Genomic DNA, 115,343 nt, shown 5'->3' on the forward strand with positions numbered 1-115,343 from the left:
CACAACAGCGCCGTCCCGTTTGAAAATATCGATGTGGTGCTGCCGCGTGAAATCCAGCTCGACGAGCAATCCCTGGTCGATAAGCTGGTCACCGCCCGCCGCGGCGGGTATTGCTTTGAGCAGAACGGGCTCTTCGAGCGAGCCCTTCGTGAGGTGGGATTCCATGTGCGCAGCCTGCTGGGTCGGGTGGTGCTGGCGAATCCGGCCCAGATGCCGCCGCGCACCCACCGTCTGCTGCTGGTGGATCTGGAGGGCGAACGCTGGATCGCCGACGTCGGTTTTGGCGGGCAGACCCTGACCGCGCCCATCCGTTTGGTTGCCGAAGAAGAGCAGGCGACGCCGCACGGCCTGTACCGCCTAATCAACGACGGCAGCGACTGGGTGCTACAGTTCCGCCACCACGAGCACTGGCAATCGATGTATCACTTCGATCTCACCGCGCAATACCAGGCCGATTATGTGATGGGCAACTTCTGGTCAGCGCACTGGCCGCAGTCCCATTTCCGTCATCATCTGCTGATGTGTCGCCATCTGCCGGACGGCGGCAAACTGACCCTTACCAACTTCCACTTCACCCACTGGCAGGACGGCCACGCGGTGGAGCAGCTTAACCTCCCGGATGCAGAAGCACTCTATCAGGTGATGCAGGAGCGGTTTGGGCTGGGGGTGGATGATCCGAAGCACGGCTTTACGCTGGCGGAACTCACGGCAGTGATGGCCGGGTTTGAAACCCATCCGCAGGCGGGGAAATAGAACGGGAAGGGGCGTAAGCCCCTTTCTGTTAGCAAGGAAAAACTTCCTTCCTGATGAAGCCCATTACAACAGTTCTTTCCCTTGCAGTTCGCCAAATGTAATTTCCAGATGCATATTGTCTTCTGTGATCGTAGATAGAAGCAATTCCAGCACTGTTTCGTCCTTTCCGACCTCTGTAAAATTAGGGTTATTTTCCCAATTTGAATCGGTGTTTTGCGGCATAAATACGCTCCGTGTGAAGATACAAAATATCCACCATGAAGTTTAAGTGGAGGTGGTTGACAGTGTCTATACATGTTTGGATTTGTAATCTGCGGCCTGCAACGCCGGGCGGCGCTGGCGCTTGCCCGGCCTACGGTGTGGTGCGCTTTTGTAGGCCGGGTAAGGCGAAGCCGCCACCCGGCGTGGGTGAGGTTATCGTCGGGATCTCACCAGCTGATAACGCCGTGTAATATACTCAAACGGCGCGCTCCAGACGTGGACCAGCCGGGTGAAAGGGAAGATCAGGAAAATGGTCATCCCCAGCACCAGATGGACGCGGAAAATAAAGGCCACGCCGCTCAGCATCTCCGATGAGCCGCCGCGGAAGGTGACAATCCCCTGGGCCCATCCCACCAGCTTGAGCATCTCACTGCCGTCCGGGTACTGCGCCGAGAACGGAATGGTCGTCAGGCCGAGCACGCACTGGGTCAGCAATATACTCATAATGACAATATCCGGCGTGGTCGACGTGGCCCGCACCCGCTGGTTAAACAGGCGGCGGTAGAGCAGCATCGAGCCGCCAATCAGCGTCAGCACCCCGCAGATCCCCCCGGCGATCATTGCCAGCTGCTGTTTCACCGCCATCGGCAAAAACCAGGCGTACATCCAGTGCGGGGTTAACATCCCGAACAGGTGGCCGAAGAAAATCCCCAGAATGCCGATGTGGAACAGGTTAGAGCCCCAGTTCATGCCGCGCTTGTCCAGCAACTGGCTGGAGGAGGCGCGCCACGTGTACTGGCCGTAGTCATAGCGCAGCCAGCTGCCGAGGAAAAAGACCGCGGCGCAGATGTAGGGGTAAATATCGAAGAAAAAGACGTTCAGATGGTGTGTCATTTTGGGCCTCCGGCGCTGACGTCCACGTACTGGGGCGCGACGTCCTGGCTAAAGCGTCGTTGATATTGCTGCATCGGCGAACTGTCGCAAGCCGTGGCGTTATCTTCAATAAACTTCACCTGTTCCTCTTCCCAGACCGCATCCAGCGCCTGGCGGGTGTCATCCCGTTTTTCGCCTGCCACCTGCTGCGTGACACTGTCACTTGATAGCTTACTGCCTGCGAATTTCAGCAGGGCATCGAACAGCTGATACTGTGCCACCTCCCGCTGTTTTAATCGCCCGCCAATCAGCGCCAGGATCGGCGCCACGTTCTGCAGCCCCTCTTGCGCCTGCGCCTCGGGCAGGATGCTCAGATACTCCAGATAGAGCGGCAGATAGTCCGGCAGTTCGCGGCAGTCGAGCTGCAAGCCGGCCTGCTCGTACTGGTTCATCAGGTCGACCATCGCCTGGCCGCGATCCCGGGATTCAGCATGCACGTGCTCGAACAGCAGCAGCGAGGTGGCGCGCCCGCGCTCGAACACTTCGCACCACGCCGCCTGCCGGTCAAGCAGCGGGGCGTTGAGATAGTGCTCTGCAAACGGCAGCAGCATCGGGGCGTCCTGCGCCACCAGGGCGAGGGCTTCGTCGCGGCTCTCCCACAGCGCCTCGTCCGGGTACTCAATCAGCAGGGCGATAATTTTGAGGATCTGCATTACTCTCCCTCCCCATGTTCGCGCACCTCGGTGATGTTGATGGCGTCGATGCGGCTGCTGTTGAACAGATTGAATTTGGTGTCGGAGCCGTGGCAGCCGTCACCGAAGGTAAAGCCGCAGCCGTTGCGCTCCGGGAAGGCGTCCCGGGCCATTTCCCGGTGGCTGGTCGGGATCACGAAGCGGTCTTCGTAGTTGGCGATGGCGAGATAGCGGTACATCTCCTCTACCTGTTCCACGCTCAGGCCCACCTCTTCAATAGCGCGGGTATCAGTCACCCCCTCTACGGTCTGGGAGCGCTTATAGTGGCGCATCGCCATCATGCGTTTCAGGGCGCGCAGTACCGGGCCGGTATCGCCCGCGCTGAGCATGTTCGCCAGGTACTGCACCGGAATGCGCAGGCTTTCCACCGCGGGGAGGATGCTGTCGGTCTGCGGCAGGCCACCGGCATCGGCGTAAGACTGGATCGGTGACAGCGGCGGAACATACCAGACCATCGGCAGGGTGCGGTATTCCGGGTGCAGCGGCAGGGCCAGCTTCCAGTCCATCGCCAGTTTATAGACCGGGGAGCGCTGGGCAGCATCAATCACGTTTTGGGGGATGCCCTGTTTCAGCGCCTCTTCAATCACCGCCGGATCGTTCGGATTGAGGAACACGTCGCACTGACGTTCATAGAGATCGGTTTCATGCTCGGTGCTGGCCGCCTCCTGGATACGGTCTGCATCATAGAGCAGCACGCCGAGGTAGCGGATGCGTCCGACGCAGGTTTCCGAGCAGACAGTCGGCTGGCCCGATTCGATACGTGGATAGCAGAAGATGCATTTCTCCGATTTTCCGCTCTTCCAGTTGAAGTAGATTTTTTTATACGGGCAGCCGCTGATGCACAAACGCCAGCCGCGGCATTTGTCCTGGTCGATCAGTACAATGCCGTCCTCTTCCCGTTTGTAGATGGCGCCGCTCGGGCAGGTTGCCGCACAGCTCGGGTTCAGACAGTGTTCGCACAGGCGCGGGAGATACATCATGAAGGTATTTTCGAACTGGCCGTACATCTCCTTCTGCATCCGGTCGAAGTTGCGATCCCGGGCGCGTTTCTCAAACTCGCCGCCCAGCAGCTCCTCCCAGTTTGGCCCCCACTTAATTTTATCCATGCGCTTGCCGTCAATCAGCGAGCGGGGACGGGCAGTGGGGAGATGCTCGCTCTCTTTGGCCCGATGCAAATCCTGGTAATCGAAGGTGAAGGGCTCGTAGTAATCGTCGATCTGCGGCATTTGCGGGTTAGCGAAGATTTTTGACAGCACCCCCAGCTTGCCGCCCAGCCGCGGGGTCAGCTTGCCGGAGATGCCGCGGATCCAGCCGCCTTGCCACACCTCCTGGTCCTCCCAGTTTTTCGGGTAGCCGATGCCCGGCTTGGTTTCGACGTTGTTAAACCAGGCGTACTCCATCCCTTCGCGCCCGGTCCAGACGTTTTTGCAGGTCACCGAGCAGGTGTGACAGCCAATGCATTTATCGAGATTTAACACCATGCCGACCTGTGAGCGTATTTTCATTTTTTCGCCTCCTGTACCTGGTCGTTACCTTCGCCATCCAGCCAGTTAATGTTTTTCATTTTGCGGATCATGATGAACTCGTCGCGGTTAGAGCCCACGGTGCCGTAGTAGTTAAAGCCGTAGGCGAGCTGGGCGTAGCCGCCAATCATATGGGTTGGTTTTGGGCAGACGCGGGTCACGGAGTTATGAATGCCGCCACGCCGTCCGGTCACTTCTGAACCGGGAATATTCAGAATGCGCTCCTGGGCGTGGTACATCATGGTCATGCCCGGCGGTACGCGCTGGCTGACCACCGCCCGGGCGGTGAGCGCCCCGTTGGCGTTGAAGGCTTCTATCCAGTCGTTATCTTCAATGCCCAGCTCCCGGGCGTCGGTTTCGCTCATCCAGACGATGGGCCCGCCGCGCGACAGGGTCTGCATCAGCAGGTTTTCGCTGTAGGTGGAGTGGATGCCCCATTTCTGGTGCGGCGTGAGGAAGTTGAGCGCCTTTTCCGGGAAGCCGTTCGGCGGGATCTCGCGCATATGGCTGACGCTGCGGGTATCAATCGGCGGACGATAGGCCACCAGGCTTTCGCCGAAGGCGCGCATCCAGAGATGATCCTGATACAGCTGCTGACGCCCGGAGAGGGTGCGCCACGGGATCAGCTCGTGGACGTTGGTGTACCCGGCGTTATAGGAGACATGCTCGCTCTCAATGCCGGACCAAGTGGGGCTGGAGATGATTTTGCGCGGCTGGGCCTGGATATCGCGGAAGCGGATCTTCTCGTCCTCCTTGTTCAGCGCCAGATGGCTGTGTTCGCGCCCGGTGAACTCCGCCAACGCTTCCCAGGCTTTGACCGCCACCTGGCCGTTGGTTTCCGGGGCGAGGGCGAGGATCACCTCCGAGGCGTCAATGGCCGTCTCAATGCGCGGGCGGCCTTTCGCCGGGCCGTCGAGCTTGACGTAATTGAGCTTGCCGAGGAAATCGACCTCATCCTGGGTGTTCCAGGAGATGCCTTTCCCGCCGTTGCCGAGCTTGTCCAGCAGCGGGCCGAGTGCAGTGAAACGCTCGTAGGTGTCCGGGTAGTTACGCTCGACCACGGCGATGTTCGGCGCGGTTTTACCGGGGATCAGATCGCATTCACCTTTGCGCCAGTCGGCAATGTCAAACGGCTGGGAGAGCTCCGCCGGGGAGTCATGCTGTAACGGCTGCAACACCACGTCGGTTTCAGTGCCCAGATGGCCGACGCAGACCTCAGAGAAGACTTTGGCGATGCCCTTGTAGATCTCCCAGTCGCTGCGGGACTCCCAGGCCGGATCCACCGCAGCGGAAAGGGGATGAATAAACGGATGCATATCCGAGGTATTCATATCGTCTTTCTCATACCAGGTGGCGGTGGGCAGAACAATATCCGAGAACAGGCAGGTGCTGGACATGCGGAAGTCGAGCGTCACCAGCAGATCCAGCTTGCCCTCAATAGCGGCGGTCTGCCACTCCACCTCTTCCGGCTTCACGTCATCGGTGGTGCCCAGATCGTCGCCCTGAATGCCGTTTTCGGTGCCCAGCAGGTATTTGAGCATGTACTCATGCCCCTTGCCGGAGGAGCCGAGCAGGTTCGAGCGCCAGACAAACAGGTTACGCGGGTGGTTATTGCCGCTGTCCGGCTGCTCGCAGGCCATACGGATATCGCCGGATTTCAGCGCCTGGGCGGTGTACTCCTGGGGCGACATGCCAGCCGCATCGGCCTGAGCCTTAATGTGCAGCGGGTTAAGGTTCAGCTGAGGGGCGGAGGGCAACCAGCCCATCCGCTCGGCGCGCACGTTAAAGTCGATCAGGTGGCCAGTAAACTTCGAGGCGTCTGCCAGCGGGGAGAGCAGCTCCCGGGCGGTGAGTTTCTCATAGCGCCACTGGCTGGCGTGGTTGTAGAAGAACGAGGTGCTGTTCATCTGCCGAGGCGGTCGGTTCCAGTCCAGCGCAAAGGCCAGCGGCAGCCAGCCGGTTTGCGGGCGCAGCTTCTCCTGGCCGACATAGTGCGACCAGCCGCCGCCGCTTTTCTCCACGCAGCCGCAGAAGACCAGCATGTTGATCATCCCGCGGTAGTTCATGTCCATGTGATACCAGTGGTTGACCCCGGCGCCGAGGATAATCATCGACCGGCCATGGGTTTTATGGGCGGTGTCGGCGAACTCCCGGGCGATCTGCTCGATATGATGGCGTGGTACGCCGGTGATCTGCTCTCCCCATGCCGGGGTGTAGGCTTTGATCTCGGCGTAATCTTTGGCCGCGAGGTTATCCTCCAGCCCGCGGTCGAGGCCATAGTTGGCCAGCACCAGATCGTAGACGCTGGCGACCTGCAGCTGGCGGCCATCGGCAAGGGTCAACGTTTTCACCGGCAGCTGGCGCACCAGCACCGGCTCCTGCTTCACGCTGCGAAAATGCGGGTTCTCGTTGCCGCCAAAGTAGGGGAAGGCCACCCCGGCGACGCTGTCGTGGGTGCCCAGCAGGGAGAGCGCCAGCTCCGTCTCCTGGCCTGCCGCCAGTGGCTCGAGGTTCCATTTGCCTTTTTCACCCCAGCGGAAGCCGATAGAGCCGTTCGGCACCACCAGATCGCCGGTGGTGGTATAGGCGACGGTTTTCCACTCCGGGTTGTTGGTTTCACCCAGCCCGTCGGCAAGGTCGGAGGCGCGCAGCATCCGCCCCGGCACCAGGCTGCCATCCTCCCGCGGATCGAGCATCACCAGCATCGGCATGTCGGTGTAGCGGCGGCAGTAGTTGAGGAAGTAGTCGCTCGGGTTATCGAGGTGGAACTCTTTCAGGATCACGTGGCCCATCGCCATCGCTAAGGCGCTGTCGGTGCCCTGTTTCGGCGCCAGCCACTGGTCGCTGAGTTTCGCCACTTCTGAAAAGTCCGGCGTGATGGCGATGGTTTTGGTGCCTTTGTAGCGCACTTCGGTGAAGAAATGGGCGTCCGGGGTTCGGGTCTGCGGCACGTTCGACCCCCAGGCGATGATATAGCTGGAGTTGTACCAGTCCGCGGACTCCGGCACGTCGGTCTGCTCGCCCCAGGTCATGGGTGAGGCAGGCGGCAGGTCGCAGTACCAGTCGTAGAAGCTCAGGCAGGTGCCACCCAGCAGGGAGAGGTAGCGCGTGCCTGCGGCGTAGGAGACCATCGACATCGCCGGGATGGGCGAGAAGCCCGCCACCCGGTCCGGGCCGTAGTGTTTGATGGTCCAGACGTTAGCCGCGGCGATAAGCTGGTTCAGCTCTTTCCAGTTTGAGCGGACAAACCCGCCATGTCCGCGGGCCTGCTTGTAGCTCTGGCGCTTTTGCGGATCGTTCTGGATGGCGTTCCAGGCCAGCACCGGATCGCTGTGCTGCGCCAGCGCCTCGCGCCACAGCTCAATCAGCTTCTTGCGCACCAGCGGATACTTCAGGCGGTTGGCGCTGTAGAGATACCAGGAGTAGCTGGCCCCACGCGGACAGCCGCGCGGCTCGTGGTTCGGCAGGTCGGGGCGGGTGCGGGGGTAGTCGGTCTGCTGGGTTTCCCAGGTCACTAGGCCATTCTTGACGTAGATTTTCCAGCTACAGGAGCCGGTACAGTTCACGCCGTGGGTGGATCGCACAATTTTGTCGTACTGCCATCGCTGGCGATAGCTGTCTTCCCAGTCGCGGTTGGTGTGCATCACCTGACCGTGTCCATCGGCGAAGGTGTCGCCTTTGAGTTTGAAATAACGAAAGCGATCCAACAATTTACTCATGACATTTCTCCTGACGGGGCGACGCACCACCCCGGGGTTACACTGCTCACAAAATATTGAATATCGTTATGATTTGACGTGCTTCTGCCGACGGCCATACACCAGCCAGGTGACAAACACGCAGACGACGTAGAACACCAGGAAGACCTTCATTGCCCCTACCGGGGAGCCGGTTAATGCCAGCGAGGTGCCAAAGGCTTTGGGAATGAAGAAGCCGCCCACGGCACCAATAGCCGAGATAAAGCCGAGCGCGGCCGCGGTGTCGGTAACCGCCTCTTTCTGCGCCTGTTCCTCCGTGCCGCCGCGCAGTTTCACTCTATAGACGGTGATTTGCCGGAAGATGACAGCGATCATCTGGAAGGTCGAGCCGCTGCCCAGCCCGGCGGTAAGGAACAGCCCCATAAACACCAGATAGAAGGCGGTAAAGCTGCCGGAACCGGAGCCTGGCAGGGTAAGGAAGAGCAGGGCGGTAAACACCGCCATAAAGATGAAGTTCACCAGCGTGACGCGCACGCCGCCGAGCTTGTCGGAGATCACCCCGCCAGCGGAGCGGGCCAGCGCGCCAATCAGCGGGCCGAAGAAGGCCAGATGCAGGATGTTAACGTCCGGGAACTGGGTTTTCGACAACATGGCGAACCCCGCGGAAAAGCCGATAAACGAGCCGAACGTCGCCAGATAGAGTAGGCTCAACAGCCACAGATGAAGACGTTTGAGCACCGGCAACTGGCTGGCGATGGTTGCTTTTGAACTGGCGATGTCGTTCATACCGAAAAAGGCGGCAACGGTTGCCAGCAGCAGCAGCGGGGCCCAGATCCAGGCGGCGTTCGCCAGAAACAGGGACGAGCCATCCTCCTGCGGCACGCCGTGTACCCCGAGAAAGGTAAACATCGGCAGGAAGATTACCACCGGGGCCACCATCTGCATCACGCTGACGCCGAGGTTGCCCAGCCCGCCGTTAATACCCAGCGCGCTGCCCTGTTTCGATTTGGGGAAGAAAAAGCTGATATTGCCCATGCTGGAGGCGAAGTTGGCACCGGCAAAGCCGCACAGCAGGGCGATAATAATAAATACCGAATAGGGGGTAGCGGTATTTTGCACCGCAATACCCAGCCAGACGCAGGGAATAATCAGAATGACGGTGCTTAATACCGTCCAGTAACGGCCACCGAATATAGGCACCATAAAGGAGTAGGGAACACGTAATATTGCCCCAGAGAGCGAAGGCAGGGCGGTTAACATAAACAGTTGATCGGTCGTAAAATTAAAACCCACCTTATTCAGATTGACCGCCACCGCACTAAATAACATCCAGACGCAAAACGCCAGCAGCAAACAGGCCACGGAGATAACCAAATTTCGTCGCGCAATCGGCTTGCCTTTATTTTCCCAAAATGCGGCGTTTTCCGGTTTCCAGTTGCTTAACAGATAAGGATTATTCTTCTCAGCTTGTTGTGACATATTACCCTCTTGCATATCCGTAAATGGCAGAAAGAGAAAGTCATTCAGGCAGAGACCTGAATTTTTGGTGAGAGATTATTAGATGTTTTTGGGAGTCTTCTGAAAGGATAGATATAAAAAATGAACCCATGAGTTTAGAAGGGAGAAGTGGGTTCGCTTATTGTGTTACAAATCGTAACAGTTAAGAGATGTTGATGATTAGCCCAGCTCGAGGGTAATTAACGTATCAAGATGCTGATTAAATGCGGCATCGTCCATCTGCGGCATGGATAACACATAGAGCCCGTCCAGCCCGCAGACCAGGCCAATGAGCCGCCAGGCGACGTTCTCAGCACTGTCTTTCAGATTAAAGGCTTTCGCCTGTTCACCCGCGCGTATGATGGCTACCGTCTCCTGATGCCACATCTCCATGGTTAACACATACGCGCCTTTTATTTCGGCATCGCGGGTGGCTAACAGCTGGGCTTCCCGCCACAGGCGAATGTAGGGCTCAAAACTGCGGTCGTCGCTGCCGAGCATGGCATGCAGGCGTTCGCGCAAGCTGGCATTTTCCGCGACTATTTCAGCATCCAGCAGGGCGCGGATCAGGCGGATAAAGGCCTGCGACTTTAATTCACCCGCGGAGGCAAAGTGGTGGTGCACCTGGCCGGTCGCCACTTTTGCTTCGGCGGCAATACGTCTGACGGTCATCCCGGTAAAGCCTTCGCTCAGCGCCACGCGCATCGCCGCCTGCAGGATCTCCTCCCGCCGTTCATCCTTGCTCAGATAGCTCATTTTTTTCACTCTCAACTGGGGGATAACCAGTGTAACAAAAAGCTGGACATGCGTTCAACTTTACGTAGGATCGCAATCTGGACATGTGTCCAGGTTTGGTCAAATAAGGAAAGTTATGTTTCGTCAGTGGTTAGCGTTAGTGATTATTGTGCTGGTCTATATCCCGGTCGCAATTGACGCCACGGTGCTGCACGTTGCCGCGCCGACGCTCAGCATGACCCTGGATGCCAGCGGCAACGAACTGCTGTGGATCATTGATATTTACTCGCTGGTGATGGCCGGGATGGTGCTGCCGATGGGGGCGCTTGGGGATTGTATCGGGTTTAAACGCCTGCTGATCCTGGGCAGTAGCCTGTTCGGTCTCTCGTCGCTGGCGGCGGCGTTTGCGCCCTCCGCCGGGTGGTTGATTGCGGCGCGGGCGCTGCTTGCCATCGGGGCGGCGATGATCATTCCCGCCACCCTCGCCGGGATCCGCACCCTGTTCCCGGATGCGCGTCGGCGCAATATTGCCCTCGGCGTCTGGGCGGCGGTGGGATCTGGCGGGGCGGCCTTCGGCCCGCTGATTGGCGGCATATTGCTGACGCACTTCTACTGGGGCGCGGTGTTTTTAATCAATGTCCCCATTGTCCTGCTGGTGGTCTCCCTGGCGGCGCGTTTTGTGCCCACCCAGCAGGGCCGACCTGAGCAGCCGCTTAACATCACCCATGCCCTGATGCTGATTGTGGCGATTTTGCTGCTGGTCTACAGCGCCAAAACTGCGCTTAAAGGGGCAATATCGCCGTGGTTGGTGGCGGGGACACTGCTGACCGGGGCAATGATGCTGTTGGCGTTTGTCCGCATTCAGCTTCGCGCCCGCACGCCGATGATCGACCTGCGGCTGTTCGGCCATCGCATTATTTTGAGCGGGGTGGTGATGGCGATGACGGCGATGATCGCCCTGGTGGGCTTTGAGCTGCTGATGGCCCAGGAGCTGCAGTTTGTCCACGGCTTCACCCCCTTTGAGGCGGGCATGTTTATGCTGCCGGTAATGGTCGCCAGCGGCTTTAGCGGGCCGATCGCCGGGGTGCTGGTCGGGCGTCTGGGTCTGCGGATCGTGGCGACCGGCGGCATGGGTCTGAGCGCGCTCAGCTTCATTGGCCTGTCGATGCTCGACTTCAGTACCCAGCAGTGGCAAGCCTGGAGCATGATGGTGCTGTTGGGGTTTAGCGCCGCCAGCGCGCTGCTGGCCTCGACCTCAGCCATTATGGCCGCCGCGCCAAAAGAGAAAGCCGCCGCTGCCGGGGCGATTGAAACCATGTCCTATGAGCTGGGCGCCGGTCTGGGGATTGCCATTTTCGGGCTGCTGCTGACCCGCAGTTTCTCGGCGTCTATTGAATTGCCGCAGGGGCTGAATGCCCGCCTGGCGGAGCACGCGTCCTCCTCCATCGGCGAGGCGGTGAAGGTTGCGCAGGATCTGCCGCCAACCCTTGCTGAGTCGGTGATTGAGGCCGCGAAAACGGCGTTTATCACCTCGCACAGCGTGGCGCTGGGCAGCGCAGGCGGGATGCTACTGGTGCTGGCCATCGGGATCTGGTTTAGCCTGGCGAAGGCGCCGCGCGACCGGGGCTAAGCCCCTTCGGGACGGGGGGAGGTGAGTCGGTAAACCAGCTCCACCTTCACCCACTCCACCTGCGAAGGCTGGTGCGGGTTTTGCGCCCGCGCCAGTAGCCGTGTCAGCGCGCGGCGCGCGATCCCGGCGACATCCTGATGCAGCGTGGTCAGTTGATAGCTTAACTGACCGCTTTGCGGCGTGTTATCGAAGCCAATCAGATGAAAATCATTCGGTGCCGATTTGCCCCGCTGGCGCATCCCGTCCAGAAACCCGCAGGCCAGCTGCGCATTGGCGCAGAAAATCCCCTCCGGCAGCTCGCCTTGATAACCCAGAGCGGTTGCCAGCCCGCCATCGTAGCCCTCCGTCGGGGCGGCGAGCCAGCTGAGCTGGCGCAGGGTGTCGACTCCCAGCTGTTGCAGCGCATGGACAAATGCCTCGCCCCGCATCATGCCCGCCCAGGTGGAGGCCGGGTGATTAAGCCAGCCGAAGCGACGGCACCCGGCGCGCCAGAGCTGTTCGGCGGCCAGCTGTGCGCCGCGCTGGTTATCTGAGCAGATAAAATCCACCCACGGCATGTCGGGAGGGCGGTTAATACCGACCACCGGGATCTGCTGGCTGACGCACTCATTCACGATAGCCTCCGGCGGCCTGCCTGAGGTGACAATCACCCCGGAGACGCGAAACTGGGTGAAGCGTCGCAGAGTATTAACCAGATCCTCCTCGCCGGTGATCTCGCTCACCAGAGCCTGGTAGCCGCGCCGCTGGATCTCATGCAGTAATCCCTCCAGCAGGCTGCTGCGAAAGGGATCGCCAATGCGGGCGACGATCACCCCAATGAGCTGGCTCCGCTGGCGGTTCAATCCCTGGGCGAGAAAATTGACCTGATAGCCAAGCTCCCGGGCGGCTTGTAAGACCTTTTCCCGGGTGGCGGGGGAGATGCTGCCGTTGTTGCTCAGGGCGCGCGAGACCACGGCGCGGGAAACGCCCGCTCTTCTCGCCACATCCTCGGCGGTCACCGCCTGCTTGCGAGGGGCGTCGCTCACCGCGTTTCTCCCTGGCGAAGGGGCAGCTCGAAGGTCATGCCCTCTTCGCTGACGAACAGACCAGGATGGGGCTGACAGGCCTGTGCCAGGATGGACCGGGCGCTGTCGTGGCAATGATAGAGGCCCAGCGCAGGCAGTTTGAGCCGGGTAAAGAGCGCCAGGCAGTCGGGGAAATCGCCATGCGAGGCATCGCCGGGCAGCGCTGTTGCCGAGGCGCACTCCTGAAAGGCCAGATCGGCTCCCGCCATCAGGGCAATACTTTCCGGGGTCGGGCGGCCATCACCGCTGTAAAACAGGGTGGCGCCGGGCGCCTCAATCCGCAGGGCCAGGTTAGGGATTTCGTGATGGGTAAAGGCGGTCCGCAGGAGCCAGTTCTGCCAGCGCCACTCCGGCGTGCTGTCGCGCCAGTCGATAGCAAAGCAGAGCCCGCTTTCCGGCCAGTTCGCGAGGTTTGCCAGCTCAAGCAGTGCCGGGCGGTGGGCAGGCTGCGACCAGATAATCAGCGGTTTCGTTCGCTGAAAACTTTTCCAGTGGTTAAGGAGCGCCGTCAGTCCGGTGCAGTGATCCGGATGAATATGGGTGAAAAAGAGGGCATCAATGTCGTTCACGTCCAGTCCCCGCTGCCATAAGGCGCGGGGAATGGTTGGCCCGCAATCAATCAGCAATTGATAGCCCGCGTTATCAATGACTCGGATTGCCGACGTATTATTCAGCAGGGAGAAAGCACTGCCGCAACCCAGAATATCTATTTTCATTTCGCCTCACCAAAATTTTTGCGGAATTAATCAAATTGTCACAAACAGACGACACAGTAGGCGCACATAATGGCGCTGGAACGTTGCGTTTTTTTTACAAAGAAATGAACACGTGTTCATCGGCGACGTGAAAGAATTAAGGGATCGTGCGTGAGTTATTTGCAAATAGATAAACTGAAAGTTGCCTACGGGAATAATATTGTTCTTCACGATATCCATCTGGCGGTCGGCAAGGGCGAGATGATCGCGCTCCTTGGCCCCTCTGGCTGCGGAAAGACGACGCTGCTCAATGCGTTATGCGGTTTTTTACCCGTGCACTCCGGTACCGTGGCGATTAATGGCCGGGATATCACTCATAGCTCCCCGGAACAGCGAAATATCACCATGGTGTTTCAGAGTTATGCGTTGTGGCCGCATTTGACGGTCGCACAAAATATCGGTTACGGATTAAAAGTCCGTCGCGTTAAAAAAGAGGAAATAACCCGTCGGGTGCAGGCGCTATTAAAAATAATTAACCTCGAAGGTTATGCGGAAATAAAGGTGACGGCCCTTTCTGGCGGTCAGCGTCAGCGGGTTGCCCTGGCCCGGGCGCTGGCAATTGAACCGGATGTGCTGGTGCTCGATGAGCCCCTGTCGAACCTGGATGCCAAAGTGCGCCTCAATGTGCGCCATGAGATCAAAGCGCTACAAAAGCGACTCGGCTTCACCTCGCTGATCGTCACTCACGACCAGCAGGAAGCGCTGGTGATGGCCGACAGAATTGCCGTGCTGAATAACGGTCGCATCGAACAGATCGGCACCCCGGAGGCAATTTACCACCGCCCGGCAACGCCTTTTGTCGCCGATTTTATGGGGGCGGATAACTGCATTACCCCTGATAACGGGCAGGGGAGAACGCTCTATTTTCGCAGCGCCGATATCGCCATGCATGCCGCACTGCCGCTCGCACCGGGAGGATTAACCCTCGAAGGGATTGTTGAGGAGAGTGCCTTCTTGGGTCATCACTACCGGCACAGCGTGCGCTGTGGTGGAAAGATCTTACTCGCAGACTCCGCAACATGCTGGCCTGACCGTTCGCCGGTGGTGCTCCATGTGCCTGATGCTGCGCTCCATGCCTTTGAACCTGCTTTGTAATGCCAACCGACACACACTTTTCTGGGGATCATTCATGTCCGTAAAAACAAAAATGGCTATCACTGCCGCACTTTATCTGGGCTGCCTGCACGCTGCGCATGCCGAAACGGTACTCAACGTGGCCACCGCCGGGGACCAGAATATGGTGGATTACGTCAAAACCTGGCTGGGGCCAAAATTTGAAGCCGCCCATCCGGGAGTAAAAGTGCAGGTGGTCGGCACCGGGCCCGGCGATGCCGGATCGAATAAGATCGTTGAAAAGCTGACGGCGCAGGCGCAGAGCGGTGCGAAAAGCTGGGATATAGATGTGGCGGTGGTCCATCAGGCCGCAGGCGGCCAACTGGTGGAAAAAGGGCTGCTTGAGAATTACCGCCAGGCGGTGAAAACCGGCACCATGACCACCGCAGAGAACGCCAAAAACGCGCTGGGGGTCAACGTTGACGGCTACGTGATGCCCATGTTCCTGAGCCAGACGGCGATGGCTTACAACAGCGACCTCATCGCCACTCCGCCGAAATCTTACGACGAGCTGGTGCAGTGGTCGGAAAAAAATCCCAAAGCCTTCGGCTATAACGGCATCAAAAACGGTATGTCAGGCGTGAGCTTTGTGGTGGGCTGGATCTACGCCTACGGTACGCCAGCCGAGCGCCTTACCGCGCTGCCTTATGATAAAGGAGTTGAAAAAGAGTGGGGGCCGGCCTGGGCGAAGCTGAAAGCATTTAATAAAAACATTACCTTTACGCCGGGCAATGCCGGGACGCTGGATATGCTCAGCCGGGGCGAAATCGCTATGGGGCCGGTATGGGTGGATATGTTCTACAGCTGGAAAGATCAGGGCAAGCTGCCGCCGTCCATCAAGCTGACCTTAATCGCACCCGGTATGCCGGGGCAACCGATGTACTACGTCATCCCGGCCAAAGCCACCCAGGCAAAACTGGCGCAGGAGTTTATCGAGCTGGCGACCAGCCCGGAGATTCAGGCGGAGGGGATAGTGAAGCAATTTAACTGGTACCCGGGCATCGACGCGAAATATGTGAAAGGGGCGCTGGACGATGCGACGTGGCAGAAGCTCTTTGCGGAAATTTCACCGGAAACCTTAGCGGAAAATGGCAAAAGTTTCCCTCTCAAACCCTACTTTGACGCTATCAAAGAAGGTTATGAGAGCCAGGTTTCGAACTGAGGGTATGGCGTGCCTGGCAGATTATTGCCAGGCACCTTTAGCGGTGATTATTCATGCGACAGACATTTCACGCTTTCCTGCTGGTTATTCCGGCGACGCTGATGATTGGCATCTTCTTCCTCTGGCCGCTGGGCTATTCGCTTATTTCGGCTTTTACCCATGAAACAGGTTTGACGCTGGCGCACTTTGAAAAAGTGTTTAGCCTCTATTCGAACGATATTCTCTTTACCCTGATCATTGTGCTGGTTTCACTGGCGATCCTGGCGCTGCTCTCCATCACTATTTCCGCCGTGATTGTGCTCTCGCCCTGTCGTCGTCTCGTTAAAGCGCTGGCCTTTTTATACCGCCTGCCGCTGTTTATCCCGTTTATCGTTGCCGCGCAGATGATGCGGACCTTCCTGGCAAAAAACGGCCTGATGAACAATACGTTGGTTGCCCTCGGCGTAATGACGCCGATGGAGACCACCTCGCTGCTGGGCTGGAGCGGGATCATTATTACCTTTGTCTGGAAACAGATGGCCTTTACCACGCTGCTGATTAGCGGCGCCATGGCGGCGGTGGAGCCTACCCATATTCTGGCGGCGAAAAACCTCGGTGCCTCCCGGATGCGTATCCTGTTCGACATTATTTTGCCGCAGGTGTTGCCGACCATTGGCATCGCGATGGTGTTATCGACGGTCACCATGATGTCGGTGCTGTCAGTTCCCCTGATGATCGGCACTGGCACCCCGACGATGATGACCGTCGATATGGCATTTCGCGTCAACTCCTATGGCGACTATCCGGTTGCCAATGCGATGGGGGTCATCTCGTACCTGATGTGCGCCGCGATGTCCTGGTTCTATCTGCGCCACAGCCTGAATGCAAAAGGAAACCCCTGATGAACGCGCTGTTTAAAAGAATTCGCGGCAGCTTTATTCTGCAAACCCTGCTGCTTACCTTCCTGGTGCTGGCGCTGTTTGGCCCGCTGTTGAACCTGCTGATCTGGACGGTGGCGGAGAGCTGGTTTTTCCCGCATACCTTGCCCAGTCAGTGGGGGCTGAAGTACTGGGGGCAGGTTTTTAGCCCTTACAGTGACGTCTCCGGTTCGTTGTCCATCAGCGTCCTGATAGCTCTCCTGTCGGTGGTGGTGTGTCTGCTGATTTCAATCCCGGCAGGGTACGCGCTGTCGCACCGGTCCATGCCGTGCCGCGCCTTCTTTATGCTGCTGTTTTTGATCCCGCAGGCCTTCCCGAACCTGACGGTCTATATGAACGTGGCGCGGCTCTTCTACCAGTGGGGGTTGAACGGGACGATTGCCGGGGTGGTTCTGGTGCACAGCGTGCACGGGCTGATGTACTCCATCTGGATAAGCGTTGCGGCGTTCTCGGCGCTCGATCCGCTGCTGGCGCGGGCGTCACGCAATCTGGGCGCCGGGCCGGTCTACACCTTTTTCCATATCATCCTGCCGCAGGCCGCCCCCGGGCTGATTGCCGCCAGCATCTTTGTTTTTCTCGAGTCGCTGGATGAGTTTACCGCCACGTTCTTTGTCGGCGCGCCGGAGATCAACACGCTGCCAATACTGCTCTATACCGCCAGCATGTCGGGGAATTATCAGATGTCCTCCATTACGGCGCTGATTCTGCTGGTGCCGTCGGTGATCTTTATGCTGGTGATCCATAAATTTATGCGCCCTGAGATGCTGTCGAAGCTGGGGAAATAACCGCTATTAGTTACAACATACTTTAAGCGTTTCCGATTAATGGCTCCCCGGCCGTTGGCCGGGGAAAGTGCCTGTTTATAACTCCTGCGCCGCACTCAGCACGCTATGCAGCAACACATTAGCCCCTTTTTCTGACCATTCTGGATGAATCTTTTCCGCTTCGTTATGGCTAATGCCCTTCACGCAGGGGATAAAGATCATGCTGGCAGGCGCGATTTTGCTGACGTAACAGGTATCGTGCCCGGCGCCGGATACCATCGATTTTGATGAATAGCCCAGCGCGGCCACAGCCTGTTCCGTTCGGACAAGACAGGTTTCATCAAAGGCGATAGGTGCATAGTCGAAGATGCGCTCGACGCTGGCGCTCACGCCACGCGCCGAAAGACCGGCAGCCGCTTGATGCAGCGCGGTTTCCATCGCCTCCAGCGCCTCGCTGAGCGGATGGCGGAACTCTACGCTGCACACTACCCGGGACGGGACGACGTTTCGTGAATTCGGGGTCACGTTCGCCATGCCGATGGTGGCACGCCCGTCCGGGGCATGCTGATAACCGATCTCCTCCACCTTCAGCGCCAGCTCCGCAAAAGCGATCAACGCATCCTGGCGGCTGTGCATTGGCGTGGTGCCCGCATGTGCTGCAAACCCGTCGAGGGTAAGGGTAAACCAGCGCTGACCCATCGCAGCACGCACCAGGCCGATATCAATGGCTTCATCTTCGAGGATAGGTCCCTGTTCGATATGCAGCTCATAGCAGGCGTGGATCGGGAAGGCGCGGGCAGGGCGTGGGCCACGATAGCCGATGGCCTCAAGGGCGTCGCGAACGGTGATCTGTTTGCTGTCCATCCTGGCGTAAGCAAAGGCTTCGGAAAGTTGACCCGCCCAGACCCCGGAGGCGAGCATCGCCGGGGCAAAGCGCGCGCCTTCTTCGTTGGTCCAGTTCACCAGCACGATATCGCGCTCGGTTTCTACCTGATGATCGTTCAGGGTGCGCAGCAGCTCCAGCCCGGCGAGTACGCCGTAGATCCCGTCGTAATTGCCGCCCAGCGGCTGGGAATCAACGTGCGACCCGGTCATCACCGGCGCAAGCGTTGGATTTTTACCCGCGCGGCGGATAAACATATTGCCCATGCTGTCGACATTACAGGAGAAGCCCGCCTCCAGCGCCCAGTCGCGCAGCAGGTTGCGGGCAATCCGATCTTCCTCGCTCAGCGCCAGGCGGGTCACCCCCCCGGCAGGGGTGCCGCCGATCTGCGCCATTCTCTCCAGCGTTGACCACAGGCGGTCTGCGTTTATGCGGATCATGCTTTGTCCTTGGTGCTGCGATAGCGGAAGTCACAGCATTTACCGCCCTGCATAATGGTGGTGGTGCGCGTCAGCTCCACGTCCGGCGCGTAGCCGACAATAAATTTCTCGTCGCGCGCGCATGAAAGCAGGTGGCCAATCTCGCCGAGGCCCATCTCGTGATACATCTCGGCATAGCGGCAGCGGGTCACGTTGTAGTTGTACTGCTGGTCGTCGGCGTCGATCACCTTCACGTCGAGAGCGTTATCCTTCTCCCACAGATACTGCAGGGCGATAAAGCTCTTCACGTCCGCGCCGTTTGGCTCCTTGCTGGCAAACTCTTTGCCCGCATTAATGGCGGCCTGCTCAATGGCCTCGCCAATCACCGCCTGAGCGCGGGTCTTGCCGATCTCGCGGACCAGAATTTCGTAAATTGGCTTAATAATTTCTGCTTCAATTTTGCGGCGGGCAAGAATGCCCAGCTCATTATTATCACTCATCACATTGCCTCACTGCGTTACTTAGCTTTTGCGCCGCCGAGCACGGTTTGCGGCTGCCATTTGCCATCGACCACTTTATAGACGGTGAAGGACGGAGCCTTCAGGTTGCCCTGATCGTCAAAGGCGATCTGTCCGGTGACGCCGGAATAGCTGATGGCGCGCAGGGCAGGCAGGTACTCTGCCGGATCAACCGAGTCGGCTTTTTCCATCGCGGCAACCAGTACGCGGGTGGCGTCATAGGCGAAGGGGGCGTGCAGTTCGATATGGGTGTGGTAGCGGGACTGGTATGCCTGCTCGAAGGTCTTGCCGCCCGGCATCTGATCCACCGGCAGGCCCGGCTCCAGCGCGACAACGCCTTCACCCTCTTTCTGCGCCAGTTGCAGGAAGGTCTGGCTGACAAAGCCGCCTGCGCCCATCAGGGTAGTCTTCATACCCAGCTGTTTGATACGACGCGCCAGCGGTGCCGCCTGGCTGTCCACGCCGCCGAAGAAGATCAGATCGGCGTTCTTACTGCGAATGGCGGTCAGTACGGCGCTAAAGTCGACGGTTTTGTCGTCCACGTACTGACGGTCAACAATCTTCACACCCTGGGCTTCCAGCGATTTAATAAACTCATCCGCCAGGCCCTGACCAAAGGCGGTACGATCGTCGATAACCGCGATGCGTTTGGCTTTCAGGGTATTTACCGCGTATTGGCCGGCAAACTGGCCGCCGTCATCGTCGTGGCCCATCACGCGGAAGCTGGTGTCGAACCCCTGTTTGGTATAGGCATGACCGGTGGCGACCGGGGCCACCTGAGCGATACCGGCATCGTGATAGACGCGGGCCGCCGGGATGCTGGTGCCGGTGTTCCAGTGGCCGACCACGCCAGCCACGCCGGAGTCCACCAGACGCTGCGCCACAGCCACCGCAGTGCGCGGATCCGACTGGTCATCTTCCGATTGCAGTTTGAAGGTCACCGCTTTACCGCCGATGGTCGGGTGCTGTTTGTTGATATCGTCAATCGCCAGCTGCGCACCGTTCTCCAGATCTTTACCGATACGGGCAGACGGCCCGGTCAGCGGGCCCGCCAGGCCGATCACCACGGTTTCGCTGTCAGCGGCCCAGGCACCGTTGGAGGCAAACCCGCTGAGCATAATGGCCGCGCTGAGCGCACTGATTTTAATGGTTTTCATTATTTTTCCCTGATATTGGTTGGTGTGTTAAGCGGGCATTTCACCCAAATAAATCTGTGCAATCTGGTCGTCGTCGAGCATCGCCCTGGACTCGCCGTGATGGACGATGCTGCCGCTGTCCATCACCCAGGCCTGATCGGTCACCTCCAGCGCCAGCCGGGCGTTTTGCTCGATCAGCAACAACGCCACGCCGCGCTCGCGCAGTCCGGCGATGACGGCAAAAATGTTCTCCACCATCTTTGGCGCGAGGCCCATGGAGGGTTCGTCGAGGATCAGCAGGCGCGGGCGGCTGAGCAGGGCGCGGTTCAGGGCTAAGAGCTGCTGTTCCCCGCCCGAGAGCAGTCCGGCTAGCTGGTACTGCCGTTCGCCCAGACGCGGGAACCGTTCGAAAATCTCGTTCATCTCCTGCCTGACTGTGACGGTGTCACGTCGGAGCCATGCCCCCATCTGCAGGTTCTCCAGCACCGTCATGCGGGCGAAGATACCCCGGCCTTCCGGAACCATCACCAGCCCGTCGCGTAGCAGCGCTTCGGCTTTCTGTTTGCGGACCGGTTTTCCGTTAAATTCGATGTTGCCGCCAAAACGCTCCAGCCCGGTGATGGCCCGTACGGTGGAGCTTTTGCCCGCGCCGTTGGCACCGATCAGCGTGGCCTGTTCGCCTTCACGCAGGCTAAAGGAGACCTCGCGCACCGCCTTAATGCCGCCGTAATGCACGTCCAGACGTTCCACTTTCAGTAATTCAGACATGAGCATTGCCTCCAAGCCAGGCGGCGATCACCGCCGGGTCGCGACGCACGCTGTCCGGGGTGCCGCTGGCCAGCGTTTTGCCGTAATCCAGCACCGTGAGGCGATCGCAGATCCCCATCACCAGCTTGACGTCGTGTTCAATCATCAGCAGGGTTTTGCCGTCGTCACGAATACGGGTCAGCAGCTCGCCGAGAGCCACTTTCTCCGCCGCGTTCATCCCGGCGGCGGGTTCATCCAGCGCCAGCAGCAGCGGATCGGTCGCCAGCGCGCGGGCGATCTCCAGCCGCCGCTGATGGCCGTAAGCCAGATCGCAGGCGCGGTAGTGGGCAAACTTCGCAATGCCGGTGTACGCCAGCCAGTGCCAGGCCTGCTCAAGGGTCTGAGCTTCTTCTGCCCGGGCGCGTTTGTGACGGCTCAGCGCCGCCCAGAGTCCGTTGCGGGTGCGCACGTGGCGACCCACCATGACGTTCTCCAGCACCGACATCTCGTTAAACAGACGCACGTTCTGGAAAGTACGGGCGATGCCCGCGGCGGTTACCTTCTCGATCTGAGTCGGGAAGTAGGGCTTATCGGCGATGGCGAACTCGCCGCTGTCAGCGGGATACAGGCCGGTGATCAGGTTAAAGCAGGTGGTCTTGCCCGCGCCATTGGGGCCAATCAGGCCGTAGATTTCGCCCTTGTTAATCGACAGCGAGACGTTATCCACGGCGGTAAGGCCGCCAAAGCGTTTGGACATATTGCGCACGGTTAACAGGCTCATGCTTTTACCTCCTTGTGGCGCTTCGGCCAGATGCCCGACGGGCGAACCAGCATCACCAGCACCAGCGCCAGGCCGTAAAACAGCTGACGCAGGAGCTCGGGATCAATCAGTACCGAACCAAACAGCGCCTGCTGCACCGGGGCCGCCTGGCTGCGCAGCAGCTCCGGCAGGGCGGTGAGCAGTACCGCACCGAGGATCACCCCCGGGATATGGCCCATCCCACCCAGCACCACCATCGCCAGTACGGCAATGGACTCCTGCAGGGTGAAGGATTCCGGCGAAACAAAGCCCTGGAAGGCGCCGAACAGCGCCCCGGCCACACCGCCGAAGGAGGCACCCATGGCAAAGGCAAGCAGCTTAAAGTTGCGCACGTTGATACCCATTGCCCGGGCGACATCTTCATCTTCACGGATAGCGTGCCACGCCCGGCCAATGCGTGAGTGTTGCAGGCGAAGGCAGACAAAAATGATCCCGACAATCACCAGCATCAGCAGGTAGTACCAGAGCCACAGGGCGGGCACTTTGACGCCGAACCAGTGGTAAACGCCGCTGAACTTCAGGCCAAACAGGTTGAGGGTATCAACACCGGTAATACCTTTTGCCCCGTTGGTGATGTTCACCGGGCGGTCGAGGTTACGCATCAGAATGCGGATGATCTCCCCGAAGCCGAGGGTCACAATCGCCAGGTAATCTCCGCGCAGCTTTAGCGTCGGGGCACCCAGCAGAATGCCGCACACCGCCGCGACTAGCGCCGCAATCGGGACAATCAGCAGGTACGAGGTGTGCAGCCCGTCCGGGAACCAGAGGTTCAGGATCGGGAACACCTCTGCGAGATGCGGCGACGCCAGCAGCGCCGCCAGATAGGCGCCAACGGCATAGAAGGCGATAAAGCCCATATCCAGTAGGCCGGTGTAGCCGACAACGATATTCAGCCCCAGCGCCAGCATGATGTAGAGCAGGGCGAAGTCGATCACCCGCACCCAGTAGTTGCCGCCCAGTTGGGTAGCCACGACCGGCGCAAGCAGCAGGGCAAGCACGAAGAGCGTCATGCCGGACCAGAATTTACCGCTGGCCGCCGGGGTTTTGATTTCAATGGCAGTCATGATTTTCCCTTACGCCCTGTGCGCCACGCGCTCGCCCAACAGACCTGCCGGACGGAAGACCAGCACCAGAATCAGCACAATAAAGGCGAACACGTCCAGGTAGTTGCTGCCGAACACGCCGTGAGTCAGCTCGCCCAGATAACCGGCGCCCAGCGCTTCGATAATGCCGAGCAGGATCCCGCCAATCATCGCTCCGCGAATATTGCCGATGCCGCCGAGAACGGCTGCGGTAAAGGCTTTAATGCCCGGCAGAAAGCCCATCGAGAAGCTGGCGTTGCCGTAGTTGCTGGCCATCATCACGCCCGCCAGCGCGGCAAAAATGCCACCAATCGCAAAGGTCAGGGTGATGATGGCGTTTGGATTAACCCCCATCAGGGTGGCGACGCGTGGGTTTTCAGCCACCGCGCGCATACCGCGGCCGAGGCGGGTGTACTCCACCAGCAGCCACAGGCCGGTCATGACGATCAGCGCCAGCGCCACGGTAACGATGCCGGTGACGGTGACAATCGCCGGGGGATGCGCCTCGCTACCCGCCGTGATGGCAATCGGGTCCATCGGCAGGATCTGCGGGAACATCAGCGGATTACGCGACCAGATAATCATCGCCACGGTTTGCAGCAGCACCGATACGCCAATCCCGGAGATCAACGGTGCCAGCCGCGGGGCATTACGCAGGCGGCGGTAGGCAAAGCGCTCAACGGCCATCGCCAGCAGGGCGCAGACCGCCATGGCGATCAGCAGCGCAAAGCCGAGCTGCAGCAGCTGCGGCATGGCGGGGAAATAGCCGTTGAGGAGATTCAGCGCCGAGAGGGTGGTCAGCGCGCCGACCATCAAAATATCGCCATGGGCGAAGTTAATAATGCGCAAAATGCCATACACCATGGTATAGCCCAGCGCGATCAGCGCGTAGATGCTGCCCAGCATCACGCCATTGATCAGTTGTTGTATGAGTGTGTCCAACGTTGTTACCCGACAAATTGCTCTTTTCAGCGGCTAACATCTAATAATTGAATTAAATTGTGAAATACGCATATATTCTTTCTTATGATTTTTGGAGCTTGCACTATCTGATTGATTTTAATGATTATGATAAATGGCTGATTAACCGGATTATCCATAACAGATCAATATATGAATAAAACAGAACAATCCCTGGCGTTGTCGGCATTTGCCGAGAGCCGGCTGGCGAACGATCCACCGCTCCGTGCTGTGCGAGCCTTCGAGGCGATAGCCCGGCTGGGCAGCGTGACGCAGGCGGCCCAGGAGCTGGAGATATCGCCCTCGGCGGTGAGTCATCAGCTGAAAGTGCTGGAAGGGTATTTACAGATGCCGCTCACCGAGCGTCAGGGGCGCGGGCTGATCCTGAGCCAGCAGGGGCGGGATTATTACCGCTCCATTCGCGCGGCCTTTAATGTGCTGCGCCAGGCCACCGGGCATCTGCTGGAGCAGGTGCAGACCCGCCAGGTGACCATCAGCCTGATCCCGCTTTTCGGTATGGGGTGGTTTATCCCGCGCCTGCCCGGGTTTATGCGGGCTAACCCACAAACCGAAATTAACGTGGTCTACGCCAATCACCGCAACTACCTGAGCGATGCTTCGGATATGTCGATCCGCTTCGGCAATGGGCAGTGGGCGGGCTACCAGAGCGAAAAGCTGATCTCCGGGCAGATGGTGCCAGTCTGTAGCCGGGCGTTTTTGCGCCTGCACGGGCATATCGATACCCCCGAACAGCTGCTGCAAATGCCGCTCCTGCATGATGAGGAGCGCACCACCTGGCAGCAGTGGTTTATCCAGCAGGGGGTAAAACGCCCGCTGCGGCGCAGCGGCCCGATGTTTGAAGACGGGCTGTTAACCCTGGCGGGGGTACAGGCGGGGCTGGGCTGCGCGTTGATGCGCGAACCGCTGATTGCACCCTATCTGGAGAGCGGTGAGCTGGTGAAGATCTTCGATCTCCCTATCGACGATGGCCGGGATTACTACCTGTGCGTGCGTCAGGATGGAGAGATGAGTCAGGACGGGAAGTTGCTTCAGAACTGGTTGCGGCGGAACAGTAACCTCTCCCTTGAGGGAGAGAGTTAGGGGGAATCAGACTGTGCCGGAGCAACAATGCCGGGTGGCGGCTTCGCCTTACCCGGCCTACAAAACTCACCCCCTACGTGCCCGGGTGGCGTACCAGCACAATAGCGATCCGGCGCACACCATCATCGCTCCCTGCCAGAAGCTGAACGACAGCGGCGCATTCAGCAGCACCGCTGCCAGTGCCGCTGACAGTACCGGGGTGAAATAGGATGCTGCCGCCAGCAGCGTCACGTTGCCGTGCAAGATACCGATATTCCACGACGCGTAGCCAAACCCCAGCGCCACGCCGCACATTAAAAGTTTGATCACCACCGGCACGCTAAACACCATCTCCGGCTGCGGGCTGAAAGCATATTTCAGCCACAGGGTCAGGGCGGTGAGCAATACAAACAGGGTGATGCCGTTCTGGCCGTTGGCGTATTTACTGGTCACGGTGCAGTAGGCTGCCCAGATAAAGGCGCCAACGAACGCAAGGCCGTAACTAAGCGGGTTGGAGACGATGTTGCGGGCGATATCCGTTGGGTTCAGCCCGTTTTCGCCGCCTAATACCCAGCTCACTCCCAGCAGGGCGATGATCAGACCTGGGATCACCCACAGGGTGGTTTTCTGGCCGTTGAACAGAATGGCGAACACGATGGTCAGGCTCGGCCAGAGATAGTTGACCATCCCCACCTCAATTGCCTGGTGGCGGGTGGCGGCATAGCCTAACGAGAGGGCAAGACAGATTTCATAGCTGACAAAGAGCACGCTGCCGGCAATGAGATAGCGGGGCGAGAAACGACGCAGCTTGGGGAAACCCACCGTTACCAGACAGAGTAAACCGCTCAGCGTATAGATTGCCGCCGCGCCCCCAACCGGACCTAATCCCTCGCTAACGCCCCTAATCAGACCCACCATCGTACTCCAGAGCACGATCGCGGCCAGACCGACCAGGGTGGCTTTTTTTCTCTCCATCGCATTTCCACTGGCTATCAATTTAAGGGGCAAATTTATAGCACTGTTTCAGTACCTTCCGCGAATTTATCTGTGCCGAAGTAACCCTTTAGCATTAGTAAAAGCCGCCAGCGCTGACTATTAAGAGGGCGAAGATCGGCGATATTGATTTGCCGCAAAAAAAACAGGGGCTTTGCTGTTAGTTTTCCGCCGGACTTCTCAATGATCTAACGAGGACAACGATGGACGTCAGTCGCAGACAGTTTTTTAAAATCTGCGCGGGCGGTATGGCCGGGACAACAGTAGCCGCTCTGGGGTTTGCCCCGAAAATGGCGCTGGCTCAGGCGCGCAACTATAAGTTGCTGCGTGCCAAAGAGATCCGCAACACCTGCACATACTGCTCCGTGGGATGCGGGCTATTGATGTATAGCCTGGGTGATGGCGCGAAGAACGCTAAAGCGTCGATTTATCATATTGAAGGCGATGCGGATCATCCGGTCAGCCGCGGGGCGTTATGCCCGAAAGGGGCGGGCCTGCTGGACTATGTTCACAGCGACAACCGTCTGCGTTATCCGGAATACCGCGCGCCCGGCTCCAATAAATGGCAGCGCATCTCCTGGGATGAGGCCTTCACCCGCATTGCGAGATTGATGAAAGCCGACCGCGACGCCAACTTCGTCGAGACCAACGAACAGGGTGTAACGGTCAACCGCTGGCTCTCCACCGGGATGCTCTGCGCCTCGGCGGCGAGTAATGAAACCGGCATGCTGACGCAAAAATTTGTGCGCTCACTCGGCATGCTGGCGGTAGACAACCAGGCGCGCGTCTGACACGGACCAACGGTAGCAAGTCTTGCTCCAACATTTGGTCGCGGTGCGATGACCAACCACTGGGTTGATATCAAAAACGCTAACGTCGTGGTGGTGATGGGCGGTAACGCCGCTGAAGCCCATCCGGTGGGATTCCGCTGACCGATGGAAGCGAAAAATAACAACGATGCGACGCTGATCGTCGTCGATCCGCGCTTTACGCGTACGGCATCGGTGGCCGATATCTATGCGCCGATCCGCTCCGGTACGGACATTACGTTCCTCTCCGGCGTGCTGCTGTACCTGATCGAAAACAACAAAATTAACGCCGAGTACGTTAAGCACTACACCAACGCGAACCTGCTGGTGCGGGAAGATTTTGCCTTTGAGGACGGGCTGTTCAGCGGCTATGACGCCGAGAAACGCCAGTACGATAAATCCTCCTGGAACTATCAGTTCGATGAAAACGGTTACGCGAAACGCGATGAAACACTGACCGACCCGCGCTGCGTGTGGAACCTGCTGAAGCAGCACGTCTCCCGCTATACGCCGGAGGTGGTGGAGAACATCTGCGGTACGCCGAAAGCGGACTTCCTGAAAGTGTGCGAAGTGCTGGCCTCTACCAGTGCGGCAGACAGGACCACCACCTTCCTGTATGCGCTGGGCTGGACGCAACACACCGTGGGTGCGCAGAACATCCGTACCATGGCGATGATCCAGCTCCTGCTCGGCAACATGGGCATGGCCGGTGGCGGCGTAAACGCCCTGCGCGGTCACTCCAACATTCAGGGCCTTACCGACCTGGGGCTGCTCTCCACCAGTCTGCCGGGTTATCTGACCCTGCCGTCGGAAAAACAGACCGATCTGCAAACCTACCTGACGGCGAACACACCAAAAGCGACCCTGCCGGACCAGGTGAACTACTGGAGCAACTATCCGAAGTTCTTCGTCAGCCTGATGAAATCGTTCTATGGCGATGCGGCGCAGAAGGAGAACGACTGGGGCTTTAACTGGCTGCCGAAATGGGACCAGGCTTACGACGTCATCAAGTATTTCAACATGATGGCGAAGGGCGACGTGACGGGTTACATCTGCCAGGGCTTTAACCCGGTGGCGTCTTTCCCGGACAAAAACAAGATTGTCGCCAGCCTCAGCAAGCTGAAGTACATGGTGGTGATCGACCCGCTGGTGACGGAAACCTCGCACTTCTGGCAGAACCACGGCGAGATGAACGATGTGGATCCCGCCTCCATTCAGACCGAAGTGTTCCGTCTGCCCTCAACCTGTTTTGCCGAAGAGGATGGCTCTATCGCCAACTCCGGTCGCTGGCTGCAGTGGCACTGGAAAGGACAGGATGCGCCGGGTGAAGCGCGTAACGACGGCGAGATCCTGGCCGGGATTTTCCATCGCCTGCGTGAGATGTACCGCACTGAAGGCGGGAAGGGCGTTGAGCCGCTGCTGCGGATGAACTGGCACTACAAACAGCCGGATCACCCGGAATCGGAAGAGGTGGCGAAAGAGAACAACGGCGTTGCACTGGCGGATCTCTATGACGCCAACGGCGTGCTGATTGCGAAGAAAGGCCAGCTGCTGAGCAGCTTTGCCCATCTGCGTGATGATGGCACCACGGCCTCGTCGTGCTGGATCTATACCGGCAGCTGGACCGAGCAGGGCAACCAGATGGCCAACCGCGATAACGCCGACCCGTCCGGGCTGGGCAATACGCTGGGCTGGGCCTGGGCGTGGCCACTTAACCGCCGCGTGCTCTACAACCGTGCCTCGGCGGATATCAACGGCAAGCCGTGGGATGCGAAACGGATGCTGATCCAGTGGAACGGCACGAAGTGGACCGGAAATGATATTCCGGACTTCAACACCGCCGCGCCGGGCAGTAACACCGGGCCGTTTATCATGCAGCCGGAAGGGCTGGGACGTCTGTTTGCCATCGACAAGCTGGCGGAAGGGCCATTCCCGGAACACTACGAGCCGATGGAAACGCCGCTCGGCACCAACCCGCTGCACCCGAACGTGGTCTCCAGTCCGGTGGTGCGTGTCTATCAGGAAGATGTTGTGCGCATGGGCAAGAAAGACAAGTTCCCGTACGTCGGCACTACCTATCGCCTGACCGAGCACTTCCACACCTGGACCAAGCATGCGCGACTGAACGCCATCGCCCAGCCGGAGCAGTTTGTAGAGATCAGCGAAACCCTGGCGAAGGCCAAAGGGATTGCCAACGGCGATCGCGTTAAGGTCAGCAGCCAGCGCGGGTTTATTCGCGCCGTGGCGGTGGTCACCCGTCGTCTGCAGGCCCTGAACGTTCACGGCCAGCAGGTGGAAACCGTGGGTATTCCGCTGCACTGGGGCTTTGAAGGGGTGGCGCAGAAAGGCTATATCGCCAACACCCTGACGCCTGCGGTGGGGGATTCCAACTCGCAAACGCCAGAGTACAAGGCGTTCCTGGTCAACATCGAGAAAGCATAAGGAGCGAATAAATGTCGATGGAAACACAAGACGTCATCAAACGCTCCGCCACTAACGGCTTTACCCCCGCGCCTCGTGCGCGGGACTACAAAGCGGAAGTGGCTAAGCTGATTGATGTCTCCTCCTGTGTGGGCTGTAAAGCCTGCCAGGTGGCCTGTTCCGAGTGGAACGATATCCGCGACGAGGTTGGGCACTGCGTTGGGGTTTACGATAACCCGGCGGATCTGAGCGCCAAATCCTGGACGGTGATGCGCTTTAGCGAAACCGATCAGAACGGCAAGCTGGAGTGGCTGATCCGAAAAGACGGCTGCATGCACTGTGAGGAGCCGGGCTGCCTGAAGGCCTGCCCGTCCGCCGGAGCGATTATTCAGTACGCCAACGGCATCGTCGATTTCCAGCAGGAGAACTGCATCGGCTGCGGGTACTGCATCGCCGGGTGTCCGTTTAACGTGCCGCGCCTCAGTAAAGAGGATAACCGCGTCTACAAATGCACCCTCTGCGTGGATCGCGTCAGCGTTGGCCAGGAGCCAGCCTGCGTGAAGACCTGTCCGACCGGGGCGATTCACTTTGGCACCAAAAAGGAGATGCTGGAGGTGGCGCAGCAGCGGGTGGATAAGCTGAAAGCGCGCGGCTATGCCAATGCGGGCATTTATAACCCGCAGGGGGTGGGCGGAACGCACGTGATGTATGTTCTGCACCATCTCGACCAGCCGGAGCTGTATCACAACCTGCCGAAGGACCCGGCGATCGATACCTCCATCAACCTGTGGAAAGGGGCGCTGAAGCCGCTCTCTGCGGCGGGCTTTATCGCCACCTTTGCCGGGTTGATTTATCACTACGTGGGTATCGGGCCGAACAAAGAGGTGGATGACGATGAGGAGGAGCATCATGACTAAATCGAAAATGATTGTGCGCACGAAGTTTGTCGACCGCGCCTGTCACTGGACGGTAGTGATCTGCTTCTTCCTGGTGTCATTGTCGGGGATTTCGTTCTTCTTCCCGACCCTGCAATGGCTGACGGAGACCTTCGGCACCCCGCAGATGGGCCGTATTCTGCATCCGTTCTTCGGGGTGCTGATTTTCGTGGCGCTGATGTTTATGTTCGTGCGTTTTGTGCATCACAACATCCCGGACAAGCAGGATATTCCCTGGCTGAAGGGCATCGTTGAGGTGCTGAAGGGCAACGAGCATAAAGTTGCGAGAGTGGGTAAATACAACGCCGGGCAGAAGATGATGTTCTGGACCATCATGAGCATGATTTTTGTGCTGCTGGTGACCGGCGTGATTATCTGGCGTCCGTACTTTGCCCAGTATTTCCCGATGCAGGTGGTGCGTTACAGCCTGCTTATCCATGCGACCTCGGCCATTATTTTGATCCACGCCATTCTGATCCATATGTATATGGCGTTCTGGGTTAAAGGCTCCATTAAAGGGATGATCGAAGGGAAGGTGAGCCGCCGCTGGGCACAGAAACACCACCCGCGCTGGTATCGTGATGTGGAGCGCCTGGAAGCGCAGAAAGATGTGAGTGAAGGGATGAAGTAAGGTGATCTGTTGCCCGGCGGCGCTGCGCTTGCGCGGGCCTACGGAGTAACTCCCCGCTCCGGATGATTTCGGCGCGGGGACTTTGGCAAGTCAGGTGTTGGTGACTATTGCATCTATTGCTGCAACCACCCGGGCTCTTGCCGCCTGCATATTACAGACGAAATACTTGCTGGTGAGTTTCCTTTTCTCCACGCTGGTTATACCGGGCGTATTCATAAATAACGTCTGAAAATCAATATTAATGACAGCGGATGCCGGATTAATATGCCCTGAAAGATGATTACGATAACTTAACGGCAGGATTAAACGGGTCGATAAATCATCATAATAATCATGTTGTATCACCATCAGGTAGGGGTGTAATTCACTGGTTCTGCCCGATGGATTACGGTAAATGTCAAACTGAAAGCACATTAAATCCCTCCGAAAAAGGGATCGTCAGACAGCAAACCGGCCTTCGCAACAAACTCATTCATAGCTTGCATGAATTCCTTATCGCGTTTGCGTTGCTCGATACGCTCCTCTACCGTTAATTCCGAGCGTGGTGCCACTCCGGTTAGGTGTTCTTTAACTGCATTGCTCTGAAGGGTGTCCAGTTTCATTATTATTGTCTCCTGTATTGGCACTGCCATTATCAACCCCCAACCATAAAAAACAATACCGATTCACCTGGTCATTCAGGAATTGCGAGCAGGCTTCCAGACAAAAGCAACAGGGTGAAAACAGGTGAAATTAATGCGAATCTCCCTCCCGATAAATAACCGGGAGGGCAGTAATACTCAGAACTTCTCTTTAATATAACGGAACGGATAAGCGGTCGGCTTAACTTTGCCGATTTTTCGTTTCGGTAATTTCACCGGTTCTTCTGGAATTTCTTTATAGGGAATCTGCGACAGCAGGTGCGAGATAATATTCAGCCGCACGCGCTTTTTATCTTCGGAGCGGGCGACAAACCACGGGGCCCATGCGGTGTCGGTGGCGGCGAACATCGCATCACGCGCTTCGGTGTACTCATCCCAGCGGGTGAAGGATTTAATGTCCATTGGGGAGAGCTTCCAGGTTTTTCGCCCGTCGTTAATGCGGTCGCGCAGACGACGCTCCTGCTCTTTAGGCGTCACTTCCAGCCAGTATTTGATCAGAATAATGCCCGCATCGACCATCGCTTTTTCAATGATGGGCGCACCGTCGAGAAATTTCTCTACTTGCTCTTCCGTACAGAACCCCATTACCCGTTCCACCCCCGCGCGGTTGTACCAGCTGCGGTCGAAAATCACGATTTCCCCCGCCGAGGGCAGATGCGGCACGTAGCGCTGGAAGTAGAGCTGGCTTTTCTCCTTTTCCGTCGGGGCGGGCAGCGCCACCACCCGGAACACGCGTGGGCTGACGCGCTCTGTCAGGGCTTTGATCGTGCCCCCCTTACCGGCGCCGTCGCGGCCTTCAAAAACGACGCACACCTTCAGGCCCTTACTCACCACCCAGCGCTGAAGTTTCACCAGCTCCTCATGCAGGCGATGCAGCTCTTTTTCATACTCCTTGCGTTTAAGGGGGGCGGGAGGCGTGTTAGTCGCAACGGGTTTGCTTTTCTTTTTATCTGCCATGATGCGTTCCTTTCAGGGATTCTGCCGGGACGGTGTGACATAACACTTTGAAGTGTAATCACGGACAGAGGGATTGGTGGAAAATATTCACACCCCACCCGAAATAATGGATGAAGCTGCCAGCGGCGCGATTTGAACTGGCTCACCATACAAGATTGTTCAATAATGTCTGTCGCAATTTTTAACAAGTGGCTGTGGTATGAAAAAGACGGTGTTTTCGTTAGCGCTTGGCACGTTCGGTCTGGGGATGGCCGAATTTGGCATTATGGGTGTATTAACCGAGCTGGCGCGGGATGTGGGGATCACTATTCCCTCCGCCGGGAATATGATTTCGTTTTACGCCTTCGGGGTCGTGATTGGCGCGCCGATTATCGCGCTCTTTTCCAGCAAATTTTCGCTTAAAACCATTCTGTTGTTTCTGGTAACGCTCTGTCTGATCGGCAATGCGATTTTTACCTTCTCCAGCTCATACACCATGCTGGCGATCGGGCGGCTGGTCTCCGGCTTTCCACACGGTGCGTTCTTCGGCGTCGGCACCATTCTTCTCTCTCGCATTGCGCCGCCGGGCAAAGTGACGCTGGCGGTGGCGGGGATGATTGCCGGGATGACGGTCGCCAATCTTGCCGGCGTACCGCTTGGCACCTGGCTTGGGCACCAGTTCAGCTGGCGCTACACCTTCTTCCTGATTGCCGCATTCAATCTGCTGGTGCTGCTCTCTGTCGCCCTGTGGGTGCCGCAGACGTTCGATAAGACGCAGACCCGTCTGCGGGAACAGTTTCTCTTTCTGAAAAAGCCAGAGCCCTGGTTTATCTTTGCCGCCACCATGTTCGGCAATGCCGGGGTCTTCGCCTGGTTCAGCTTCGTTAAGCCGTTTATGATCAACGTGTCCGGCTTTTCCGAAGGGGGGATGACCGCGATCATGATGCTGATGGGGCTCGGCATGGTGCTGGGCAACCTGTTCAGCGGCAAACTGTCCGGGCGCTACAGCCCGCTGCGGATTGCAGCCGTCACCGATCTGGTCATTGTGCTCTCCCTGCTGCTGCTGTTTGCCTTCGGTGCGTTCCCTGCGGCCTCGCTGGTGATGGGCTTTATCTGCTGTGCCGGGCTGTTTGCGTTGTCGGCACCGTTGCAGATCCTGCTTCTGCAAAATGCGCAGGGCGGGGAGATGCTCGGTGCGGCAGGCGGGCAGGTGGCGTTTAATCTCGGTAGCGCCATTGGAGCATACTTTGGCGGGATGATGATTACGCTGGGCTTTAGCTGGAGTTACGTCACATTACCGGCGGCGCTGCTTTCATTCTGCGCCATGTCGTCGCTATTGATTTATGGCCGTCTGAAAGCGCGGCGGGGAGAGGCTAACGCACAGGCGATAGCCTGAGCAACGTGCGCGCAGACTGCCCGGCGGCGCTGCGCTTGCACGGGCCTACGTTTTCCCCGGCCTGGCTTTTGTAGGCCGGGTAAGCGAAGCGCCACCCGGCAAAAAGCACTCACATCACGCTTTCGAGATTTTTCAGGAAATCTTCAACTTGCTCTGACGAGGCCGTATCGGCCTGATAAAGAATGTCCAGCGTGACATTCTTCAGGCCGCAAAAGCCGAAAACGCCTTCAACTAACTGGGTTCGTATCGCCGTCGAATAGCCGTGTTTATCAAAGCCCTTGAGATCGCTGCCCGCCGTCGCGACAAGGCGTACCGGCACATCGCGTAAGTTACCCACAATTCGACCGTCTTCCGCCACCTTGTACGCCCAGTTCAGGGTGAGTACCCGATCAAACCAGCCTTTCAGCAGACCCGGAACGGACCACCAGTAGATCGGGAAGACAAACACCAGCATATCTGCCCGCTCCACACGCTGTTGCTCACGCCGAATATCGGCAGGAAGGGCGCTGGCATCCCCGTGATACAAATCAAGATCGGGACGCAGCATTGCCGGTGTAAAGGCTTCAGCGTGGAGATCGGCAATCTCGACCTGCGTGCCTTGTTCACGTAAGCGGGCGGCAATTCGCGCCGCCAGCGTGTGGGATAACGAATTTTCGACAGGGTGAGCCGTCACGATCAGCGCATTATCTATGACATGTGTTACAGACATAACCACCTCAGCAGCAAGTTAACCTGCCACCTATATTACTATTGGTAACTTACGTGTCAATCCGTCGGCACCACTCATTTTGTGCTGTCGGCACAGGTGTTCAGTACGCCAAACATCGCGCCGCAGAGCATATCTTCCGCGACGTTTCGGGCAAGTACGCCGTTGCTGGCAGCGGTGCTAAGCGCCTCCGCCGCACCAATAATGGCTGTCAGCGCCGCTTCACCCTGTACTCCTTTCAGGGTGATATAGGGGGAGAGCGCCGTGCGCAGGCAGTCTGCACATTCGGCAACGCAGGCTTCCCGGAATGTCTGCAGCGCCCGGGAGCCGGACAGGGCCGCAGCGATAGGCCCTGTCTCTGGTCCAGCGCTGATGGCGCAATCAATATAGGCGGCACTGAAAAAGCGGACGGTGTTATCCAGCGTTTTATTGTCGACATTCAGCGTTTCACGGAATTTTTTTAACTGCCGATCGCTGTAATCCTGATATAGCGCCATCAATAACCCTTCACGATCGCCGAAGTGATCGTAGGGAATGGGCTTGGTGACGTTTGCCCGCTCGGCCAGATAGCCCAGCGTCAGTGCCTCGGTGCCTTGCTGACGCACGATCCCACGTGCCACTTCCAGCAACTGTACCCGTCGATCCTCTTTTCTTAACCGTTTAACGACCATATTGCCCTCGCGCCAGTGTCTACTAAAGGTAGTTTACACGGTTTATTCGCGAGGCTGTATGCTTTGTAGATATACCGCCACGGCAAAAAAGGCTCCCGTAGCGGGAGCCTGATGCGCGCTTAGGGTAGCGAGGGCTCACCCAGGGTTAACATCAAACGGTTCGCCCAGGCGAAGAACGCGGCAGACTGCACCAGATCCAGCTGGGCCAGGGTATCCAGGCCCTCGCGTTCCAGCGCTGCCAGATGCCCCGGCGTCACTGCGGGTGGTGTGACCGACAGCGCGGCGGCAAAATCGATCCCCGCCTGCCAGCGTGGTGACTGCCCGCTGCTCAGCGATTGCCCTGGCTCGACTGCCAGCACTCTTTCCACGGCATCATCATCCTTCGACAGCTGGCTGGCTTTCCGCGCATGGACAGAGGCGCAGTAAATGCAGCCGTTCACCTTGCTGGTCACCGCCGCAGCCAGCTCTCGCTCAGCCCGCGACAGGCCGCCGGAGGTATAGAAAATCCCTTTATCGGTGAGCGTTCGTTGTTCCAGCACCGGCAGATTACGCCCCAGCAGGCGGAAATAGTCGGAGTCGGTATGGCCGAATTTAGCGAGGAGCGCCTGCTCATCGGCGCTGAATTCCGCCAGGGGTTTGGGTGCCAGCCACGGTTCCCAGCCCAGCTCTTGCTGGGTAAAGACCACCGGTGCGGCTTTGCCGTTTTTAGTGAGCGGCACCGTGTGCCAGTGGCCCGCCACAACAGGGAGATCGCTGGCCGCTACCGGTTTGTCATTAAGCAGCCGCAGCCCAACGATCAGGCGGCTCTGGAAGCTGACAAAGGCGATCAGCTGCGCCAGGGTGACAATCCCTTCTTTGCTCCAGCCTGCCAGGGTGAGCGCATTGATCGCCCCCGGGGTGGCCTGGACCGGAGAGAAGGTCAGCAGACGGGCGAAGGTCAGGGCGGAAGTGAGACGCACGGAGGTAGGATCGGCCAGGCCAAACCCGGCATAGTGGGCCGCCAGCGCGTCGGCGTTGTGCCATTTCGCCACTTTTGCCGCTACCGCAAAGCGTTCGTCCAGCGCAAAGTCGGTATCCTGCTGACTGAATAAGGTTTCGTAGCTCCCCTGAGCATGACGCGTGGCCGCCTCGCGAGTGAGCCGTGCCTGTTCCAGCGCGGAACCCGGGGCAATCTCCGCCAGTTCGGCGAGAATATCCTGACTTAAAGCCATAGTGACTCCTTATAAAAGATGAGGGGCGATCTGCTCTGCGATTAACTCAATCGAACGTAAGGTGTCCTGATGCGACGGCTCAACCGAATGCACCTGGAATGAAATGTCGGTGGCGCGCGCCAGCACCGAATCCTCAGCCAGCGAGGCGAGCACCGTCTGCGGCGCGCCGATGTGCGCATCAAACTGGCGGATATAATCCGTGACAGTGTCACCTGCAAGGGCGTGCCCGGCGGCCTGATGCTGCTGCGCCTGATGGGTCAGGCCCGGTTCGGCAATCTTTAGCGCGTACGCATCGCTGTCGGCAACAAATGCGGTGCGCGAGGCCAGAATACGCGGGGCAACGCCGGACGGCAGGGCGTCGAGATAGGCGTCGATAATCGGATTCTGGATCGCATCCAGCGGCAACAACAGATTGTCCGCCGGGCGCGGCTGGGTGCGGGAGAGCATCAGGCCGTGACCCTGCTGTGCGGCACGCACCGCCCCCTCCACCGAAAAGGTGGCGATCCACACCCGCTCCGTCAGGCCGGGCGCGGGCGGATAGAGATGATTATCGGGATGAGTCAGGGAATCCCCGCGCCAGGCGCTCTGGATCAGATGCAGGTGATCGGCAAAGGTCGCCGCCCGTTCGTTGATGGTCAGCCCGAACGGCAGAAACGAGGTCGGCGTGCCGCCGGAGCCAAACCCGACCTCGAGCCGTCCGTCAGACAGCAGATCCAGCACCGCCGCGTCTTCCGCTACTCGCAGCGGGTTCTCCAGCGGCAGGGTGATAATGGCGGTGCCCAGACGAATGCGGGTGGTGAACGCCGCAACCTGGGCGAGGAACACCAGCGGCGACGGCAGGCCGCCTTCATGCTCGTGAAAGTGGTGTTGCGCGATCCACGCGGTATCAAAACCGTAGCGTTCAGCATGGCGGATCTGCTCTGTTGCCAGGCGATAGCGTTCTTTGGCTGGGGCAGCGTCCAGCAGGCGGGTGAAGAAACCCAGGCGTTTACGCGTCATGCGTACTCCTTCTGTGAAAAATGGGGAATGGCGTCGATCAGCTCGCGGGTGTAGTCGTTCTGCGGTGCGGCAAACAGCGACTCAACTGCGCCGTGCTCAACAACCTGACCGCTGCGCAACACGGTGACGCTGTGGGCAATGCGCCGCACGGTCGCGAGGTCGTGGGTAATAAACAGATAGGTCAGGCCCAGCTGCTGTTGCAGCTGCTGAAGCAGGGCGAGGATCTGCGCCTGCACGGTGACGTCCAGCGCCGAGGTGGCTTCATCCAGTACCAGTATGGTCGGCTCAAGGATCAGAGCCCGGGCAATGGCCACGCGCTGGCGCTGTCCGCCCGAGAGTTCCCGCGCGGTGCGGGTTAACAGCTCCGGCAGCAGGGCCACCTGCCTGGTGACGCTCTCCACCCGGGCGGCGCGCTCGGCTTTGCTGACCGGGGCGAAGTTTTTCAGCGGCTCTTCGATGATTTCAAACAGCGTCTGACGCGGATCCAGCGAGGCAAAAGGGTTCTGGTAGACGAACTGGATCTTCTGTCGCAGCTGGCGACGCGCCTCGTGGCTGAGGGTGGTGGCATCAATATTATCGATAATCACTTTACCGCTATCGGCCTGCTCAAAGCCCAGCAGGATCCTGGCGAGGGTGGTTTTACCCGAGCCCGACTCCCCAACCAGCGCGTGGGTGCTGCCGCGCTGCACGGCAAAGCTCACCGCGTCCAGCGCCTGAAGCTGATGACCTTTGCCCAGCGCAAAACGTTTGCTGATCCCGGAAGCCTGAATAGCCGGTGAGGCCAGTGGGCGACCCGCTACCGGGGCGATGGTCAGCCGCTGTCCGTTCAGATCGCTTAGCAGCTGGCGGGTGTAGGCGTGCTGTGGGGCACGCACTACGTCGGCGGTAGCGCCATGCTCCTGCACCTCGCCGTTGCGGAACACCAGCAGCCGGTCGGCACGCTGGGCCGCCAGGGCCAGATCGTGGGTGACGAACAGCACCGCCGTGCCGGATTCGCGGCGCAGCAGGTCCAGCAGATCGAGAATGCGTTTTTGCACCGTCACGTCCAGCGCGCTGGTGGGTTCATCGGCAATGATGATGTCCGGGCGCAGGGCGATAGCGATAGCGATCAGCACCCGCTGCTTCATGCCGCCGGAGAGCTGATGGGGAAACTGCTTCATCCGCTGCTCCGGGTGGCTGAGGCCGACTTTGGTCAGCAGGGCCAGCACCTGGCTATCGCACTCGGCCTTACTCATCTTATGATGCAGACGCAGGATTTCCCCCACCTGGGCACCAACGGTCTTCACCGGGTTCAGGGAGTTACCCGGATCCTGCGGCACCAGGCTGATGCGCGCCCCGCGCAGGCTGTCGAGCCGTTTAGCTGACCACTGGCTGAGATCTTCGCCGTTCAGACGAATGCTGCCAGCATCGCGGCGGGCATTATCTGCCAGCAGGCCGATGATCGCCTGCGCGGTGGTGGTTTTCCCGGAGCCGGACTCTCCAACAAAGGCCAGCATCTCGCCGCGCCCGAGGGTAAAGCTGACGTTATGCACCACTTCGCGCCACTCGCGACCGGTGCGGTAGCTGAGGGTCAAGTTTTCCACAGATAAGACGGTCATGAGCGACCTCCGCTTAACTGACGGCTGATACGGTTGGTCGCCAGCACCACGGCGATCACCACCAGGCCGGGGAAGGTGGTTAACCACCAGGCGGTTGAGAGATAGTTCCTGCCCTCGGCAATCAGCAAGCCCCATTCCGGGATCGGCGGCGGGGTGCCGTAGCCGAGGAAGCTGAGAGTCGAGAGCGCCAGAATCGCCTGACCAAACTGCAGGGTGGCAAAGGCCAGCACCGCGGTCAGGGAGTTAGGCAGAATGTGGCGCCACAGCACGGTCCAGAAGGTCCCGCCGCTGCCAAACGCCGCTTCGACATAATCGGTGTGGCGGATGCGCACCACTTCACCGCGCGCCAGGCGGGCAAAGCTGGCGATCGACGCCACCCCAACGGCAATGGCGGCATTCAGGGTCCCAAAGCCGAGGAGAATAATTACCGTCAGGGAGAGCAGCAGTGAAGGGATGGCAAGCAGCACGTCCACCAGCCGCATCAGTACCGACTCCACCCGTCCGGCAAAGGCTCCGGCAATGACGCCGATAGCGGTGCCAATAAACAGCCCCATCGCCACCGCCACCAGTGCAGCGCTCAGGGAGTGCGAAGCACCGTAGACGATGCGGGTATACAGATCGCGTCCCAGCTGGTCGGTGCCGAGCCAGTAGCCTGCCTGGGGTGCCAGCCGCTGCGCCCCGGCAATGCCTTCAATCGGGCTGAAAGAGGTAAACAGCCCCGGCGCGATGGCCGCCAGCGCGGCAGCGGCAACAATGGCCCAGGCAAACCAGAGTCCCGGCTGCCAGCGCAAACCGCGCCATGCGGGAATGCGTTTGCGCGCCGCCGCAGCATAATCAACAAGGCTCATGCAGCACCTCCGGTCACGGTTTTCAGGCGGGGATCGAACAGCGGCATCAGCAGATCCACCAGCAGGTTAATCACTACAAAGCCGAGGGCCGAAATCATCACCACCGCCTGTAGTACCGCGATATCCTGGTTATTGACCGCCTGCTGGGTCAGTAACCCCAGACCGCTGCGGCCAAACACGGTTTCGGTGATCAGCGCCCCGGCAATCAGCTCGCCCAGCAGCAGCCCGGCGATGTTCAGCGCTGGCAGTAGGGCATTGCCGGTAACGTGCCGCCAGAGGACGGCGGTTTTACTCAGCCCTTTGGCTCGCGCTACCGCGACAAAGGGCTGGGCGGCCACCTGATCCAGGCTGCGCATCAGGATCTGCGCCAGCGGGGCGGAGATGGGAACGGCGACGGCGATAATCGGCAGGATCAGCCCCTGCAGAGGCGTCGGATTAATCACCGGGATCAGCCGCAGCTGGAACGAGAACAGCTGAATCAGGGCAATCCCCAGCCAGAAGGTCGGCAGGGAGATAAACAGCACTGGCAGAGACTGAATGGCGTTGCTCAGCCAGCGCAGCCCCGGCAGGCGCGAGGCCAGCGCCAGAGCGAAAGCCAGCACCACCGCCAGCGCAAAGGCGGGCAACGCCAGACTCAGGGTATCCGGCAGGTTGGTGGCGATCAGCTCACTCACCGCCACGCCCGCCTGCACCGAGAAGCCAAAATCGCCACGCAGCATCGCCCCAAGGGTATGCAGATACTGCTGCCACAGGGGACTGTCGGCCCCGTACGCGATCCGCATCTCTTCGATTTGCGCCGGGCTCAGACCCAGGTCCGGATTCTGGAACTTAATCAGCACCGCATCCCCCGGCAGGACCTGGAGCAGCACGAACGACAGGGTGAACGCCGCCCATAGCACCAGCACTCCCAGCCCGGCCCGTCGCAGCAGATAGTGGCTCATCGTCGCCTCCTTAGTGTTTCTCGAGCCACGCGCCGTAGAACGACGGGCGACCGACCGCTTCAAAACTCACCCCTTTCAGCCAGGGGGCACCGGCAAAGACCTAGGGCTCTTCAAAGATCGGGATTACATAGGCGTTATCCAGCAGATAGCGCTGGGCATCGCCGGTGAGCTGCAACCGTTTCTGCGGATCCACTTCGGACGAGATGCTGACCAGCAGGTCGTTGAGCTTGTCGTCGCGGAAGCTATTGACCTTGTCGCTGGAGCCGCCTTTTTGCAGCAGGGCGTCGCGGTTGTTGGGATAGAACATGCTTTTCACTACGTCCGGGTCGGCACGGCCCACTTCCGAGACGGTGAGCGGGGTCTTCAGCGGGTCGAGGTTATCGAGGACGTGGCTTCCGGCATCACCCGCCTTCACGTTGAGGGCCACGCCTACCTGGCGCCACTGCTGGGCCACCAGCTGCAATACCTCTTTATTCTGCGGCTGCGGCAGGGATTCGTAGATGATCAGGGCCAGACGCTGCCCCTCTTTAGCGCGGATGCCGTCGCTGCCCGCTTTCCAGCCCGCCTCGTCCAGCAGGCGGCTGGCTTTGGCCGGGTCGAAGGTCAGCTTGTCGCTGAGATCGACATAGCCTGCGGCAGAATCAGCAATCACCGATTTGGCCTGCGGATAGTTAGGCGAGAAGAGGGTCTCGACCACCTGCTTCGCATTGGTGGCGTGCAGCAGCGCCTGGCGTACGCGCACGTCGGCCACCAGCGGGTTATCCGGGCGGAAGCTGATACTGTCGTTCACGCCCCGGGTCGGGGCGGCGTAAATCTGATACCCCTGTTCGGTGGCCTGTTTTTCGTCATAGGCCTGCACCTGGCGGATAAAGTCGGCTTGTCCGGCAAGCAGCGCGCCGACGCGAACGCTGTCTTCCGGGGTCACCAGGTAGGTAATGCCATCGAGGTTCGCCGGGCCCTGTTGGGCGAGGTTTTTCGGCCCCCAGGCGTAGTCTTTCCGCGCCTGAAGGTTAACTTCGCGGCCCAGCTTTTCGTCTTTCACCACAAATGGACCAGAGCCGATGATATGGCGGGCATCGCCCAGCTCCTCAAAGTTACGTTGTAACGTGCTCAGGGAGACCAGACCCGATCCTATGGTGGCAGTTCCTTGTAAAAAGCCCGGTGACGGTTTTTTGAAGTAAAACCTGACGGTCTGGGGGTCAATCACTTCGCTGCGGTCGTAATTGTTGATCACTTCCGACACCGGCAGGCGCTGGGCCTTGTTGCCTTTGCCGTAGGTATCGAAGTTCTTCGCTACCGCGTTAGCGTCCAGCGGCGTGCCGTCCGAGAAGGTCACCCCAGGACGGATCTTAAAGGTGTATTCGGTTTTATCCGCGTTGGTGCTCCAGCTTTCGGCAATCCACGGCTCCACTTCCAGGGTCTTCGGGTTCTGCCAGGTGAGCTTGTCGGTGATCTGATTCAGGATCCCACCGTTGGGGTAAAACCCGCCCGCCGGAGGATAGAGGTTGGTGTGAGCCTGTTGCTCGAGATAGACCAGCGTGCCGCCTTTAACCGGCGTGTCAGCAGCATACGCAGCTGTTGTCGCAAGAATGAGCGCCGTCAGCAACGGAAGGCGAAATGGGGTTTGCATGGTGTATTCCTTTGTTATCTTCTTGTTAGCGTCGAATGCATCTTCGGACGGGGCAGAAAAGAAAGGAACAAAGGAATTGAGCTAAGGATTTGCGGAAAGTGGCAATAAAAAAAACCGCGCCGGGAGGGGCGCGGTTAACGGGGCAGAGCAGCCTGCTTATGAACGGAAATCGATCACCATACGGCCACGGATCTGGCCTTGCTCCATCTCTTTAAAGATGGCGTTGATATCCCCCAGCGGACGCAGCGCCACTTTCGGCACCACTTTACCTTCGGCGGCAAACTGGAAGGCTTCGGTCAGGTCCTGACGGGTGCCCACCAGCGAGCCCACCACCTGAATGCCATCCAGCACCAGACGTGGAATATCAAGGCTCATCGCTTCCGGCGGCAGGCCCACGGCGACCACACGGCCACCGGCGCGAACGGCATCTACCGCAGAGTTAAAGGCCACTTTCGCCACGGCCGTTACCACCGCAGCGTGTGCGCCGCCGGTCTTTTCCTGGATGAATTTAGCGGCATCTTCATTACGCGAGTTGACCACCAGATCGGCCCCCATGCTCTCGGCCAGTTTCAGCTGTTCATCATTGATATCAACCGCAATCACTTTGGCGTTGAACACGTTTTTGGCGTACTGCAGTGCAAGGTTCCCCAGCCCGCCGAGGCCATAGATAGCGATCCACTGACCAGGCTTAATCTCAGAGACTTTTACCGCTTTATAGGTCGTTACCCCGGCGCAGGTGATACTGCTGGCGGCGGCGGAATCCAGGCCGTCCGGCACTTTTACCGCATAATCGGCAGTGACGATACACTCTTCCGCCATCCCACCGTCCACAGAGTAGCCCGCGTTCTTCACGTTACGGCACAGGGTTTCGTTACCGGAGTTACAGTATTCGCAGTGGCCGCAGCCTTCGAAGAACCACGCCACGCTGGTGCGATCTCCTGGTTTCAGCGAGGTGACACCAGGGCCAACCTCCTTGACGACACCGATGCCTTCATGGCCGAGGATCACCCCGGTCTTATCGCCAAAATCACCGTTTTTGACGTGAAGATCGGTATGGCAGACGCCACAGCAATCCATCTTCAGCAGCGCTTCCCCGTGTTTCAGCGGGCGCAGGGTTTTCTCGGTCACTTCTACCTGATGGTCTTTGGTCACGACAGCAGCTTTCATATGTTTCTCCATTTTCATATTGCGGATCTGCGGGGCAGGTTCGACAGGACGAAATACCCATTAAGGATTAGGTTATTTAATGATTGTGACAAGGCCGTAGCAACATAATGTAATAATTTAATTGCTTTTTTGCGGCCAGGGTCGCGCAAAATGAGTAATGAGCTCAATAATAGAGTGGTTATTATTTCTGCAGTAAATGTGTAATGTTTCTGACATAACCAGACCGTAAGGTGTTGTCTTCTCAATAACCGAAGAGTTAAAAAGACAATGCATCTGGTAAAAAAATTTCTCGCAGTGAGCGTTCTTTTGTCCGCTTCCGTACAGGCGCAAAACATCCTCGAGTTCCCTCAGCCTGACAACAACCCGGAAGAGTTTTATGCCGTCACCGAAATTCCGGCGGGCGGGATCATTAAGTATGAAACCGACGCCAAAACCGGCTTTATCATCGCCGACCGTTTCCAGTCGATGCCGGTAGCTTACCCGGCAAACTACGGCTCGCTGACCCAGTCGCTGGCAGGGGATGGCGATCCGCTGGATGTGATCTTCTATACCCGTGCGCCGATGGCCCCGGGCACCCTGATTAAACTGCGCGCCATTGGTGTGCTGAAGATGATCGATGGCGGCGAGAAGGACGATAAAATCGTGGCGGTACCAGCCAGCAAAATTGACCCGACCTATGACGACATCAAAGAGCTGAGCGATCTGCCGAAGATAGAGCAGCAGCGTCTGGAGTCCTTCTTCCGCGTCTACAAGCAGTTGCCGGAAGGGCGTAAATCGGTGGAGCTGAACGGCTTCAACGATGCCGCTACCGCGAAGCAGGAAATCAAACAGGCATGGGATGCCTGGAAAACCCGTCAGCCGAAGTAAAAAATTGCCCGGCGGCGGCTACCCGCCGGGCGATTTCCTACAGCTGCGCCGTCAGCGCGGCAATCTCCTCCTGCCACTGTGCCTGAAGCTGCGGCTTCTGATGTTTAGGCTTACGCAGCCGATCTTCTTCCAGCAACCTCTCCAGCATAATCAACCGTTCCAGCAGATCTTCAGGTACCTCAGGTTCATCTCGCTGCCCGGCCTGAACCGGCACAACATCGAGCCCGTTGCCGTTCCGCAGCCGGGCAAATACCGCGTCGGCATCATGCCATTCGCTGAGCTGACCATCTTCAATCAGCCAGAAGCGGTTACAGCTCTGACTGATTAACTGCCGATCGTGGCTGACCAGCAGCACGCCGCCCTCGAACTGTTGTAGCGTTTCGGCCAGAGCCTCTTTGCCTTCCATATCCAGATGGTTGGTCGGTTCGTCGAGCATCAGCAGGCTAAAGCGGGCCAGCGTCAGACCAATAAACAGCAGCCGGGAACGCTCGCCGCCGCTGAGCGTGCTGACTTTTTGCCCGTGGCGCGCCCAGGCGAACCCGGCGGAGATCAGCGCCATCTTGCGATCCTGGATGTTCGGTGCGAAGGGCTCCAGAGCGTCAATCAGCGTGGCGTCATCCGCCAGCTGATGCAGGGTTTGGTCGTAATAGCCCATTGCCACACGCGGGTGGATCTTCAGCCCGGCCTGCGTTTCTCCGGCATTAAACTGCCGCCAGATCAGCCGCATCAGGGAGGATTTTCCACAGCCGTTGCGTCCGACAATCGCCACCCGATCGCCGCTTTTGAGCCGGACGTTCTCTACCGAGAATAACGCCGGCAGGCCAGGGGCAGGCGGAACGTCGAGGGTGTCAACTTCCAGCAGCCGGTCGGCACGCAGCGCATCGCCACGCAGAGTTAAAGTCCATGGCGTGCCGGTGGTTAACGCCGTCTGGCTCTCCTTCAGCCGCTCTACCTGGCGCTCCATCTGTTTGGCTTTGCGGGCCAGATCTTCGTTGTCGTAGACCTTGCCCCAGGTCGCCAGCCGTTTCGCGCTGGCGGTGACCCGGTCGATCTCCTTTTGCTCGGCTTTATGGCGCAGGGCGTCGCTCTCGTCTTTCTCTGCCAGCGCCTGACGGGCGCGGGTGCAGGGAAGGGCGAAGTAGTGCAGCGTTTTGTCGCGCAGGATCCAGCTGCCGTTGGTGACGGCATCCAGGAGCTGTCTGTCGTGAGACACCAGCACAAAGCTGCCGGACCAGCGCTGTAGGAACTGTTCCAGCCACAGCAGCGTATGCAGATCCAAGTGGTTGCTGGGTTCATCCAGCAGGAGCAGATCCGGCTCGCTAATCAGCGCCCGCGCCAACAGAAGACGGGTATGCTGGCCGCCGCTGAGGGTCGCCGAGGGCAACGCCATATCGTCCGGGGTAAAGCCCATGCTCGCCAGCAGCGTTTCTGCCCGCCAGCGCAGGCTTTCACGCTCGGCCACCGGCAGCTGCGCCAGCACCGCATCCAGCATGGTTAACGGATAGATCGTCTCCGGAAGATGCTGTTCCACCCGCGCCATCAGGCAGTGGCCGGCCAGCGCCACCGTGCCGGAAAGCGGCGTTTCGGTGCCATCGAGGAGCTTCAGCAGGGTACTTTTGCCGCAGCCGTTATCGCCCAGCAGACCAATGCGGTCGCCTTTTTTCAGGCTAAAGGTGAGATCGTTAAACAGCGTGTCAAAGGCGGTATCAACACGGAGAGAAAATGCAGTCAGTAATGTGTTCATTTGCTTACTCAAGAGTTACAGGCATGAAAATGCCTCGTCAATCAACGCTGACGATAACCCGGTAAGCCCGAGAGAAGGGATGTCTTAGGTGTCTTCGCTCAAGCCGAAGTTATCGCAGCACGAAACCGATAACGCTTGAGCAGGTGCGATCACCAAGGTGGAATGAAATATCAAAGATTTCATTGCACAGCATAATTAGCCTCCTTTTTATTCAGTGGGTTGATGGATGAAGCGAGTGTAGCGGGGAAGGTGCCTTTCAGCAAGGAATGTTAGTTGGTTGCATTTTGAAACCACATCATCTAGCCTTTATTTGGTTTTATTTTAAAACCAATTCAGAGGGTGTGAGAGCATGAAAGTGGAAATGGCGTTATCGCCGGGTGAGGCGAAACCTGCGGGTCTGTCGCGTAGCCTGGTTTGGCTCTTTGCGATCGCCAGCGGAATGAGCGTGGCGAATGTCTATTACGCGCAACCGCTGCTGGATGCGCTGGCGCAGGATTTTGCTATCAGCCAGGCGGCGGTCGGCGGCGTTGTCACTGCCACACAGGCCGGTTGTGCGCTGGCGCTGCTGTTTCTGGTGCCGCTGGGTGACGGGATGGATCGTCGTCGATTGATGACGATCCAACTTCTGGCACTGGTGGCCGCGCTGGTAGCGGTGGGGATGGCGCGAACCGCGCCTGTGCTGCTGGCCGCGATGCTGGCCGTTGGCCTGCTCGGTACGGCGATGACCCAGGGGTTGATCGCTTATGCGGCGAACGCGGCTGCGCCTCACGAGCAGGGGCGTGTGGTGGGGGCAGCGCAGGGTGGGGTCTTTATCGGGCTGCTGCTGGCGCGGGTCTTTGCCGGGGGCGTGAGTGACCTTGCAGGCTGGCGCGGAGTCTATTTCTTTGCCGCATTCCTCATGCTAATGATTGCGATCCCGCTGTTGCGAGGGCTACCTGCTACACCAGCGGTTAATGCTACGCTCAGCTATCCGCGCCTGCTCGCCTCAATGGTGACGCTGCTTCGTCAGGAAAAGGTCTTACAGGTCAGGGGCATCCTGGCGCTGCTGATGTTTGCGGCGTTCAATATTTTCTGGAGCGCGTTAGTGCTTCCCCTGAGCGCTGCGCCTTATCACTTTTCCCACACAGCCATTGGCGCATTCGGGCTGGTGGGGGTGATTGGTGCCATTGCCGCCGCCCGGGCCGGGCAGTGGGCCGACCGGGGACTGGCGCAACGCACCAGCGCGATGGCGCTTCTGGCGCTGCTGCTGGCCTGGTGGCCGCTGTCGCTGATGGAGGTGTCACTCTGGGCGCTGGTGATCGGCATCGTGCTGCTGGATCTAGGCGGTCAGGCGCTACATGTCACCAATCAGAGCCTGATTTTTCGCACCCGGCCAGATGCGCACAGTCGGCTGGTTGGCCTCTATATGCTGTTTTACGCCTTCGGCAGCGGGCTGGGGGCGATCGGCACCACCGTCACCTGGGCCCATTTTGGCTGGCAGGGAGTGTGTTTGCTGGGGGCGATGGTCAGTTTGCTGGCGCTGGTGTTCTGGTGGGTGACGCGGGGCAGGTAAGGTTCGCCGGGTGGCGGCTACGCCTTACCCGGCCTACGGGTTCGGTGGGGTGCGTGCCGGGCAAGCGAAAGCGCCGCCCGGCGATACAGAGGTTAAATCGATGTCCGACGGTAGCTGCGGTATTCCGGCTTCCAGAAGTTCTCGTCAATCGCCTGCTGCAACGCATCGGCAGAAGTTTTCACCGCCACCCCTTGCTGCTGCGCCATTTTGCCCACGGCAAAAGCGATCGCCTTCGACACCACGTGAATATCCTTCAGCTCCGGCAGCACCAGCCCTTCACCGTTATTGACCAGCGGGGAGTGCTTCGCCAGAGTTTCGCTGGCGGACATCAGCATCTCATCGGTGATGCGCGATGCGCCTGAGGCGATAACGCCAAGGCCAATCCCCGGGAAGATATAGGAGTTGTTGCACTGGGCAATCGGGTAGATTTTGTCCTTCCAGACCACTGGCGCAAACGGGCTGCCGGTGGCAACCAGCGCATTGCCTTCGGTCCAGGCGATGATGTCCTGCGGGGTGGCTTCCACGCGCGAGGTCGGGTTCGACAGCGGCATCACGATTGGGCGGGCGCAGTATTTATGCATCTCGCGGATGATCTCTTCCGTGAAGAGCCCGGTCTGGCCGGAAACGCCGATCAGAATGTCCGGCTTCACGTTGCGGACCACATCCAGCAGGGAGAGCACTTCGTTATCGGTATCCCAGTTTTTGAGGTTCTCACGCTTTTGCACCAGTTTGGTCTGGAACGGCAGCAGGTTTGGCATGGCGTCGGTCAGCAGGCCGAAGCGGTCGACCATAAAGACGCGGGAACGCGCCAGCTCTTCGCTGAGCCCTTCGCGCTGGGTCTGGGCGATGATCTGCTCGGCAATGCCGCACCCGGCGGAACCAGCGCCGAGGAAGACGATCTTCTGGTAGCTGAGCTGGTTGCCCGCCGCGCGGCTGGCCGCAATCAGCGTGCCGACCGTTACCGCTGCGGTGCCCTGAATATCATCATTAAAGGAGCAGATTTCGTCGCGATAGCGATTCAGCAACGGCATGGCGTTTTTCTGGGCGAAATCTTCAAACTGCAGTAGTACGTCCGGCCAGCGGTGTTTTACCGCCTGGATGAAATCATCCACGAACTGATAGTACTCGTCGTCGGTGATGCGCGGGTGGCGCCAGCCCATATAGAGCGGATCGTTAAGCAGTTGCTGGTTGTTGGTGCCCACATCCAGTACCACCGGCAGGGTGTAGGCCGGGCTGATGCCGCCGCAGGCGGTGTAGAGCGACAGCTTACCGATCGGAATGCCCATTCCGCCGATCCCCTGGTCGCCGAGTCCCAGAATACGTTCGCCGTCGGTTACCACGATCACTTTGATGTTGTGGTTGGAGACGTTCTGCAGAATGTCATCCATGTTGTGACGGTTCTGATAAGAGATAAACACGCCCCGCGAGCGGCGATAGATTTCCGAGAAACGTTCGCAGGCGGCGCCGACGGTTGGGGTGTAAATCACCGGCATCATCTCGTCGAGATGGTTTTGCACCAGGCGATAGAAGAGGGTTTCGTTGGTATCCTGAATATTGCGCAGGTAGATGTGCTTATCGATTTCGGTTTTGAATCCCTGGTACTGGATCCACGCGCGTTCGGCCTGTTCTTCGATGGTTTCAACCACTTCCGGCAGCAGGCCCAGCAGGTTGAAGTTGCTGCGCTCTTCCATGCTGAAGGCGCTGCCCTTGTTCAGGAGAGGGAACTCCAGCAGAACCGGACCGGCGTAAGGAATATAGAGGGAGCGATTTTTTTTGGCTTTGTTGTCCATGTTACTCACTTAATTTTTGCATATCCGTCCCTGGCACTGTTGTTCATCATCTTCGCTGTCGTGCCCATAGGGGGTGTCAGGCAGGTAGTATAAAGGAGGTGAATGTTAAAAACTGCAACATACAAATAAAAACACCATCGGTTTTGCCGATGGTGTCGGGGATCTTTAGGGAGAACTTACTTTGGTTCGTGGCGTTTTCTGCCGGTGGCGTGGGTGACTTGCGTTTCATTGCCCCCCTCAATCACCACTTTGCGCTGGTTAGACAGCTTGTAGTTCAGTCCCAGAATATGGCGTGCCTGACGGTTCGATTTCATATTGACTCCTCCATCCTGTTGATAGTGATAAGGTGATCGAAATATAACCCTTAAGGTTGCCTCTCCAGCATAGCAGGTTTTCAGAAACTGGCGTGTTGCCCGCTGACAACGTAGTTAATGGTCTGCTGGTAGATATCACTGAGGATGTCATTATCTGAGGCTTCGACCCATTTGGTCAGTTCCATCAAAATATCATCTTCAGTGACAGCACCCATTTCAGCGCGTAAACCCTGTGCGATAGCATTAACCAGTTCCGGCTGTGCGGATGTCGTATTTGCAGAATAATAATTAAACATGTTGCCTCCGTGTCGTTTTCTGTTTAATGGTCCGGTTCGCAAAAACATCGTGATATTCAGAATGACAAATATTTTTGCCGCTGTGTTTAAGAATCCTCTCAGAAATATTGCTGTCATAAAATCATGCTTTTTCATGATCTTAAAAAATAGAATATATTCTTTGACTCGTTAAAAATATTCCTGTGTTAGTTGGCCTCTAAATTAAATATCGGCAAGGACGGATTTAAATTACACGGAAAAAGCCTGATTGCAATAGCCATAACCTCTCCGACTTCACAGAATAATCCTGATATATCACTCTTTCGGGCTCGCTCTTCAGCGTGGTCTATACTAAATGCTTTGTAAGCCAACAAGGAGAGCAAGAATGACAATTCATAAGCACGGTTCAGCACACTGGTCTGGTGATATTAAACGCGGCAAGGGGACGGTTTCGACGGAGAGCGGCGTTCTTAATCAGCAGCCTTACGGCTTCAATACCCGTTTTGAAGGTGAGAAAGGTACCAACCCGGAAGAGTTGATTGGTGCTGCGCATGCGGCTTGTTTCTCTATGGCCCTGTCGCTGATGCTGGGTGAGGCGGGCTATACCGCCGATTCCATCGACACTAATGCGGATGTCTCGCTGGACAAAACCGACAGCGGTTTTGCCATCAGCAAAGTCGCTCTGCAGAGCAAAGTGACCGTTCCGGGCATCGACCCGCAGCAGTTTGACGGCATTATCCAGAAAGCGAAAGCGGGATGCCCGGTTTCACAGCTGCTGAAAGCGGAAATCACCCTCGACTATCAGCTGAACTGATTGTCCTGCCGGGCGTTGCGCCCGGCTATCCCTTCACCGCGGCGGGAAAGACCTCCGCCAGCCACGCGATAAATACCCTCAGACGATGCGTCATATGCCGGTTTTGCGGATAAACCACGTAAAACGGGTAGTGCGGCGGGCGCCACTTGTCGAGGATCTCCACCAGCGTGCCCGCTTCCAGCAGCGCGCCTGCTGAGTATCGAAACGTCTGTATTATCCCCATCCCGGCCACCGCTGCCGCCAGATGACCATTGCTCTCGTTCACCCCGATATGATGCACAAGATTAATGTCGCGGGTCTCGTTCTCATGGGTAAAGCGAAACGGCACGGCGCGTCCGGTTACTGGCGACAGGTAACTTACCAGCTTATGGCCGTTGCGCAGCTCCTCCGGATACGCGGGGATCCCGTACTGCTTCAGGTAGCCCGGCGTGGCACAGGTGACCATCTCCGCATTGCCAATATGCCGGGCAATAAGCGAAGAGTCCTCCAGCGCGCCGCCGCGGATAACGCAGTCCACATTGCCGCTGATCAGATCCACCGGCCGGTCGGCCACGCCAAGATCGATACGGATAGCGGGGTAGCGGCGCATAAAGTCCGGTAGCGCAGGGATCAGCACGTCCCGCGCTGTAGAGCCGCCCACGTCAATGCGCAGGTGCCCCTGGGGCTGCTGTTTCGCCTGACTGAAAGAGGTGTCGATCTCTTCGATATCAATCAGCACCCGGCGGGCTTTGTCGTAATAGTCCTGGCCCTCTGGCGTCGCCGTCACCCGGCGGGTTGTGCGTTGCAGCAGCCGCACATCCAGATGGGCCTCCAGCGCTTTCACCAGCTTGCTGAGGGTGGCGATGGGCATATTCAGAGAGTCCGCCGCCCGGGTAAAGCTGCCGGTTTCTACCACGCGCGTAAAGGCGCGCATGGCCAGTAATTGATCCATAGAGAGGCGCTCCGCCATAGAGATTATTCCCACAGGGAAAAAGTGATTTCCATTTTTGCTAATTTTTCGCTAATGCCGCAAGGGATACAGTGCTTCCACACCAACAATGTGGAAGGAAAAGCAAAATGAACACAGCATTAACAGGTAAAATCGCACTCGTCACCGGCGGCACCAGCGGCATTGGTCTGGCAACGGCAAAAGAGCTGCAAGCCCAGGGGGCGAAGGTCTATATCACCGGTCGCCGCCAGGCGGAGCTGGACAACGCCGTCGCCACCCTCGGCGGGCAGGTCACTGGCATTCGCGCCGACGCCTCCGTACTCGCCGATCTTGATACCGTTTATGCCCAAATTGCTGAACAGTCCGGGCGGCTGGATGTGCTTTTCGCTAACGCTGGCGGGGGCGATATGCTGCCTCTGGGGGCGATAACCGAAGAACACTTTGACCGCATTTTTGCCACCAATGTCCGCGGCGTACTGTTTACCGTTCAAAAAGCGCTGCCGCTGCTGGCCGACAAAGCCTCGGTGATCCTGACCGGCTCCACGGTCTCTATTAAAGGCACCGCTAACTTCAGCGTCTATAGCGCCAGCAAGGCGGCGGTAAGAAACTTCGCCCGCTCCTGGGCGCTGGATTTGCAGGGGCGCGGCATTCGGGTGAACGTGGTCAGCCCGGGCCCGATTAAAACCCCTGGGCTGGGAGAACTGGTGCCAGAAGATCAGCGGCAGGGGCTGTTTGATGCCTTAGCCGCCACGGTACCGATGGGGCGTATTGGCGAGCCGGAAGAGGTGGGTAAAGCGGTGGCGTTCCTCGCCTCCGATGCCGCCAGCTTTATTAACGCTGTCGAGCTGTTTGTGGACGGTGGGATGGCGCAAATCTGACACAAACCAGCCTACCTGAACGTGCCATGGACGGCATGCTCATCTTCAACAACAGGGATGTTTTCTGTCCTTTATTGCCTAAATAACCATTCACATTGATTATTTTTGAGCCGAATCGATCTTTTCTGGATATATCCTCGTAATACTATTAGTCCACGAATGTAATTTATGCTAAACAAGAGCTTAAAAGGCCTAACATTCGACCAGGAAAACTAGCTGTGCTGACGACTCTCATTTATAAAAGCCAGTTAAATCCATCCTGCCAATCATTATCTCTTATTTCACTTGTTGAGAAAGCCAGACAGCGGAATTCCGCCCTGGACGTGACGGGCATTTTGTTGTTTAACGGCGCCGATTTCCTGCAGATCCTTGAAGGGCCAGAAGAGGTCCTTGAAAAACTGTTTTGTAAGATCCGCAGCGACAAGCGCCATCACAGCGTGGTGGAGCTGATGCGCGATTATGGCCCGCGCAGGCGCTTCGAAAATGTGGGCATGCTGCTCTTCGACCTGCTGGTGGATAGCCAAAAATCGGTGCTCTCATCGGTGCTGCGCTACAGCAAGCTGGACTACTATCTGGCGGCGCAGGATCGGGTGTTTAAGTTTATTCAGTCGTTTATTACCCGGGAACAGCCCACCCGCGACGGAGCGGTTTTTCTGCCGGAAAGATGGAAACTGGCCCCGGAACACGCCCCGTTTGGGAAATGCATCAACGGGCCCATCGATAACCAGGTCTGCCAGTTTGCCCTGCAACCGATCATTGAACCCACCGAGGGGAAAATCTCTTCGCTGGAAGCGCTGATCCGCGGTAACGACGGGGGAAGCCCGGAACGCTTTTTTAGCGCCATTGATCAGGACAAAATGTACGAAGTGGACCTGCAGACCAAGGCGTATGCCTTTGCGCTGGCGGAGAAAATTGGGATTGGCGATCATAAAATCGCCGTTAATCTGCTGCCGATGTCGCTGGTGAACGTCCCTGGCGCCGTCGATTTTCTGATGGATCAGATCCTCATCCACGGCCTGCAGCCGGAGCAGGTGGTCATTGAAGTTACCGAAAACGAAATGATCTCCGGATTTAATCAGTTTAACAGCGCCATTAAGCAGCTTCGGGCGGCAGGTATTGGCCTGGCGATCGATGATTTTGGCTCCGGGTATGCCGGGCTGTCGCTGTTAACCCGTTTCCAGCCGGATAAGCTCAAAATCGACCGTGAGATTGTCAGCGACATCCATTTGAGCGGCCCGAAGCAGGCCATTGTGAAGTCGATTATCAGCTGCTGTACCGACCTGGAAATTGCGCTGGTGGCCGAGGGCATCGAGAAGATCGAAGAGTGGGCTGGCTGGAGTCGGCTGGCATTAAGCGTTTTCAGGGTTTTCTCTTCTCCCGGCCAAAATTAAACGGGGTAGGTGAGATCCACTGGCCGCAGTTTTCCAGCGCGCCTTTTCTGAGCGATTAAATATTCAGCAATAAGGATTGAGTAAATAGTTGAATATTTACAATGCTTCGCAGGCTAAATTATTAGCAAATATTTTGTAATGCTGTGATTTTAATAAATTAAATTGTTTTTCGGCTTTTTTATTAATAAATAACTTTAACTCAATGTTAATTTTGCGCTGCCGATAATACCTCAGACCGTATTGTTTTTGAGGTATTTATGTCATTAAAAAAGTCGTCTCTTACCATCCTGCTTGCCCTGCTGTTTTTCTTTGTCGCCAGTGCCGCTACCAACGTCTGGCTGGCCATTAAAAGCAACAACTCCCTGGATAACGTGAATAAAGAGATTCAGGTGGTGTTATCCATTATCGATCCCATTAACCATAGCCGTACCCTGCGCGTGCGGGTTATGGAGTATATGAAACAGGTGGAAAGTGGCGACACCACCGGTCTCGATGAGAAGCTGGCCTCCGTTAAGCTGGCTCTGACCAAAGCCGATGGCGCCTTCGCCGCCTTTAATGACGCCCCCCGCCTGGCGGACGAAGCGCCGCTGGTGAAAAACTATAATGACGGCTGGCTGGCCTACCGCGATCGTGGCCTGGTGCCGCTGATTGAGGCGGCCTCTGCCCATGACAAGGCAAAGTTTGATGCGCTGATCCCGCAGATTTCTGGCCTCGACCGTCAGTACGAAATTGTTCTCGATGAGGTGCTGTCGGTGCACCAGAAATACGCGAAACAGTTAAATGACGATGCGCGGTCGCAGTTTTCTTCCGGCTTAACCATCATTATCGCTTTTGCCGCCCTTTTTGTGGTGGTCATTGTTGGGGTAAGCGTCCTGATGAAGCGGTTTGTCTTCGCGCCGATTCATCTCGCCCGTGAGCACTGCAGCCAGATCGCCGCCGGTAAATTAACGGAAGCGGTCCCGCAGAAAACCGGATCGAACAATGAGATCGACCTGCTGATGGGCTCGATGGAGGAGATGCGTCTGGCCCTGCTGGATACGGTCTCTCAGGTACGTGCTGCCTGCCATACCGTTAACCACGCCTCGCAGGAGATTGCCTCCGGCAATATCGACCTGGCTTCCCGCACCGAGCAGCAGGCCGCAGCCCTGACGGAAACGGCCGCCAGCATGGAGCAGCTGAGCGCGACGGTTGCCAATAATACCGAGAACGTCAACCAGGCAGGTAAGCTGGTGCAGGATGCGGTGAACAACGCCCGTACCGGGGAGGCCGTGACCCGCGAGGTGATCGACACCATGAACACCATCGCCGCCAACTCTCAGCGCATCGAAGATATCACCAGCGTCATTAACAGCATCGCTTTCCAGACCAATATTCTGGCGCTGAATGCCGCCGTTGAAGCGGCTCGCGCCGGGACGCAGGGGCGTGGATTTGCGGTGGTGGCGACTGAAGTGCGCACCCTGGCGCAGAAAAGCGCCGTGGCGGCGAAGGATATTGAGAACCTCATCGCCCAGTCGGTTTCCAGCGTGAAAAACGGTTCGCAGCTGGTGAATCGCTCGGGTGAAGTCATTCATGCCATCATCACCTCGGTGAACAAAGTCAACGCGCTGATGGAGCAGATTCAGGTGGCGTCCGAAGAGCAGAGCCGCGGCATTGGTCAGGTAGGACAGGCCGTGACCGAAATGGATGGCGTGACCCAGCAGAACGCCGCGCTGGTGCAGGAGTCTGCGGCGGCAGCGGCTTCGCTGGAAGAGCAAGCCAGACACCTCACCCAAAGTATTGCCAGCTTCCGCCTCCCGGAACCAGCATAAGGCAATGTCTGATTGCCCGGCAGCGCTGCGCTTGCCGGGCCTGCAGGTTTATCGTTCGTAGGCCGGGTAAGGCGCAGCCGCCACCCGGCAATACCCTGACCACACTTCTTCCTGCCGCTTCGTCGTGACCCATCTCACATTAATTTCCTGGTCTATGCTTGATGTGCATGCGCGGCGGTTTGCCGCCGCACTTTCTCTTTTTCCCTCTGCGTAACGATAAACGTTAAGCACCCTGAGGAACACGGGTCAAACGAGGTGGTGGAATGACAGCTAAATCTATTACGTATTGGGGTTGTGAACACATTGATGCTAACACGGTTCGCTTCCATCTATGGGCCAGCGGTCAGGAGCAGATCTCCCTGCGCCTCAACGACGAAACGCTGGCGATGCACCCGACCGGTGACGGCGGATTCGAACTGACGGTTGACTACGTCAAACCCGGTTCACCCTACAGTTATATTCTGGCAGACGGCACTGCGGTGCCGGATCCCGCCTCCCGCGCCCAGCAAGGGGATGTCAACGGTCCTTCGCTGGTGTGCGATCCCGACAGCTATGTCTGGCGTAACACTGAATGGCAGGGCCGACGCTGGGAAGAGAGCGTGGTCTATGAACTGCACATCGGTACCTTTACCCCGGAAGGCACCTTCCGCGCGGCAGCCGACAAGCTGCCATATCTGGCCTCGCTGGGCATCACAATGATTGAACTGATGCCCGTATCGCAGGCGGGGGGTAATCGCAACTGGGGCTATGACGGGGTGTTGCTCTATGCCCCGCACAGCGCCTACGGTACGCCGGATGAGCTGAAAGCCTTTGTGGATGCCGCCCACGGCCTGGGGCTGTCGGTGGTGCTGGATATTGTGCTGAACCATTTTGGTCCGGAGGGGAACTACCTCCCACGCCTGTCGCCGGACTTTTTCCATCCGGAGCGAATGACCCCCTGGGGAAATGGCATCGCCTACGATGTAGCCCCCGTGCGTCAGTTTATGATCGGCGTGCCGCTGTACTGGCTGGAGGAGTTCCGCTTCGATGGATTGCGCTTCGACGCCATCGATCACATTGCAGATTCGTCTGAAAAACATATCCTGGTGGAAATTGCTGAACGCATCCGGGCGCAGATAACCGATCGCCCGATCCATCTCACCACTGAAGACAACCGCAACATTATCTCGTTGCATCCTTACGGTGAGGATGGCTCCCCATCGCTTTATACCGCCGAATGGAATGACGATCTGCACAATGCCATTCACGTCCTGGCCAGCGGGGAGACCCACGCCTGGTACCGGGACTTTGCGCATCAGCCGGAAAAATGGGTCGCCCGGGCGCTGGCGGAAGGGTTCGCCTATCAGGGAGAAATCACTCCCCGGGACCGGGAGCCACGCGGGGTGAAAAGCATCGACCAGCCGCCGGTGGCCTTTGTCGACTTTATCCAGAATCACGACCAGGTGGGGAACCGGGCGCAGGGGGATCGTCTGCTCTCTCTTATCGGGGAGGATCGCACCCGGGTGCTGCTGGCCGCGCTGCTGCTGTCGCCGCATATCCCGCTCATGTTTATGGGCGAGGAGTTCGGCGAAACCCGGCCATTCCTCTTCTTTACCGATTTTCACGGTGATCTTGCGCGGGCGGTACGGGAAGGACGGGCGAAGGAGTTCGCCGACCATGCCAGCCACCAGGAGGTGGGCGTGCCCGATCCGAATGCGCTGGAGACCTTTACACGATCGAAACTCGACTGGGACAAAGTTAACCAGCCGGAGGGGGAAAGCTGGCTCAGCTTCACCCGCCACCTGTTGCAGCTGCGTCAGCAGGTGATTGTGCCGCTGCTGGCAACCGCCCGCAACGGTGGGGGCAAGGTGCTGGACATAGCACCCGGCTGCGTGGCAGTCACCTGGACGTTTCCACGGGGAACCCTGTCGCTGGCGTTTAACGTCGGCGGCCATACGGAGGCGTTGCCCGATCTGCCGGGTGAAACCCTCTTTGCCTGGCCTGAGATCCATACCGAATTTCGGCCCGACACCCTTATTGTCCGCTTTGCCCCTGGAGAACCAACCTGATGATCCCCACAGCGACCTGGCGTATCCAGTTTCGTAATGGCATGACGTTTGATCGTGCCGCCAGTCTGGTGCCTTATTTGCAACAACTTGGCATCAGCCATCTGTATGCCTCGCCGATTTTTACCGCTGCCCGCGATTCGACCCACGGCTATGACGTGACCGACGCCAATGAGATCGACCCGGCCATTGGCGGTCGCGCCGGATTTGAACGGCTGGTCAGCGCCCTGAAGGCGGCTGGCCTGGGGCTGATTCTCGATATCGTCCCGAACCATATGTCCACCTCGCTTGAAAACGCCTGGTGGCGCGATGTGATTGAACACGGCGAGAAGAGCCGCTATGCCCGTCACTTTGATATCGACTGGTCCCGTCGCCTGACGCTGCCGTTTCTGGGCGATGACTTTGACGTGGTACTGGCGAACGGGGAGATCAGCATCCAGCGCGATCCCAACACCGGTAAACCGGCGCTGGCCGTTTATGACAACTTCTATCCGCTCACCCCGGAGAGCTGGATGGGACGCGAGGAAGAGGTTCTGAACCTGCGCGAGCCTGAGGCGATCGCACGCCTGCATGACCAGCAGCCGTGGCGGCTCACCAGCTGGCGCGACGCCCCGCGGGATCTCTCCTGGCGGCGCTTCTTCGAGATCACCGGCCTGGTGGGGGTGCGCGTTGAGGACGACGCGGTCTTTGATGACAGCCATGCCCTGATCCTGGCCCTGGTGCGGTCGGGGGCGGTGGACGGGCTGCGCATCGATCATGTGGACGGTCTGGCCGACCCGCGCGCTTACCTGCAACGTTTGCGGCAGGAGGCGGGAGCCGATTGCTACATCACGGTAGAGAAGATCCTCAGTAAAGGGGAGAACCTCCCCGCAGACTGGCCGATCTCCGGCACGACCGGGTATGAATTCATCGCCTCACTCTCGGAAGTGCTGGTGGATGACGACAAAATCGACAGCCTGCGTCAGGCCTACGACGCGGTGGTGGGTAGCCCGGTGGACATGCACGCTGAACTGCGTGCGGCGCGCCTGCTGATGGTGGATCGCAATTTCGCCGGGGAGTTTTCCACACTGCTGACGCTGGCCAAAAAACTGGCGCACGTGGAAGGCGTGGCGATTGATGAAGAGCTGCTGCGCCTGGCGCTGCGGGAGCTGCTGGTGGCCTTCCCGGTCTATCGCACCTATGGCACCGCGCAGGGGATGTCCAGTGCGGATATCCGGCTGCTACAAAACGTGCTGACCCACGTTAACGCCGACCCGGACGCGCTCACGCTGTTGACCCGTATCCTGACCGGCGAAGTCAGCGATGAGGCCCGCGATACCGCCAGCCAGTTCCGCACCCGTTTCCAGCAGCTGACCGGGCCGCTGATGGCGAAATCCGTAGAGGACACGCTGTTTTTCCGCCAGCACATGGATCTGGCGCTTAACGAAGTCGGGGCCGAACCGGTGCCGCGCGCCTTCTCGCTGACGCGTTTCCATACCGAAATGACGGCGCGACGTGAGCGCCAGCCGGATGCGCTCTCGGGCACCTCAACCCACGACACCAAGCGCGGGGAAGATGCCCGCGCCCGGCTCTATACTCTGACAGAAGCGCCGCAGGTATGGGCCGAGTGCGTGGCCCGCTGGCAGCAACTCAACCAGACCCATGTCCGCTTTCTGAACGACGGCACGGCGCCGCGAGCCGCTGACACCTGGATGTTATATCAGGCGCTGGCGGGAGTCTGGCCACCTGGACTCGATCCCCAGGATGCAGCGGGTCTGAACGCGCTGGAAGTGCGCTTCCTGGCCTTTGTGGAAAAAGCGCTGCGCGAGGCCAAGCTGCGCACCGACTGGGTAGACAGCAACGAAGCCTATGAGACGGTGGTGCTGGAGTATGCCCGCCATCTGCTCTCACCGGACAATCAGGATTTTCTGCGCGACTTCAGCACCTCGTTACGCCCGTTTATCCGCGCCGGGCTGGTAAACAGCCTGAGCCAGACGGTGATCAAACTGACCGCCCCGGGCGTACCGGATGTGTATCAGGGCAGCGAGGGGCTCAACTTTAGCCTCGTCGACCCCGATAACCGCCGCGAGCCGGATTTCGCGCAGCTCAGCCAGCAGCTCAACAGCGCTGATGTGCATACCCCCTCCCGTGAGGCGAGCTGGCTCGACGGCCAGCTTAAGGTGTATGTCACCCGCACGCTGCTGAATCTGCGCCAGCGTAAACCGGCGCTGTTCCGCTTGGGCAGCTATGTCGCGTTGTTGACCCGGGGTGAAAGGGCGGACAAAGCCATCGCCTTTGCCCGCGTGGATGACGACGACGTCTTGATCGTGGTTGCACCGCGTCTGGCGTTTGCCAGCGCCGCACAGACGTTTCCACTGACCGGCGCGGCACTGTGGGGCGATACGGAGGTTGTCTTGCCTGCTGAACTGGCCGGGCGTCGCTATCAGGACTGTTTCAGCGGTGAAATCGTTATACCGGGCGAAAGCCTGAAGTTACATGATGCACAGGATTGCTGGCGGGTGTTACTGGCCTGCGGCTAATAATGATGGTTCGAGGGAGAGATGTTATGGCAAATAATAAGATCTATCAGATTGAGGCGGGGCAGAGTTACCCGCTCGGCGCAAACTACGACGACAAAGGCGTCAATTTTGCGCTCTTTTCGGCTTGTGCCGAACGCGTTGAGCTATGTCTGTTTGATCCGACGGGCCAGCATGAAATTGCCCGTCTGGAGCTACCGGAATACACCCATGAAGTGTGGCACGGCTACGTTCCGGATCTGCAGCCGGGCGCGCTGTATGGCTATCGTGTGTATGGTCCTTACGATCCCGAAAACGGCCACCGCTTTAACCCGCATAAACTGCTGCTCGACCCCTATGCCCGGGCGTTAACCGGCGAGCTTAACTGGAACGCCGCCCATTTTGGCTATGAGCTGGGGCATGACGATCTCGATCTCAGCTTTGATACCCGGGACAGCGCGCCGTTTACCCCGAAATGCCGGGTTATCGACCCCCGGGTGTTCGACGCCCAGGACCCGCATCGCCCGGCGGTGCCGTGGTCTGAAACCATTCTTTACGAAACCCACGTGAAGGGTTTTACCCAGCTTCACCCAGCCGTTCCGCCTGAGCTGCGCGGCACCTTTGAAGGGATGGGGCATAAAGCGATTGTGGATTACATCAAAAGCCTCGGCATCACCTCGGTGGAGCTGCTGCCGGTGCACGCCTTCCCGGACGATCAACATCTGCTGGACAGGGGACTGAAAAACTTCTGGGGGTATAACACCCTGAACTTCTTCTCCCCGGCGTCGCGCTATTACGGTCCGAACGGCATCCAGGGATTCCGCGATATGGTGCGCGCCTTCCACGATGCGGGTATCGAAGTGATCCTGGATGTGGTCTATAACCACACCGCCGAGGGCAACGAGCTGGGCCCGACGCTCTCTTTCAAGGGGATCGACAACTTTTCCTACTACCGGACCATTGCAGGCCAGCACCGTTACTATGTGAATGACACGGGTACTGGCAACACGGTGAATACCTCCCATCCCCGTGTGTTGCAGATGATCATGGACTCCCTGCGCTACTGGGCCGAATCGATGCATATCGACGGTTTCCGCTTTGACCTCGGTACTATTCTAGGTCGCGAGCCGGAAGGATTCGACCAGCGCGGGGGCTTTTTCGATGCCATGATGCAGGATCCGCTGCTCTCCCGGCTGAAGCTGATTGGTGAGCCGTGGGATATCGGCCCGGGCGGGTATCAGGTGGGGGGCTTCCCACCCGGCTGGGGCGAGTGGAATGACAAATATCGCGATACCGTGCGCGAATACTGGCGCGGGGATAACGTCTCCTCGGACTTTGCCGCGCGTCTGCTCGGTTCCGGCGATCTCTACGACCAGCGCGGTCGCCGTCCGTGGGCGAGCATCAACTTTATCACTGCCCATGATGGTTTTACCCTGAACGACCTGGTCTCTTACAACGAGAAGCACAACGAGGCAAACGGCGAAGATAATAACGACGGCCACAATGATAACCGGTCATCGAATTATGGCGCCGAAGGGCCTACCGACGACGAGCAGATTAATGCCCTGCGCGAACAGCAGAAACGCAACTTCCTCACCACGCTGCTCTTTTCGCACGGCACGCCGATGCTGCTGGCGGGGGATGAGTTTGGCCGCAGCCAGATGGGGAACAACAACGGCTACTGTCAGGACAGCGAGATCAGCTGGGTGCACTGGGAGGATCTGCCGGAAAGCGCCGAGATGCTGCGTAATTTTACCCGGCATCTTATTGAGCTGCGTACCCGCCAGCCGCTGTTACGCCGCGAGAGCTGGCGTGATGGGATGGAGATCCTGTGGTACAACGCGGGTGGCGGCCTGCAACTGCCAGAGCACTGGGATGAAGGCACCACCCTTGGGCTCTATCTGACCCGGGCCGATTTAGAGGCAGAAAACGGGATTTGGCAGGAGGTGCTGCTGCTGATCAATCCATACGAGGCTGCGGTACCGTTCCGTATTCCGGATTGCGGCGAGGGTGGCTGGGTGCTGGAGCTAAGTACGGTGCAGGATGACAACCTGGGCCAGGATATCACCCCGGATACTGACTTCCCGCTGGCGGGCCGCAGTATCGTGCTGTTGCGTCGACCTTAACGGTTAGCCCGGGCTCTCTCCCAGGGGCTGGAGGTATCGTCGTCGGCTTTGGCCGGCGCGGTATCTTCCAGCGAATCCAGATAGAGGGCCTCGACTTCGGCGCGAGCCCAAGGCGTGCGGCGCAAAAATTTGAGGCTGGATTTGACGCTGGGGTCGCTGTTAAAGCAGTTGATTTTAATCAGCTTGCCCAGCTGCGCCCAGCCATAGCGCGCCACGAGGGCGTTAACCATCATCTCAAGGGTGACGCCGTGCAGCGGATCTCTGGAAGGGTGAGCGGTCATATGCATCCGGTTATTATTAAAGGTCTTAAAGCGGGGAAGAGTACAAGAAAAGCCGGAAGCCAGCAACGTTACCCGTCGACATTGCAGGCCGAATATTACCTCAATCTCACTGGAATTTATGCCAGTAAAAACTGGAGCAATAATGTGAAGAGATAAACCCTTATTGCCATTACCTGATATGCGGTCCCCCAAAATGTAAGGGGTTGATCGCAGGGCGCTAAATGGATAGCTTGCGTCGGCCATCGTGAAGGCAAGCGCAGCGCTCCCGGCATTATGTTCCTGTGCGATTAAGAGGATTTTTATGACTGCAGTTGATGAATTAAAGATGAAGTATCCAGGTGCGACTGTCTGGCAGATGGGTGACAGTCCAGCACTGGCCAGCGAGCTTGCAGACCTGATCAGAAAGGGGATAAAAACAGCCACCTGTGGCTCCCTGGCCTCTTATCAGCAAGAAGGCGCGAGCTCCACCATTGGCGGTTACATCATTATCCTGGATGGGCAAGCGCGACCTGCCTGCGTTGTCAGGCTGGTTTCAGCGCGTCTGACGCGTTTTTGTGATGTCAGCGCTGAGTTTGCCCGCAAAGAAGGCGAGGGCGATCTTAGCCTTGCGTACTGGCGCAAAGAGCATGAGCGCTTCTTTACGCAGGAAGGCTCTTTTTCGGAGGATATGGAGCTTGTTGCAGAAGAGTTTGAGGTTGTTCGTCTAACGTGAAACCGCTACAACAGTAGCGGTCACGCGTCTATCCCCTATCCCCATCACGATCCCCAGCGCGTCCGCAAATACCGTACCGCATCCTGCGCCTGGGGCTGATTCAGATTGTCCTCGCGGAACAAAATCGTGCCGTCGATGTTCGGCTCAGATTCATTCAAATCAAGCTGTTTTTTCAGCTCCGGCACGCCGCCTTGCACCGTCCAGTCGGGCTCTTTGCTCGATGGCTCGCCCACTTTATAGAGCGCCACGCCAATATAGAGGCGCGTATGGGTCGGTTTCACCACACCGGCCCACCATTTTGCCAGCACGTCATAGCGTGCGGCATCCCGGGCAAAAGGCCAGTAGAGCTGGGGGGCGATGTAATCCAGCAGACCCTGCTGCACCCAGCGGCGGGTGTCGGCGAAAGACTCGTCGTAAGCCGCCGCACCCCGGGTATCGGACCCGGCCGGGTCGTGGGAGCGGTTACGCCATACGCCTGCCGGACTGACGCCAAACTCCACGTTCGGGTTTAGCTGTTTAATGGTCCGCGACACCTGGGTAATCAGCTGCTGGGTGTTGTTGCGCCGCCAGTCGGCTTTTGAGTCAAAGCCCTGACCGTACTGGCGATAGGTCTGGCTGTCGTTCAGCTTCGAGCCTGCGGACTCGGCATAGAAGTAGTCATCAAACTGCACGCCGTCGACCGGATAGCGCGACACCACTTCCGCCACGATGCTGGTGATCCAGTCCCGGACTTCCGGGATGCCGGGGTCGAGGACAAAGCGATCGCCCGCGGTGCGGATCCACTCCCGATGCAGGACATAGACGCTGGGCGGATTCAGCTTCAGGGTTCGGTTCAGCTCGGCGACCGTACCCGGGCGGATATTGGTCGAGACGCGGTAAGGGTTAAACCAGGCATGCACTTTCATCCCACGCTTGTGGGCTTCATCCAGCATAAACTGCAGCGGATCGTAACCGGGATCTTCGCCTATTTCGCCGGTCAGCATGTCGGACCACGGCAATATTTTAGAGGGCCACAGAGCCGTGCCGTCCGGTTTCACCTGGAAAAAAACGGTGTTGATCCCGAGGCTTTTCAGGTTATCCAGCTTATCGGTCAGGGCCTTTTGCTGCATGGCGTTCCGCGCCGGTGCGCCGCGGCCATTCACTGACGCCTGGGGCGGCCAGTCGAGACGGGAGACGGTTGCCAGCCAGACGCCGCGCACCGGCTCGTGGCGCGCGCTTTTATCGGGCAGGGGCTGTTTCGCGACCGGCGGTAGCGGCGTTACCAGAGATTTGGGGGGAGTTGAGCTGCAACTGACCAGTATAAGCGCGGCGATGAGCGCGCCGGAGCGCTTAAGGTGAGTGGCAAGCTGAGAACGACGTGAACAGGCGATGATAAGCTCCAGTTATACGAATGTCGCCGGGTACGTTTATTGTCGTTCTATTCGGAGGGAAGTCAATGCTGTGACCCTGCTGTCTGTCCCCCTGGGTTTCAATTGTTCAGCGAAAAATGTGTTAGGGTTCAGTTGACTATGGCGTCCTTCTGTTGACTGCAAGGTTGACCCATTTGTTACCAGGGGTATTATTTGTTCGTGTAAGTATTTTATTCTTGCTGCTTAGCAATGCGCCAAACAGCCGAACGATCACCTCCTACTCAGGTATTTCAACAGCAGATGCAGGCACAACACATTTTTCAGTTCTGGAAAGCGGTCGAGGCGCTCACGCCTCAGAAACTCGACAAAGATAATCCCGACGATCTGTTCCGGCCAGCCTATAAAGTTGCGCAAGGTGGCAATCTCCCCTGGCGCGATACCAGACACACCGATAAACCTCTTAAGGATGACAAAGTCTGGCTCTATACCGCGCAATGCGGTGTTTATGATGCCACGGCGCTTTCTCAGCAACTGGAAGAGAAGATTGGCGCGCATGATGATGTCGTTGAAGAGAGGGGACGAGTCAATAGTCGGCTTTTTGATATTAGCTTCAATGAGCAGGGCATACCGCTTTATCAGACATTTATGCTGTCGCTCTCCGCATGGGCTGCCGGTCAAATCCTGCACCATAAAGACGGCGTGGCGGCGCTTGAGAACAACGTTCCCGTAGATTTTTCCGACTTGCCTCCGCCAGGTGACACTCTCCCTCTTGTTGATAGTGGGTTCGCCGGTTTTGATGCCTTAACCCTGCGTCTTATGCAATGGATAGCCGATGAAGCCGCGCTTTTAGAGGCTAACGGGAACAGCCCGGATATCGACTGGATCCAGAAGCTGGTGGCGCTGGTGGTTGATAAAACGCTTTTCCCGCACTCAACCTTAGAATCTGAGTTTGTCTGTCTTGTGAAATGTATCCAGGTTAAGGCACCGAAGCCCGCCGGGGAGGAGCCAACACCGGATAACAAAGATAGAGAAAAGAAGGTTGATCCCGTACAGGATGGTTTATTAAACAGTTTTTATATCAGCGAGCTGCGTAATCTTGGCCGCGCCTGGCAGCAAAACGATGCAGGACCGGGATTCGTTGAGTATATGCGTGCTGTCTCTGAACCTGACAGAGCGCGTATCGACCTACGTTCACCCGAGGGTTTACGGCTCGCCTTTCAGCGGTTGCTTCCCACGCAACCCCCTGCGGGCGCCTGGCCTTCGCTTTATCCCCTGGCATTCAGCCAACAGTTAGCGGTTAACGAGATCTGGCGTCGCCACGCCGATCAAGCCGGTATCTTTGCCGTGAATGGTCCTCCCGGGACGGGGAAAACCACCTTATTGCGGGATGTGGTTGCCGCGGTGGTGACGCAACGGGCCGGGAGTTTGATTCGCCATGAAGATGAGGTCTTCGCGGGCAAAAATATGCTGATTCTTGGGGATGACAGATACCCTTACTATCCTCTGCATCCTGCAATAAAGGGGTCTTCGATTGTCGTTGCCTCCGCAAATAACGGCGCGGTGGAAAATATCTCGCTTGAACTGCCCGGCGCAGACGCCGTGCCGGAAAGCGTGCATGGTGAAAGTGATTATTTTGCCGATCTGGTTTCAGAACTGATCGGTAAGCCGGGTTGGGGTTTGCTGGCGGCCAGACTGGGCAACAAAGGCAACAGGAACACTTTTATGAAGGTGTTCTGGTGGAGAAAACCGGAAGAGAATAAGGATACGCCGTTATTACCTCCAGATACGTTCACGCCTCAGCGGGGAGAAGGGCTGGCTTATCATCTCAGACTGATAAAAGCCGGGAAAAGAAAACCGGCCATCTCCTGGGATAAGGCGAAATTGAATTTTAAACAGGCGCAGGAGCGGGAAGAGGCGATACGTAAGCAGCTGATCGACTACGCAACGTTGGATAAGCAGATCGATGAGATTCATCAGCGCATTCTGGAAAAGCGCGACGTCCGGACGCTGACGGCAGACCAACTGACTCAGGCTCAGGAGACGCAGGCGAAGATCCAGGTCGAAAAAATCGAGCATCAGGCCCTTTACGCTGAATGGAGCGGGCAGCTTGAGGCTGCCGGCAAGTGCCTGGAACAGCATGGTTCCCATAAGCCCACCTTCCTGGACTGGATCTCCACATGGGGACGCGCCCATCGTGAATGGCGGGAGCGTTATCATCGTTTAACCCAGGAGAGCGATCGCCTTCGCGCAAAGATGGGGATATACCAGACAGAACGGGATGCCCTCGAACGCAAAGAGAAGGAGGCAGAGAAGAGCGTTAGGGACCAGACGCGGCAGTTGCAGGAGATTGATCGTGCTCTGAGCGAGATGCACCTGGAGCTTATCTCAACGCAAGCGCGGTCAGAGCAGGCAAAATCGGCACTGGGTGATGTCTGGCCCGATCCCCATGCCAGCGATGAGGTGCGGGAGAAGTCCGCGCCCTGGGCGGACGACGCGTGGCAAAAAGCCAGACAGGCGTTGTTCCTGGCCGCCCTGGATGTTCACAGGGCCTTTATTGAGCATCATCCGGAGCCGTTCATCAGCAACATCAATCTGGTGAGTAACTGGCTACAAGGCAAGAATTTGTCCGAGGAGCAGGCTGAGCTGGCGCTTAATTCCCTGACGCTTGTCGTTCCCGTCATTTCAACGACCTTTGCTTCCGTCCCGCGCATGTTTAAACGGATTGGCAGGGAAGCGATTGGCTGGTTGCTTATCGATGAAGCGGGGCAGGCGTTACCCCAGCAGGCCGCAGGCGCCATCTGGCGTGCAGCCCGAACGGTTGTCGTAGGGGATCCAAAACAGCTGGAACCGGTTAGCGGGATCGCTAAAGTCGTGGAAGGGGCGCTGGCGCAGCATTATGGCGTTTCAGCGTGCTGGTGGCCGGGGATGGTGTCGGCGCAAATCCTGGCCGATCACACGATGGATCTGGGCACGCTTTTGCCTGACCCGGATAATGGGCAGGTCTGGGTTGGCTGTCCGCTTCGCGTTCATCGCCGCTGTGACGATCCGATGTTCACCGTCAGTAATGCGGTTGCTTATGACGGTCTCATGGTTCATGGGAAAAAGGCGGTATCCTTGCCCTTGCCGGAAAGTTGCTGGATTGATGTCGAAGGCAAGGCATGTGAAGGGAACTGGATTGCAGAGGAAGGTGAAGCGGTCAGAACGTTGTTATCGGGCCTGCGTGATAGTCATGGCGTAAAGCCAGACAATATTTTCCTGGTTTCACCGTTCAAAGATTGTGCGCAGAAGTTATCCCAACTGGCGTCTGAACTAGGGTTTGACACTCAAAAGACCGGCACAGTGCATACCACCCAGGGTAAAGAGGCCAGCATTGTGATATTTGTCCTTGGGGGAAATGTTCAGCGGCCCGGCGCCAAATCATGGGCTGCCAGCCGGCCTAATCTGCTTAATGTTGCAGTCAGCCGGGCGAAACAACGCTTGTACGTCATCGGTAATCGTGCGGAGTGGCAGAAACAGCGCTACTTCTCCACGCTGGCGAACGGTTTACCCGCTGAGTAAACGGAAAGAGGGCACATTTCGTGCCCTCTTATTACGTTTCGTGACACTGTCACCACTATGAAACAGAGTGGCGATACGCAGACTGGCGAACCTTCTCAACCGCCGCCTTTCCGGCGATAAACGCATGGTCCGAATTGTAGTATTCCCACTCGCTGTAACGTCCGGCCAGCGTGATGCCGTGCAGCAACAGCCATTTTCTGATCATCTCAACGTTCTCTTTACGCTGCTGGTCATAGATGACATAGGCGTAAGGGATATCGATTTGATTGCTGGTGAGGATCTCATCGGTTTCCGAGATGATCCCAACCTCGATGCACTCCTGAATACATCTGTCGATCAGCGCCTGGCCGTCAGCGGGCAGCGGTTTTTCCGGGGAGTAGCTTATCTCACAGGTGAGGCCGCACGCACCCGGCGGACTGCAGAACGGACTGGCGTTGCCCTGTACGAAAATACGGTGGAATACGGTTTTGCCAGCGTAATAAATCCAGTGTTTATCCGTCAGGGTGTCGCGATTAACGCCCAGATTGACGCAGCGGACGGAGACATGGCGCAGGCCTTTTGCGGCTTTACGAATTTCTGGCGGTACTTCGTCACCCATCAGACGGATAAGCTCCGGCAGCACCAGCGTGCTGATCATCTGCTCATAACGGTACTGCCTGCCGTCAGAGAGCACGACAATATGCTGATTGACGTAGATTTTGCTGACCTCGGCGCCGGTCTCAATGCGGCCCTTTATGTGCGGCACAAAGCCGGACATCAGCGCCTGAAAACCGCCTTTCAGGGGGTAGCCGAAACGCGCGTTGGGTCCCATAGGCTTCGCCGTTTCGCCCAGCGCACCTTCGATGATCTGGTCCAGATCGGGCAAGGGGACGCGTCCGCCCAGCCATGAGGTCTCCATCTCTGAGAGTGGCACCGTCCATAATTTTTTATTGTAGGGAATGGCAAAATGACGGGCGATCCCTTTGCCCCAGGTTTCATAGATGAAAGCTTCAAAACTGCCTTCCGGCGGTACGTTCTGGCCTGTGCTGGTGTAGTCCGGCACCGCGCCATCGGCACAGCAGTCATGATGATGGCGGCGATGCGTCTCGGCACTATTCCCACAGGTCGAGGCCATGCTTTTCACCTCTGACCCGGTACCGTAACGCGCCTCGATGGCACCCAGAATACACTCTTTGATCACCGGCGCCGGCAAGCCGTAAAGCGATCCCTGGAAGGGATAGCGGGTATAGACGCCGTCGGTATAGACCCAGGCCTCGCGGATCTGCCAGTGGATATTGTCACCCAGTAAGATGTTGTATAACGCCAGCACCTCTTCATCGGCGGAAAACATAATGTGTCCCGCGTAATCGAAGGTAAATCCTTTGTCCTGAACCGAGCGGCACAAGCCTCCCACCGTCTCATTACGCTCCAGTAAGGTTGCCCCTTCGCCAAAATGATAGGCTGCGCTCAGACCGGTTGGCCCGGCGCCCAGAATTAAGCATGGCTCTACTTCTGAACCCGTTCTGGCAGGGGGGATCAGGCGTAAAACTGCCTGAGGTGAGACATCCTCGCCTCCGGCATCCGTTGTCGCCGTCTCCTGCGCCTGATGACGAGAGAGCGCCTGCCCAATCAGCTCATGCATTTTTTGCACGGTTGTGTCCCAGGAGGTACTCGCGACGATGTTTTGCATGATCTGCCGCTGCGAAGCGCGCTCTTCCTCAGACAATGCCAGTGCCTCTTCGCAGGCCGCGACAAAGGCGGCATGATCCCTGGCGACCGCCACAATGTGGCCATAGGGTTTTTCAACATCGGCGATGGCGGTACTCACCACAGGAAGCTGCGCGGCCATGTACTCCAGTACTTTCGTCGGACTGATAAAGCGAGTGGATTCATTCAGCGCAAACGGCATCAGGCAGACGTCCCACCCGGCAAGGAAATGGGGCAGAGCCTGATAAGGCTGCATGCCAGGGTAATGGATATTGCTTCGTTGCGGCAGGGTAGACGGATCTATCTTCACGACCGGTCCAACCATCACGATTTGCCACTCCGGGTGCGCATCGGCAAGGGCGGCGATCAGCGACAAATCCATGCGTTCATCGATTACGCCGTAATAGCCCAGGCGCGGGTGCGGAATAGCGTCCTGCAGAGGATGGTGATTTGCCCGATCCAGCGCCTGTTCAAAATGCACCGCATCCACGCTACTGGCAAAGCAGTGAATGTTCGGGTGGCGTCCTTTTCTTGCCGCATACAGGCTTGGCCCGCCAGTAAAGACAATATCCGCCCGCGTCAGCAGGGCTGACTCTCGTTGCAGCAGCTGGCGGGGCGCTTTTTCAAAGGCGGCCAGTTCATCCATGCAGTCATACACCACAACGGCGGGGGCAAAGACCTTCAGCAGAGGGAGGGCCATCGGCGTGTAGAACCAGACGACCGGGGTTTCATCCTCTTCGCGTATCTCCGCCAGCAGTGTTTCCAACCAGGCGATCTGTCCGTCATGGAAACCCGGCTCTGTTGACGGCGTCTGCGGTTGGATGACCGTGACATTCGGCGCGGGTTGGGAAATCTTCAGCTCAGGTTTTCCAACGGAATGCAGCGGCTCTTCGATAAAGAAGATCTGGTAGTGCTGAGCAAGCCGTGTCATCAGATGTTGCGGGCGCTGAAAAACAAAATCCCAGCGCAGGTGACTAAAAACATAGATTTTTTTCATGCCTGATACCTCTGTGCTGGTGCAGGTAGTGACGCCAGTTAGTTGGTGAAAGTGTTCCAGCCGGGTCTGGACATGTTTAAGAGCCCGGGCGTAAACGGCATTCAGCTCTCGCTCTTTGTCGGGCCTCACATCCCATAAGCCAGAGTGATGCCAGTTTGCGTTATTCTCCCAGTCGGGGCGGTCGATAATCGGGTAAAGGCAAATGCCTGCAAGCTCTACGCCTGCCAGCTGCGCCTGAGCCACCTCTGAGACGACATCGTTAATCCAGGCGCCGCGCCCGCTACCCACATGGCTGGTTTCGGCAAGCAGAATAGGGCGGCGATAACGTTCCCAGGTCTCCTGCAACATTTCGTGCAATCGCCGTCGCCGACCGTCACCCAGATGCCACGGCAGGCGCTGGTTGTTGCCCATCATCCACTGATTGTCGTGGTAGTAATTGGCGCCTATCAGATCCAGATAGCGCGGATGGCCACCCAGCTCAGGCTCATGCCTGCCTGTCAGCATGTCCCACGCCTGAAACTGCGCGGTACGAAACGCTTCGGTTTGCTCAATGTTTGCAGGGTCGTCATCCGGTGAAATCAGATGGATTAACGGGTCGCAATGTAAAATTCGCGCTCTGGGATCGGCCGCCAGGATGGCGTCGCAGGCGGCTATGGCAGCACGAACAAGTTGTCGCTTGACCAGCTCGCTTTCGCCCACGCCCGGCGGGGAGGTGGGAAACAATCCTTCCGCAATGCCCCAGGCGGTGAATGAGATTTCGTTAATGGGAGAGTAGACCGGCGGCTCCTCATACCAGGGGCGCAAAAACGCGGCCAGCGAGCCACACAGATGAGCGAAGCGAGAGACAAATTCCGGTGAGAAAAAATCGAGATTAGCGGGAAAGCCGTAATGACAGATCGTCCAGCAAATCTGGATACCGTTCTCTTTTGCCGACATCATTTTTTTTGCGACGGTGGTAAAGTCGTAACTGCCTGATTTATCAACAAGACGCCAGCCGACGCTCTCTCTTACCGTGTGCATGTTGAACGGCTTAAGCGCGCGGTAATCCTCGGCATACCGTACGTCATGCGCCGTTGCGTTATCCATTGAAAGGGGATGACCCGCCCGGGTGATAAAATCAGCGCCTTCGAATCCTGCCTGCCAGAATGACCTGAATATCGCCATATACATTGCTCCCTTATGGGCAGTTTTAAATATACACAGCCAGTATGTTTAAATTTATTGGCCTTTTTTAATTACCCATACCCATGGCGAAAAATACATCCGCGGAAAATTTCGAGTATTATTTTTCGTAAAACATTCAACCATAACCATCCTCTCCGAATAATTTTAAACCAGCAAAACAGGGCAACAGGAATACCCCGGAGTTCACCCGTTATATGTTGACGTCCTGGTCTTCAATGAGTAAAAATCACTGTCTTATTCATCAATGATAGCCTGACTTCCTGGCGCTACGCGGCGTTTTTCAGCATGTTCCGGCTTCGCCTGTTAAAAAGATGAATAAAATCATTGGTTGCTGGTGGTCCTTTTTTTATTGGATGCGTTTCGGTTAAACGATAATAATGCTTAACCGGGTCTTTAAATAATGATCCCCCGTTTCGTTAGTTTGCTGGACTGTCGTCTTCATGAGGTCTGTCTTTTTCTGGCACTTTTGTCTTAGAGGAAATGGCCTATTAATGATTGATTCAGATATTTAATTCCGAGGGCTTCTCGCTCTTGAGAATATAAAGCGTGGAGTATTAGTTTTCTCTCATACCAGGATATTGTGAACACCTTTCAATAGTTACAACATACAATGTGCCCTCATATTCAAACGTACCTAAACATCGTGCCCTGAACAGTCGCTTAACAGAAAAATAGGGTGGGCTGCCCCTTTTTATCCCTTGTGGGGGATAAATTGAATTTAACCGCTATAGGGGTTATTTTTGTTTTATCCCCTACAGGGTTTTTTCTAAAATATCCTCTATGAGGGGTAAGCATGAAAGTAACAACGGCAGGTGCACTGGCACAGGCAGTCAGAGATCAGCGTAAGGTCAATAAGTTAACGCAATCGGAGACCGCTGAACAGGTTGGCATTAAACAAACTACGGTATCGGATTTCGAGAACAAACCTGAATCCACCAAGCTGGAAACCTTGTTCAAAATTCTCGCGGCGCTGGATCTGGAACTCCATGTGGTGAAAAGAGGGTCGACGCTGCCCGATAACCCCAGCTGGACAAAGGAGTGGTAAAAAGCGCAGATCCTGTTCTGGATGCTGGCCGCAATTGATGGTCACGGTAAGAATTTCAGTCTGTTTATCGAAGCGGACTCGCCCGGAAGCTGATGAAAGAGATGGCCGACCGCACGGATGAAGTAATCGCCACCGTCAGAGCGGAATTACCGGCGGATTTTCCGGAACAGATAAGCGGGGCGATTTTCCGCGGTCTGGCAAGCCAGGCGGCGAGAATAAGCCGCTTCGATTAAATCGGTACAAAAATTGGTAGGGTAGTACACGCCATTTGTAATTGTTAATGATATTTATTTTCATTATCATTTTTCTTTACGTAAGCAACTGTAAAGAAAAATGACATGCATATTCCCTCTACCCTAATACAGCAAACCCTGTGCGCCGTCGCCATTTCCCTGGCAATGCACTCTGGCGCTGCACTCGCTAAAACCTTTACCGAGAAAGATTTCGTCACCCAGCCACTTGGGCACGGCGTGTACGAGCTGGCCTACGATAAGGGTCAGCAGGCCCTTTATGCCGCGTCAGCACCTTCCTTTGATAAAAACAAAACGGACGGACTGGTCTTTAAGCTGGCGGCGCAGACGCTGCAAATTGAAGCGAAGATCCCCACGGAACGTCGCACATTCGCCGTCGCGCTGGACGAAGAAAATCATCGCCTTTATCTGGGTAATTCGCTGGAAGGGTCAGTCACGCTGCTCGATACCCGTACTGATAAAGTCATTAAAACAATTCAGCTGAGCGACACGTCAGATCCAGAAAATCGCGTGCACGTGCGTGAAGTAGTGCTGGATAAGAAGCATCAGCGTCTTTATGTCTCGGGGATAGGGCGTAAGGATAAAGGATTACTCTGGGTTGTGGATACCGAGAAGCAGGCACTGGCCCAAACCCTTGAAAAACTTGAGCCGGTCGGGTTTGCAGTAGATGAAGCGGGCGACAAAGTGTATGTCGTGTCGGGCGTCGGGGAGCTGATCGAGCTGGATGCTAAAACATCGAAGCTGCTCAGCCGCGTGAAGGTCGATCCTGCCGATCCGGAGCACTATTTCCTGAATATCGCGCTAAACAGTGCCAAAGGGGTGGGGTATATCGCCGACACCAACACCAAAGATGTGCTGGTTGTGCAGTTGGACACCGGCAAGCTGCTTCATCGTGTACCGACTCCTAATTCCGTTGGCGTGCTGTACAACCAGGCACGGGAAGAGGTCTACGTCACCCATCGTAACGATCGCCAGATTAGCGTGATCGATGCAAACACTTATCACCTGAAACACACCATTAAAACCACGGCGATGCCAAACAGCCTGGTGCTGTCTGCCGATGCCAGCAAGCTCTATGCCAGCGTCAAGCAGGATGAGAAAGCTCACAAAGCTGACTACGTGCTCAAGATTGATTTAACCCAGCTCTAAGGATCCTGTTGTGATAAAGCAGACACGCATGGCCGTGGCGGTTTCGCTCGCCCTGGCAAACCTTCCTGCGGCCGTTTTCGCCGCGGAATCCACCGCCGTTAACGAAGATGAGCTGGTCGTGACCGCGACCGGCTTCAGCCAGGAGCGTCGCGAGGCACCAGCAACCATCTCGGTGGTGAATGAAAAGGAGCTGAACACCCGCTCTAACCAGAACGTCACCGAAGCCCTGCGCGAGATGCCGGGTCTCCTGGTGGGTAACGGCCACGGCAGCCTGGCGACTGGCGATGTCCAGATGCGCGGGATGGACTCCACCTATACCTCCTACATGGTGAACGGCATCAAACAGGCCACTCGCGAATCCCGCCCGTACGGCCACCATATCGGTACCGAGGCCGCCTTTATGCCACCGCTGGCCGCCATCGAGCGCATCGAAGTGATCCGCGGGCCGATGTCATCCCTGTATGGCTCTGACGCCATCGGCGGTGTGGTCAACGTCATCACTAAAAAAGCGTACAACCTGGAGAAGTGGACCGGCGTCCTGGAGGATAACTACTTCCTGCAGGAGAAGAGCGAGTACGGCAACACCAACCAGACCAATGCCTTTGTGATGGGCCCGGTGATCCCCGGTAAACTGGGGGTGAGCGTGGCCGCGGATTATCTCGACCGTCGTGACGATGATAGCGTCAACGACGAGCGTTTTGTGAAGCATCAGTCCGGCAACCTGGACGCAACGATCGCCCTGTCGCCAACGGAGACCCAACTCTGGGATCTGAACGCTACGAAAGGGAATCAGGAGAAAACGCATAACGATAAACAGTGGTACTGGGGCTTCGACCGCGACGCGGCTTCGCTGTCGCAGCACGCCTGGTATGGCGACATACTGGAGGTGAAGAACTTCGTCAGCTACGAGAAAGCGAAAACCGAGTACCGCGTGCCGGGAATGGCATCACAGTTTATTACCCAGAAAAACTACGAGGCGAACAGCGCCAACACCTTTACCCTCGGCGACCACAAGCTGACGCTGGGCATCAACTTTACCCGCAATGAGCTGGATGATGAGTTCGGCATTAAAGATAAAGAGGCGCCGGGCGTAACGCCGGTGAGCGAAATATCGCGCAACGGCTGGGCGGTATTCGCCGAAGATGCATGGATGATCGTCCCGGATTTCACCTTAACGACCTCGGCGCGTCTGGATCACGACAGCTACTTTGGTTATCACGTCACGCCTAAGCTCTACGGCAACTGGACCCTTGATGAAAACTGGGCGCTGAAGGGCGGTGTGTCGGCGGGCTATAAAAAACCGGATCTGCGCCAGAATAATGCCGGCTTTACCAGCGTGTATGGGGCTTATCCTTATTCGGAAATAGGCATCGGTAATGACGATCTCAAACCGGAGGAGAGCGTCAACACCGAGCTTGGCGTCTACTGGCAGCAGGATGCGCTGGCGCTGGACGCGACCGTCTTCTACACCAAATTCAAGGACAAAATCAGCGACCGGGTCATTTGTACCGCGTCGGCCTCGCAGCAGTGTAGGTATAATGGTTACGTCGCTGACTCCGTCTTCCAGTATTTCAACGTCAGCGATGCCGAAATCTACGGCGTGGAGCTGAACGGCGACTGGCAGGTCACCTCATCGTTGAGAGCCAATGCCAACTATACCTGGACTCACAGCGAACAGCAGAGCGGCGAGTATAAAGGTTACGCCCTGAGTGACTTCCCGGAAAGCATGGCTAACGTCTCTCTGACATGGAATGCGCTAAACGACCTGGAGTTATGGAGCAAAGCGAGCTGGCGCAGCACCTCACCGGACATCGGCAATTCCAGCGAAACAGAAGCCTACGCGCTGGTCGATTTAGGGGCGCGTTACCATCTGAACAAGAACGTTACACTCATGACCGGCATCTATAACCTGTTTGACGCAAACCCGATTTACCGCACCTCGTACAACCAGTCTTCGATGCTGGAAGGCCGCCGCTATAACTTCGGCGCCCGTATCGAGTTCTGAACCTTACTGCCGGAGCCGTCGTGCTCCGGCTTCTGCAATTGTTATTCCTCGTTTTTCTGCCGTAGAAAGTGATTATCAAAGCCGCCGACATGTGATACTTAGATTGGGAGACAACAAACCAGGATAACGAAAGATGTCGCAGAACAAAATTGCCCACAAAGTACAAAACCTCCAGTCATCGGCGATCAGAGAACTATTAAAACACAGCAAGATGGAAGGGGTGATTTCACTCGGTGGGGGCATCCCCAACCCGGATCTTTTCGATCGTGAAGGGCTGGAAATGGCAATGGAAAAGGTGCTATCCAGCACCTGGAAGGAGGCTTTTCAGTACGGTCTGAGCGAAGGTAGCCCGGAGCTGCGCGGCGAAATCTGCCAGCTGCTGAGCGGCAGGGGGATCCGCTGCGGTATCGACGAGGTGGTTGTCACATCCGGTTCCCAGCAGTCACTGGATATTCTGGCGCGCGCGCTGATCAACCCGGGCGACATTGTTGTCGTTGAACGTCCAACCTATCTCGCGGCCCTGCAGGTTCTGCAGCTAGCCGAGGCTAACCTGATGTCGGTGGGTACCGACGGCGAAGGGATGATCGTTGATGAGCTCGAAGCGCTGGTTAAGACCACGCCGATCAAAGCGGTCTACATCGTACCGACGTTTGGCAACCCAGGCGGCGTAACGCTGACAGAGCAGCGCCGCAAGCAGTTGGTGGAATTAGCGCAGCGCTACGATTTTGTGATTATCGAAGACGATCCCTACGGCGAAATTAATTTTACCGACGACACCTTCACGCCATTAAAAGCCTGGGCGGCAGAGATGGGGTGCAGCGATAACGTGATTTACACCTCGACCTTTTCAAAAATCCTCGCGCCGGGGGCAAGGGTAGGCTGGTTAGTGTTACCGGACTGGGTGAAGCGACAGGTGGTGATCCTCAAGCAAGCCACCGATTTACACACCAGCACATTGTCGCAGTCGCTCACTTATCACTATCTCACCACGGGACGACTGGCGGGACAAATCGCGCTGATCCGTGACGCCTATAAACACAAATGCGAGATCCTCTGCCAGGCGGTGGAGCGCGACCTGGGCGATCACCTGACGTTCCACAAACCGATGGGTGGCATGTTCCTGTGGGCGAAATTCAAATATGAGATGAATACTACCGAGTGGCTGAAAAAGACCCTCAACAACGGCGTGGTCTACGTGCCAGGGGAGTTCTTCTACTGTAACGAGCCGGATCACAACACGCTGCGCATGTCATACGTCAGCGTCACGGATGAAAATCTGCAAGAGGCGGTCGCACGGTTAAAAGCCTCCTTATAAGGGGCGCGGAAGTAAAACGGGTGGCGAAGGCCACCCGAATCATTGACTTAGCTGCGGATAAAATCGAGTAAGTCTTTGTTGATCGTATCAGGGTGCGTCGTGTGCATCCCGTGAGGATAGCCCGGATAAACTTTCAGCGTGCTGTTGCTGATAAGTTCATCCTGAAGCAGGCTGGCATTCTTATAAGGCACCACCTGATCGTCATCACCCTGCAAAATAAGCACCGGCACGGTAATCGCTTTCAGATCGTCGGTCTGGTCCGTCTCGGAAAAGGCTTTAATGCCTTCATAGTGCGCTTTCGCGCTGCCAATCATCCCTTGCCGCCACCAGTTCTGAATAGTCCCCTGGGATATTTCAGCCCCCGCTCGGTTGAAGCCGTAGAAGGGGCCCGTCGCCACGTCGAGATAAAATTGCGCCCGGTTTGCGGCCAGCGCTTTACGGAATCCATCAAAAACCTCCAGAGGTGTACCGCCTGGATTTTCCGGTGTTTTCACCATTAATGGCGGTACGGCGCTGATTAAAACCGCTTTCGCCACGCGACCCTGCGGTTGACCGTATTTCGCCACATAGCGTGCAACCTGTCCGCCGCCGGTGGAGTGACCAACATGGACAACGTTACGCAGATCCAGATGTTCCACAACGGCAGACACATCGGCGGCGTAATGATCCATATCGTGTCCATCGCTGACCTGACTTGAGCGGCCATGACCACGACGGTCAGAGGCAATAACGCGGAAACCTTCAGCTAAAAAGAACAACAGCTGGTTATCCCAGTCGTCAGCGCTTAATGGCCAGCCGTGGTGGAAGAAAATGGGCTGTGCATCTTTAGGACCCCAATCTTTATAGAAGATACTGACATCATCGTTGGTGGTAACAAATGACATGATAGACCTCTCGGGGAATAAAAGAACCTGAGTGAAGTGGGCTGCGTCCGCAGTTAAAGACGTACAGCCGCTAAGAAGTCTAGTTGAGAAGATTAACGATTGCTTCCTCCCAACGAAAGCGCATGCGTTCTGCGCAGTCGGCTGAGGCTAAACAACACTGAAACGACAGACGCAGCGACAGCGACCCACAGAGCGAAATGGACAGCCCGTTCATTCAACGTCTGGCCGGTTTCCGGCGATATCAAATTCAGAAGGATACCAACAACAGCGGCGCCCAGGCACTGCCCAAAAGTTCGGGCAATGGATAATACCCCGGATGCATAGCTTGCCTGTTCGCGGGCAACATTCGACAACATTTCCCGGTTGTTAGGACTCTGAAAACATCCAAATCCGATGCCGCAAACCAGGCTACGCAGGCCGATATCCCATACGGAAGGCGAGGCGGGCAGCATCGCCAGCAGGATCAACCCCACCACAAAGATGGCCAGCCCAACAGTGGAGATTAGCGGCGCAGAAACCGTGTCTGCCCAGCGGCCGGCATGGGGTGCAATGAGCACAATACCTATCGGCCAGGGCACGAACAGCAGCGCGGATACAACAGGGCTGTAGCCATATACGCTCTGAAACAGGAAAGGCAGTGCAACAAAGGTGATCCCCTGGCTGACAAAAGAGGCCAGTGACGTTAATGCCGCGAGGGTGAAACGTCCGTTCTTGAATATGACGGGCGGCAGTATGGGTGCCCGGGCGCGGCGGATATGCCAGATAAACAGCATCATGCTGAACAGGGCGAGGAGTCCCCAGCAGACCGCCACCAGGTGAAGGCTGTTCGCCGCCATAATCATTGCCCCCAAAAGGGTCGCTGACAGTACCGCGCCAGGGAGATCAAACGCCGTTTTGCCGGACGTTGATTTTCCGGGTAACGCCCTGAAAGCCAGCAACAGGGCTAAGGTTCCCGGAAGAATGTTAATGGCAAACAACCATTGCCAGCTCAGGGTATCCAGTATTGTGCCGCCCAGCACCGGGCCAATGGCGGTGCTGGATGCAATAAGCAGGGCATGCAGACCCAGCACGCGGCCAAGCAGTCGTCCCGGAAAAACGCTGCGCAGGATCGCCGGAGCAATACTTAACGTCGCCGCACCGCCGATCCCCTGCAGGATACGCATTGCCACAAGCATTTCAGGGGTAGTTGCCACTGCGCAGCCCAGTGAAGTCAGCGTAAAGGTGGTGAGCCCCGCAAGAAATATGGGGCGAGTGCCAAAGATCGTCGCGAGCGAGGCGAAGATCATCAGCGTCATGGCCGCAGAGAGCAGGTAACCGTTAGCGAACCAGACCGCGTAGCTTGCAGGCACCCGCATCGCTTGCGCCATAGAGGGAAGGGCAATGTTGATCATGGTGCCATCAAATACCCCCATCAGGGTGGTCACCATTACGGTGATCATCACCCGGGCGCGCGCCGGCCCTGGCAGCCCGTCATCACCGGGTTGGTTTGAAAATAGCATCATCATCTGAACTCCTGAATATGGTTTTGATGACGAAACTATAAACACGAGGTATATAAGGCGGAAGGCGCATGGTTTACACTTAATCATTGCACCGAACGCCTTATCTGAGGTTTATCATGTCCGATCCCGATTTTAACCTGTTGGTCGCACTCGACATTCTGCTGGCAGAAGCGAGTGTGGCCGGTGCTGCACGGCGCTTAAACCTAAGTGCATCCGCCATGAGCCGCACGCTCAACAGGCTGCGTGAGGTGACGGGCGATCCGATTCTGGTGCGAGCCGGACGAAATATGGTGCTGACCCCCTGGGCTGAAGCCTCCCGGGATCGCGCCAGAAATGCGGTGCAGGAGGCGAGGGCAGTGTTACAGCCGTCAATGGAGACGCTCAGGCTGGAAAGTCTGGCGCGGATTTTTACCATCCGGGCCAACGATGGGTTTGTCGTCGCGTTTGGCCCGGCGCTGATTGCCGCTGTGGCTGAGGCTGCCCCGGACGTCTGTATCCGTTTCGCGCCCAAGCCGGAAAAAACGTCACGTTATCTGCGTGAGGGTCTGGTCGATCTGGAAATTGGCGTCCAGAGCAATATGGGCCCGGAAATTCGCCTGCAGCGACTTTTTCAGGACCGATTTGTCGGTGCCGTTCGTAAGACGCATCCGCTGGCATCGTTACCGGAAATCAGCGTAAAGGATTATGTCGCCTGGGGCCATGTGGTGGCCGCGCCGAATGGATCATTACATGGGTTCGTGGATGATGCACTGGTGGAGTCAGGTTTGTCGCGTAAGGTGGCAAGCGTGGTGCCTGGCTTTCCGACGGCGTTATCCGTGGCGCTGGCATCGGATCTTATCGCCATGGTTCCGGCGTTGTATTTGCAAAACCCGCAGATGACGGAGCAGCTGCATGTATTCGAACTGCCGTTTGAGACCCGCGCCATCACGGTGTCGCAGATGTGGCATCCGAGAATGGAAAGGGATCCCGGTCATCGATGGCTGAGAGAAAAAGTGCTTGAGGTGTGTCGGAGTGTACGGTGAGGAATGAGAAGCTGAGGCGAGGGGATAAAGCTGGGCGCGTAATATGAGGCCCGGTACGTCTGCGTTGCTGCCATAGATCGCATTTAACTTATGTTGATTGCAACGCTAGTTCACAGACATCGCGCCGATTAATGTATTGTTTTTATAATTGATTTCCATTAAAAAACATAATATTTTGTTACCTTGCTTCATGAGCTGGTCCTGCACAACCCGTATGGATGTTTTTAGCTGATAGGCTTAACTACAGTTCATTAATCATTTCTCATCACATTTTCAAAACAGGGATTTTAAGGAACCTATGCATTCATTTTCTGAGTTAGCGTACAGATGCACAAATTTCTCATTAGCAAAAATTAATGAATGCTATGATTTATCAGTTAAAGCATTATCTGAAACTGGTGCCACACCACCTTTAAAAAATATGCAAGCTCTTAATCTGCAAAAAATGATTCATGCAGTGGGGTTGTTTTCTGTTTACGAGGCTCACTTACAGCGCAGGTTACACTGTAGAGACGGTTTCAAAGAGGCTAAATCTATTCTCGAACAGGCAGGCGAGATTGCGCTGAAAGATAAGTTTCATGATTATTATCTTGCAATCAATGCGTTAAAGCATGGTGATGGGGCTAGCTATAACAATTTGGTCGCTAAATTCAATAATCTTGATTTTGTAGTTGATACACCTACTACACCTGTTCAGGAAGAGGGTGATGTTTCAGGTGTTGAGGGTTTGGTCCTTGTGGATGATGATTTTATTCAAAATTGTCTTGCTGTGATAACCGAAGTATCAGAATGCATATCAAAGCAACGTCCTGATTTTCTTGATTAATGCGTGGAGTTTAAATTCGAAATTTTTTATATGGGCTGGCGCTGCTTAAAGCCATATGGAATTTCGTTCTTTTCACGGGTGGAGATGCCTACCAGCTATGTCTATGTACCTAGTGGGTTAATCCTCAATACATTTGTTTGAATGGTGTGCACTTTGCATCAACGGGTATTCTAGTCGCCGCTAACGTTGACCCTCGCGTTGCACGAGGGTGCATTTTCTGAATTCTTAAAAATATAATTTATTTAAATTTTTCAAATGCTTATTTTTAGATGGATTCCGCAGGCAGCGGCATATCTATCAAGTGTTGAGATGCTTGCTCTGGCTGGATTTCTTTCAAGTCTAGTAATCGCAGGCGGAGTCACTCCCATTCTTTCAGCTAATTGTTTACTATTCATTCCGGCTTTACCTTTCATTTCTTGTAGTAAATTAAATAACATAGCTTCTCTCTCTGCCTCTTCATATGCGGCCTGAGATTCCGGAGTACTGAGGGCTTTCGCCCTCAGTACATCATGCTTGATACCTTTAACTTTCATCAATCATCTCCTCTAACCTGCTCTGTGAATCAGGTGCTCGTATCCATAGGCCAGGGTTCCGTTTAAACCAAATGAAACTCTATTCCTGTTAAACTTAGTCGTCGCCGACCTAGCCCATAAATCAGCGCTCACGCAGCAGGTGGCTGTAAAAGCATAAATTCTGGACACAGAAATCACGCTTATGGGGTAAAGGCCGGTGTGTAAGGTTTAATTTAGTATCCGTTTTGAACTCCTGCCGCAAAACCTACCTCAACCGCCATTTTGGTCAATACCCTGAAAGCAAATGGGTAAATAATTACCCGAGTTAGAACAATCAGTAGTTAAACAATAAAGAAAAGTAGGTCAGTACACTATGTGGAAAAGCATTTCAGATTTGTTTGCAGGCGCTGCACCGCTGTTGAGTTGGTTGGGTTTTCTTTTGGGACTGTTGGTGTATTTCCAGAACAGAAAGACCGCTAAGAGGACAACGCAAATTGCGGAGGAAAATCAGGCTATTGCTAGGAGGGCGCAAGATATAAACCTTATGGATCCTCGTGTCGAAATCAGAAATGCATTTACAGCGATAATGGACGAATTCCCCCGCTTTGCCTATGGGTTAGGCGCACAAGATATTGCAGTCGCAAGAGATGCGTTCAGAAACGCTGACGTGTATTGCGGTGAAGAGATTCACGCCTTTCTGACACGGTTAATTGACGATGTTCACCAATACTTCAGAGAGTACAGTGTTGACACTATTGGCGAAAGGATTTTTATGAATGAGGGGGAAATTCAGGAGCATGAGACACGAATGCAGGCACTGAGAGAATCAATCATCGCCAGCCGCGACCAAGGGAATGCGCTGTTTAATCGTCTCATGCAGGTGATTCACCAGTAATCCGCGTTAGACAAAATGTTGTAGATGAAATCAGACTCGGCCACTGTGCCGGGTTTTTAATTTCCCATGGCTGCTAAATTGTTTTACCGCATCGAGCGGTGTATGAGCGTCAATAACAGTTAGTGTTGTCTGCTCCTATAGGATCTGAACTAACGGAATAAGAGAAGCAGTCTTTCGGCGCTCCTTAAGAGCCAAATGCTGGTAATGCTTATTTTGAGTAATATCAACACGCCCCATCAACATGGCTTGTAAGTAGTCTGAAATTTCAGCAATAGCGAGAAAAGTGTTTATATTGTGACGAGAAATATGAGTGCGAAGCTGGGTAGGGCGACCGTCATCTTCGATGAAGTCTGTATTTACTGAAGACCGAAGCATAGCCATCAACAGTAGCAGAAGGCGTTTGAGGGCTATTGTTTCCCGAGCTTTCTGGGTAATGACTCCAACTTACTGATAGTGTTTTATGTTCAGATAATGCCCGATGACCTTGTCATGCAGCTCCACCGATTTTGAGAACGACAGTGACTTCCGTCCCAGCCTTGCCAGATGTTGTCTCAGATTCAGGTTATGTCGCTCAATGCGCTGAGTGTAACGCTTGCTGATAACGTGCAGCTTTCCCTTCAGGCGTGATTCGTACAGCGGCCAGCCATCCGTCATCCATACCACGACCTCAAAAGCCGACAGCAGGCTCAGAAGACGCTCCAGTGTGGCCAGAGTGCGTTCACCGAAGACGTGCGCCACAACCGTCCTCCGTATCCTGTCATACGCGTAAAACAGCCAGCGCTGACGTGATTTAGCACCGACGTAGCCCACTGTTCGTCCATTTCAGCGCAGACAATCACATCACTGCCCGGTTGTATGCGCGAGGTTACCGACTGCGGCCTGAGTTTTTTAAGTGACGTAAAACCGTGTTGAGGCCAATGCCCATAATGCGTGCACTGGCGCGACATCCGACGCCATTCATGGCCATATCAATGATTTTCTGGTGCGTACCGGGCTGAGAGGCGGTGTAAGTGAACTGTAGTTGCCATGTTTTACGGCAATGAGAGCAGAGATAGCGCTGATGTCCGGCAGTGCTTTTGCCGTTACGCACCACGCCTTCAGTAGCGGAGCAGGAAGGACATCTGATGGAAATGGAAGCCACGCAAGCACCTTAAAATCACCATCATACACTAAATCAGTAAGTTGGCAGCATTACCGCTTTCTGGGTCAAATTGGTACGGTTAGTGTAATCGGTTAATTTAATCAGCGCACAGTACCAGCGTTTCAAAATAATCAGAGTTGCAATAGCAACCGCAGGGAAAATGCTGCGATTTCTGCCTCGATAGACGAGTACCAGCCTGGTCGAGTATATACATCTGAGACATCCTCAGAGAAGTTCGTGGATATGAAGAAAATAGCTCTTAAACATAATGCCAGCAAACGAGTGATTAAGGGGGGACTTAACCCTATGATTTTATGCGAACCGTCTTGGTTCATGAAGTAAGTTAACAGTCAACTTTATTTAACATAATATACATTATGCGCACCAACGTAGTACCTGCAGTATTATAAAGAACTGAGCCGGACAACCCCGTCAGTTGTTGAAAAACGCATGCGCCGTCGTGATGCTGCTCTCCAGCTTACTCTGACCGAACGTCAGACGCTGTGTCTGATGGATTGATGGTTCTCCACATGACTGGTTTGAAAATTGTTATGAACACCAGAGGTCTCATCCTTATTATCATCGGCGCGATGTTTGAGTGCGCCTGGGCATTCGGTCTTAAGCATGCCCAGGGTCCATTTGAAATATTCCTGACCATGGTTTGCGTGGTGGCCAGCTTCGGCATATTCATGCTGTCATTCAAATATGTCAGGGCAAGTATCGCGTATGTAGTTTATACCGGTCTCGGTACCCTATTTGTGGTACTGGTAGAAATGACCCACACCCTGTCTCACGGAGGTCAGCCAGAAATCCTCCGTATCGTATTCGTGGTCACCCTGATGCTGGGCATCATTGGTGTTAAAGGAGCAAGATCATGATTTCCTGGCTCATTCTGTTTGTTGCCGGCTGCTTCGAGGTTGCGGGTATTTCCACCCTGAATGGCTATGCCAATGCCGGAACCGCTCGCCGTAAGGTCACGTTCCTTCTGGCCACTATTGTACTCTTTGCCATTGCGCTCAGCTCGTTGAGTATCTCCATGCGCGAGATTCCCCTTTCCGTGGCCTATGCCATCTTTACGGGGGTGGGTACCATCGGTGCCGTTGCGGTAGGCGTATTGATTAACGGAGATAAAATTCGTCTGCTCAAGGGGGCAAGTATCTTTCTTATTATCTTTAGTGCGATCATGCTGAAGCTGGTTTAATTCCATATTCTCTCTTTCAGACAGTATCCTGAATGAAAGAGAGAAACCTTTCTGACAGTTATTAGTTTCCGGTAAAATAATTCACCATAAAATCCGTAAAGGCTTTGAGTCTGGGGAGCACATATTTATTCGTGGGCCAGACCAGATTGATTTCATAGATTTGTTCGACAATATTTCCCAGCACAATTTTCAGCTCACCTGATTCAATATATTTTTCCGTGAGCAGCCCCGGCATAAAAGCAATACCTTTGCCGTCAAGTGCCAGCCCAAGGCGAATGTCCGTACTGTTGCAGACGAGAGAAGGGATAACATTCTGCACGCCGGATGCTGAATTCAGAAGTGGCCAGGGCTCCGTGCGCCCACTTGAGGGATAGCGGTATTGAATACAGGTATGGGAATTGAGATCCTCCACGCAGGCAGGAATCCCGTATCGCCTGAGGTAATCCGGTGATGCCACCAGATTCATGGCACAGTTACCGAGCGAGCGGGCCGTGAGGCGGGAGTCTGACAACTGGCCGACGCGTATTACCGCATCGAATCCCTCCTCCACCACATCAACCAGTCTGTCGCTAAGATCTACCTCAAGAGTTACTGCCGGATATTGCGCCATAAAACGGCTGATCACCGGCAGGAAAAAGGACGGTATATAAGGCATACTCACTCGAAGCTTGCCTTTAGGCTCGCCTGATACAGACGAAAGCTCCTCCTTCGCTGCTGTCAGTTCATTAAGTATTACCCGGCTACGCTCAAGAAACATTTTACCTTCTTGCGTCAGGCTTAAACCACGCGTGTTACGGTTAAGTAGGCGCGTACCCAGCTCCTCTTCTGTTTTGCTGACGAGCTTACTTACAGCAGAGGGGGAAATATTCAGCTCGCGCGCCGCGGCCGCGAAGCTGCCCAGGTCAGCAATTTTCACGAACGCCTCAATACCGTCTACCAGGTTCATCATCTTCTCCTGTAAATAGGTGTAGCAGTTCTGCCATCTTACCCCGTACTGACATTCCATTTCGTCACGACTGAATTACCGAAACCGGCAATTGTCCAATACGCGTCCCGGGACTAACCTTGAAGTTCTTTTCTCATGCCGTCTGTCCGGCCCTTTTCAGTCAGAGCGGAGCTCTTACGTGAAAGGCGAAACTAATAATATCGACAGACTGACGCATTAACAGGGGAACTAATGTCATCAGAAAAACCATCACAAAGCATAAATGTACAGCCTGAGGATATCCGTACCGGCGTCACTGTACACGGAGCCAGGACGCATAACCTCCGGGACGTTTCCTTCACCTTTCCCCGTGATGCCATGGTGGTTTTTACCGGGATATCCGGATCGGGTAAATCCTCCCTGGCGTTCGACACACTCTACGCCGAGGCTCAGCGGCGGTTTATGGAATCTGTTGCGCCGCATGCGCGGCGCCTGATTGAGCAGGCTTCGGCACCGGACGTGGACGGCATAGACGGGCTGCCGCCCGCCGTAGCCCTGCAGCAGAGCCGGGCCGGCGCGCAGGAACGCTCAACGGTTGGCAGCCTGACGCGGATCTCCGTCACCCTCAGGCTGCTTTTTTCCCGTGCTGGCATCCATCCCACCGACATCCCGTTCCTGCCGGCAGAAGCCTTCTCGCCCAATAATCCTCAGGGCGCCTGCCCTGCCTGTCAGGGCATGGGCATGGTGCATGAAGTGAAGTCCGACGCGCTTGTTCCTGACGGGTCGCTTAGCATCCGCGAAGGGGCGATAGCCTCCTGGCCCAACGGCTGGCAGGCAAAAAACCTGCGCTCAATTCTTGACTCGCTGGGCTACGACATCGATGCCCCGTGGAATACGCTGGCTGAAAAAGATCGGGAATGGATCCTCTTCACCAACGAACAGCCGTCAGTGCCGATTTTTATGGGGCTAAATGCGGAGCAGCGCCAGGAGGCGATCGCGGCAGGCACCGAGCCCGCCTATACCGGTACCTATACCAGTGCCAGAAAATATCTTCTGCAAAGCTATTCGGGCGGTAAGGAGTCAGTGAAAAAACGCCTCACCCGCTTCATCACCGTGGCGCCGTGCAATGAATGCCATGGCAAGCGGCTTAACCGCAATGCTCTGGCCTACACCTTTGCGGGCCACAACATTGCCGAAATGGGTGAGCTGACGATAACGCAGTTAAAGGGGTTGTTTTTACCCTTTGCCGAAGGCCATTCGCCGCATATGCCTGGCGAAGCCGCGCTGCGGGAGGCCGTCATCAGGATGACGACCGATATCTGCGGCCGCCTCGACCAGCTCGAAAGGCTAGGCCTCGGCCACCTCTCTCTCGGTCGGCGGACTACCATGCTCTCGTCCGGCGAGCTGCAGCGTATCCGACTGGCCACGCAGCTTATCTCCCGCCTGTTTGGCGTGATCTACGTGCTCGACGAGCCGGCAGCCGGTCTGCATCCGGAAGATGTTCGCGCCCTCCTCCAGTCCCTGCGCCTGCTTCTGGAGGCTGGCAACTCGCTGGTTATTGTCGAACATAATCTGGACGTTATCGCCGAAGCCGACTGGCTCACGGAGGTGGGGCCCGGTCCCGGGCACTTGGGCGGTGAGATCGTTTATAACGGCGCGCCATCCGGTCTGGCACGGGTTTCCCGCTCACCTACCGCAGGCTACCTCTTCGACAAACACCGTCCGGGCCTGCGCCGGCGTGGACTTCCCGATCGCTGGCTGGAGCTTGAGCAAATCACCTGCAATAACATTCACGGGCTGGATCTCCGCATCCCTCTTGAACGGATGACCGCCATCACCGGCGTATCCGGCTCGGGCAAGTCCACGCTTCTGGGCCGGGTGCTCCCGGCGCTGCTTCAGCGACTCGACAAAACCCCTGAGGATGAGGAGTCAGAGGAAGACAGCCTGGTTCCGGAGGTACAGGGTAAGATCACGGCTGGCGGGACTACTCTGAAACGTCTGGTCCGCATCGACCAGAAACCCATCGGGCGCACGCCGCGCTCTAACCTGGCGACCTATACCGGCTTCTTTGATACCGTGCGCAAGCTATTTGCCGATACCGACGAAGCCAAAAAGCGAAGTTTTGACGCCAGCCGCTTTTCCTTTAACCTGCCCGCCGGCCGCTGCCCCGCCTGCGACGGACAGGGACAGATCACTATCGAACTGATGTTTATGCCCCAGGCAAGCGCGCCCTGCTCCGCCTGCGGCGGACGGCGCTACAATGAGGATACGCTCCAGGTCCGCTGGCATAACAGAACGATAGCGGACGTGCTGGATCTCACCGTAGACGAAGCCGTTGAGGTGTTCAGACATAATGACACCATCCAGCGCTCCCTGGCCGCGCTTGCCTCGCTCGGTCTCGGCTACCTGAAACTGGGGCAGCCCGCCACCGAACTATCCGGGGGCGAATGCCAGCGCATTAAGCTCGCCTGGGAATTGCAACGCGTACAGCGGGGTAAAACACTCTATCTGCTTGACGAGCCCTCCACGGGGCTGCATCCGGCGGATATGGACAAGCTGATGCGGGTCCTCGACAGTCTGGTTCAGCGCGGCGATACGGTGGTCATGGCGGAGCACGATATGCGCATTGCCGCAGAAGCCGACTGGGTTCTCGATCTCGGTCCCGGGTCGGGCGAAAACGGCGGACGTATCATTGCGGCCGGCACGCCGGAAGAGGTCAGCCGCAGTAAGAAAAGCCTCACCGCGCCCTGGCTTGCGGCCAGGCTAAAAAAAAGGAATGGCGATCCTGACGAGTAACGCCGGTCAGGTTTAGTGATGGTTTCGGAGGATACATGCAGTTTGATTTGTTTGCAGACGAAGGGTTACCCTCCATTCCGGGCTTGATTTATCAGGCCGACTTTCTCACGCCGGAAGAAGAGACAGGTTTGCTGGAGATTATCGCCACGCTGCCTCTCCTGCCTGCACGGTATAAAGAGTATGAATCAAAGGTCCGTATTCTCAGCTTCGGCGGGCTTTACGATTTCAATACGCATACCGTCAAGCCCAGTCCGAGGCTTGATGCACGTCTGGTTCCGCTGCGAAACCGCGTCGCCGACTGGCTGAGGATTGAGCACGGGACGATTTCCCATCTGCTCGTCACCGAATACCTACCCGGCACGCAGCTGGGATGGCATCGCGACGTCCCGGTCTATGAAACATCACTTGTCCGGTCTCTGTGCACGGTGTATCCGATCGCGGATCTTATCGACGGATGATTTAATGTCAGCAACTGCATCCGAAAAATGTTTAATCACTGGTTTATGTCGCCGCATTTGCTCCTGACACGGGTGAGGCTGCCGCTGAACTGGCGGGGAAATTCCCCGGTGGCACTCTTGGCGAGGCGCTTTCCGCACCGGTTAAGCTGGCTGATGGTAACGTCGATCTATCCATTGAGCAGTCGAAGTTCCACCAGCAATTCGCTCATGACGTGTCAGCTGAAAAAGCTGCGCTGATGGCGGCAGGACAACGACCTGTGACCGAAGCAGCATTAACTGAAAAATCGGGAGCCCCCGCCTGGAAAACAGTGCCCACTTACTTCATTTATGGTGATAGCGACAAAAATATCCCTGCCCAAAGTTTGCGTTTCATGGCTGAACGCGCGGGATCAAAGCACACCGTGGTGATTAAAGGGGCATCCCATGTCGTAATGGTTTCTCATCCTCAGGACGTAGCCACACTTATTGAGGAAGCCGCGAAATAATTCTCTTTGTCCTGTCTTTGACGCCATTCCCCGTCAGAGGCACTGTCCCGGACTTTTTTTTGCGGTGCAACCGCCAGGGTATACAGTGTCAGCTGCCTTCGAAATAAACAGAAGAGAGATCGTCCGCCTGTGGTAAAGGCGGGCGTTTTCTCTATCTTCGCGAACGATTCTCAGGTCGGCCGGACGGGGCGCAGAATGATGCTGTACCTTTTTCTGATGATCTCCAATTCGCCCCCCCCTCAAAATCCATTTCGCGGAACAAGCAGATGGCGCGGTTGTTGCCATTTTTAAAAATGGATACGGTTCTCAAGCTGACAAGGCCCGACAGAAACAGATGTCAGTGTCCAGACAGGCGGCTAGTTTCTGCTTATCCTATACTCAGCTAAAGAATATTGTGGTGTAGATGAAAACATCAAAACGCGCATAAGTAATTGAGGTTCTATGAAATTCCCCGGCATACCGGAAAATGAAGAAGAAAGACTAAAGTCGCTTTATCTCGCAGACCTGCTTGATACCAGAGACGATGAGCGTTTTGAGCGTCTTACCCGGCTTGCCAGGCGTATCTTTCAGGTACCTGTGGTCCTGATAAGCCTGCTGGATCGCGAGCGACAATGGTTGATTGCATGCGAGGGTCTCGGTGTCCGGGAAACGCCACGTAATATCTCGTTCTGTGGGCATGCCATTTTGCAGGATGGCGCTTTTATCGTTAACGATGCATCTGTTGATGAGCGTTTTCATGATAATCCCCTGGTCACCGGTGAACCTTACATCAGATTTTACGCTGGCTACCCGGTGCATCTGCCTGACGGAAAAGTGGCAGGTACGCTTTGCCTCATTCATACCATCCCTCGTAGCTTTAACGACGAGGATATTGCTTCACTCAAGGATCTGGCCTTCATTGTTGAGGATGAATTTCAGGTCATCGGCATGGCGATGACCGACAGTCTGACCGGAATAGCTAATCGGCGGGGTTTTTACCGGACAGGAGATAAACGGTTCCGCGCCCTCACTGAGCGTAATACACCGTTCAGCCTTATCTTTTTTGATCTGGATAAATTCAAACCTATCAACGATCTTTGGGGGCATGCTGAAGGCGATGAGGTTCTGAAAGTCTTCTCAGGACTGTTGTTTCAGTTCCTGAAGCCCGGCGATATTGCCGGTCGGCTGGGTGGAGACGAATTCGCCGTGCTCATTACCACCCGGAGCAGTACGGAGGATTTTTTGCATGCGCTTCGTCGGGGGGTTGACGATTACAACCAAAAATCAGGTAAACCGTACAATATCAATTACTCTTCTGGCATTCTGCACAATGATCAGGGCCAGTATTCGTCGCTTGACGAAATGATCAAAAAAAGTGACGAAGTGATGTACTCAGTGAAGCGCAGGAAACAGCTTTAAGAGGAGCGCTTTGCGCAGCAATGTTTAAGGTACCGTCGCAGTCACCGCTCTTCTTAACGTAACTGGCAGTCAGCCTCACTTTACCGATGCATATCAGCGTGATAATGAGATATGCTGGTTTATCATGGAAAATCTTACGCTGAACGCAGGATTACATCGCTAATCAAAGGGTTAAAAATGAAAAAAACAATCCCAGACTATACGCCTGTTGACTTATCTCGTTGGGCCAGGAAGGAGCATTTTGCAGTATTTCAGTCTTTTGCTCAGAGCACCATTAACCAGACTGTTAATTTAGACATCACCGATCTGCTGAAACATATTAAAGACGTGGGCTGGAAGTTTTACCCTACTATCATCTCCATCATTTCTGAAGTCGTAAACAGGCATACCGAGTTTCGTATGGCCATGAAAGACGATGAGCTGGTTATATGGAAGGAAGTTTATCCAAGCTACACCATTTTTCATAATGAAACGGAGACGTTTTCATCATTATGGAGTCATTACGATGGCAATATGGAGCGCTTCCAAAAAACCTATTCTGAGGATGTTGCACGCTACGGGAATAACCTTTCTTACTGGCCTAAGGGCGAGTCACCGGACAATATATTTTTCGTGTCGGCTATTCCCTGGGTAACGTTTACCAGTTTCAATGTCAACGTTGCAAACATGAAGAACTTTTTCGCGCCCATGTTCACCTTTGGCAAATACTACGAACAGGATGGAAAGACCTTGTTGCCGCTCGCCGTTCAGGTCCATCATTCCGTTTGCGATGGTTTCCATCTGGCAAGACTGTTTAATGAAATACAAGAGATAATGAGCGACTTACCGCACCGTGCTTAAACGGGCCACTTGTATTGTTAAGCGAGGAACAGGCATCAGCGATGACGATTACGTTAATGCCCTGCCTGTTTCCTGCCTTCCTCACCACATCCGCCCACCTGAGCCGGGCATATGGCAAAAAAAACCGCGAGCAGTTTCCCACTCGCGGCGACAGGATCAGCGATGATGTATTGATCAGGCAGCTTTGACTGCTCTGATTTTTTTACTGCTACTTTCATCTGACGCTGCTTTCTCTGCTGCTGTTGCGGCATTGAGATCGGGAAGTTTGCTGGTACGCAGAATATGCTGCACGGCCTCTTTCTGCTCGGCGAGATAGAGCCCCAGATTTTCAGCCTGCGTTTCATCCATCTGCATGTCACTTTGCACCAGCCAGTCGGTGAACGCTTCTGCGAGGTCGAGCAATTTGTCGTGAGCGTCAGCCTCTTTCTTACTGGCAAATGTCATTTTCTCTTCACCTTTTCTTACGACAACATATTTTGTTTCAACAGCCATTATGCACCCCCTATACTGTAATTATATACAGTATAGCACTTCCTTGTTTGTGTTGCAGCCAAAAATGCGCTGGATAAACTTGCTTATGTTCAGGGGGCGAGCCCCCTTCAATTACAATGCCTTATCGGTAAACAGCGGTACTTTACAGGATGTCGCAACGTGGTCCAGATAGTCGCTCAGGTAGTCCGGATACGGGAAGCCTTTCACAATCGTCAGCGAGTTCAGCACCGGGAAAAGATAAAAATCGGTGATGCTTATCGGGTGTCTGGCACGCAGATAGGGCTCGATTTTAGCCAGCTCATCCACCAGCGTATCGATAAAGGCCTGGCTATTGGCCATTAACGCCTCCAGATCGCCAAACGCTTTTATCTCACGCTGGGTATAGGCTTCGCGCGCGGCTGGGGTGGACAACTCTTTAAAATCCGCCCGGGTAAAACGTGGGATCGCCAGGTTAAAGACGGTGCGCGTGTTCTCTTTGCACCAGGCCTCAATCAGGGGATCGCATTCACCTTTGATGACCGGCGCACCATTAAGCTCATCGACATAATGGACGATATCCATGCTTTCCGGCATGTAAACGCCCTCTTCTTTTTGCAGGATCGGCACGACCTTTCTGCCCACCATACGGGTTGGCGTTTCGACATCCCCTTCCATTATCACGCCCAGCTCGAAGGGCACCTTTTTAATACCAAAGATCATTCTCGCGCGGATACAGAACGGGCAATGCTCATACAAATAGAGTTTCATAGCGCTCTCTTTCTCTAAACAGATGGATGATGGGATGAATTACCTGACAGGATCGGGCAAATCGGGTCAAGGTTTCCAGCCTAATTTTTTAGGCTGGCCGGGCTTTGTTCACGATCCACATTCCGGCCAGCATCGACAACACAAACAGCACACCCTTCCCTGCGCCCGCCCCCAGTAAGACCAGCGCCGGTCCGGGACAAATACCCGCCAGTCCCCAACCCAGGCCGAACAGGATGGCGCCCACCAGCAGCGCGCGGTCTACGGTGTTATTCTCCGGCAGTCGGATCGGCGCCCCGCAAAACGACGTTTGTCTGCCTTTAGCTAACCTGAAGCCGACTATCCCCACCGCAATCGCCCCAAGCATCACGAAGGCAAGAGAGGGATCCCAGGGCTGAGAGAGATTCAGAAAGCCAAGCACCTTATCGGGATTTGCCATCCCGCTTATCAGCAAACCCACGCCAAAAATCAGGCCACACAGAAACGCGGCAATGACCATTAACATATCTCCTCCTTAACCGAGCCAGAAACCGGTCAACGTTGCGGTAACAATGCCGACAGCCATAAAGGTCAGCGTGGCCGCCAGGGAGCGTCTGGAAAAACGCGACAGCCCGCAGACGCCATGCCCACTGGTACACCCGGATCCCAGACGCGTCCCGGCTCCCACCAGCAGGCCCGCCACGATAATTAGCGGCCACGAGGTATGAACCGTTATCTCAGGTAAGGGAAAGAAAAGGCTGAACAGCAGAGGTGAACCGATAAGACCGATTAAAAAGGCTATCCGCCACCCCTCTTTACGGGTCTGTTTCGTCAGCATCCCCGCCACAATGCCGCTGATCCCGGCGATTCGCCCGCAGAAGTGAATCAGCAGTATGGCGGCAAGCCCGATTAATACCCCGCCTGCGAGGCTACTCAGTGGCGTAAAGTGAGAGAAATCAACGCTCATGATCGACACCTTTCTGTGGGCAATAGAGGTCATATAGGGTGTTGAGCAGCGTGAAGATCCGCGGATCCTCAATCCGGTAGAAAATCTGTTTACCTGTACGTCGGGTCTCCACCAGCTTTAAACGCCGCAACACCCCCAGCTGCTGGGACAGCGTAGGCTGACGGATCCCCACCGCCTCTTCAAGCTGCGCAACGTTCGCTTCCCCCTGACTTAACTGACACATCAACAGGAGTCTGTCCGCATTAGACAAACCGCGCAAAAGCTCCGCAGCCCCCAGTGCCGCCTGTTTCATTGCATCCTGAATATCGCTATTTGTAGTCACGATATGCATCCATCAATATACATATTTATATAATGTATTTTAGTATATTGTTTGCCGGGACGCATAGCAAAAAAACCGGCAGATGGCAGCCGGTAGTTTTTCTTTCCCAGGTGGCCTGACCTTATAATTTCAGCTCAGGCACCAGCGCTTTTTTATCCGACATACAGGTTTGCCACGCTCTACCCGGTTCGCCGTTATCCAGCACCGACGAGGTACGATATTCTACGGTGCGGGTACGCTGATCGGGCCCCACATAGTCGATGGTCGTCCAGCGGGTGTCGGCGTCTTTGCCCTCGGCAGTGAGTTCGATAGTCTGGTTTTTCACAATCTCGGCGCACTCTTTCGCCGCGGCCTCGACTTTACGAAACTTCTTCTCTTCGGGCGAAGTGCCCTCACCGGACATGGACATACAGCCGGTGAAGAGTAAACAGGCAAGGGATATAAGGCTGATTTTTTGCAGCATCACGTAGTCCTTAGTAATGAACAGGTTACTGCAAAAGCGTAGCTTATACGGCTGCGCTCTTCCTGCGATTAGCATTTTCGCGTCACGCTTTAACAACCGACACGCCCTGCCCGACCACCGCCTCAACCCAGCGACTGTCGGTATCCGGTTCAACCACCACGGTATTGATAAGCGAAAGCTCGCCAATCAGGAAGGGTGAAGCGGTATTAATCTTCTCCGGCGACGCCAGTACCACCGTTTCGGCGGCCCTGCCGGAAAATGCGCGTTTGATGCACGCTTCTTCATAATCACCGGTGGTTAACCCCGCTTCCGGATGAATACCGGTTACCCCCATGAAAAAGAGATCTGCATGGATACGTTCGATACCCTCAATCGCGGCGGCTCCCACCGTGACGATAGAGTGGCGGAACAAACGCCCGCCAATCAGGATCACCTCAACCCGGGGATGGTCCACCAGCGCCAACGCAATACCGGGACTGTGGGTGACCGCCGTAAAGGAGAGATCCGTCGGCAAGCAGCGAACCAGCTCGGTCGTGGTCGTCCCGCCATCAATGATCACCACCTGTCCCGGCGAGATAAGCTCAACCCCCTTCTGCGCCACCCGCTTTTTGGCGTCGATGCCAAGGTGGCTGCGCTCGGCAAAGCTGGATACCGCTTTTGATGCCGGCAGCGCGCCGCCATGCACCCGCTGTAAACGCCCCTCGGCTGCCAGCTCGCGCAGATCCCGGCGAATGGTATCTTCCGACACCTGAAATTCGATGCTGAGGGTTTTAGAGAGCACCTCTCCTTCGGTATTCAGTTTTTCAAGGATCAGCTGTTTGCGTTGACGGGTGAGCATGAGAGATTCCTGAGGTTGCATGTTTGATCTTGATATTGCACGAACGTGCAGACTATGATGGTCACTCTACCTATACAGGAGGCATCGTGCAATCAACTCGTGCAGAAGTACGCATTCTCGACAGCAAAACGCTGTCAGATGACTGGTACACACTCAAAAAATATACCTTCGATTTGCGCCGTCGCAACGGGGAGTGGCAGCGTCAGAACCGCGAAGCCTACGATCGGGGAAATGGTGCAACCATCCTGCTCTATAACCGCGAGAAAAAAACGGTGATCCTCACCCGCCAGTTTCGTTTTCCGGTCTATATAAACGGTCACGACGGTTACCTGATCGAAACTGCCGCAGGCCTGCTTGATAACATGGCCCCGGAAAAGCGCATTAAAGCCGAAGTGGAAGAAGAGACCGGCTACCAGATTGACCAGGTGGAGAAGGTGTTCGAAGCCTTTATGAGCCCCGGCTCCGTCACCGAGAAGCTCTACTTCTACATCGCGGAATATCACGCTGCGGATCGCACCGGCGCAGGGGGCGGTATCGAGGCCGAAGGTGAAGATATCGAAGTGCTGGAATGGCCCATTGAACAGGCCCTCAGGGCTATTGATGACGGCACTATCGTCGACGGCAAAACCATCATGCTGCTTTATCACGTTGCCCTGAAGAAGATCGTCTAACATCCGCGCACCGACAGAAAGGGATTTCTGTCATGTCTGAAACCTCATCATCTACACTTCAGAAAAGAGCAAACTGGAGATGCCCGCATGACCGACTGGAACCCTGGCCTGTATCTGCAATATGGCGCGGAACGCACCCGCCCCGCCTTAGAGTTGCTGTCCCGGATTGCGCTGGATAACGTTACCGATGTGGTCGATCTCGGCTGCGGACCGGGCAACAGCACGGCGCTTTTGCAGCAGCGCTGGCCCACGGCGCAGATAACCGGCGTCGATACCTCGCCCGCCATGCTCACAGAAGCCAGAGCCGCCCTGCCAGGGTGTCGGTTTATTGAGGCAGATATTCGCCACTACCGTCCCGAACGCACCCTGAACGTGGTTTACGCCAATGCTTCATTGCAGTGGGTAGAGAATCACTATGAACTGCTGCCGCATCTGGTCTCAATGCTGAAACTGTACGGCGTACTGGCTATCCAGATGCCGGATAACGACCTGGAGCCCACCCACGTGCTGATGCGTGAGGTGGCGTTTGAACAGGATTATCCGGATCGCGGCCGGGCAGCGCTCCCCGGCGTCCATGCCTATTACGATATCCTGACCGAGGCGGGCTGCGAGGTGGATATCTGGCGTACGACCTATTATCACCAGATGGCCTCCCACCAGGCGATAGTCGACTGGGTAAGCGCCACCGGCCTGCGTCCGTGGTTACAGGATCTCAATGAGAATGAGCAGCAGCGCTATCTGCATCGCTATCATCAGTTGCTGGAGGAGCAGTATCCGCTCCAGGAAAACGGGCAGATACTGCTGGCCTTTCCGCGACTGTTTATCATCGCCCGACGCGCACCGTAGCTACGCTTTTGCCTCTTTCAGGAGCTGCTGGATCACCTGCTCCTGCTTGTCAGTATTGCCTTCGCCGAAAGAGGCGTAACGCAGTTGCCCTTTGGCATCGAAGAAGTAGTGCGCAGGCCAGTAGCGATTGCCAAAGGCAGTCCAGATTTTATAGTTATTGTCAGTCACCACCCGGTACGGCAGCTGCCATTTGTTAATGGCTTTTTGCACCGAGGCCAGCGGTTTCTCCCACGGATATTCCGGGGTATGGACGCCGATCACCACCAGACCCTGTGACGAATATTTGTTGGCCCAGTCGCGAACGTACGGCAGCGAGTGCTGACAGTTAATGCAGTCCCAGGTCCAGAAGTCGATCAACACCACTTTGCCTTTTAACGACGCCGGGCTAACCGGCTCACCATTGAGCCATCCGGTACCCCCTTCCAGAGAGGGCATCGCGCTGGTGGTGACTGGCTGTGCCACCGGCTGAAGCGTCGGCGGAGTCTGGCTCCCCGGCGCCAGTTGCAGCAGCGTTTTCTCCAGCCGGTCGGCCAGCCCGTTTGCCCCCTGAAAGACGCTGTTCAGACCAAACGCCGTAAACGCGACGGACATCAGCATCATCACCCCCGCGGTTTTTCGCAGCCCCTCCATCAGGCCCGATTTGGCTTTCAGGCGGGCGATAAGCGCCTGCCCACTGAAGCCAAGCAGCGCGAGCATCACTGCACAACCGCTGCCATAGGCTGCCAGCAGGCTGCCGGTAGCAATCGGGTTATGTCCCGCGAGACTCAGGCTGAGAATAGCCCCTAACACCGGACCGGCGCAGGGCGACCACAGCAGCCCGACCGCCAGCCCGGCGAGCACCGCCGAGGCTAAGCCGCGGGTCGTGTTGCTCCGGGAATTGATCACATTGCCGAGGCGTAACGCTGGTCCGGTGATGCGCTGTGCAAAAGATGGGAAGATCAACGCCAGGGCGGCGAGACTCAGCAGCACCAGCGCCACCCAGCGTCCCACGATGGTGGCGCTGACCACCCAGTCACTGGCGACGGCGATCAGGCTGGCGACCAGGGTAAACATCATCACCATACCGCACAGCATAGCGACAAGCTGACGCCGCTGGTCGCGAAAACCGGCGAACAGCAGAGGAATAACAGGAAGCGTGCAGGGGCTGAGCAGACTGACCATGCCGCCTAAAAATGCGATCACGAGAAACATAAACACCTCACTTACCAGTTGATAGTGAGGCCATTACAGCGTGGGGATGTGTTTGCGGTGTGTGGGGGAATGGGCTTTTTTGTCAGGGAGTGTACCTGGGCGGCAGGTGGATACATGGCGGTACAAATGGCGAGGAATTATGGGCACCGTGCGGTATTGCCGGGTGGCGGCGTTGCCTTACCCGGCCTACAAAATCAAAAAATCAGCGCTGAAGAAGTTTGATATAAAGAGAAAAATTACAGCGACTCCCTGGTCCGGCTGATAATCGCCGAAGCGTTGACCGCAGGCCGGGGCGAGGCGCAGGGATGCGCCGAGAGGGGGCGACCTACAGGGATGTAGGATCGCCCCCGACCCGATAGCCGGAGGGAATAAGCTGAGGGCACCGCGAAGCGGCGATTTTCTTGCCGGGAGCCGGGATTGTTAAGGGGGCGGCGATAGCCCCCTTAACACGTTCACCGGTGACGTGGTTTACAGAGAAGCAACGAACGTATAGTGAACGGAACCCCCTCTGAAGCCACATGCCCTGCCTCACCCCACCGGCAACATGATCCGAGCCGATAACCCCCCTTCAGCCCGGTTCACCAACTGCAACTCCCCATTCAACTGCCCCGTAAGCTGTAACGCTATCGCCAGCCCCAGCCCCGTCCCCCCGGTTTCCCGGTTACGGGAAGACTCCACCCGGTAAAACGGCTGCAACACCGCCGCCAGCTCATGCTCCGGAATACCCGGCCCGTTATCCTCCACGGCAATCTGCACCCTGTTATCATCTGTCGTCAGCGTCACCTCTGCCTTATCGCCAAACTTCAGAGCGTTATCCAGCAGATTGGTGAGGATCCGGTGCAGCGCCTGCGGACGGGTTGCAAAAGGCACGTGCGTTCTCGCCGCTGAGAACTGCACGTCTTTGCCGGTATCGCTGTAGTCACAGACCAGCGTATCAATAAAGGTATAAAGATCGACATTACGAACCGGTTCAGGCGCCACGCCGGACGAGCGCGCGTAGTCTATCCCCTCGCGCACCAGGCGCGTCATGCTGTCCAGGTCCTGGGTAAGTTTGTCGCGCAGATCCGGCTGGTCGGCCATCTCCACGCGCAGGCGCATACGGGTAATGGGCGTCTGGAGATCGTGCGAAATAGCCGCCAGAATCTGCGCCCTCTCCTTCAGCGACGCCTGGATCCGCGCCTGCATGGCATTAAAGGCGCGCGCCGCCTGACGCACCTCCAGCGGCCCCTGTTCGGTGAGCGTCAGCGGATTGGGGCTGGTGGGTTCGAGCGTGTCCACCGCCTGGGTAAAGTGAGTAAAGGGCCGCACCACCTGGCGCACCGCCAGCCAGGCGCAGATCACCACCAACAAAAGCTGGATCACAAAGACCACCGGCAGCCAGCGGGCGACCGGGGGCATGCGGGGGGTGAGATCCAGCGTCAGCGGCGAGCCGTCGCTTAGCGTCAGGTGGGCCTGAATGTGCGAAACCGGCCCCGGCACCGCCGTGAAGCGCAGCGGATAGTGGGTCGCGAGCGTTTCCGTCAGGGTCCGGACTGCATCCCGTGAACGGGCATCCGCCGGAGGCGCCCCCGGCTCACCTGGCCCCAACAGATACCGATAGTTGCCCCTCTCAAGACGCGGGAGCCACTGCGCCCGCTCGTTTGCCGGCAGTCGATCCAGAATCGCCACGCTGGTGGAAACATCATCTTCCAGATTGCCGAGCATCACGTGCCGGGCGCTGCTCATGCGCTCGGCCAGCACCAGCGTCAGGCTCAGACCATTGGCGAGCAGCAACCCCAGCAGGACAATCAGCAGCAGGCGGTAATGGAGCGAGCGCGGCCAGAGCCTCATTCTTTGGCCTCGATAATGCTGACGGGCATCGAAAAGACATAGCCTTCACTACGTACTGTTTTTATATACAGTGGTGTACGCGCATCCTCATTTAAGCGCTGGCGCACCCGGCTGACCAGGAGATCGATTGAACGTTCAAACAGCTCTGCATCCCGCCCTTGGGTGAAGTTAAGCAGCTGATCGCGGGTTAATACGCGCTGAGGATGATCGACAAATACCCGCAGCAGACGGTACTCCGCCCCGCTCAACGCCACGATGGTGCCGGTAGCATCCAGCAGATGACGGGCGCTGGTGTCGAGCTGCCAGTCGCCAAAGGCGATGATCCGCCCGGCTTCGGTCACCTGCAGATTGGGCGGCAGCGTGCGAAACCGGCGCAGTATCGCTTTGATCCGCGCCAGCAGCTCACGCGCCACAAAGGGTTTAACCACATAGTCGTCTGCTCCCATCTCGAGGCCCAGAATGCGATCCATATCGTCATGGCGCGCGGTCAGCATCAAAATCGGCAGATCCTTATGTTGACCGCTGCGCAGCTGGCGACAAAGCGTGAGGCCATCGTCCCCCGGCATCATGATATCCAGCACCACCATATCCACGGCCTGCCTGTCGAGCACGGCGCGCATCTCCTTGCCGTTGGCCGCACCCGTGGCGCGATAGCCAGACTTCACCAGGTAATCGACGATCAGCTCGCGTATATCTCTGTCATCATCCACGACAAGAATGTGATCGGTTGTCTCCACCCTAAGCTCCTGTTTTTCAGCGATGGGCAAAAAAATAGCATAGCTGGCTTATAACTTGTCCGCATCCACCACCGCTTTGACGAAATCCTGCGGATCTTCCTGGGCCGGATTGTGGCCGATATTGCCGGTAAAGGTGCGATGCTGATACTTGCCGGTGAATTTTGCCGCATACGCCGCAGGCTCCGGATGCGGTGCGCCATTGTTATCACCTTCGATGGTGATGGTGGGCACGCTGATGGTCGGTGCGGCCGCCAGCTTCTGCTCATAGCTGTCGTAACGGCTTTCACCCCGCTCCAGCCCCAGACGCCAGCGATAGTTGCTGATGGTCACCGCCACGTGGTCCGGGTTATCGAGCGCTTTGGCGCTGACGTTAAAGGTCGCATCGCTGAATTTCCAGCCGGGGGATGCCAGAGTCCAGATCAGTTTCGCAAAGTCGTGGGTGTTGGCCGCATACCCCTTCTCACCACGCTCGGTGGCGAAGTAGAACTGATACCACCACTGCAATTCGGCCTTCGGCGGCAACGGTTTCGCCCCCGCCTGCTGATTGCCAATCAGATACCCGCTCACCGAAACCAGCGATTTCACGCGCTCAGGCCACAGCGCCGCCACAATATCCGCCGTTCTCGCGCCCCAGTCGTAACCGGCAAAGACCGCGCGTTTGATTTTCAGGGCGTCCATCAGGTTAATCACATCTTTCGCCATAGCCGCCGGTTGGCCATTACGCGGGGTGGTAGACGACAGGAAACGCGTGGTGCCAAAACCGCGGTTGTACGGGACGATCACTCTGTAGCCTTTTGCCGCCAGCGCGGGAGCCACCTGGGCATAGCTCTGAATATCATACGGCCAGCCGTGCAGCAGGATCACCGGTTCGCCATTTTTCGGCCCGATATCGACATAGCCAATATTCAGATCGCCTGCGTCAATCTGGTGGATCTGCTTAAAGGCCGCGTGATAGTCACTGCCCGCCGCCTCGGCCTGACAGGCGGATACGGTGGCGAATGAGAGGGTTAAGGCCAGGGTTGAGTAAGCCAGTTTGTTCATCATGGTGATTTCTCCGGGTCAGGTATTCGACCCGCTTATCTCATCACCCTGATGTATGGCGAATGTGTGCAGATTTGGCCGTTTTGCAAGGCGGTGTATCGCGCTCGCGCGCAGATACACTGCGATACAAAAGTCGGCCTGATGACCCGAGAAATTACGTCAGCTGGTAATACTTGTCCGGCAATTTGCGCGCCGGGATCTCCTGCTCGTCGTTCATCTGCAGCAAATCAATCTCCATCGCATTGCAGATGGCATCCAGCGGCAGGTCGTTATTCTCGACGCCGAACGGCTCTTCCAGCTCTTCCGCCAGGGTATCGAGCGAGATAAAGGTATAGGAAATCAATACCGAGATGAACGGCGTCATGTAGTGCAGATCGCTGACCAGCGCGAACGGCAGCATGATACAGAACAGGTAGACCGTACGGTGCAGGATCAGCGTGTAGGCAAACGGCACCGGGGTATTGGCGATCCGCTCGCAGCCCGCCAGCACGGTGGACATATCATTCAGGCGAATATTCAGGCTGTGAAACAGGATATCCGACAGTTCACCATTGCGGCGTCTTACCGCCAGCCACTCCCCCATAATCAGCAGGATGCGGTTCGCCGGGGAGCTGGAGTCCATCGCCGCCCGCAGATTCTCTGCTGACAGGTATTTTGAGAGCTGGCCAGCCTGGGGTTGTTTGCGCAGGGTCATGCGCAGACAGTGGGCAAAGGCGATCTGCAGGCGGACAAACTCCCCTAACGCTGGATCTTCCGGCAGCGTGTTTTTCACTTCCCGGAACAGGGAGCGCGAGGCAATCATCAACTGCCCCCACAGCTGTCGCGCCTCAACATAGCGGGCGTAACAGGCGTTGTTTCGAAAACCGAGGAAGATTGCGATGGCGACCCCAAGAATGCTGAACGGCGCGACCGTCAACCGGATGCCCAGCGAGGTATACCAGGGCAACATCAGGATCACCACGATGGAGAGCAAAAAGTTGAGGAACAGGCGGGAAAAGATTTTGGTCAGCACGGAACCGTGCCAGACAAAAATAAGACGCAACCAGTGCTGTTGGGGTCGAACGATCATAGTCAGCTTCATCGGGAAAAAAGAGCGGTGACTATTAAACGTGATCGTTATCACGGTTGCAAGTATGTTAAAAAATGCTGTCGTTTTGCTAAGCCTGTTCAGACCGCACGGTGTTTCATTTTGGGAAAAGAAGAAGGGATTAAAGTATGTTGTAACTAAAGCAAATAACCGGTCAGGATAACCGATGCGGGCATTCCCCCTCTCCCGTCAGGAGAGAGGGAGGCTCAATGGCTTAGCAGAGTGGTTTGACGGCGGCGCGCATGCCATGATGCAGAATGGCATCCAGATCCTGCGCAACCTGTTCTACCAGCCCGCTCACCTGGGTCAGGTCCTGCTCCCAGTGCTCGCTGACGCTCAGCACCGCTGTCACCAGCTCACGCGTGCTGATCTGCTGGTCATGATGCTGCGTCCACAGCTGCTGGAAACGGGTTAACCAGTGCGCGTCATCCTGCACCGGATAACTTTCGCCGTTACGTTCCGCACGGTAGAAGGCGATCAGGGCCGCCAGCGCAAAGGTCAGGCGCGCCGGGAGTTTACCGCTGGCCTGCTGCCCCGCCAGAAGCTGCGGCAGAATGCGGGTGCGGTACTTGGTCATGCCGTTCAGGGCAATCGACAACAGCTGATGCTTGATATAAGGATTGCGGAAACGGCCCGTTACCGCGCTGGCAAACGAGGCCAGCTCATCCCGCGGCAGATCCAGCACCGGAATAATCTCTTCATGAATCGCTTTTTCGACAAAGGCGCAGATTTCGGTGTCGTTCATCGCTTCACCCACGGTATCCAGCCCCGCCTGGAACGCCACCGGCACCAGCGCGGTATGTGCGCCGTTGAGGATCGCCACTTTGCGCTCTTTGTATGGCTTGATGTCATCAACAATCAGCACGTTCAGCGCCAGCTTATCGAGACGCAGCTCCTGCGCCAGCGATTTAGGCCCCTGGATCACAAACAGATAGAAATGTTCAGCGGTATCGAGGAAGGCATCGTGATAGCCCAGAGAGGCTTCAAGCTCAGCCACTTCATCGCGCGGATAGCCGGTGACAATACGGTCCACCAGGGTAGAACAGAAGGTGTTGGCATCGTTGAGCCACTGGATAAAGGCCGCAGGCAGCGCCCACTCCTGGGCATAGCGCAGCACCAGATCACGCAGGGCGTCACCGTTGTAGTCAATTAATTCGCACGGCACGATCACCCAACCTTTATCGGCGGCACCGTTGAAATGGCTGAAACGCTCGAACAGCAGGCGGGTCAGTTTTGCCGGATAGCTGACCGCAGGCGCATCCTCAAACTTATCCCCGGCGTGATAGCTTATCCCCGCTTCCGTGGTGTTAGAGAAGACAAAGCGCATCTCCGGGTTATGCGCCAGCTTCAGGAATTCATCGTACTGATCGTAAACGCTAATCTCACGGTTCACCGAGCGGATAAGACGCGCGTCGCTGACCGCTTCGCCCTGCTCGTTCAGGCCGCGAATGATGGTGGTATACAGGCCGTCCTGAGTGCTCAGCGAAGGCGGAAAATCGCTTTTGATGGGGCGCACAATCGCGATACCGGCATTCAGGTCGGTATGCTCGTTAAGCAGATCGATCTGCCAGTCAATAAACGCGCGCAGGAAGTTGCCCTCACCAAACTGGATGATACGTTCAGGATAGAGAGCACCGGGGAAATCACGACGGTTTAGTGTGTTCACAATGGGGTCCTTGTAATGATTAGTCATACAGCCTGATAAGATTGGTACGATAACTTATCAAACTTTACGACCACGAACCCCTGTTTTGATCAATTCCGGTGTGAATTGTGACAGGATCTATATGAATTTGTAGACCAGAACGCCTGCGGGTTTTACTTCTCCCTTCTCAACATCCGGTACCTCGCTGCTGTTTCATGGAGTACATCATCTGGTCGGCAGTGGCCAGCCAGCTCTTGAGATCGTCGCGGTCGTGATCGAACTCGCGCACGCCCCAGGAAAAGGAGAGCGCCCACGGATATTCGGCATGCTCGTTCCAGTTCGCCGCCTGTTCGGTAAGAAACTGCATGGCGATCCATGCCCCCTTTTCGTCGCTGTTGGCAAACAGAATGGCAAACTCATCTCCGCCGTAGCGCGACAGCACGTCGGCTTCACGAAAAGTGGAGCTCAGCAGACCGGCCATCGCCTTCAGGGCGTTGTCGCCATCTGTGCGGCCATAGCGGGCGTTTATCTGCTTAAAGCGATCGAGATCCAGCCAGGCCAGGGTTAAAGGCTCAGCCCGACGGCGGGCAGCGCGAATGGCATAGGTCGCCAGATGATGAAAGCCCCGGCGGTTGTAGAGCCCGGTCAGCGGGTCAGTGATACTGGCGCTGGCGGCGGCAAACTCCGCTTCCACCAGTGCCGCCAGATCGGCCAGCGCCTCAATGTCAGAAGGCGAAAAAGGCCGTGGATAGTGATCGATAATACAGAGCGATCCCACCGTGGCCCCACCGGGCAGGCGCAGCGGATAACCCGCGTAAAAGCGGATAGGATCGTCGTCGGTGACCAGAGGGTTATCAGCAAAGCGGGTATCGTCCAGAGTATCGGGGATCACCAGCGGTGCATCGCTAAGGACGGTATGGCCGCAAAACGAGAGATTTCGCGGCAGGTTGGTCGGGTCGCCGCCATCGGTGGATTTAACGACCACAACGTGCTCGTCAACCAGGTTGATCATCGCCACCGGCACGCCAAACACGCGTCTTGCCAGCCGGGTAATGCGCGTGTAAGTCGGGTGATCTTCTGGTTCAAGCAGCCCGGATTCACGCAAGGCACTGAGACGCTTTGCTTCATTGGTGGGTAGTGAGGGTGATTTCATACGGGCTCCGTACGTCAGGCTTTTTAAAAGCTTAGCGCATCCTGAGGCGGGTCAGTGGGCAAAAATGCGATTTTTTACCATCGCGTTTAGCCTGATACAGTGCGGCGTCGGCAGCCTGTAACCAGTCTGTAACATTTCCCATCTCCCGGGTGGCGCAGGCAATGCCAATACTCATTGTGCAATGGACTGCTTCTTCCGCGACGTCACCGATAACCGCTGCCGCATCCATAATGCGGGTAGCGACCACTCGCGCTTCGTCGAGGGTAGTATCGGGCAGCAGGATCACAAACTCGTCCCCACCCAGTCGCGCCGGGGTGTCGCTCTGACGGCTGGCGATATGCAAAATTTGTGACACTGTCACCAACAGCATATCCCCTACCTTGTGGCCGTAGCGATCGTTGACCTCTTTAAAGTTATCGATATCGATAAACATCAGCGCCGAATCGTGGCAGGTTTGCTGCAGTTTATGCAGCTCATGATCGATACGCTCCTCCAGCAGACGCCGGTTGGCAATGTCCAGCAGCGGGTCCATCATCGCAATGCGCTCCAGCTCGCGCGATTTGAAGCGCAGCCGCATGGCGATACTGTTGGTGAGCACGCTCAGCGCCACGGTATAGATAGCAATCAACGGCAGCGTGGCATAGAGGGTGCGCTGCGACACCCACGGCACCAGCGCCATTCCCTGCGACAGCCAGCTCCCCATAAAGACCGCCACCATCACCGCCCCGGCCTTTTTCATCAACGGAAAGCCACCCGCCGCCAGCCGGTCAGCAAGTAAGATAGTGGCAATGGCGACGGAAGGCAGCGGATTGACCGCCATCATGGCGATCCAGAAGCCGCCTGCCCCGGCGTCTAAAACCAGGTTCTGATGTTCGGTAAGGAGCGGCGTCGAAGAACACCGGGCGCGCCACCAGGCCAAAGTTGGCCAGACAAAGGCGTTGATGGCCAGCAATCCCATAAGCCAGACGGAACGTTGCTGTTCCAGCAGGACAGAGAGAATAGGAATAAAGCAGAGGAAGGTTCCAAGCATTCGCATCAGATACATGCGTTTGATAAACCGACTGCCAGGCACGCGAGGGGATTTACTGAGTCTGTCAGTTCCGTTCATCACACGATTTTTCCGATATAATCACCCTTTTATATTATTGACGTTGAATTTTTGTATCAAGGCATTTATCAGTTTCGTGAATATATGGTAAAGGGCGTCACCGCGCCCTGGCAAACGATTACAGCTGTTCCGAAGGCGCTACCGCCTGTTCGGTAGTTTTTATCTCTGTCATTCGGGCGCTGGTACGATTTCGACCTGCTTTTTTCGAACGATACAGATAATCATCCGCTTCAGTCATCAGACGATTAAACACCTCTGTGAGCTGTGACGGCTCCGACCTTCCACTGCCCAGACCAATACTGACGGTTAAAAACAGCATCTGCCCCCGCCAGTTAAAGGGATGTTGTTCAACCGTGGTACGAATACGCTCCGCCAGAGCATATGCCTGCCCGGCTGAAGCGGAGTTCACCACCACGGCAAACTCTTCGCCGCCCATTCGCGCCACCAGTCCTGCGTTACCTACCGTCTCCTGTACTTTGCGCGCAAAAGCGGCCAGAACGGTATCGCCACACTCGTGACCATAGTTGTCGTTGATGCTTTTGAAATAGTCGATATCCAGCAGCATGACGGTCAGCCGCGGGCTTTTGCGCTTCCCTTCAACATTTTTGAGCGCCTCATACAGCCCGGAGCGGGAGTAAACCTGAGTCAGATAGTCGTAATCGGCACGCAGGGAAACCTGGCGGATCAGGGAATTGATCGCCGCCATGCTGACCGAGACCATAACCGGGCAGATTGCCAGAGTGGCGATCCCCAGGCGGGCAGAGAACATCATCGGGGTGGTGAGCGGCGTGGTTGCCACGATGGTGATGATGGAGTTGCCAATCAGGGTGATCTCCACCGTCCCGGTGACAAAGGTCAACAGACAGGTTGCTGGCAGCGAATAGCGTACCGCGCACCAGATCAGCGCCGGCAGCGGAAACGCCAGCGCACCGGCCCCGCCGATTGCGACCGAGGCCATCACCGAGATAATCAGTAACACCACCGGCATCAAATGGCTGGCACGTATGGCCCGGTTGAACGTGGGCCAGGTCATGGTCAGCATACAGGGGACAATCAATACCCCGGTAGAAAACTGTTCGCTAAACCAGTCGGCGACCAGCGGCCAGAAGGCGCGACTGTCCACCCCGCCCGCCACCGCCGCTCCGAGCAGGGCGCTGAGCAGCGCAGCCACCAGACAATAGTTAAACAGCCGCAGGGCATTCACCGGATCCGGGGTGCGATTTTTCAGTCGCTTGTCGCGCTGGACCAACAGGGCTACGGTGACAATAAACACCATATTCGAGAGGTTAATGCCCAGCGAGGAGATGCCCCAGTCGGTGGTGATGGCGTCGTATACCAGCATGGCGATATAGGACATCACGTAATAGCGAGGCCGGTTCAGGTAAGCGTAGCGGGCAAACACCCCTGCCATCACGCCATTGAGCGGCCAGAACATCGACAGCGACTCCATCAGACGAAGCTGCGCGCCGATAAAATAGAACAGCGTGGTCAATACCACTATTCCCGCCGCGTTTCGGAACGGACTGTGCGGCTGAAAAAGTGTGAATGTTCTGGCGTGAGCAGAAGACATGCAATATCAATCCATAGGTTTGCTTTTAACATTGAATACACATCCACGCGGATGAATGTTAAAAGTTTGGGATTAATGTATATCACATTAAGGGGATAACTATCATCTTCCAGTTAGCAGTGCTTATCAATTGCCCCGTCAGAGTGACGGCACAGGCAGTGCTTAATAGACTGAACGCCCCAGCTGCTGAGTCAGGTGTTCCAGCGCCGTGACGCCCGCCAGGGAGTTCCCCGCGTCGTCCAGTTCAGGGCTCCAGACCGCAATCGCCATCTCGTGAGGCACGATCGCCACTACCCCGCCACCTACCCCCGATTTGGCAGGCAGCCCCACCCGCCAGGCAAACTCACCGGCGTTCTGATACATCCCGCTTGTCGCCATCAACGCATTGACCTGCCGGGCCTGCATCGGCGTAACAACGGGCTCGGAGAGATGCGGGGCATAACCCTGAGCAGCCAGAAAAAGAAACGTTTTCGCCAGTTCGACACAGCTCATCTTCAGGGCGCAGTAGTGGAAGTAGTTTTGCAGCACCGTTGGCACGTCGTTATGGAAATTGCCGAACGACTTCATCAGCCAGGCGATCGCCGCATTGCGCGCCGAGTGTTCAAACTCCGAACGGGCAACGGCGGAATCGTAGCCGATATCGCTTACTCCGGAGAGCTGACGCACGATCTCCAGCATTCTCTGGCGCGGTGCGCTCAGGCGGCTTTGCAGCATGTCGCATACCACCAGCGCCCCGGCGTTAATAAACGGATTACGCGGTTTGCCCTGTTCGATCTCCAGCTGCAACAGCGAATTGAACGGCTGACCGGAGGGATCTTTCCCTACCCGCTGCCAGATCTCATCCTCGTCATACTGACGCATCGCCGCCACCAGGCTCAGGACTTTCGAAATCGACTGAATGGAAAAACGCTCGGTGGCATCACCGGCCTGAAAGTGCTGCCCGTCCACCGTAGTGATGGCAATCCCGAGTTTGTTGCCATTGACCGAGGCCAGCGCCGGGATGTAATCGGCAACTTTACCCTTGCCCAACAGGGGGCGTACTTGCGCCAGAATGGCGTCCAGCATCTGATTATTGATGTTCGCAGCCATCGGTTGCTCCTTGCTCACAGGCCAAAAACGGCCTGCGAGTATAACAGAGGCTGATGGATGGCGTCAGGCAGGCAGTCGGAACCGCGAGACGGCCTGCAACAGCAGGCCCGATTCATCATGCAGCCGTTGGGAGGCTTCGGAGGCGGTATTGACCAGCGCATCGGTCTGGCGAGCTACCTGGTTCAGCGCCTGAAGCTGGCTGGTCATACGGTGAATACTCTCGCCCTGACTGAGGGTGGCAACGGAGATCTCATTCAGCAGACTGCAAAGATTACCCACCAGGCCAATCACCTGCTGGAGGTTATCCTCCAGCCGGGTGACGGCTTTCGAGCCATCCTCAATGCCCTGCAACGAGTGGTTGATCAATTGCTGGATGGTCTGGGTCGAGTGGCTGCTTTTACGCGCCAGCAGCCCCACCTCCCGCGCCACCACGGCGAATCCACGCCCCTGGTTGCCGGCATGGGCCGCTTCGATGGCCGCGTTCAGCGCCAGAATGTTGGTCTGGAACGCTACATTATCGATGATCGCCACAATGCCGCGCATCTCCGAAGAGCGCTCCACGATGGCGGCCATCGAGGCATTGACCGTCTCCATCATCCGGTCTCCCCCTGCCGCCATCTCACGCGCCTCGTCCGCCCGTGAGCTTGCCAGTTTTGCATAGCCGCTGTTTCCTTCAACGTGGGTTTCCAGCGCGGCAATATGCGCGGTCACCTCTTTCAACTCCTGCGCCTGACGCGCAGACTGCTGATAGAGATCCTGATTGCCTTGCGCCAGCGAGCCAATATTGGTCACCATCGAGGTGGTCGCCTCGCTGACCTGGGTCACCAGCTGTTGCAGGCCCTCTTGCAGCGTCTCCACGCTACCGCCCAGTTGCGCAATCTCGCGGTTAAACCGGGTCACGGTGGGTAGCGGCGAAGAGAGATCCCCCGCCGCCAGCAAATTAATATGGGCGATAAGGCGACGCAGCGGGACGATCACCCAGCGGGACATGGCAAACCACACCGCAACCGCAATCCCCAGCAGAACAACCGGGGCCAGCAGGAACAGCGATTGCAGGTCGGACAGGCTGGCGGTCAGCCGCTGTCGCCCCTCCGTGGCGCGCTGGGCGCTCGCCTGCTGATAGCGGGCATAGTTGTCATTAAAATCGGCCTGAAATGCCTGAGCGGGTACAGCAAAGAAGGCATCGATCGACTGACTGTTGACCAGCCCGTCGGCCTGCTCACGGATAGCGTCGAAAAACAACTGGTAGCTATTGAGCAGTGCTTCATCCCGCGGCGGGTTCATTGCCTGCCACGCCTGCCAGGCCTGCTGAGAATCACGTAGCGCCTGTTGCGCTTCGTCCATCAGGCTGTGCCAGCTGCCGTCGGATCCGGTCTCTTTATCCTGCATAAAATAAACCCCCGCCCGGTTAAGCAGATCGCTTGCTGCCAGCAACGAGATGCGGGCCTGATCGACCTTTGCCTGTTGCAGCCAGGCCATCTGGTTGCGCTGTTCGTTGCGCTGGGCATCGCGCAGGGAGACGGAAAGTAAAACCGATGAAGAGATTTGCAACGCGGAAAAGAGGCCGATGATACAGAAAATCCCCGCCAACAAACCAAACTGCCGGGGAGTAATGCGGCGAAAAATTTGCATTAAGTTCATGATTTCTTCATTAACAATGACTTAGACGTGGGCGAGTCTACGCAGTGAAAATGACAGAACTATTTCAGAATGATGACAGACGCCCGGCGGCGCTGCGCTTGCGCGGGCCTACAGGTTCTGTAGGCCGGGTAAGCGCAGCGCCACCCGGCAGGAATACGGACTCAACGTCAAATCCGGCGGCGCTTTGCTTGCGCGGGCCTACAGGTTTTGTAGGCCGGGTAAGCGCAGCGCCACCCGGCGGAACAATGGGCTCAAAGTTAAACCCGGTCTTTCCACACCGTCTGCACATTACAGAACTCATGCAGGCCAAAGTGTGACAGCTCCCGGCCAAAGCCGCTCTTCTTCACCCCGCCGAATGCCACGCGGGCATCGCTGGCGCTGTAGCCGTTGATAAACACCCCGCCGCACTCAAGCTGGCGGGCAAAGCGGTCGGCCAGCTCTGCATTGGCGGTAAAGACCGTCGCCGAAAGCCCAAAATCGCTGTCGTTAGCCAGGGCAAGCGCGTGATCGGCATCGGTTGCTACGCTAATCGCCGCTACCGGGCCAAACAGCTCCTGACGAAACGCGGTCATCGTTGGAGTCACATTCCCCAGCACGGTCGGCGCATAGTAGTTCCCTGCCCCCGCTAACTTTTCGCCGCCCAGTAGCAGGGTCGCCCCTTCGGCCAGCGTCGCCTGAACCTGCTGATGCAGCTCGTCGCACAGATCGAAACGCGCCATCGGGCCGAGGTAGTTCTCTTCGTTATCAGGCGCGCCCATCTTCAGCGCCGCGGCAGCCTCGACAAAGCGACGGCTGAACGCATCGGCAACACCCGCCTCGACGATAAAGCGCTTGGCTGCCGCACACACCTGCCCGGTGTTCTGATAGCGACCAGTCACCGCCGCTTTCACCGCCAGATCCAGGTCAGCATCGTTGAGGACAATAAAGGGATCGGAACCGCCCAATTCAAGGACGCATTTTTTCAGCGCGGCCCCGGCCTGGGCACCAATCGCCGCCCCTGCGCGCAGGCTGCCGGTGACGGTGACCGCCGCAATGCGCGGATCGGCAATCATCTGGCTCACCCCGTCGTTGGTGGCATTCAGCTGAGCAAACACCCCATGCGGGAATCCGGCGTCGTTAAAGATCGCTTCAATCAGGTTCGCCGCGCCCAGCACGTTCGGGGCATGTTTCAGCAGATAGCTGTTGCCCGCCAGGATAATCGGTACCGCACCGCGCAGCACCTGCCAGAGCGGGAAGTTCCACGGCATCACCGCCAGCACCGGACCCAGCGGGCGATACTCAATCACCGCGTCCGCCACCTGGGTTGCCTCGGTATTGAGCATGGCCGGGCCATGTTCAGCATACCAGTCGCACAGCCCGGCGGATTTCGCCACCTCCCCGCGCGCCTGGGCGATGGGTTTACCCATTTCGCGCATGATCATCTGCGCCATCTCTTCGCCACGGTTGCGCAGCGCGGCGCCCAGATCGCGTAGCTTTTGCGCACGCGCCGCCACCGGCACGCTGCGCCACTGGCGAAAAGCGGTATCGGTCTGTGCAAGGGCTTGTTCAACCTCGGTAGCGGTCGCCCACGGCCAGACGGCCAGGGTTTCGCCGTTTGCCGGGTTAATGGACAGGGCATGGGTAGCAGAAGGTGTCGTCATGATCGGCTCCGTGTATTAACAGTTGCTACAGTGTGGCGCGATCTGCTATTTCTTAAAAATGAATAATAATAACCACCTTATTCACGAATCGAGAACATTATGGATCTGACCCAGCTGGAGATGTTTAACGCCGTCGCCCAGACCGGCAGCATTACCCAGGCCGCGCAGAAAGTGCATCGCGTGCCCTCAAACCTGACCACCCGCATCAAACAGCTGGAGGCCGATCTTGGCGTGGCGCTGTTCATCCGCGAGAACCAGCGGCTGCGCCTCTCACCCGCAGGGCATAATTTTTTACGCTATAGCCGACAGATCCTCGCCCTGGTGGATGAGGCGCGGATGGTGGTGGCCGGTGATGAACCCCAGGGGCTGTTTACCCTCGGGTCGCTGGAGAGCACCGCGGCGGTGCGTATCCCGGCCTCGCTGGCGCAGTTTAACCAGCGCTACCCGCGCATTCAGTTTGCGCTGGCGACCGGCCCTTCGGGGACAATGATTGACGGGGTACTGGAAGGGACGCTGAGCGCGGCCTTTGTGGACGGGCCATTAAACCACCCGGAACTGGAGGGCATGCCGGTCTACCGGGAGGAGATGATGCTGGTGGTGCCTGCCGGGCATCCAAAGGTTGCGCGGGCCGCCGACATCAGCGGGCACGATATCTATGCCTTTCGCGCCAACTGCTCCTACCGCCGCCATTTCGAGAGCTGGTTTCATGCGGATCGCGCCACGCCGGGGCGCATTCACGAAATGGAGTCCTATCACGGGATGCTGGCCTGCGTCATTGCCGGAGCGGGCATTGCGCTGATGCCCCGTTCAATGCTGGAAAGTATGCCCGGACATCACCAGGTGGCCGCCTGGCCGCTGGCGGAAAACTGGCGCTGGCTCACCACCTGGCTGGTATGGCGCCGGGGCGCGATGACCCGGCAACTGGAAGCGTTTATAGCGCTGCTAAACGAAGGTCAGCCACCAGCATCTTCTCCATAAACAGGCTCAGGGGATCGGGGTCATAGGGAGGAAACGCCTCGCACAGCTGGTAGCCACAGCGTTCATACAGGCGGATGGCCGGAAGCTGCTTGATCCCCGTCTCCAGCCGCAGGGTGTGGCAGCTGCGGCTTTGCGCTTCATCTTCCAGCGCCGCCAACAGCTTTTCACCCAACTGCTGTCCGCGGTGGGCCGGATCGATATAGACCCGCTTCATCTCGCCGCTGCCGTCACCGTTCAGCACGATCGCCCCG

Annotated in this window: 98 protein-coding genes and 6 pseudogenes (2 of these 104 cut by a window edge); 40 read left to right on the plus strand and 64 right to left on the minus strand. The window is 56.8% G+C overall.

Annotation, left to right across the window (positions count from 1 at the left end; genetic code table 11):
• Nucleotides 1-753 carry the 3' portion of an N-hydroxyarylamine O-acetyltransferase gene (gene nhoA / locus DVA44_RS11840; RefSeq protein ID WP_114387022.1) on the plus strand. Its footprint begins 93 nt before the window's first position, so only the last 753 of its 846 coding nucleotides appear in the window; its start codon lies off the left edge, out of view; its stop codon occupies nucleotides 751-753.
• A gap of 63 nt (nucleotides 754-816) precedes the next feature.
• Here nhoA and DVA44_RS25680 read toward each other — a convergent pair whose 3' ends face one another.
• From DVA44_RS25680 to DVA44_RS11870, 7 genes are all read right to left on the minus strand, one after another.
• Nucleotides 817-975 carry a hypothetical protein gene (locus DVA44_RS25680; protein ID WP_168194481.1) on the minus strand — a complete coding sequence of 53 codons (159 nt, stop codon included), beginning with the start codon at nucleotides 973-975 and terminating at the stop codon, nucleotides 817-819.
• A gap of 192 nt (nucleotides 976-1,167) precedes the next feature.
• Nucleotides 1,168-1,848 (minus strand): respiratory nitrate reductase subunit gamma, encoded by a 681-nt coding sequence (gene narI, locus DVA44_RS11845; protein ID WP_103179651.1) that lies wholly within the window; start codon nucleotides 1,846-1,848, stop codon nucleotides 1,168-1,170.
• Nucleotides 1,845-2,540, minus strand: a complete 696-nt coding sequence (gene narW, locus DVA44_RS11850; protein ID WP_114314923.1) for a nitrate reductase molybdenum cofactor assembly chaperone — start codon at nucleotides 2,538-2,540, stop codon at nucleotides 1,845-1,847. The genes narI and narW overlap by 4 nt, the downstream gene beginning before the upstream one ends.
• On the minus strand, nucleotides 2,540-4,084 hold the full coding sequence (gene narH / locus DVA44_RS11855) for a nitrate reductase subunit beta (RefSeq protein ID WP_114314924.1): 1,545 nt from the start codon (nucleotides 4,082-4,084) through the stop codon (nucleotides 2,540-2,542). The genes narW and narH overlap by 1 nt, the downstream gene beginning before the upstream one ends.
• The gene (locus DVA44_RS11860; protein ID WP_114387024.1) at nucleotides 4,081-7,821 is read right to left on the minus strand and encodes a nitrate reductase subunit alpha; all 3,741 of its coding nucleotides are present in this window, start codon (nucleotides 7,819-7,821) and stop codon (nucleotides 4,081-4,083) included. The genes narH and DVA44_RS11860 overlap by 4 nt, the downstream gene beginning before the upstream one ends.
• A gap of 66 nt (nucleotides 7,822-7,887) precedes the next feature.
• Nucleotides 7,888-9,279: a NarK family nitrate/nitrite MFS transporter gene (locus DVA44_RS11865; RefSeq protein WP_114387026.1), complete on the minus strand. Its 1,392-nt coding sequence runs from the start codon at nucleotides 9,277-9,279 to the stop codon at nucleotides 7,888-7,890.
• A 198-nt stretch (nucleotides 9,280-9,477) separates the two neighbouring features.
• Complete coding sequence (locus DVA44_RS11870; protein ID WP_114387028.1) at nucleotides 9,478-10,053, minus strand: TetR family transcriptional regulator; 576 nt, start codon at nucleotides 10,051-10,053, stop codon at nucleotides 9,478-9,480.
• A gap of 115 nt (nucleotides 10,054-10,168) precedes the next feature.
• Between DVA44_RS11870 and DVA44_RS11875 the strand changes: the two genes are divergently transcribed.
• Nucleotides 10,169-11,662, plus strand: coding sequence for an MFS transporter (locus DVA44_RS11875; RefSeq protein ID WP_114387030.1), 1,494 nt, complete (start codon nucleotides 10,169-10,171; stop codon nucleotides 11,660-11,662).
• On the opposite strand, the gene DVA44_RS11880 is transcribed toward DVA44_RS11875, so the two are convergent.
• Nucleotides 11,659-12,687: a LacI family DNA-binding transcriptional regulator gene (locus tag DVA44_RS11880; RefSeq protein WP_114387032.1), complete on the minus strand. Its 1,029-nt coding sequence runs from the start codon at nucleotides 12,685-12,687 to the stop codon at nucleotides 11,659-11,661. The two genes, DVA44_RS11875 and DVA44_RS11880, sit on opposite strands and share 4 nt — an antisense overlap.
• Nucleotides 12,684-13,442, minus strand: coding sequence for an MBL fold metallo-hydrolase (locus tag DVA44_RS11885; protein WP_114387034.1), 759 nt, complete (start codon nucleotides 13,440-13,442; stop codon nucleotides 12,684-12,686). The genes DVA44_RS11880 and DVA44_RS11885 overlap by 4 nt, the downstream gene beginning before the upstream one ends.
• 150 nt (nucleotides 13,443-13,592) lie before the next feature.
• Between DVA44_RS11885 and DVA44_RS11890 the strand changes: the two genes are divergently transcribed.
• The 4 genes from DVA44_RS11890 to DVA44_RS11905 are packed head-to-tail and all read left to right on the plus strand — an operon-like array spanning nucleotide 13,593 to nucleotide 17,458.
• On the plus strand, nucleotides 13,593-14,576 hold the full coding sequence (locus tag DVA44_RS11890) for an ABC transporter ATP-binding protein (RefSeq protein ID WP_114314930.1): 984 nt from the start codon (nucleotides 13,593-13,595) through the stop codon (nucleotides 14,574-14,576).
• A 34-nt stretch (nucleotides 14,577-14,610) separates the two neighbouring features.
• Complete coding sequence (locus DVA44_RS11895) at nucleotides 14,611-15,756, plus strand: extracellular solute-binding protein (RefSeq protein WP_114387036.1); 1,146 nt, start codon at nucleotides 14,611-14,613, stop codon at nucleotides 15,754-15,756.
• 53 nt (nucleotides 15,757-15,809) lie between these two features.
• Nucleotides 15,810-16,637 (plus strand): ABC transporter permease, encoded by an 828-nt coding sequence (locus DVA44_RS11900; RefSeq protein WP_114387038.1) that lies wholly within the window; start codon nucleotides 15,810-15,812, stop codon nucleotides 16,635-16,637.
• Complete coding sequence (locus DVA44_RS11905; protein ID WP_114387040.1) at nucleotides 16,637-17,458, plus strand: ABC transporter permease; 822 nt, start codon at nucleotides 16,637-16,639, stop codon at nucleotides 17,456-17,458. Before DVA44_RS11900 ends, DVA44_RS11905 begins: the two co-directional genes overlap by 1 nt.
• 75 nt (nucleotides 17,459-17,533) lie before the next feature.
• On the opposite strand, the gene DVA44_RS11910 is transcribed toward DVA44_RS11905, so the two are convergent.
• Genes DVA44_RS11910 through DVA44_RS11940 form a run of 7 tightly spaced genes read right to left on the minus strand, consistent with a single transcriptional unit; the run spans nucleotide 17,534 to nucleotide 23,984 of the window.
• Nucleotides 17,534-18,760, minus strand: a complete 1,227-nt coding sequence (locus tag DVA44_RS11910; protein WP_114387041.1) for a Zn-dependent hydrolase — start codon at nucleotides 18,758-18,760, stop codon at nucleotides 17,534-17,536.
• Nucleotides 18,757-19,239 carry an L-2-amino-thiazoline-4-carboxylic acid hydrolase gene (locus DVA44_RS11915; RefSeq protein WP_103821996.1) on the minus strand — a complete coding sequence of 161 codons (483 nt, stop codon included), beginning with the start codon at nucleotides 19,237-19,239 and terminating at the stop codon, nucleotides 18,757-18,759. Before DVA44_RS11915 ends, DVA44_RS11910 begins: the two co-directional genes overlap by 4 nt.
• 17 nt (nucleotides 19,240-19,256) lie before the next feature.
• The gene (locus DVA44_RS11920; RefSeq protein ID WP_114387042.1) at nucleotides 19,257-20,414 is read right to left on the minus strand and encodes a branched-chain amino acid ABC transporter substrate-binding protein; all 1,158 of its coding nucleotides are present in this window, start codon (nucleotides 20,412-20,414) and stop codon (nucleotides 19,257-19,259) included.
• A 27-nt stretch (nucleotides 20,415-20,441) separates the two neighbouring features.
• Nucleotides 20,442-21,161 carry an ABC transporter ATP-binding protein gene (locus DVA44_RS11925; RefSeq protein WP_114387044.1) on the minus strand — a complete coding sequence of 240 codons (720 nt, stop codon included), beginning with the start codon at nucleotides 21,159-21,161 and terminating at the stop codon, nucleotides 20,442-20,444.
• Nucleotides 21,154-21,921 carry an ABC transporter ATP-binding protein gene (locus DVA44_RS11930; RefSeq protein ID WP_114314936.1) on the minus strand — a complete coding sequence of 256 codons (768 nt, stop codon included), beginning with the start codon at nucleotides 21,919-21,921 and terminating at the stop codon, nucleotides 21,154-21,156. The genes DVA44_RS11925 and DVA44_RS11930 overlap by 8 nt, the downstream gene beginning before the upstream one ends.
• A complete protein-coding gene (locus DVA44_RS11935) occupies nucleotides 21,918-23,024 on the minus strand; it encodes a branched-chain amino acid ABC transporter permease (protein WP_114387046.1) in 1,107 nt (368 codons plus the stop codon). Before DVA44_RS11935 ends, DVA44_RS11930 begins: the two co-directional genes overlap by 4 nt.
• A gap of 9 nt (nucleotides 23,025-23,033) precedes the next feature.
• Complete coding sequence (locus DVA44_RS11940) at nucleotides 23,034-23,984, minus strand: branched-chain amino acid ABC transporter permease (RefSeq protein ID WP_114387047.1); 951 nt, start codon at nucleotides 23,982-23,984, stop codon at nucleotides 23,034-23,036.
• Between the two features lie 171 nt (nucleotides 23,985-24,155).
• On the opposite strand from DVA44_RS11940, the gene DVA44_RS11945 reads away from it, so the two are divergent.
• Nucleotides 24,156-25,103 (plus strand): LysR substrate-binding domain-containing protein, encoded by a 948-nt coding sequence (locus tag DVA44_RS11945; protein ID WP_114387048.1) that lies wholly within the window; start codon nucleotides 24,156-24,158, stop codon nucleotides 25,101-25,103.
• Nucleotides 25,104-25,169: 66 nt separating this feature from the next.
• On the opposite strand, the gene yddG is transcribed toward DVA44_RS11945, so the two are convergent.
• Entirely contained in the window at nucleotides 25,170-26,057 is an 888-nt protein-coding gene (gene yddG, locus DVA44_RS11950; RefSeq protein WP_114387049.1) for an aromatic amino acid DMT transporter YddG, read from the minus strand.
• Between the two features lie 221 nt (nucleotides 26,058-26,278).
• Here yddG and fdnG point away from each other — a divergent pair.
• From fdnG to fdnI, 3 genes and pseudogenes are all read left to right on the plus strand, one after another.
• Nucleotides 26,279-29,326: pseudogene (gene fdnG / locus DVA44_RS11960) on the plus strand (formate dehydrogenase-N subunit alpha).
• 11 nt (nucleotides 29,327-29,337) lie between these two features.
• A complete protein-coding gene (gene fdxH / locus DVA44_RS11965) occupies nucleotides 29,338-30,222 on the plus strand; it encodes a formate dehydrogenase subunit beta (protein ID WP_114314942.1) in 885 nt (294 codons plus the stop codon).
• Nucleotides 30,215-30,871, plus strand: a complete 657-nt coding sequence (gene fdnI, locus DVA44_RS11970) for a formate dehydrogenase-N subunit gamma (RefSeq protein ID WP_114387050.1) — start codon at nucleotides 30,215-30,217, stop codon at nucleotides 30,869-30,871. The genes fdxH and fdnI overlap by 8 nt, the downstream gene beginning before the upstream one ends.
• A 90-nt stretch (nucleotides 30,872-30,961) precedes the next feature.
• On the opposite strand, the gene DVA44_RS11975 is transcribed toward fdnI, so the two are convergent.
• From DVA44_RS11975 to ppk2, 3 genes are all read right to left on the minus strand, one after another.
• Complete coding sequence (locus tag DVA44_RS11975) at nucleotides 30,962-31,285, minus strand: CcdB family protein (RefSeq protein WP_103821985.1); 324 nt, start codon at nucleotides 31,283-31,285, stop codon at nucleotides 30,962-30,964.
• Nucleotides 31,285-31,473 carry a hypothetical protein gene (locus tag DVA44_RS11980; protein ID WP_114387051.1) on the minus strand — a complete coding sequence of 63 codons (189 nt, stop codon included), beginning with the start codon at nucleotides 31,471-31,473 and terminating at the stop codon, nucleotides 31,285-31,287. Before DVA44_RS11980 ends, DVA44_RS11975 begins: the two co-directional genes overlap by 1 nt.
• 177 nt (nucleotides 31,474-31,650) lie before the next feature.
• Complete coding sequence (gene ppk2 / locus DVA44_RS11985) at nucleotides 31,651-32,469, minus strand: polyphosphate kinase 2 (protein ID WP_114387052.1); 819 nt, start codon at nucleotides 32,467-32,469, stop codon at nucleotides 31,651-31,653.
• A 199-nt stretch (nucleotides 32,470-32,668) separates the two neighbouring features.
• Here ppk2 and araJ point away from each other — a divergent pair, with 199 nt between their 5' ends.
• Nucleotides 32,669-33,844 carry an MFS transporter AraJ gene (araJ, locus tag DVA44_RS11990; RefSeq protein ID WP_114387053.1) on the plus strand — a complete coding sequence of 392 codons (1,176 nt, stop codon included), beginning with the start codon at nucleotides 32,669-32,671 and terminating at the stop codon, nucleotides 33,842-33,844.
• A 109-nt stretch (nucleotides 33,845-33,953) separates the two neighbouring features.
• On the opposite strand, the gene DVA44_RS11995 is transcribed toward araJ, so the two are convergent.
• From DVA44_RS11995 to adhP, 9 genes and pseudogenes are all read right to left on the minus strand, one after another.
• Complete coding sequence (locus DVA44_RS11995; protein ID WP_114387054.1) at nucleotides 33,954-34,553, minus strand: NAD(P)H-dependent oxidoreductase; 600 nt, start codon at nucleotides 34,551-34,553, stop codon at nucleotides 33,954-33,956.
• A 74-nt stretch (nucleotides 34,554-34,627) separates the two neighbouring features.
• A complete protein-coding gene (locus DVA44_RS12000) occupies nucleotides 34,628-35,221 on the minus strand; it encodes a TetR/AcrR family transcriptional regulator (RefSeq protein WP_114387055.1) in 594 nt (197 codons plus the stop codon).
• A 119-nt stretch (nucleotides 35,222-35,340) separates the two neighbouring features.
• The gene (locus DVA44_RS12005) at nucleotides 35,341-36,432 is read right to left on the minus strand and encodes an alkylhydroperoxidase domain protein (protein WP_114387056.1); all 1,092 of its coding nucleotides are present in this window, start codon (nucleotides 36,430-36,432) and stop codon (nucleotides 35,341-35,343) included.
• Between the two features lie 9 nt (nucleotides 36,433-36,441).
• Entirely contained in the window at nucleotides 36,442-37,431 is a 990-nt protein-coding gene (locus DVA44_RS12010) for a putative FMN-dependent luciferase-like monooxygenase (protein ID WP_114387057.1), read from the minus strand.
• Nucleotides 37,428-39,029, minus strand: a complete 1,602-nt coding sequence (locus tag DVA44_RS12015) for an ABC transporter ATP-binding protein (protein WP_114387058.1) — start codon at nucleotides 39,027-39,029, stop codon at nucleotides 37,428-37,430. The genes DVA44_RS12010 and DVA44_RS12015 overlap by 4 nt, the downstream gene beginning before the upstream one ends.
• Nucleotides 39,026-39,877, minus strand: coding sequence for an ABC transporter permease (locus tag DVA44_RS12020; protein WP_114387059.1), 852 nt, complete (start codon nucleotides 39,875-39,877; stop codon nucleotides 39,026-39,028). Before DVA44_RS12020 ends, DVA44_RS12015 begins: the two co-directional genes overlap by 4 nt.
• Nucleotides 39,874-40,818, minus strand: a complete 945-nt coding sequence (locus DVA44_RS12025) for an ABC transporter permease (RefSeq protein ID WP_114387060.1) — start codon at nucleotides 40,816-40,818, stop codon at nucleotides 39,874-39,876. The genes DVA44_RS12020 and DVA44_RS12025 overlap by 4 nt, the downstream gene beginning before the upstream one ends.
• Before the next feature lie 10 nt (nucleotides 40,819-40,828).
• A pseudogene (locus DVA44_RS12030) lies at nucleotides 40,829-42,448 on the minus strand (TIGR04028 family ABC transporter substrate-binding protein).
• Between the two features lie 156 nt (nucleotides 42,449-42,604).
• On the minus strand, nucleotides 42,605-43,615 hold the full coding sequence (adhP, locus tag DVA44_RS12035) for an alcohol dehydrogenase AdhP (protein WP_114387061.1): 1,011 nt from the start codon (nucleotides 43,613-43,615) through the stop codon (nucleotides 42,605-42,607).
• A 267-nt stretch (nucleotides 43,616-43,882) separates the two neighbouring features.
• Here adhP and DVA44_RS12040 point away from each other — a divergent pair, with 267 nt between their 5' ends.
• Nucleotides 43,883-44,482: an inorganic diphosphatase gene (locus DVA44_RS12040; RefSeq protein ID WP_114387062.1), complete on the plus strand. Its 600-nt coding sequence runs from the start codon at nucleotides 43,883-43,885 to the stop codon at nucleotides 44,480-44,482.
• Nucleotides 44,483-44,519: 37 nt separating this feature from the next.
• Here DVA44_RS12040 and DVA44_RS12045 read toward each other — a convergent pair whose 3' ends face one another.
• Nucleotides 44,520-46,226: an ABC-F family ATP-binding cassette domain-containing protein gene (locus DVA44_RS12045; protein ID WP_114387063.1), complete on the minus strand. Its 1,707-nt coding sequence runs from the start codon at nucleotides 46,224-46,226 to the stop codon at nucleotides 44,520-44,522.
• A 349-nt stretch (nucleotides 46,227-46,575) separates the two neighbouring features.
• Here DVA44_RS12045 and DVA44_RS12050 point away from each other — a divergent pair, with 349 nt between their 5' ends.
• The gene (locus tag DVA44_RS12050) at nucleotides 46,576-47,778 is read left to right on the plus strand and encodes an MFS transporter (protein WP_114387064.1); all 1,203 of its coding nucleotides are present in this window, start codon (nucleotides 46,576-46,578) and stop codon (nucleotides 47,776-47,778) included.
• A gap of 92 nt (nucleotides 47,779-47,870) precedes the next feature.
• Here the strand turns inward: DVA44_RS12050 and DVA44_RS12055 are convergent, their stop codons facing one another.
• From DVA44_RS12055 to bdm, 3 genes are all read right to left on the minus strand, one after another.
• Nucleotides 47,871-49,568, minus strand: a complete 1,698-nt coding sequence (locus tag DVA44_RS12055; RefSeq protein WP_103179618.1) for an NAD-dependent malic enzyme — start codon at nucleotides 49,566-49,568, stop codon at nucleotides 47,871-47,873.
• 176 nt (nucleotides 49,569-49,744) lie between these two features.
• Entirely contained in the window at nucleotides 49,745-49,882 is a 138-nt protein-coding gene (gene sra, locus DVA44_RS12060) for a stationary-phase-induced ribosome-associated protein (RefSeq protein ID WP_103824386.1), read from the minus strand.
• 80 nt (nucleotides 49,883-49,962) lie between these two features.
• Nucleotides 49,963-50,178: a biofilm-dependent modulation protein gene (gene bdm, locus DVA44_RS12065; RefSeq protein WP_039028747.1), complete on the minus strand. Its 216-nt coding sequence runs from the start codon at nucleotides 50,176-50,178 to the stop codon at nucleotides 49,963-49,965.
• A gap of 364 nt (nucleotides 50,179-50,542) precedes the next feature.
• On the opposite strand from bdm, the gene DVA44_RS12070 reads away from it, so the two are divergent.
• Nucleotides 50,543-50,971 carry an OsmC family protein gene (locus DVA44_RS12070; RefSeq protein ID WP_114314957.1) on the plus strand — a complete coding sequence of 143 codons (429 nt, stop codon included), beginning with the start codon at nucleotides 50,543-50,545 and terminating at the stop codon, nucleotides 50,969-50,971.
• A gap of 25 nt (nucleotides 50,972-50,996) precedes the next feature.
• On the opposite strand, the gene DVA44_RS12075 is transcribed toward DVA44_RS12070, so the two are convergent.
• Entirely contained in the window at nucleotides 50,997-51,902 is a 906-nt protein-coding gene (locus tag DVA44_RS12075) for a LysR family transcriptional regulator (RefSeq protein WP_114388411.1), read from the minus strand.
• 125 nt (nucleotides 51,903-52,027) lie between these two features.
• On the opposite strand from DVA44_RS12075, the gene DVA44_RS12080 reads away from it, so the two are divergent.
• From DVA44_RS12080 to glgX, 6 genes and pseudogenes are all read left to right on the plus strand, one after another.
• Complete coding sequence (locus DVA44_RS12080; RefSeq protein WP_103824389.1) at nucleotides 52,028-52,777, plus strand: SDR family oxidoreductase; 750 nt, start codon at nucleotides 52,028-52,030, stop codon at nucleotides 52,775-52,777.
• A gap of 218 nt (nucleotides 52,778-52,995) precedes the next feature.
• A pseudogene (locus DVA44_RS12085) lies at nucleotides 52,996-54,227 on the plus strand (diguanylate phosphodiesterase).
• Nucleotides 54,228-54,425: 198 nt separating this feature from the next.
• Nucleotides 54,426-55,976: a methyl-accepting chemotaxis protein gene (locus DVA44_RS12090; protein ID WP_114387065.1), complete on the plus strand. Its 1,551-nt coding sequence runs from the start codon at nucleotides 54,426-54,428 to the stop codon at nucleotides 55,974-55,976.
• Nucleotides 55,977-56,239: 263 nt separating this feature from the next.
• Nucleotides 56,240-58,024: a malto-oligosyltrehalose trehalohydrolase gene (treZ, locus tag DVA44_RS12095; protein ID WP_114387066.1), complete on the plus strand. Its 1,785-nt coding sequence runs from the start codon at nucleotides 56,240-56,242 to the stop codon at nucleotides 58,022-58,024.
• Complete coding sequence (treY, locus tag DVA44_RS12100; protein ID WP_114387067.1) at nucleotides 58,024-60,540, plus strand: malto-oligosyltrehalose synthase; 2,517 nt, start codon at nucleotides 58,024-58,026, stop codon at nucleotides 60,538-60,540. The genes treZ and treY overlap by 1 nt, the downstream gene beginning before the upstream one ends.
• Nucleotides 60,541-60,566: 26 nt before the next feature.
• Nucleotides 60,567-62,642, plus strand: a complete 2,076-nt coding sequence (gene glgX / locus DVA44_RS12105) for a glycogen debranching protein GlgX (RefSeq protein ID WP_114387068.1) — start codon at nucleotides 60,567-60,569, stop codon at nucleotides 62,640-62,642.
• Here the strand turns inward: glgX and DVA44_RS12110 are convergent.
• Nucleotides 62,639-62,923, minus strand: coding sequence for a VF530 family DNA-binding protein (locus tag DVA44_RS12110; RefSeq protein WP_103179608.1), 285 nt, complete (start codon nucleotides 62,921-62,923; stop codon nucleotides 62,639-62,641). The two genes, glgX and DVA44_RS12110, sit on opposite strands and share 4 nt — an antisense overlap.
• 301 nt (nucleotides 62,924-63,224) lie before the next feature.
• Here DVA44_RS12110 and DVA44_RS12115 point away from each other — a divergent pair, with 301 nt between their 5' ends.
• Nucleotides 63,225-63,635, plus strand: a complete 411-nt coding sequence (locus DVA44_RS12115; RefSeq protein ID WP_114387069.1) for an ASCH domain-containing protein — start codon at nucleotides 63,225-63,227, stop codon at nucleotides 63,633-63,635.
• Nucleotides 63,636-63,679: 44 nt separating this feature from the next.
• Here DVA44_RS12115 and DVA44_RS12120 read toward each other — a convergent pair whose 3' ends face one another.
• The gene (locus DVA44_RS12120) at nucleotides 63,680-65,017 is read right to left on the minus strand and encodes a glycoside hydrolase family 10 protein (protein WP_114387070.1); all 1,338 of its coding nucleotides are present in this window, start codon (nucleotides 65,015-65,017) and stop codon (nucleotides 63,680-63,682) included.
• Between the two features lie 267 nt (nucleotides 65,018-65,284).
• On the opposite strand from DVA44_RS12120, the gene DVA44_RS12125 reads away from it, so the two are divergent.
• A complete protein-coding gene (locus tag DVA44_RS12125; RefSeq protein WP_168194482.1) occupies nucleotides 65,285-68,542 on the plus strand; it encodes a DEAD/DEAH box helicase in 3,258 nt (1,085 codons plus the stop codon).
• Between the two features lie 55 nt (nucleotides 68,543-68,597).
• Here the strand turns inward: DVA44_RS12125 and DVA44_RS12130 are convergent, their stop codons facing one another.
• On the minus strand, nucleotides 68,598-72,389 hold the full coding sequence (locus DVA44_RS12130) for an NAD(P)-binding protein (RefSeq protein WP_114388412.1): 3,792 nt from the start codon (nucleotides 72,387-72,389) through the stop codon (nucleotides 68,598-68,600).
• 814 nt (nucleotides 72,390-73,203) lie between these two features.
• On the opposite strand from DVA44_RS12130, the gene DVA44_RS12135 reads away from it, so the two are divergent.
• The 5 genes from DVA44_RS12135 to DVA44_RS12150 all read left to right on the plus strand — a co-directional run bounded on the left by DVA44_RS12135 (nucleotide 73,204) and on the right by DVA44_RS12150 (nucleotide 78,175).
• Nucleotides 73,204-73,455 carry a helix-turn-helix domain-containing protein gene (locus DVA44_RS12135; protein WP_103824398.1) on the plus strand — a complete coding sequence of 84 codons (252 nt, stop codon included), beginning with the start codon at nucleotides 73,204-73,206 and terminating at the stop codon, nucleotides 73,453-73,455.
• A 92-nt stretch (nucleotides 73,456-73,547) separates the two neighbouring features.
• Nucleotides 73,548-73,688 carry a type II toxin-antitoxin system HipA family toxin gene (locus DVA44_RS25550; RefSeq protein WP_139157100.1) on the plus strand — a complete coding sequence of 47 codons (141 nt, stop codon included), beginning with the start codon at nucleotides 73,548-73,550 and terminating at the stop codon, nucleotides 73,686-73,688.
• Nucleotides 73,689-73,793: 105 nt separating this feature from the next.
• Nucleotides 73,794-74,855, plus strand: a complete 1,062-nt coding sequence (locus DVA44_RS12140) for a YncE family protein (protein WP_114387072.1) — start codon at nucleotides 73,794-73,796, stop codon at nucleotides 74,853-74,855.
• Between the two features lie 10 nt (nucleotides 74,856-74,865).
• Entirely contained in the window at nucleotides 74,866-76,860 is a 1,995-nt protein-coding gene (locus DVA44_RS12145; RefSeq protein WP_114387073.1) for a TonB-dependent receptor domain-containing protein, read from the plus strand.
• Nucleotides 76,861-76,993: 133 nt separating this feature from the next.
• Nucleotides 76,994-78,175: a PLP-dependent aminotransferase family protein gene (locus DVA44_RS12150; protein ID WP_114387074.1), complete on the plus strand. Its 1,182-nt coding sequence runs from the start codon at nucleotides 76,994-76,996 to the stop codon at nucleotides 78,173-78,175.
• 47 nt (nucleotides 78,176-78,222) lie between these two features.
• On the opposite strand, the gene DVA44_RS12155 is transcribed toward DVA44_RS12150, so the two are convergent.
• Nucleotides 78,223-79,059: an alpha/beta fold hydrolase gene (locus DVA44_RS12155; protein WP_114387075.1), complete on the minus strand. Its 837-nt coding sequence runs from the start codon at nucleotides 79,057-79,059 to the stop codon at nucleotides 78,223-78,225.
• Nucleotides 79,060-79,151: 92 nt separating this feature from the next.
• On the minus strand, nucleotides 79,152-80,561 hold the full coding sequence (locus DVA44_RS12160) for an MFS transporter (protein ID WP_114388413.1): 1,410 nt from the start codon (nucleotides 80,559-80,561) through the stop codon (nucleotides 79,152-79,154).
• Nucleotides 80,562-80,677: 116 nt separating this feature from the next.
• On the opposite strand from DVA44_RS12160, the gene DVA44_RS12165 reads away from it, so the two are divergent.
• Nucleotides 80,678-81,583: a LysR family transcriptional regulator gene (locus DVA44_RS12165; RefSeq protein ID WP_114387076.1), complete on the plus strand. Its 906-nt coding sequence runs from the start codon at nucleotides 80,678-80,680 to the stop codon at nucleotides 81,581-81,583.
• A 298-nt stretch (nucleotides 81,584-81,881) separates the two neighbouring features.
• A complete protein-coding gene (locus tag DVA44_RS12170) occupies nucleotides 81,882-82,409 on the plus strand; it encodes a hypothetical protein (protein ID WP_114387077.1) in 528 nt (175 codons plus the stop codon).
• 251 nt (nucleotides 82,410-82,660) lie between these two features.
• Here the strand turns inward: DVA44_RS12170 and DVA44_RS12175 are convergent, their stop codons facing one another.
• The gene (locus tag DVA44_RS12175) at nucleotides 82,661-82,942 is read right to left on the minus strand and encodes a helix-turn-helix transcriptional regulator (protein ID WP_114387078.1); all 282 of its coding nucleotides are present in this window, start codon (nucleotides 82,940-82,942) and stop codon (nucleotides 82,661-82,663) included.
• A gap of 352 nt (nucleotides 82,943-83,294) precedes the next feature.
• Here DVA44_RS12175 and DVA44_RS12180 point away from each other — a divergent pair, with 352 nt between their 5' ends.
• On the plus strand, nucleotides 83,295-83,816 hold the full coding sequence (locus DVA44_RS12180) for a hypothetical protein (RefSeq protein ID WP_114387079.1): 522 nt from the start codon (nucleotides 83,295-83,297) through the stop codon (nucleotides 83,814-83,816).
• A 135-nt stretch (nucleotides 83,817-83,951) separates the two neighbouring features.
• Here the strand turns inward: DVA44_RS12180 and DVA44_RS26005 are convergent.
• Nucleotides 83,952-84,201 (minus strand): annotated as a pseudogene (locus DVA44_RS26005) (hypothetical protein); the annotation flags it as partial.
• A 59-nt stretch (nucleotides 84,202-84,260) separates the two neighbouring features.
• Nucleotides 84,261-84,957 (minus strand): annotated as a pseudogene (locus DVA44_RS12190) (IS1 family transposase).
• A gap of 530 nt (nucleotides 84,958-85,487) precedes the next feature.
• On the opposite strand from DVA44_RS12190, the gene DVA44_RS12195 reads away from it, so the two are divergent.
• Both DVA44_RS12195 and DVA44_RS12200 read left to right on the plus strand, forming a co-directional pair.
• Nucleotides 85,488-85,835, plus strand: coding sequence for a multidrug efflux SMR transporter (locus tag DVA44_RS12195; RefSeq protein WP_246843562.1), 348 nt, complete (start codon nucleotides 85,488-85,490; stop codon nucleotides 85,833-85,835).
• Nucleotides 85,832-86,158, plus strand: a complete 327-nt coding sequence (locus tag DVA44_RS12200) for a multidrug efflux SMR transporter (protein WP_114314974.1) — start codon at nucleotides 85,832-85,834, stop codon at nucleotides 86,156-86,158. Before DVA44_RS12195 ends, DVA44_RS12200 begins: the two co-directional genes overlap by 4 nt.
• A 61-nt stretch (nucleotides 86,159-86,219) precedes the next feature.
• Here DVA44_RS12200 and DVA44_RS12205 read toward each other — a convergent pair whose 3' ends face one another.
• Complete coding sequence (locus tag DVA44_RS12205; protein ID WP_246843563.1) at nucleotides 86,220-87,107, minus strand: LysR family transcriptional regulator; 888 nt, start codon at nucleotides 87,105-87,107, stop codon at nucleotides 86,220-86,222.
• Nucleotides 87,108-87,335: 228 nt separating this feature from the next.
• On the opposite strand from DVA44_RS12205, the gene DVA44_RS12210 reads away from it, so the two are divergent.
• The 3 genes from DVA44_RS12210 (at nucleotide 87,336) to DVA44_RS26245 (ending at nucleotide 90,822) form a co-directional block, all read left to right on the plus strand.
• Nucleotides 87,336-89,879 (plus strand): excinuclease ABC subunit UvrA, encoded by a 2,544-nt coding sequence (locus tag DVA44_RS12210; protein WP_168194483.1) that lies wholly within the window; start codon nucleotides 87,336-87,338, stop codon nucleotides 89,877-89,879.
• Nucleotides 89,880-89,914: 35 nt separating this feature from the next.
• Entirely contained in the window at nucleotides 89,915-90,337 is a 423-nt protein-coding gene (locus DVA44_RS25685; RefSeq protein WP_168194438.1) for a hypothetical protein, read from the plus strand.
• Nucleotides 90,338-90,426: 89 nt separating this feature from the next.
• Nucleotides 90,427-90,822 carry an alpha/beta fold hydrolase gene (locus tag DVA44_RS26245; RefSeq protein ID WP_371413867.1) on the plus strand — a complete coding sequence of 132 codons (396 nt, stop codon included), beginning with the start codon at nucleotides 90,427-90,429 and terminating at the stop codon, nucleotides 90,820-90,822.
• 173 nt (nucleotides 90,823-90,995) lie between these two features.
• Here the strand turns inward: DVA44_RS26245 and DVA44_RS26015 are convergent.
• Nucleotides 90,996-91,132: pseudogene (locus DVA44_RS26015) on the minus strand (AbrB/MazE/SpoVT family DNA-binding domain-containing protein); the annotation flags it as partial.
• 131 nt (nucleotides 91,133-91,263) lie between these two features.
• On the opposite strand from DVA44_RS26015, the gene DVA44_RS12220 reads away from it, so the two are divergent.
• Complete coding sequence (locus DVA44_RS12220) at nucleotides 91,264-92,220, plus strand: sensor domain-containing diguanylate cyclase (RefSeq protein ID WP_114387082.1); 957 nt, start codon at nucleotides 91,264-91,266, stop codon at nucleotides 92,218-92,220.
• A gap of 177 nt (nucleotides 92,221-92,397) precedes the next feature.
• Nucleotides 92,398-93,060: a type A chloramphenicol O-acetyltransferase gene (catA, locus tag DVA44_RS12225; protein WP_114387083.1), complete on the plus strand. Its 663-nt coding sequence runs from the start codon at nucleotides 92,398-92,400 to the stop codon at nucleotides 93,058-93,060.
• Nucleotides 93,061-93,234: 174 nt separating this feature from the next.
• Here the strand turns inward: catA and DVA44_RS12230 are convergent, their stop codons facing one another.
• The 7 genes from DVA44_RS12230 to DVA44_RS12260 form a co-directional block, all read right to left on the minus strand.
• Nucleotides 93,235-93,552, minus strand: coding sequence for a YebG family protein (locus DVA44_RS12230; RefSeq protein ID WP_103824413.1), 318 nt, complete (start codon nucleotides 93,550-93,552; stop codon nucleotides 93,235-93,237).
• A 111-nt stretch (nucleotides 93,553-93,663) separates the two neighbouring features.
• Nucleotides 93,664-94,299 carry a glutaredoxin 2 gene (grxB, locus tag DVA44_RS12235; RefSeq protein WP_114387084.1) on the minus strand — a complete coding sequence of 212 codons (636 nt, stop codon included), beginning with the start codon at nucleotides 94,297-94,299 and terminating at the stop codon, nucleotides 93,664-93,666.
• Nucleotides 94,300-94,387: 88 nt separating this feature from the next.
• Entirely contained in the window at nucleotides 94,388-94,801 is a 414-nt protein-coding gene (locus tag DVA44_RS12240) for a DUF6691 family protein (RefSeq protein ID WP_114387085.1), read from the minus strand.
• 9 nt (nucleotides 94,802-94,810) lie between these two features.
• A complete protein-coding gene (locus tag DVA44_RS12245; protein ID WP_114387086.1) occupies nucleotides 94,811-95,242 on the minus strand; it encodes a YeeE/YedE family protein in 432 nt (143 codons plus the stop codon).
• Entirely contained in the window at nucleotides 95,232-95,534 is a 303-nt protein-coding gene (locus tag DVA44_RS12250) for a metalloregulator ArsR/SmtB family transcription factor (protein ID WP_327061351.1), read from the minus strand. The genes DVA44_RS12245 and DVA44_RS12250 overlap by 11 nt, the downstream gene beginning before the upstream one ends.
• 151 nt (nucleotides 95,535-95,685) lie before the next feature.
• The gene (locus tag DVA44_RS12255) at nucleotides 95,686-96,027 is read right to left on the minus strand and encodes a hypothetical protein (RefSeq protein WP_103824417.1); all 342 of its coding nucleotides are present in this window, start codon (nucleotides 96,025-96,027) and stop codon (nucleotides 95,686-95,688) included.
• Nucleotides 96,028-96,109: 82 nt separating this feature from the next.
• Entirely contained in the window at nucleotides 96,110-96,865 is a 756-nt protein-coding gene (locus DVA44_RS12260) for a DeoR/GlpR family DNA-binding transcription regulator (RefSeq protein ID WP_114387087.1), read from the minus strand.
• 86 nt (nucleotides 96,866-96,951) lie between these two features.
• Between DVA44_RS12260 and DVA44_RS12265 the strand changes: the two genes are divergently transcribed.
• Together DVA44_RS12265 and tam are read left to right on the plus strand one after the other, a co-directional pair.
• Complete coding sequence (locus DVA44_RS12265) at nucleotides 96,952-97,536, plus strand: NUDIX domain-containing protein (protein ID WP_114387088.1); 585 nt, start codon at nucleotides 96,952-96,954, stop codon at nucleotides 97,534-97,536.
• A gap of 87 nt (nucleotides 97,537-97,623) precedes the next feature.
• On the plus strand, nucleotides 97,624-98,382 hold the full coding sequence (gene tam / locus DVA44_RS12270) for a trans-aconitate 2-methyltransferase (RefSeq protein ID WP_114387089.1): 759 nt from the start codon (nucleotides 97,624-97,626) through the stop codon (nucleotides 98,380-98,382).
• Here tam and DVA44_RS12275 read toward each other — a convergent pair whose 3' ends face one another.
• From DVA44_RS12275 to sad, 12 genes are all read right to left on the minus strand, one after another.
• Nucleotides 98,383-99,573, minus strand: coding sequence for a cytochrome c biogenesis protein/redoxin (locus tag DVA44_RS12275; protein ID WP_114388414.1), 1,191 nt, complete (start codon nucleotides 99,571-99,573; stop codon nucleotides 98,383-98,385).
• A gap of 528 nt (nucleotides 99,574-100,101) precedes the next feature.
• A complete protein-coding gene (locus DVA44_RS12285) occupies nucleotides 100,102-101,403 on the minus strand; it encodes an ATP-binding protein (protein ID WP_114387090.1) in 1,302 nt (433 codons plus the stop codon).
• Nucleotides 101,400-102,140, minus strand: a complete 741-nt coding sequence (locus tag DVA44_RS12290) for a response regulator (RefSeq protein ID WP_114387091.1) — start codon at nucleotides 102,138-102,140, stop codon at nucleotides 101,400-101,402. The genes DVA44_RS12285 and DVA44_RS12290 overlap by 4 nt, the downstream gene beginning before the upstream one ends.
• Before the next feature lie 48 nt (nucleotides 102,141-102,188).
• On the minus strand, nucleotides 102,189-103,184 hold the full coding sequence (locus DVA44_RS12295) for an alpha/beta fold hydrolase (protein WP_114387092.1): 996 nt from the start codon (nucleotides 103,182-103,184) through the stop codon (nucleotides 102,189-102,191).
• Nucleotides 103,185-103,335: 151 nt separating this feature from the next.
• The gene (locus tag DVA44_RS12300) at nucleotides 103,336-104,250 is read right to left on the minus strand and encodes a bestrophin family protein (protein ID WP_114387093.1); all 915 of its coding nucleotides are present in this window, start codon (nucleotides 104,248-104,250) and stop codon (nucleotides 103,336-103,338) included.
• 232 nt (nucleotides 104,251-104,482) lie between these two features.
• The gene (locus DVA44_RS12305) at nucleotides 104,483-105,934 is read right to left on the minus strand and encodes a tagaturonate reductase (RefSeq protein WP_114387094.1); all 1,452 of its coding nucleotides are present in this window, start codon (nucleotides 105,932-105,934) and stop codon (nucleotides 104,483-104,485) included.
• 166 nt (nucleotides 105,935-106,100) lie between these two features.
• Nucleotides 106,101-107,066: a sensor domain-containing diguanylate cyclase gene (locus DVA44_RS12310; protein WP_114387095.1), complete on the minus strand. Its 966-nt coding sequence runs from the start codon at nucleotides 107,064-107,066 to the stop codon at nucleotides 106,101-106,103.
• A gap of 31 nt (nucleotides 107,067-107,097) precedes the next feature.
• Nucleotides 107,098-108,102 carry a diguanylate cyclase gene (locus DVA44_RS12315; protein WP_371413808.1) on the minus strand — a complete coding sequence of 335 codons (1,005 nt, stop codon included), beginning with the start codon at nucleotides 108,100-108,102 and terminating at the stop codon, nucleotides 107,098-107,100.
• A gap of 190 nt (nucleotides 108,103-108,292) precedes the next feature.
• The gene (locus DVA44_RS12320; RefSeq protein ID WP_114387097.1) at nucleotides 108,293-109,744 is read right to left on the minus strand and encodes a GGDEF domain-containing protein; all 1,452 of its coding nucleotides are present in this window, start codon (nucleotides 109,742-109,744) and stop codon (nucleotides 108,293-108,295) included.
• 162 nt (nucleotides 109,745-109,906) lie between these two features.
• Nucleotides 109,907-110,833: a glutaminase B gene (gene glsB / locus DVA44_RS12325; protein ID WP_114387098.1), complete on the minus strand. Its 927-nt coding sequence runs from the start codon at nucleotides 110,831-110,833 to the stop codon at nucleotides 109,907-109,909.
• A 63-nt stretch (nucleotides 110,834-110,896) separates the two neighbouring features.
• The gene (locus DVA44_RS12330; protein ID WP_114387099.1) at nucleotides 110,897-112,474 is read right to left on the minus strand and encodes a methyl-accepting chemotaxis protein; all 1,578 of its coding nucleotides are present in this window, start codon (nucleotides 112,472-112,474) and stop codon (nucleotides 110,897-110,899) included.
• A 257-nt stretch (nucleotides 112,475-112,731) separates the two neighbouring features.
• Nucleotides 112,732-114,114, minus strand: coding sequence for a succinate-semialdehyde dehydrogenase (sad, locus tag DVA44_RS12335; protein ID WP_114387100.1), 1,383 nt, complete (start codon nucleotides 114,112-114,114; stop codon nucleotides 112,732-112,734).
• Nucleotides 114,115-114,213: 99 nt separating this feature from the next.
• Between sad and DVA44_RS12340 the strand changes: the two genes are divergently transcribed.
• Entirely contained in the window at nucleotides 114,214-115,092 is an 879-nt protein-coding gene (locus DVA44_RS12340) for a LysR family transcriptional regulator (protein WP_114315000.1), read from the plus strand.
• Here the strand turns inward: DVA44_RS12340 and DVA44_RS12345 are convergent.
• Nucleotides 115,046-115,343, minus strand: partial view of a GNAT family N-acetyltransferase gene (locus DVA44_RS12345; RefSeq protein WP_114387101.1) — the 3' portion only. 185 nt of this gene lie beyond the right edge of the window; only the last 298 of its 483 coding nucleotides appear in the window; its start codon lies off the right edge, out of view; it ends in the stop codon at nucleotides 115,046-115,048. The two genes, DVA44_RS12340 and DVA44_RS12345, sit on opposite strands and share 47 nt — an antisense overlap.

The sequence above is a fragment of the Leclercia sp. W17 genome, assembly GCF_003336325.1.
Lineage (GTDB): Bacteria > Pseudomonadota > Gammaproteobacteria > Enterobacterales > Enterobacteriaceae > Enterobacter.

Excerpts from the sequence above, each read along its gene's own strand:
- DVA44_RS25680 (WP_168194481.1), bottom strand. The coding sequence starts at position 975 with ATGCCGCAAAACACCGATTCAAATTGGGAAAATAACCCTAATTTTACA.
- narI (WP_103179651.1), bottom strand. The coding sequence starts at position 1,848 with ATGACACACCATCTGAACGTCTTTTTCTTCGATATTTACCCCTACATC.
- narW (WP_114314923.1), bottom strand. The coding sequence starts at position 2,540 with ATGCAGATCCTCAAAATTATCGCCCTGCTGATTGAGTACCCGGACGAG.
- narH (WP_114314924.1), bottom strand. The coding sequence starts at position 4,084 with ATGAAAATACGCTCACAGGTCGGCATGGTGTTAAATCTCGATAAATGC.
- DVA44_RS11860 (WP_114387024.1), bottom strand. The coding sequence starts at position 7,821 with ATGAGTAAATTGTTGGATCGCTTTCGTTATTTCAAACTCAAAGGCGAC.
- DVA44_RS11865 (WP_114387026.1), bottom strand. The coding sequence starts at position 9,279 with ATGTCACAACAAGCTGAGAAGAATAATCCTTATCTGTTAAGCAACTGG.
- DVA44_RS11870 (WP_114387028.1), bottom strand. The coding sequence starts at position 10,053 with ATGAGCTATCTGAGCAAGGATGAACGGCGGGAGGAGATCCTGCAGGCG.
- DVA44_RS11875 (WP_114387030.1), top strand. The coding sequence starts at position 10,169 with ATGTTTCGTCAGTGGTTAGCGTTAGTGATTATTGTGCTGGTCTATATC.
- DVA44_RS11885 (WP_114387034.1), bottom strand. The coding sequence starts at position 13,442 with ATGAAAATAGATATTCTGGGTTGCGGCAGTGCTTTCTCCCTGCTGAAT.
- DVA44_RS11895 (WP_114387036.1), top strand. The coding sequence starts at position 14,611 with ATGTCCGTAAAAACAAAAATGGCTATCACTGCCGCACTTTATCTGGGC.
- DVA44_RS11900 (WP_114387038.1), top strand. The coding sequence starts at position 15,810 with ATGCGACAGACATTTCACGCTTTCCTGCTGGTTATTCCGGCGACGCTG.
- DVA44_RS11905 (WP_114387040.1), top strand. The coding sequence starts at position 16,637 with ATGAACGCGCTGTTTAAAAGAATTCGCGGCAGCTTTATTCTGCAAACC.
- DVA44_RS11910 (WP_114387041.1), bottom strand. The coding sequence starts at position 18,760 with ATGATCCGCATAAACGCAGACCGCCTGTGGTCAACGCTGGAGAGAATG.
- DVA44_RS11915 (WP_103821996.1), bottom strand. The coding sequence starts at position 19,239 with ATGAGTGATAATAATGAGCTGGGCATTCTTGCCCGCCGCAAAATTGAA.
- DVA44_RS11920 (WP_114387042.1), bottom strand. The coding sequence starts at position 20,414 with ATGAAAACCATTAAAATCAGTGCGCTCAGCGCGGCCATTATGCTCAGC.
- DVA44_RS11925 (WP_114387044.1), bottom strand. The coding sequence starts at position 21,161 with ATGTCTGAATTACTGAAAGTGGAACGTCTGGACGTGCATTACGGCGGC.
- DVA44_RS11930 (WP_114314936.1), bottom strand. The coding sequence starts at position 21,921 with ATGAGCCTGTTAACCGTGCGCAATATGTCCAAACGCTTTGGCGGCCTT.
- DVA44_RS11935 (WP_114387046.1), bottom strand. The coding sequence starts at position 23,024 with ATGACTGCCATTGAAATCAAAACCCCGGCGGCCAGCGGTAAATTCTGG.
- DVA44_RS11945 (WP_114387048.1), top strand. The coding sequence starts at position 24,156 with ATGAATAAAACAGAACAATCCCTGGCGTTGTCGGCATTTGCCGAGAGC.
- yddG (WP_114387049.1), bottom strand. The coding sequence starts at position 26,057 with ATGGAGAGAAAAAAAGCCACCCTGGTCGGTCTGGCCGCGATCGTGCTC.
- fdxH (WP_114314942.1), top strand. The coding sequence starts at position 29,338 with ATGTCGATGGAAACACAAGACGTCATCAAACGCTCCGCCACTAACGGC.
- fdnI (WP_114387050.1), top strand. The coding sequence starts at position 30,215 with ATGACTAAATCGAAAATGATTGTGCGCACGAAGTTTGTCGACCGCGCC.
- DVA44_RS11975 (WP_103821985.1), bottom strand. The coding sequence starts at position 31,285 with ATGTGCTTTCAGTTTGACATTTACCGTAATCCATCGGGCAGAACCAGT.
- DVA44_RS11980 (WP_114387051.1), bottom strand. The coding sequence starts at position 31,473 with ATGAAACTGGACACCCTTCAGAGCAATGCAGTTAAAGAACACCTAACC.
- ppk2 (WP_114387052.1), bottom strand. The coding sequence starts at position 32,469 with ATGGCAGATAAAAAGAAAAGCAAACCCGTTGCGACTAACACGCCTCCC.
- araJ (WP_114387053.1), top strand. The coding sequence starts at position 32,669 with ATGAAAAAGACGGTGTTTTCGTTAGCGCTTGGCACGTTCGGTCTGGGG.
- DVA44_RS11995 (WP_114387054.1), bottom strand. The coding sequence starts at position 34,553 with ATGTCTGTAACACATGTCATAGATAATGCGCTGATCGTGACGGCTCAC.
- DVA44_RS12000 (WP_114387055.1), bottom strand. The coding sequence starts at position 35,221 with ATGGTCGTTAAACGGTTAAGAAAAGAGGATCGACGGGTACAGTTGCTG.
- DVA44_RS12005 (WP_114387056.1), bottom strand. The coding sequence starts at position 36,432 with ATGGCTTTAAGTCAGGATATTCTCGCCGAACTGGCGGAGATTGCCCCG.
- DVA44_RS12010 (WP_114387057.1), bottom strand. The coding sequence starts at position 37,431 with ATGACGCGTAAACGCCTGGGTTTCTTCACCCGCCTGCTGGACGCTGCC.
- DVA44_RS12015 (WP_114387058.1), bottom strand. The coding sequence starts at position 39,029 with ATGACCGTCTTATCTGTGGAAAACTTGACCCTCAGCTACCGCACCGGT.
- DVA44_RS12020 (WP_114387059.1), bottom strand. The coding sequence starts at position 39,877 with ATGAGCCTTGTTGATTATGCTGCGGCGGCGCGCAAACGCATTCCCGCA.
- DVA44_RS12025 (WP_114387060.1), bottom strand. The coding sequence starts at position 40,818 with ATGAGCCACTATCTGCTGCGACGGGCCGGGCTGGGAGTGCTGGTGCTA.
- adhP (WP_114387061.1), bottom strand. The coding sequence starts at position 43,615 with ATGAAAGCTGCTGTCGTGACCAAAGACCATCAGGTAGAAGTGACCGAG.
- DVA44_RS12040 (WP_114387062.1), top strand. The coding sequence starts at position 43,883 with ATGCATCTGGTAAAAAAATTTCTCGCAGTGAGCGTTCTTTTGTCCGCT.
- DVA44_RS12045 (WP_114387063.1), bottom strand. The coding sequence starts at position 46,226 with ATGAACACATTACTGACTGCATTTTCTCTCCGTGTTGATACCGCCTTT.
- DVA44_RS12050 (WP_114387064.1), top strand. The coding sequence starts at position 46,576 with ATGAAAGTGGAAATGGCGTTATCGCCGGGTGAGGCGAAACCTGCGGGT.
- DVA44_RS12055 (WP_103179618.1), bottom strand. The coding sequence starts at position 49,568 with ATGGACAACAAAGCCAAAAAAAATCGCTCCCTCTATATTCCTTACGCC.
- sra (WP_103824386.1), bottom strand. The coding sequence starts at position 49,882 with ATGAAATCGAACCGTCAGGCACGCCATATTCTGGGACTGAACTACAAG.
- bdm (WP_039028747.1), bottom strand. The coding sequence starts at position 50,178 with ATGTTTAATTATTATTCTGCAAATACGACATCCGCACAGCCGGAACTG.
- DVA44_RS12070 (WP_114314957.1), top strand. The coding sequence starts at position 50,543 with ATGACAATTCATAAGCACGGTTCAGCACACTGGTCTGGTGATATTAAA.
- DVA44_RS12075 (WP_114388411.1), bottom strand. The coding sequence starts at position 51,902 with ATGGATCAATTACTGGCCATGCGCGCCTTTACGCGCGTGGTAGAAACC.
- DVA44_RS12080 (WP_103824389.1), top strand. The coding sequence starts at position 52,028 with ATGAACACAGCATTAACAGGTAAAATCGCACTCGTCACCGGCGGCACC.
- DVA44_RS12090 (WP_114387065.1), top strand. The coding sequence starts at position 54,426 with ATGTCATTAAAAAAGTCGTCTCTTACCATCCTGCTTGCCCTGCTGTTT.
- treZ (WP_114387066.1), top strand. The coding sequence starts at position 56,240 with ATGACAGCTAAATCTATTACGTATTGGGGTTGTGAACACATTGATGCT.
- treY (WP_114387067.1), top strand. The coding sequence starts at position 58,024 with ATGATCCCCACAGCGACCTGGCGTATCCAGTTTCGTAATGGCATGACG.
- glgX (WP_114387068.1), top strand. The coding sequence starts at position 60,567 with ATGGCAAATAATAAGATCTATCAGATTGAGGCGGGGCAGAGTTACCCG.
- DVA44_RS12110 (WP_103179608.1), bottom strand. The coding sequence starts at position 62,923 with ATGACCGCTCACCCTTCCAGAGATCCGCTGCACGGCGTCACCCTTGAG.
- DVA44_RS12115 (WP_114387069.1), top strand. The coding sequence starts at position 63,225 with ATGACTGCAGTTGATGAATTAAAGATGAAGTATCCAGGTGCGACTGTC.
- DVA44_RS12125 (WP_168194482.1), top strand. The coding sequence starts at position 65,285 with ATGCAGGCACAACACATTTTTCAGTTCTGGAAAGCGGTCGAGGCGCTC.
- DVA44_RS12130 (WP_114388412.1), bottom strand. The coding sequence starts at position 72,389 with ATGGCGATATTCAGGTCATTCTGGCAGGCAGGATTCGAAGGCGCTGAT.
- DVA44_RS12135 (WP_103824398.1), top strand. The coding sequence starts at position 73,204 with ATGAAAGTAACAACGGCAGGTGCACTGGCACAGGCAGTCAGAGATCAG.
- DVA44_RS25550 (WP_139157100.1), top strand. The coding sequence starts at position 73,548 with ATGAAAGAGATGGCCGACCGCACGGATGAAGTAATCGCCACCGTCAGA.
- DVA44_RS12140 (WP_114387072.1), top strand. The coding sequence starts at position 73,794 with ATGCATATTCCCTCTACCCTAATACAGCAAACCCTGTGCGCCGTCGCC.
- DVA44_RS12150 (WP_114387074.1), top strand. The coding sequence starts at position 76,994 with ATGTCGCAGAACAAAATTGCCCACAAAGTACAAAACCTCCAGTCATCG.
- DVA44_RS12155 (WP_114387075.1), bottom strand. The coding sequence starts at position 79,059 with ATGTCATTTGTTACCACCAACGATGATGTCAGTATCTTCTATAAAGAT.
- DVA44_RS12160 (WP_114388413.1), bottom strand. The coding sequence starts at position 80,561 with ATGATGCTATTTTCAAACCAACCCGGTGATGACGGGCTGCCAGGGCCG.
- DVA44_RS12165 (WP_114387076.1), top strand. The coding sequence starts at position 80,678 with ATGTCCGATCCCGATTTTAACCTGTTGGTCGCACTCGACATTCTGCTG.
- DVA44_RS12170 (WP_114387077.1), top strand. The coding sequence starts at position 81,882 with ATGCATTCATTTTCTGAGTTAGCGTACAGATGCACAAATTTCTCATTA.
- DVA44_RS12175 (WP_114387078.1), bottom strand. The coding sequence starts at position 82,942 with ATGAAAGTTAAAGGTATCAAGCATGATGTACTGAGGGCGAAAGCCCTC.
- DVA44_RS12180 (WP_114387079.1), top strand. The coding sequence starts at position 83,295 with ATGTGGAAAAGCATTTCAGATTTGTTTGCAGGCGCTGCACCGCTGTTG.
- DVA44_RS12195 (WP_246843562.1), top strand. The coding sequence starts at position 85,488 with ATGACTGGTTTGAAAATTGTTATGAACACCAGAGGTCTCATCCTTATT.
- DVA44_RS12200 (WP_114314974.1), top strand. The coding sequence starts at position 85,832 with ATGATTTCCTGGCTCATTCTGTTTGTTGCCGGCTGCTTCGAGGTTGCG.
- DVA44_RS12205 (WP_246843563.1), bottom strand. The coding sequence starts at position 87,107 with ATGATGAACCTGGTAGACGGTATTGAGGCGTTCGTGAAAATTGCTGAC.
- DVA44_RS12210 (WP_168194483.1), top strand. The coding sequence starts at position 87,336 with ATGTCATCAGAAAAACCATCACAAAGCATAAATGTACAGCCTGAGGAT.
- DVA44_RS25685 (WP_168194438.1), top strand. The coding sequence starts at position 89,915 with ATGCAGTTTGATTTGTTTGCAGACGAAGGGTTACCCTCCATTCCGGGC.
- DVA44_RS12220 (WP_114387082.1), top strand. The coding sequence starts at position 91,264 with ATGAAATTCCCCGGCATACCGGAAAATGAAGAAGAAAGACTAAAGTCG.
- catA (WP_114387083.1), top strand. The coding sequence starts at position 92,398 with ATGAAAAAAACAATCCCAGACTATACGCCTGTTGACTTATCTCGTTGG.
- DVA44_RS12230 (WP_103824413.1), bottom strand. The coding sequence starts at position 93,552 with ATGGCTGTTGAAACAAAATATGTTGTCGTAAGAAAAGGTGAAGAGAAA.
- grxB (WP_114387084.1), bottom strand. The coding sequence starts at position 94,299 with ATGAAACTCTATTTGTATGAGCATTGCCCGTTCTGTATCCGCGCGAGA.
- DVA44_RS12240 (WP_114387085.1), bottom strand. The coding sequence starts at position 94,801 with ATGTTAATGGTCATTGCCGCGTTTCTGTGTGGCCTGATTTTTGGCGTG.
- DVA44_RS12245 (WP_114387086.1), bottom strand. The coding sequence starts at position 95,242 with ATGAGCGTTGATTTCTCTCACTTTACGCCACTGAGTAGCCTCGCAGGC.
- DVA44_RS12250 (WP_327061351.1), bottom strand. The coding sequence starts at position 95,534 with ATGAAACAGGCGGCACTGGGGGCTGCGGAGCTTTTGCGCGGTTTGTCT.
- DVA44_RS12255 (WP_103824417.1), bottom strand. The coding sequence starts at position 96,027 with ATGCTGCAAAAAATCAGCCTTATATCCCTTGCCTGTTTACTCTTCACC.
- DVA44_RS12260 (WP_114387087.1), bottom strand. The coding sequence starts at position 96,865 with ATGCTCACCCGTCAACGCAAACAGCTGATCCTTGAAAAACTGAATACC.
- tam (WP_114387089.1), top strand. The coding sequence starts at position 97,624 with ATGACCGACTGGAACCCTGGCCTGTATCTGCAATATGGCGCGGAACGC.
- DVA44_RS12275 (WP_114388414.1), bottom strand. The coding sequence starts at position 99,573 with ATGTTTCTCGTGATCGCATTTTTAGGCGGCATGGTCAGTCTGCTCAGC.
- DVA44_RS12285 (WP_114387090.1), bottom strand. The coding sequence starts at position 101,403 with ATGAGGCTCTGGCCGCGCTCGCTCCATTACCGCCTGCTGCTGATTGTC.
- DVA44_RS12295 (WP_114387092.1), bottom strand. The coding sequence starts at position 103,184 with ATGATGAACAAACTGGCTTACTCAACCCTGGCCTTAACCCTCTCATTC.
- DVA44_RS12300 (WP_114387093.1), bottom strand. The coding sequence starts at position 104,250 with ATGATCGTTCGACCCCAACAGCACTGGTTGCGTCTTATTTTTGTCTGG.
- DVA44_RS12310 (WP_114387095.1), bottom strand. The coding sequence starts at position 107,066 with ATGAAATCACCCTCACTACCCACCAATGAAGCAAAGCGTCTCAGTGCC.
- DVA44_RS12315 (WP_371413808.1), bottom strand. The coding sequence starts at position 108,102 with ATGCGAATGCTTGGAACCTTCCTCTGCTTTATTCCTATTCTCTCTGTC.
- DVA44_RS12320 (WP_114387097.1), bottom strand. The coding sequence starts at position 109,744 with ATGTCTTCTGCTCACGCCAGAACATTCACACTTTTTCAGCCGCACAGT.
- glsB (WP_114387098.1), bottom strand. The coding sequence starts at position 110,833 with ATGGCTGCGAACATCAATAATCAGATGCTGGACGCCATTCTGGCGCAA.
- DVA44_RS12330 (WP_114387099.1), bottom strand. The coding sequence starts at position 112,474 with ATGAACTTAATGCAAATTTTTCGCCGCATTACTCCCCGGCAGTTTGGT.
- sad (WP_114387100.1), bottom strand. The coding sequence starts at position 114,114 with ATGACGACACCTTCTGCTACCCATGCCCTGTCCATTAACCCGGCAAAC.
- DVA44_RS12340 (WP_114315000.1), top strand. The coding sequence starts at position 114,214 with ATGGATCTGACCCAGCTGGAGATGTTTAACGCCGTCGCCCAGACCGGC.